105 protein-coding genes and 1 pseudogene (2 of these 106 cut by a window edge) are annotated in these 112048 nt (G+C 68.4%); 43 read left to right on the top strand and 63 right to left on the bottom strand.

What is annotated here, in order from left to right; genetic code table 11:
• Together GVV86_RS10225 and GVV86_RS10220 are read right to left on the bottom strand one after the other, a co-directional pair.
• A protein-coding gene (locus GVV86_RS10225; protein ID WP_159802715.1) for an NADP-dependent oxidoreductase crosses the window boundary here: on the bottom strand, positions 1-984 show its 5' portion. Its footprint begins 24 nt before the window's first position; only the first 984 of its 1008 coding nucleotides appear in the window; its start codon is at positions 982-984; its stop codon lies beyond the left edge, outside the window.
• Entirely contained in the window at positions 977-1576 is a 600-nt protein-coding gene (locus GVV86_RS10220; protein ID WP_159802714.1) for a hypothetical protein, read from the bottom strand. The genes GVV86_RS10225 and GVV86_RS10220 overlap by 8 nt, the downstream gene beginning before the upstream one ends.
• Before the next feature lie 79 nt (positions 1577-1655).
• On the opposite strand from GVV86_RS10220, the gene GVV86_RS10215 reads away from it, so the two are divergent.
• Positions 1656-2162: a MarR family winged helix-turn-helix transcriptional regulator gene (locus GVV86_RS10215; RefSeq protein ID WP_159802713.1), complete on the top strand. Its 507-nt coding sequence runs from the start codon at positions 1656-1658 to the stop codon at positions 2160-2162.
• 152 nt (positions 2163-2314) lie between these two features.
• Here GVV86_RS10215 and GVV86_RS10210 read toward each other — a convergent pair.
• Positions 2315-2521 (bottom strand): annotated as a pseudogene (locus GVV86_RS10210) (LLM class flavin-dependent oxidoreductase); the annotation flags it as partial.
• A gap of 158 nt (positions 2522-2679) precedes the next feature.
• Positions 2680-3252, bottom strand: a complete 573-nt coding sequence (locus tag GVV86_RS10205; protein WP_159615413.1) for an NADPH-dependent FMN reductase — start codon at positions 3250-3252, stop codon at positions 2680-2682.
• A 672-nt stretch (positions 3253-3924) separates the two neighbouring features.
• Between GVV86_RS10205 and GVV86_RS10200 the strand changes: the two genes are divergently transcribed.
• Positions 3925-4341: a winged helix-turn-helix transcriptional regulator gene (locus tag GVV86_RS10200; protein WP_159615415.1), complete on the top strand. Its 417-nt coding sequence runs from the start codon at positions 3925-3927 to the stop codon at positions 4339-4341.
• Here GVV86_RS10200 and GVV86_RS10195 read toward each other — a convergent pair.
• The gene (locus GVV86_RS10195; RefSeq protein ID WP_201291422.1) at positions 4307-5482 is read right to left on the bottom strand and encodes a dipeptide epimerase; all 1176 of its coding nucleotides are present in this window, start codon (positions 5480-5482) and stop codon (positions 4307-4309) included. The genes GVV86_RS10200 and GVV86_RS10195 overlap by 35 nt on opposite strands.
• Before the next feature lie 69 nt (positions 5483-5551).
• On the opposite strand from GVV86_RS10195, the gene GVV86_RS10190 reads away from it, so the two are divergent.
• Positions 5552-6412 (top strand): MurR/RpiR family transcriptional regulator, encoded by an 861-nt coding sequence (locus GVV86_RS10190; protein WP_159615417.1) that lies wholly within the window; start codon positions 5552-5554, stop codon positions 6410-6412.
• Positions 6413-6431: 19 nt separating this feature from the next.
• Here the strand turns inward: GVV86_RS10190 and GVV86_RS10185 are convergent, their stop codons facing one another.
• The 3 genes from GVV86_RS10185 to GVV86_RS10175 all read right to left on the bottom strand — a co-directional run bounded on the left by GVV86_RS10185 (position 6432) and on the right by GVV86_RS10175 (position 8489).
• Complete coding sequence (locus tag GVV86_RS10185) at positions 6432-7223, bottom strand: alpha/beta fold hydrolase (RefSeq protein WP_159615419.1); 792 nt, start codon at positions 7221-7223, stop codon at positions 6432-6434.
• Positions 7224-7676 (bottom strand): hypothetical protein, encoded by a 453-nt coding sequence (locus GVV86_RS10180; protein WP_159615421.1) that lies wholly within the window; start codon positions 7674-7676, stop codon positions 7224-7226.
• Positions 7677-7757: 81 nt separating this feature from the next.
• A complete protein-coding gene (locus GVV86_RS10175) occupies positions 7758-8489 on the bottom strand; it encodes a DUF72 domain-containing protein (protein ID WP_159615423.1) in 732 nt (243 codons plus the stop codon).
• Between the two features lie 224 nt (positions 8490-8713).
• Here GVV86_RS10175 and GVV86_RS10170 point away from each other — a divergent pair, with 224 nt between their 5' ends.
• Positions 8714-8968: a hypothetical protein gene (locus tag GVV86_RS10170; protein ID WP_159615425.1), complete on the top strand. Its 255-nt coding sequence runs from the start codon at positions 8714-8716 to the stop codon at positions 8966-8968.
• Positions 8969-9006: 38 nt separating this feature from the next.
• On the opposite strand, the gene GVV86_RS10165 is transcribed toward GVV86_RS10170, so the two are convergent.
• The 6 genes from GVV86_RS10165 to GVV86_RS10140 form a co-directional block, all read right to left on the bottom strand.
• On the bottom strand, positions 9007-10617 hold the full coding sequence (locus GVV86_RS10165; RefSeq protein WP_246669946.1) for an alpha-amylase family glycosyl hydrolase: 1611 nt from the start codon (positions 10615-10617) through the stop codon (positions 9007-9009).
• Positions 10618-10619: 2 nt separating this feature from the next.
• Positions 10620-12221, bottom strand: coding sequence for an amidohydrolase (locus GVV86_RS10160; protein ID WP_159802712.1), 1602 nt, complete (start codon positions 12219-12221; stop codon positions 10620-10622).
• Positions 12222-12275: 54 nt separating this feature from the next.
• Positions 12276-13133: an ABC transporter permease gene (locus GVV86_RS10155; protein WP_159802711.1), complete on the bottom strand. Its 858-nt coding sequence runs from the start codon at positions 13131-13133 to the stop codon at positions 12276-12278.
• Between the two features lie 9 nt (positions 13134-13142).
• The gene (locus GVV86_RS10150; RefSeq protein ID WP_159615431.1) at positions 13143-14054 is read right to left on the bottom strand and encodes an ABC transporter permease; all 912 of its coding nucleotides are present in this window, start codon (positions 14052-14054) and stop codon (positions 13143-13145) included.
• A 78-nt stretch (positions 14055-14132) separates the two neighbouring features.
• A complete protein-coding gene (locus GVV86_RS10145) occupies positions 14133-15329 on the bottom strand; it encodes an ABC transporter substrate-binding protein (RefSeq protein ID WP_159615433.1) in 1197 nt (398 codons plus the stop codon).
• A gap of 174 nt (positions 15330-15503) precedes the next feature.
• A complete protein-coding gene (locus tag GVV86_RS10140) occupies positions 15504-16574 on the bottom strand; it encodes an ABC transporter ATP-binding protein (RefSeq protein ID WP_159802710.1) in 1071 nt (356 codons plus the stop codon).
• 138 nt (positions 16575-16712) lie between these two features.
• On the opposite strand from GVV86_RS10140, the gene GVV86_RS10135 reads away from it, so the two are divergent.
• The 3 genes from GVV86_RS10135 to GVV86_RS10125 all read left to right on the top strand — a co-directional run bounded on the left by GVV86_RS10135 (position 16713) and on the right by GVV86_RS10125 (position 19700).
• A complete protein-coding gene (locus GVV86_RS10135) occupies positions 16713-17447 on the top strand; it encodes a FadR/GntR family transcriptional regulator (protein ID WP_159802709.1) in 735 nt (244 codons plus the stop codon).
• Between the two features lie 26 nt (positions 17448-17473).
• Complete coding sequence (locus tag GVV86_RS10130; protein ID WP_159802708.1) at positions 17474-18172, top strand: cache domain-containing protein; 699 nt, start codon at positions 17474-17476, stop codon at positions 18170-18172.
• Between the two features lie 313 nt (positions 18173-18485).
• Complete coding sequence (locus GVV86_RS10125) at positions 18486-19700, top strand: FUSC family protein (protein WP_159802707.1); 1215 nt, start codon at positions 18486-18488, stop codon at positions 19698-19700.
• Between the two features lie 76 nt (positions 19701-19776).
• On the opposite strand, the gene GVV86_RS10120 is transcribed toward GVV86_RS10125, so the two are convergent.
• Genes GVV86_RS10120 through GVV86_RS10110 form a run of 3 tightly spaced genes read right to left on the bottom strand, consistent with a single transcriptional unit; the run spans position 19777 to position 23301 of the window.
• Positions 19777-20943 (bottom strand): MFS transporter, encoded by a 1167-nt coding sequence (locus tag GVV86_RS10120; RefSeq protein WP_159802706.1) that lies wholly within the window; start codon positions 20941-20943, stop codon positions 19777-19779.
• Positions 20944-20998: 55 nt separating this feature from the next.
• Entirely contained in the window at positions 20999-21721 is a 723-nt protein-coding gene (locus GVV86_RS10115; protein ID WP_159615445.1) for a response regulator, read from the bottom strand.
• The gene (locus tag GVV86_RS10110; RefSeq protein ID WP_159802705.1) at positions 21718-23301 is read right to left on the bottom strand and encodes an ATP-binding protein; all 1584 of its coding nucleotides are present in this window, start codon (positions 23299-23301) and stop codon (positions 21718-21720) included. Before GVV86_RS10110 ends, GVV86_RS10115 begins: the two co-directional genes overlap by 4 nt.
• 173 nt (positions 23302-23474) lie before the next feature.
• On the opposite strand from GVV86_RS10110, the gene GVV86_RS10105 reads away from it, so the two are divergent.
• Genes GVV86_RS10105 through GVV86_RS10090 form a run of 4 tightly spaced genes read left to right on the top strand, consistent with a single transcriptional unit; the run spans position 23475 to position 27166 of the window.
• Positions 23475-24482 (top strand): Bug family tripartite tricarboxylate transporter substrate binding protein, encoded by a 1008-nt coding sequence (locus tag GVV86_RS10105; RefSeq protein ID WP_159615449.1) that lies wholly within the window; start codon positions 23475-23477, stop codon positions 24480-24482.
• 2 nt (positions 24483-24484) lie between these two features.
• Positions 24485-25027 (top strand): tripartite tricarboxylate transporter TctB family protein, encoded by a 543-nt coding sequence (locus GVV86_RS10100; RefSeq protein WP_159615451.1) that lies wholly within the window; start codon positions 24485-24487, stop codon positions 25025-25027.
• Complete coding sequence (locus GVV86_RS10095; RefSeq protein ID WP_159802757.1) at positions 25020-26774, top strand: tripartite tricarboxylate transporter permease; 1755 nt, start codon at positions 25020-25022, stop codon at positions 26772-26774. Before GVV86_RS10100 ends, GVV86_RS10095 begins: the two co-directional genes overlap by 8 nt.
• Positions 26771-27166, top strand: coding sequence for a universal stress protein (locus tag GVV86_RS10090; RefSeq protein ID WP_159615453.1), 396 nt, complete (start codon positions 26771-26773; stop codon positions 27164-27166). Before GVV86_RS10095 ends, GVV86_RS10090 begins: the two co-directional genes overlap by 4 nt.
• 79 nt (positions 27167-27245) lie before the next feature.
• Here the strand turns inward: GVV86_RS10090 and GVV86_RS10085 are convergent, their stop codons facing one another.
• Positions 27246-27830: a sigma-70 family RNA polymerase sigma factor gene (locus GVV86_RS10085; protein ID WP_246199550.1), complete on the bottom strand. Its 585-nt coding sequence runs from the start codon at positions 27828-27830 to the stop codon at positions 27246-27248.
• 493 nt (positions 27831-28323) lie between these two features.
• On the opposite strand from GVV86_RS10085, the gene GVV86_RS10080 reads away from it, so the two are divergent.
• Positions 28324-28980, top strand: a complete 657-nt coding sequence (locus GVV86_RS10080) for a hypothetical protein (protein WP_159802703.1) — start codon at positions 28324-28326, stop codon at positions 28978-28980.
• A 1-nt stretch (position 28981) separates the two neighbouring features.
• Here GVV86_RS10080 and GVV86_RS10075 read toward each other — a convergent pair whose 3' ends face one another.
• Complete coding sequence (locus tag GVV86_RS10075; RefSeq protein ID WP_159615459.1) at positions 28982-29641, bottom strand: NADPH-dependent F420 reductase; 660 nt, start codon at positions 29639-29641, stop codon at positions 28982-28984.
• 48 nt (positions 29642-29689) lie between these two features.
• Positions 29690-30424: a potassium channel family protein gene (locus GVV86_RS10070; RefSeq protein ID WP_159802702.1), complete on the bottom strand. Its 735-nt coding sequence runs from the start codon at positions 30422-30424 to the stop codon at positions 29690-29692.
• A 122-nt stretch (positions 30425-30546) separates the two neighbouring features.
• On the opposite strand from GVV86_RS10070, the gene GVV86_RS10065 reads away from it, so the two are divergent.
• Positions 30547-31083 (top strand): gluconokinase, encoded by a 537-nt coding sequence (locus GVV86_RS10065; RefSeq protein ID WP_246669945.1) that lies wholly within the window; start codon positions 30547-30549, stop codon positions 31081-31083.
• 67 nt (positions 31084-31150) lie between these two features.
• The gene (locus GVV86_RS10060) at positions 31151-32170 is read left to right on the top strand and encodes an LLM class flavin-dependent oxidoreductase (protein WP_159802701.1); all 1020 of its coding nucleotides are present in this window, start codon (positions 31151-31153) and stop codon (positions 32168-32170) included.
• Positions 32171-32251: 81 nt separating this feature from the next.
• Here GVV86_RS10060 and GVV86_RS10055 read toward each other — a convergent pair whose 3' ends face one another.
• The gene (locus GVV86_RS10055) at positions 32252-33391 is read right to left on the bottom strand and encodes an ROK family transcriptional regulator (protein WP_159802700.1); all 1140 of its coding nucleotides are present in this window, start codon (positions 33389-33391) and stop codon (positions 32252-32254) included.
• Between the two features lie 132 nt (positions 33392-33523).
• Between GVV86_RS10055 and GVV86_RS10050 the strand changes: the two genes are divergently transcribed.
• From GVV86_RS10050 to GVV86_RS10035, 4 genes are all read left to right on the top strand, one after another.
• The gene (locus GVV86_RS10050) at positions 33524-34798 is read left to right on the top strand and encodes an ABC transporter substrate-binding protein (RefSeq protein ID WP_159615467.1); all 1275 of its coding nucleotides are present in this window, start codon (positions 33524-33526) and stop codon (positions 34796-34798) included.
• Positions 34795-35688: a carbohydrate ABC transporter permease gene (locus GVV86_RS10045; RefSeq protein WP_159802699.1), complete on the top strand. Its 894-nt coding sequence runs from the start codon at positions 34795-34797 to the stop codon at positions 35686-35688. Before GVV86_RS10050 ends, GVV86_RS10045 begins: the two co-directional genes overlap by 4 nt.
• Entirely contained in the window at positions 35685-36578 is an 894-nt protein-coding gene (locus tag GVV86_RS10040; protein WP_159615471.1) for a carbohydrate ABC transporter permease, read from the top strand. The genes GVV86_RS10045 and GVV86_RS10040 overlap by 4 nt, the downstream gene beginning before the upstream one ends.
• 74 nt (positions 36579-36652) lie before the next feature.
• Complete coding sequence (locus tag GVV86_RS10035; protein ID WP_159802755.1) at positions 36653-38284, top strand: glycoside hydrolase family 13 protein; 1632 nt, start codon at positions 36653-36655, stop codon at positions 38282-38284.
• Positions 38285-38349: 65 nt separating this feature from the next.
• Here GVV86_RS10035 and GVV86_RS10030 read toward each other — a convergent pair whose 3' ends face one another.
• The 4 genes from GVV86_RS10030 to GVV86_RS10015 form a co-directional block, all read right to left on the bottom strand.
• The gene (locus tag GVV86_RS10030; RefSeq protein WP_159802698.1) at positions 38350-38991 is read right to left on the bottom strand and encodes a TetR/AcrR family transcriptional regulator C-terminal domain-containing protein; all 642 of its coding nucleotides are present in this window, start codon (positions 38989-38991) and stop codon (positions 38350-38352) included.
• 73 nt (positions 38992-39064) lie between these two features.
• A complete protein-coding gene (locus GVV86_RS10025) occupies positions 39065-40162 on the bottom strand; it encodes an alcohol dehydrogenase catalytic domain-containing protein (RefSeq protein ID WP_159802697.1) in 1098 nt (365 codons plus the stop codon).
• Positions 40159-41580: a purine-cytosine permease family protein gene (locus GVV86_RS10020; RefSeq protein WP_246669944.1), complete on the bottom strand. Its 1422-nt coding sequence runs from the start codon at positions 41578-41580 to the stop codon at positions 40159-40161. The genes GVV86_RS10025 and GVV86_RS10020 overlap by 4 nt, the downstream gene beginning before the upstream one ends.
• A 41-nt stretch (positions 41581-41621) precedes the next feature.
• Positions 41622-41795, bottom strand: a complete 174-nt coding sequence (locus tag GVV86_RS10015) for a hypothetical protein (protein WP_159802695.1) — start codon at positions 41793-41795, stop codon at positions 41622-41624.
• Between the two features lie 144 nt (positions 41796-41939).
• Between GVV86_RS10015 and GVV86_RS10010 the strand changes: the two genes are divergently transcribed.
• Positions 41940-42728 (top strand): nitrilase-related carbon-nitrogen hydrolase, encoded by a 789-nt coding sequence (locus GVV86_RS10010; RefSeq protein WP_159802694.1) that lies wholly within the window; start codon positions 41940-41942, stop codon positions 42726-42728.
• Between the two features lie 135 nt (positions 42729-42863).
• Here the strand turns inward: GVV86_RS10010 and GVV86_RS10005 are convergent, their stop codons facing one another.
• From GVV86_RS10005 to GVV86_RS09985, 5 genes are all read right to left on the bottom strand, one after another.
• A complete protein-coding gene (locus GVV86_RS10005) occupies positions 42864-43565 on the bottom strand; it encodes a type 1 glutamine amidotransferase domain-containing protein (RefSeq protein ID WP_159615475.1) in 702 nt (233 codons plus the stop codon).
• A 109-nt stretch (positions 43566-43674) separates the two neighbouring features.
• Positions 43675-44544, bottom strand: a complete 870-nt coding sequence (locus GVV86_RS10000) for an aldo/keto reductase (protein WP_159802693.1) — start codon at positions 44542-44544, stop codon at positions 43675-43677.
• 63 nt (positions 44545-44607) lie between these two features.
• Positions 44608-45555: an acyl-CoA thioesterase gene (locus tag GVV86_RS09995; RefSeq protein WP_159615479.1), complete on the bottom strand. Its 948-nt coding sequence runs from the start codon at positions 45553-45555 to the stop codon at positions 44608-44610.
• A gap of 21 nt (positions 45556-45576) precedes the next feature.
• Complete coding sequence (locus GVV86_RS09990; RefSeq protein WP_159802692.1) at positions 45577-46968, bottom strand: pyridoxal phosphate-dependent decarboxylase family protein; 1392 nt, start codon at positions 46966-46968, stop codon at positions 45577-45579.
• Between the two features lie 76 nt (positions 46969-47044).
• Positions 47045-47914, bottom strand: coding sequence for a hypothetical protein (locus GVV86_RS09985; protein WP_159615483.1), 870 nt, complete (start codon positions 47912-47914; stop codon positions 47045-47047).
• A gap of 254 nt (positions 47915-48168) precedes the next feature.
• On the opposite strand from GVV86_RS09985, the gene GVV86_RS09980 reads away from it, so the two are divergent.
• Positions 48169-48393 carry a hypothetical protein gene (locus GVV86_RS09980; RefSeq protein WP_159615485.1) on the top strand — a complete coding sequence of 75 codons (225 nt, stop codon included), beginning with the start codon at positions 48169-48171 and terminating at the stop codon, positions 48391-48393.
• A gap of 152 nt (positions 48394-48545) precedes the next feature.
• Complete coding sequence (locus GVV86_RS09975) at positions 48546-48827, top strand: hypothetical protein (protein WP_201291421.1); 282 nt, start codon at positions 48546-48548, stop codon at positions 48825-48827.
• Between the two features lie 32 nt (positions 48828-48859).
• Here GVV86_RS09975 and GVV86_RS09970 read toward each other — a convergent pair whose 3' ends face one another.
• The 3 genes from GVV86_RS09970 to GVV86_RS09960 all read right to left on the bottom strand — a co-directional run bounded on the left by GVV86_RS09970 (position 48860) and on the right by GVV86_RS09960 (position 52053).
• A complete protein-coding gene (locus GVV86_RS09970; RefSeq protein ID WP_159616117.1) occupies positions 48860-49834 on the bottom strand; it encodes a LacI family DNA-binding transcriptional regulator in 975 nt (324 codons plus the stop codon).
• A gap of 59 nt (positions 49835-49893) precedes the next feature.
• A complete protein-coding gene (locus tag GVV86_RS09965; RefSeq protein WP_159802691.1) occupies positions 49894-51357 on the bottom strand; it encodes a GH1 family beta-glucosidase in 1464 nt (487 codons plus the stop codon).
• Between the two features lie 465 nt (positions 51358-51822).
• Complete coding sequence (locus GVV86_RS09960; RefSeq protein WP_159615489.1) at positions 51823-52053, bottom strand: hypothetical protein; 231 nt, start codon at positions 52051-52053, stop codon at positions 51823-51825.
• 202 nt (positions 52054-52255) lie between these two features.
• Here GVV86_RS09960 and GVV86_RS09955 point away from each other — a divergent pair, with 202 nt between their 5' ends.
• Together GVV86_RS09955 and GVV86_RS09950 are read left to right on the top strand one after the other, a co-directional pair.
• On the top strand, positions 52256-52471 hold the full coding sequence (locus GVV86_RS09955) for a hypothetical protein (RefSeq protein ID WP_159615491.1): 216 nt from the start codon (positions 52256-52258) through the stop codon (positions 52469-52471).
• 115 nt (positions 52472-52586) lie between these two features.
• Positions 52587-53126 carry a heme-degrading domain-containing protein gene (locus tag GVV86_RS09950; protein WP_159615493.1) on the top strand — a complete coding sequence of 180 codons (540 nt, stop codon included), beginning with the start codon at positions 52587-52589 and terminating at the stop codon, positions 53124-53126.
• A gap of 209 nt (positions 53127-53335) precedes the next feature.
• Here GVV86_RS09950 and GVV86_RS09945 read toward each other — a convergent pair whose 3' ends face one another.
• On the bottom strand, positions 53336-53977 hold the full coding sequence (locus GVV86_RS09945) for a ScbR family autoregulator-binding transcription factor (RefSeq protein ID WP_159615495.1): 642 nt from the start codon (positions 53975-53977) through the stop codon (positions 53336-53338).
• 311 nt (positions 53978-54288) lie between these two features.
• Between GVV86_RS09945 and GVV86_RS09940 the strand changes: the two genes are divergently transcribed.
• Positions 54289-56358, top strand: a complete 2070-nt coding sequence (locus GVV86_RS09940) for a putative bifunctional diguanylate cyclase/phosphodiesterase (protein ID WP_159802690.1) — start codon at positions 54289-54291, stop codon at positions 56356-56358.
• Between the two features lie 179 nt (positions 56359-56537).
• On the opposite strand, the gene GVV86_RS09935 is transcribed toward GVV86_RS09940, so the two are convergent.
• Together GVV86_RS09935 and GVV86_RS09930 are read right to left on the bottom strand one after the other, a co-directional pair.
• Positions 56538-58055 (bottom strand): flotillin family protein, encoded by a 1518-nt coding sequence (locus GVV86_RS09935; RefSeq protein WP_159802689.1) that lies wholly within the window; start codon positions 58053-58055, stop codon positions 56538-56540.
• A gap of 124 nt (positions 58056-58179) precedes the next feature.
• On the bottom strand, positions 58180-60603 hold the full coding sequence (locus tag GVV86_RS09930; protein ID WP_159802688.1) for a putative bifunctional diguanylate cyclase/phosphodiesterase: 2424 nt from the start codon (positions 60601-60603) through the stop codon (positions 58180-58182).
• A gap of 410 nt (positions 60604-61013) precedes the next feature.
• On the opposite strand from GVV86_RS09930, the gene GVV86_RS09925 reads away from it, so the two are divergent.
• Entirely contained in the window at positions 61014-62273 is a 1260-nt protein-coding gene (locus GVV86_RS09925) for a glycosyltransferase 87 family protein (RefSeq protein ID WP_159802687.1), read from the top strand.
• 30 nt (positions 62274-62303) lie between these two features.
• Here GVV86_RS09925 and GVV86_RS09920 read toward each other — a convergent pair whose 3' ends face one another.
• From GVV86_RS09920 to GVV86_RS09900, 5 genes are all read right to left on the bottom strand, one after another.
• Positions 62304-62651: an ArsR/SmtB family transcription factor gene (locus tag GVV86_RS09920; protein ID WP_159802686.1), complete on the bottom strand. Its 348-nt coding sequence runs from the start codon at positions 62649-62651 to the stop codon at positions 62304-62306.
• Positions 62641-63915 (bottom strand): MFS transporter, encoded by a 1275-nt coding sequence (locus tag GVV86_RS09915; protein WP_159615509.1) that lies wholly within the window; start codon positions 63913-63915, stop codon positions 62641-62643. Before GVV86_RS09915 ends, GVV86_RS09920 begins: the two co-directional genes overlap by 11 nt.
• An 80-nt stretch (positions 63916-63995) precedes the next feature.
• Positions 63996-64841 carry an NAD-dependent epimerase/dehydratase family protein gene (locus tag GVV86_RS09910; RefSeq protein WP_159802685.1) on the bottom strand — a complete coding sequence of 282 codons (846 nt, stop codon included), beginning with the start codon at positions 64839-64841 and terminating at the stop codon, positions 63996-63998.
• A 21-nt stretch (positions 64842-64862) separates the two neighbouring features.
• Positions 64863-66677 carry a glutaminase A gene (gene glsA, locus GVV86_RS09905; protein WP_159802684.1) on the bottom strand — a complete coding sequence of 605 codons (1815 nt, stop codon included), beginning with the start codon at positions 66675-66677 and terminating at the stop codon, positions 64863-64865.
• Positions 66678-66931: 254 nt separating this feature from the next.
• Positions 66932-68374, bottom strand: coding sequence for an APC family permease (locus GVV86_RS09900; RefSeq protein WP_159802683.1), 1443 nt, complete (start codon positions 68372-68374; stop codon positions 66932-66934).
• A gap of 287 nt (positions 68375-68661) precedes the next feature.
• On the opposite strand from GVV86_RS09900, the gene GVV86_RS09895 reads away from it, so the two are divergent.
• Positions 68662-69321: a pentapeptide repeat-containing protein gene (locus GVV86_RS09895; protein WP_159802682.1), complete on the top strand. Its 660-nt coding sequence runs from the start codon at positions 68662-68664 to the stop codon at positions 69319-69321.
• Between the two features lie 51 nt (positions 69322-69372).
• Here the strand turns inward: GVV86_RS09895 and GVV86_RS09890 are convergent, their stop codons facing one another.
• Positions 69373-70791 carry a CPBP family intramembrane glutamic endopeptidase gene (locus GVV86_RS09890; protein ID WP_159802681.1) on the bottom strand — a complete coding sequence of 473 codons (1419 nt, stop codon included), beginning with the start codon at positions 70789-70791 and terminating at the stop codon, positions 69373-69375.
• Positions 70792-70838: 47 nt separating this feature from the next.
• Entirely contained in the window at positions 70839-71546 is a 708-nt protein-coding gene (locus GVV86_RS09885) for a YoaK family protein (RefSeq protein ID WP_159802680.1), read from the bottom strand.
• 295 nt (positions 71547-71841) lie between these two features.
• On the opposite strand from GVV86_RS09885, the gene GVV86_RS09880 reads away from it, so the two are divergent.
• The gene (locus GVV86_RS09880; protein ID WP_159802679.1) at positions 71842-73644 is read left to right on the top strand and encodes a gamma-glutamyltransferase family protein; all 1803 of its coding nucleotides are present in this window, start codon (positions 71842-71844) and stop codon (positions 73642-73644) included.
• Positions 73645-73754: 110 nt separating this feature from the next.
• On the opposite strand, the gene GVV86_RS09875 is transcribed toward GVV86_RS09880, so the two are convergent.
• Positions 73755-75008, bottom strand: coding sequence for a phospholipase D-like domain-containing protein (locus GVV86_RS09875; RefSeq protein WP_159802678.1), 1254 nt, complete (start codon positions 75006-75008; stop codon positions 73755-73757).
• A gap of 65 nt (positions 75009-75073) precedes the next feature.
• Entirely contained in the window at positions 75074-75817 is a 744-nt protein-coding gene (locus tag GVV86_RS09870; RefSeq protein ID WP_159615527.1) for an MBL fold metallo-hydrolase, read from the bottom strand.
• Positions 75818-76078: 261 nt separating this feature from the next.
• Here GVV86_RS09870 and GVV86_RS09865 point away from each other — a divergent pair, with 261 nt between their 5' ends.
• Positions 76079-76321 (top strand): hypothetical protein, encoded by a 243-nt coding sequence (locus GVV86_RS09865; protein ID WP_159615529.1) that lies wholly within the window; start codon positions 76079-76081, stop codon positions 76319-76321.
• Positions 76322-76369: 48 nt separating this feature from the next.
• On the opposite strand, the gene GVV86_RS09860 is transcribed toward GVV86_RS09865, so the two are convergent.
• The 4 genes from GVV86_RS09860 to GVV86_RS09845 form a co-directional block, all read right to left on the bottom strand.
• Positions 76370-77317, bottom strand: a complete 948-nt coding sequence (locus tag GVV86_RS09860) for a carbohydrate ABC transporter permease (RefSeq protein WP_159802677.1) — start codon at positions 77315-77317, stop codon at positions 76370-76372.
• Entirely contained in the window at positions 77310-78281 is a 972-nt protein-coding gene (locus tag GVV86_RS09855) for a carbohydrate ABC transporter permease (RefSeq protein WP_159615533.1), read from the bottom strand. Before GVV86_RS09855 ends, GVV86_RS09860 begins: the two co-directional genes overlap by 8 nt.
• Positions 78282-78284: 3 nt before the next feature.
• Positions 78285-79661, bottom strand: a complete 1377-nt coding sequence (locus GVV86_RS09850) for an extracellular solute-binding protein (protein ID WP_159802676.1) — start codon at positions 79659-79661, stop codon at positions 78285-78287.
• A 167-nt stretch (positions 79662-79828) separates the two neighbouring features.
• Positions 79829-80245: a hypothetical protein gene (locus GVV86_RS09845; protein ID WP_159802675.1), complete on the bottom strand. Its 417-nt coding sequence runs from the start codon at positions 80243-80245 to the stop codon at positions 79829-79831.
• A 328-nt stretch (positions 80246-80573) separates the two neighbouring features.
• Here GVV86_RS09845 and GVV86_RS09840 point away from each other — a divergent pair, with 328 nt between their 5' ends.
• The 5 genes from GVV86_RS09840 to GVV86_RS09820 all read left to right on the top strand — a co-directional run bounded on the left by GVV86_RS09840 (position 80574) and on the right by GVV86_RS09820 (position 85382).
• Positions 80574-81215, top strand: coding sequence for an ABC transporter permease (locus GVV86_RS09840; protein ID WP_159615537.1), 642 nt, complete (start codon positions 80574-80576; stop codon positions 81213-81215).
• The gene (locus GVV86_RS09835; protein WP_246669943.1) at positions 81208-82506 is read left to right on the top strand and encodes an ATP-binding cassette domain-containing protein; all 1299 of its coding nucleotides are present in this window, start codon (positions 81208-81210) and stop codon (positions 82504-82506) included. The genes GVV86_RS09840 and GVV86_RS09835 overlap by 8 nt, the downstream gene beginning before the upstream one ends.
• 40 nt (positions 82507-82546) lie before the next feature.
• Complete coding sequence (locus GVV86_RS09830; protein ID WP_201291426.1) at positions 82547-83287, top strand: ABC transporter permease; 741 nt, start codon at positions 82547-82549, stop codon at positions 83285-83287.
• Position 83288: 1 nt separating this feature from the next.
• Positions 83289-84341 carry a glycine betaine ABC transporter substrate-binding protein gene (locus GVV86_RS09825; protein WP_425483323.1) on the top strand — a complete coding sequence of 351 codons (1053 nt, stop codon included), beginning with the start codon at positions 83289-83291 and terminating at the stop codon, positions 84339-84341.
• A gap of 129 nt (positions 84342-84470) precedes the next feature.
• A complete protein-coding gene (locus GVV86_RS09820; protein ID WP_159615541.1) occupies positions 84471-85382 on the top strand; it encodes a phosphodiesterase in 912 nt (303 codons plus the stop codon).
• 74 nt (positions 85383-85456) lie between these two features.
• Here GVV86_RS09820 and GVV86_RS09815 read toward each other — a convergent pair whose 3' ends face one another.
• The 3 genes from GVV86_RS09815 to GVV86_RS09805 all read right to left on the bottom strand — a co-directional run bounded on the left by GVV86_RS09815 (position 85457) and on the right by GVV86_RS09805 (position 88651).
• Positions 85457-86248 (bottom strand): MSMEG_6728 family protein, encoded by a 792-nt coding sequence (locus GVV86_RS09815; RefSeq protein WP_159802674.1) that lies wholly within the window; start codon positions 86246-86248, stop codon positions 85457-85459.
• 35 nt (positions 86249-86283) lie between these two features.
• Positions 86284-87813 carry a stealth family protein gene (locus GVV86_RS09810; RefSeq protein ID WP_425483330.1) on the bottom strand — a complete coding sequence of 510 codons (1530 nt, stop codon included), beginning with the start codon at positions 87811-87813 and terminating at the stop codon, positions 86284-86286.
• A gap of 202 nt (positions 87814-88015) precedes the next feature.
• A complete protein-coding gene (locus GVV86_RS09805) occupies positions 88016-88651 on the bottom strand; it encodes a DUF1684 domain-containing protein (RefSeq protein ID WP_159802673.1) in 636 nt (211 codons plus the stop codon).
• A 68-nt stretch (positions 88652-88719) separates the two neighbouring features.
• Between GVV86_RS09805 and GVV86_RS09800 the strand changes: the two genes are divergently transcribed.
• A complete protein-coding gene (locus GVV86_RS09800) occupies positions 88720-89472 on the top strand; it encodes a sulfite exporter TauE/SafE family protein (RefSeq protein ID WP_201291420.1) in 753 nt (250 codons plus the stop codon).
• Between the two features lie 66 nt (positions 89473-89538).
• The gene (locus tag GVV86_RS09795; RefSeq protein ID WP_159615551.1) at positions 89539-90828 is read left to right on the top strand and encodes a cell division protein PerM; all 1290 of its coding nucleotides are present in this window, start codon (positions 89539-89541) and stop codon (positions 90826-90828) included.
• A 24-nt stretch (positions 90829-90852) separates the two neighbouring features.
• Here GVV86_RS09795 and GVV86_RS09790 read toward each other — a convergent pair whose 3' ends face one another.
• Entirely contained in the window at positions 90853-91332 is a 480-nt protein-coding gene (locus tag GVV86_RS09790; RefSeq protein ID WP_159802672.1) for a hypothetical protein, read from the bottom strand.
• A 59-nt stretch (positions 91333-91391) separates the two neighbouring features.
• Between GVV86_RS09790 and purN the strand changes: the two genes are divergently transcribed.
• The 3 genes from purN to GVV86_RS09775 all read left to right on the top strand — a co-directional run bounded on the left by purN (position 91392) and on the right by GVV86_RS09775 (position 93713).
• Positions 91392-91958: a phosphoribosylglycinamide formyltransferase gene (purN, locus tag GVV86_RS09785; RefSeq protein ID WP_159802671.1), complete on the top strand. Its 567-nt coding sequence runs from the start codon at positions 91392-91394 to the stop codon at positions 91956-91958.
• A complete protein-coding gene (locus GVV86_RS09780; protein ID WP_246199553.1) occupies positions 91955-92974 on the top strand; it encodes a magnesium and cobalt transport protein CorA in 1020 nt (339 codons plus the stop codon). The genes purN and GVV86_RS09780 overlap by 4 nt, the downstream gene beginning before the upstream one ends.
• A gap of 145 nt (positions 92975-93119) precedes the next feature.
• Positions 93120-93713 carry a DUF6318 family protein gene (locus GVV86_RS09775; RefSeq protein WP_159802670.1) on the top strand — a complete coding sequence of 198 codons (594 nt, stop codon included), beginning with the start codon at positions 93120-93122 and terminating at the stop codon, positions 93711-93713.
• Between the two features lie 46 nt (positions 93714-93759).
• On the opposite strand, the gene GVV86_RS09770 is transcribed toward GVV86_RS09775, so the two are convergent.
• A complete protein-coding gene (locus GVV86_RS09770; RefSeq protein ID WP_159802669.1) occupies positions 93760-95112 on the bottom strand; it encodes an MFS transporter in 1353 nt (450 codons plus the stop codon).
• Positions 95113-95361: 249 nt separating this feature from the next.
• On the opposite strand from GVV86_RS09770, the gene GVV86_RS09765 reads away from it, so the two are divergent.
• From GVV86_RS09765 to GVV86_RS09755, 3 genes are all read left to right on the top strand, one after another.
• A complete protein-coding gene (locus GVV86_RS09765; RefSeq protein ID WP_159802668.1) occupies positions 95362-96330 on the top strand; it encodes an endonuclease domain-containing protein in 969 nt (322 codons plus the stop codon).
• Between the two features lie 185 nt (positions 96331-96515).
• Positions 96516-98129, top strand: a complete 1614-nt coding sequence (purH, locus tag GVV86_RS09760) for a bifunctional phosphoribosylaminoimidazolecarboxamide formyltransferase/IMP cyclohydrolase (RefSeq protein WP_159802667.1) — start codon at positions 96516-96518, stop codon at positions 98127-98129.
• Positions 98130-98221: 92 nt separating this feature from the next.
• The gene (locus GVV86_RS09755) at positions 98222-100444 is read left to right on the top strand and encodes an NADP-dependent isocitrate dehydrogenase (RefSeq protein WP_159802666.1); all 2223 of its coding nucleotides are present in this window, start codon (positions 98222-98224) and stop codon (positions 100442-100444) included.
• A 91-nt stretch (positions 100445-100535) separates the two neighbouring features.
• Here the strand turns inward: GVV86_RS09755 and GVV86_RS09750 are convergent, their stop codons facing one another.
• From GVV86_RS09750 to GVV86_RS09725, 6 genes are all read right to left on the bottom strand, one after another.
• Positions 100536-101618 carry a Gfo/Idh/MocA family protein gene (locus GVV86_RS09750; protein WP_159615565.1) on the bottom strand — a complete coding sequence of 361 codons (1083 nt, stop codon included), beginning with the start codon at positions 101616-101618 and terminating at the stop codon, positions 100536-100538.
• A 190-nt stretch (positions 101619-101808) separates the two neighbouring features.
• Positions 101809-102918 carry a substrate-binding domain-containing protein gene (locus GVV86_RS09745; protein ID WP_159615567.1) on the bottom strand — a complete coding sequence of 370 codons (1110 nt, stop codon included), beginning with the start codon at positions 102916-102918 and terminating at the stop codon, positions 101809-101811.
• Between the two features lie 74 nt (positions 102919-102992).
• Positions 102993-104285 (bottom strand): multiple monosaccharide ABC transporter permease, encoded by a 1293-nt coding sequence (gene mmsB, locus GVV86_RS09740; protein WP_159615569.1) that lies wholly within the window; start codon positions 104283-104285, stop codon positions 102993-102995.
• Positions 104286-104308: 23 nt separating this feature from the next.
• On the bottom strand, positions 104309-105847 hold the full coding sequence (mmsA, locus tag GVV86_RS09735; protein WP_159802665.1) for a multiple monosaccharide ABC transporter ATP-binding protein: 1539 nt from the start codon (positions 105845-105847) through the stop codon (positions 104309-104311).
• Positions 105848-105975: 128 nt separating this feature from the next.
• Positions 105976-107199, bottom strand: coding sequence for an ROK family transcriptional regulator (locus GVV86_RS09730; protein WP_159615573.1), 1224 nt, complete (start codon positions 107197-107199; stop codon positions 105976-105978).
• A 32-nt stretch (positions 107200-107231) separates the two neighbouring features.
• Positions 107232-107753: a gamma carbonic anhydrase family protein gene (locus tag GVV86_RS09725; protein ID WP_159615575.1), complete on the bottom strand. Its 522-nt coding sequence runs from the start codon at positions 107751-107753 to the stop codon at positions 107232-107234.
• Between the two features lie 161 nt (positions 107754-107914).
• Between GVV86_RS09725 and GVV86_RS09720 the strand changes: the two genes are divergently transcribed.
• The gene (locus GVV86_RS09720) at positions 107915-108529 is read left to right on the top strand and encodes an NAD(P)H-dependent oxidoreductase (RefSeq protein ID WP_159802664.1); all 615 of its coding nucleotides are present in this window, start codon (positions 107915-107917) and stop codon (positions 108527-108529) included.
• A gap of 25 nt (positions 108530-108554) precedes the next feature.
• Here the strand turns inward: GVV86_RS09720 and GVV86_RS09715 are convergent, their stop codons facing one another.
• Genes GVV86_RS09715 through GVV86_RS09705 form a run of 3 tightly spaced genes read right to left on the bottom strand, consistent with a single transcriptional unit; the run spans position 108555 to position 111211 of the window.
• Positions 108555-109196, bottom strand: coding sequence for a TetR/AcrR family transcriptional regulator (locus tag GVV86_RS09715; RefSeq protein ID WP_201291419.1), 642 nt, complete (start codon positions 109194-109196; stop codon positions 108555-108557).
• A 40-nt stretch (positions 109197-109236) separates the two neighbouring features.
• A complete protein-coding gene (gene purU / locus GVV86_RS09710; RefSeq protein WP_159802663.1) occupies positions 109237-110094 on the bottom strand; it encodes a formyltetrahydrofolate deformylase in 858 nt (285 codons plus the stop codon).
• 25 nt (positions 110095-110119) lie between these two features.
• The gene (locus tag GVV86_RS09705) at positions 110120-111211 is read right to left on the bottom strand and encodes an NAD(P)-binding domain-containing protein (RefSeq protein ID WP_246669942.1); all 1092 of its coding nucleotides are present in this window, start codon (positions 111209-111211) and stop codon (positions 110120-110122) included.
• A gap of 545 nt (positions 111212-111756) precedes the next feature.
• On the opposite strand from GVV86_RS09705, the gene glyA reads away from it, so the two are divergent.
• Positions 111757-112048: the 5' end (the start) of a serine hydroxymethyltransferase gene (gene glyA / locus GVV86_RS09700; RefSeq protein ID WP_159802661.1), read on the top strand. The gene runs 998 nt beyond the window's last position; the window shows 292 of its 1290 coding nt (coding positions 1-292); it begins with the start codon at positions 111757-111759; its stop codon lies beyond the right edge, outside the window.

Genomic DNA, 112048 nt, shown 5'->3' with positions numbered 1-112048 from the left:
CGGCGTGGAGGGAATCGTAAGGACAAGCTTTCCCCTGACACCTCCACCCTCGCTCACGCGGTGGGCCCTCGCCACCTCCTGGATGGGAAGCGTCTCCTGAATGACCGGGCGGAAGGAACCGTCCTCGATCCAGCCACGCAGCAAGACCAGGTCCCCGCCGGAGGGCCGGACGAGGAATCCCCGGACGGCGGCTCCCGGGAGCAGCCTCGACAGAGCCGCGATGAGCGGATTGCCGGTGCCCGGGTTCACCGTCACCGCGGTGCCCTCCCGCCGGACGAGCGGGCGCAATGCGCGGGCCGACAGCTTCCCGGAGGCATCGAACACCAGATCGAACCGTCTGCCGCGGAGGCTTTCCCGCCAACGGATCCGGTTGACGACTTCGTGCGCCCCGAGTCCGCGCACGAAGCCCAGCTGATCGGGCGTGGTCGCCGCGGTGACCTCGGCGCCCAGCCGGGCCGCGACCTGCACCGCCGCGGTTCCCACCCCGCCGGCGGCGCCGAAGACGAGCACCCGGTCACCCGCACCCATACCCCCGACGTCGCGGAGTCCCTGCAGGGCCGTCAGTGCGACGAGCGGGACGGCGGCTGCCTCCTGCAGCGAAAGGGACGACGGCGCCCGGGCCACGGCGGACTCGTCAACGGCGACGTAACGTGAATAGCCGCCGGCGGTCTTGCCGGGAAGGGCTGCGAAGACGGGGTCACCGACGCTGAAGCGTCCGGAACCGGAGTCCGTCGCGGCGACGACGCCGGCCACGTCGAGGCCGGGCACGAACGGCAGCTTCAGCCGGATCAGCAGCCGGAACCGTCCTGCCCGGAAATAGGTGTCCGCGGGGTTAACGCTTGTCGCGGCCACCTCGATGAGCACCTGGCCCGGGCCCGCGGACGGCATCGGCACCGGAATCTCCTGGAGGACGTCGGGCCCTCCGTACCGGCGGAATCCCCAGGCCCGGGTCGTTCTGCCGACTTCCGTTAGGGGTTTACGCATGAGCCGTCCTCCGGATTTGTACGATGCGGCCGGCGCCGTAGGCGGCGGTCAGCATCAGGGTGCCAAGGAAGGTCATCAGGAGGCAGGCCGCCTTGGCATAGACCAGCACAAGGCCCGCCGTGACCAGTCCCAGTGCTTCGGAAGAGCTGCTCGATGCCAGGGCCGAGACAAAGAAGAGGTTCTCTCCGATATCGAAGACGCCGACGCCAAACGGAACCAGGAGCAGCGGACTGCGGGCGAGCCGTTGGCTCCGGGGCCAGGGGCTGCGCGCAAGGAGGAAAGCCCAAAGCAGCGCGTACGAGCCGAAGGACAGCAGCGGAACAACACTGTCCAGGGCGAAGAAGGTCCAGTAGAGAGCCTGTGCCTCCGTCCCATACCCCTGCAGCAGTTCCAATGCCTCCCGGGGTGCCAGGACTCCCCGGACGTTCTCGAGGTCAAGGAGCGGAGCTCCCGCCACCCGCTGAAAGGAGCCGCCGAACGCCCTGAGCGTCAGGGTCCAGAAGACGTTGAGAAAGATCACCAGAAGAACGAGGGCAAGCGGGTGAAGCGCGAGTCCGCACTGCCGTAGCCAGACAAGAAAGGGTTTCATCATCGATCCCTCGCGTTGGGCACTTTAACTTCGGAAAACAAGTATTTCTATTTCCGTACTATACGTCAAGTAGTCTAAGGAGATGAAGAAGTCCCCTGGCCCGGATGCCTACGGAAGTGCCACCTCAGAGGGACTGGAGGCCCACCAGCTGTCCTCCGCGCTGAGGGAACTGCATCGACGCTTCAGCGACTTCGAGTCCGAGACCGCACGCCGCATGGGGCTGCGGGCACCAGACTTCAGTGCGATGGAGCATATCCTCGAGGCCGACGGGGGAATGGGGCCGGCGCAGCTCAGCGCGCGGCTGGGCCTCGCGCCGGGGTCAACGACGGAGCTCGTTGACCGGCTGGAACGGGTGGGCCATCTGGAGCGCGTCCGGGATGCCAGGGATCGGCGCCGCGTAAACCTGCAGGCCACGCCGGAGAGCGTCGCCGCCATCCTGGCTCACATCGTCCCGGTGGTCGAGCAGCTGGACGACCTAGCCGAGGAATTCACGGACGACGAGCAGGAGGTAATTTCCCGGTATCTGGCCGGGGCAGGGGAGAGGGTGCAGAGGTTTCTGGAGACCGGCCGGCCTCAAACCGGGCGCTGAATGCCAAGTGAAGACGGGCACCACCGGGGCAAAGGAGTGTGAACCTGTTCCGGTTGCTGCCGGCTATGCTGCCGGCTCGGCCTTGGAGTCCCGCAGGACGGGCAGGACGTGTTCGCCCAGCACGTCGAGGTGCTCGTGCAGGAGCTGCTCGCTCTGGGCATGAACAGGTTGTTCACGAAGAAGCCGTCACCGTACCGGGCGGACTGCTCGGCGATTTCGGGGCTGCGGATGGAACCGTGCCAGACGAACGGCGGGGTGCCGTTCAGCGGTCGGGGAGTGGCGGTGAAGTGGCGCAGCGGAGTCCTGTACCTCCCACCCCAGGTCACCTCGTCCTCGCGCCAGAGACGGTGCAGCAAGGCGCAGCCGGTGCCGTGGCCTGCCCACCGCCGAGCGGTGGGCAGGCCGTACCTGTGCTGGCTGGCGTAGTGGGCCGGGCACTACAACTTCGGTGCCCGGCCCAAAGCCATCACAGGTTAAGTCAGGCTCCGCAGATCATCGGTCGAAACTGCTGAAGCACTTAGGCGACGGCGACCTCGGCGCGCAGCGGCTCGAGTGCCTTCGACCAAGCCTCGAGCTGGTTGAACATGTTCTCCAGGGCAGCAACCTGGTGGTCGCCCGGCTTCAGGACCGAGAAGTTCTCGAAATCGGTGAACAGCGACAGGGCTGCCTGGTCGCGGACCGTGGCCATCTGCAGTTCAGCGGCGACGAGACGGAGGTGCTCAACCGCGCGCACGCCTCCAACGGAGCCGTAGCTGACGAATCCGGCGGCCTTGTTGTTCCACTCGGCGGACAGGAAGTCGATGGCGTTCTTCAGGACACCCGAGGTCGAGTGGTTGTACTCGGGGGTGACGAAGACGAAGCCGTCGAATTCGGCGATCTTCGCTGCCCATTCCTTGGTGTGGTCCTGCGAGTACTGGCCCATCAGTGGGGGCATCGGCTCGTCGAAGTGAGGCAGCGGGTAGTCCCGGAGGTCGACGATCTCGTAGGTGGCAGCGTCGCGGGCTGCAGCCTTCTCGAAGACCCAGTTGGCGACAGCTTCGCCGTTGCGCCCGGGGCGCGTGCTTCCAAGGATGATTGCGATCTTAGTCATAGTGTTCCCTTCCAGGACCAGTTGTTCGTGTGCTTGTTCAGCAAGATCTACAACCCGCCCGGAATCGGCAATATTTCCGCTTTCGACACGCACTTTAAAGTGCGTTGTGATACGCACCTTAAAGTGCGTTACGCACCTTAAAATAAGAAGGATTCGAATGTTGCACCTGTAGGTGTCGGCACGAGAGCCGCGTGAGAACCGCGTTGCGACCCCAGATTCCGGGCCTTCTCGACCCTTCGGCGGCGCCTGCTGGCGCGCGCCCGATCGGCTGGCCGCTGAAAGGAATTCCCAGCCACATATGCAGCGTATTTGCGTGCTGAAACGCTTTTGCCGTCTCCGGCTTCGAAACGCCGGAAAGTCAGTAATTGTCCCAGCCGGGGTTTGGGAAAAACCCCGGTGCGCAATTCGCAATTCGAATTTGCGCCGATGGCACCGTGCTGTTGATTCTCTAAGGCGGAACTCCGGTGGTGTTGGGACTGCGAAGGGCGGACCCGGCTTTCACACAGGATGGTCGGGCATAATTGGAGGGCGCGATCCCGCGGGCGGAGTCCCAGCCCGGGCTGCGGGACGGGCGCCCACATGCTGCTGTGGCAGGAGGCCCGCTCTGGCCGCCGGCCCCGAAACCCAGCATTGGGCGAATGATGGTCAACAGGATCCGGAGAATCGACAATCATGAAATTAGCTGCGGTCGAGCAGGAACAGGTCATCTGCGACAAGGAAGCAGAGACGATCGCCTTTGTGCGGGAAATCGTCAGTCGATTGGGCGACAAATGGTCGATGGCGGCACTCGACCAGCTCGCCGGCGGGCCGGTGAGGTTCACCGCACTGCAGGCGGCCCTTCCGCCCATTTCCCACCGGGTGCTGACGGCGACACTTCGGACCCTCGAGAAGGACGGAATGGTGACCCGCACCTCGTACCCGGAGATGCCCCCGAGGGTTGAATACGCGCTGACCCCACTGGGTGCGGGCTTCCTGCGTCAGGCGATGCCGCTCGTGGGTTGGGCCCAGGAGCATCGGGCGGAAATCGAGGCGAACCGGTCGGCGTCGGCTGCGGTCAGCGCTGCGGCTGTGGCTTCCGCAACCGCGTGATTCCCGTGCCCGGCGCATCGTCCAGGACGATGGTGCTGCCCGAATAGCGGGAGCCGCCCTCCACGGGTGACTCCCGAAGCCACAGGCCGCCGTCGAGGTCCTGCGGAACCTCCGCCCTGGACTCGGAGGCCAGGGCCGATGCGAAGGCGGCGGCCGCGCCGATGCCGACGCCGCTTTCCATCATGCAGCCCACGAGCACTCCGATGCCGGCAGCCTTCGCCGTGGCGGCAAGTTCCATTGCCGGGGTGAGCCCGCCTGTCTTGGCGAGCTTGATGTTGACCATTGCCGCCGCGCCCGCGTCGATCAGCCGGTGGAGGTCCTTAACGGTCCAGACGGATTCGTCGGCGAGAATGGGGGTCCGCACGTTGGAGGTGACGCGGGCGAGTCCGTCCCAATCGCCGGCCGGAACCGGCTGCTCCACGAGTTCAAGGTCGACCCCGTCATCCTCAAGGGCCGTAATGAACCGGATCGCCTCGTCGGCGGTAAAGGCTTGATTGGCGTCGATGCGCACCCGGGCGTCGACGCCCACGGCGTCCCGCACAGCCCGGAGCTTCGCCACCGGGTCACCGTGCGCATCCAGCTTGACCTTCACGCAGTCGAACCCAGCGGCCCGATGGGCGGCGGCGGCCCGGGCGAGGGCCGCGGGTCCGTCCACGGAGAGCGTCATGTCGGTGAGGATGCGGTTGTGCCGGCCACCCAGGTAGCGGTACAGCGGCAGCCCTGCGCGGCGAGCCGCGAGGTCGTGCAGCGCGCAGTCCACGGCCATGCGGGCAGCACTTCGTTCCGCCGATCCGGCAATCCTGGAAAGCGCGGCGGAGAGATCATCCGATCCGTCGTCGGACTCCAGATGGGTCTGCAGCGGGCCGTGCACCGAGGCGATGACGCCGGCCGTCGTCGCGCCCGTCACCGCACTGATCGGGGCTTCCCCCCAGCCCGAGCGCCCGTCGGCGTCCCGCACCTCAACCAGCACCGATTCGAGGACCGTCGTGCGGCGGACTGCGGTGATGAACGGCCGAACGAGGGGGACGGTGACGGCGTGAGCGGAGAGGAGGAGCTTGCGGCCGTCCCTGCCCGAGGGGCGGGCTGACCCGTTGTCCTTCATCTTTCCACCCAATGCAGCGGCCTCCCGTATGTAGGTCACTTACGATACCTTTTACATGGTTGTAACTGACTGACTTTTTTCCCTTCGACCGGCTTCCGAAAGCGGCAGATGAGCATCCAATCGGCAATTCAGGCGCAGCTGCCCACGCTTCCCCCTTCCGCGCGGCGGGTGGCTGAGGAAATCCTCGCCGATCCGGAGACGGTGCTGCGCCACACCATTTCGGAGCTGGCGCATATCTGCAGCACCTCCGAACCGTCAGTGGTGCGCTTCTGCCGGGCCGTCGGCTACGCGGGTTACGCCCAGCTGCGGCTTTCGATGGCCACCGAAATCGGCCGCGAGACCGCTCAGTTCGGTGACACCAAACGATTCGGTGCGGACATCAGCCCCGACGACTCCCTTGCGGACACTGTCGCCAAGATCGCCTTCGCGGAAACCCTGGGCATTGAAGAGACCCTGTCCCACCTGAACATCGACCAGCTGCGCAGCGCCGTCGAGAGCATCAGCACGGCGCGCCAGATCCTCGTCTACGGAGTCGGCGCCGGAGCCGTCGTCGCCGACGACCTCCAGCACAAGCTGTTCCGGATCCGCCGGATGGTCCATTCCTTCGACGATCCCCACGACGCCCTCATGGGGGCATCTTTGATGAGCGCCGGCGACGTCGCCGTCGCCTTCTCCCACAGCGGCAGGACCGCCGAGACCCTCGAGTTCGTTGAGCGGGCCCGGGAGGCGGGGGCAACGACCATCGGCATCACCAACGGGGCAGGGTCACCACTCGCCGAGGCCGCAGACCTGTGCCTGCTCACGATGGTCCGTGAGACCGCTTTCCGCTCCGGTGCCATGGCGTCGCGGATTGCCCAGCTCGCCGTGGTTGACTGCATCTTCGTGGGCGTGGCGCAGAGCAGCTACGACGCAACGGTGGATGCGCTGGAGACGACGCGGGCGGCGATCACGAACCGGAAGCAGCGCTGACCGGACCCCGGCCGCTGACTCACCGGAGGAGGCGGAGGAGGAAGTCCACGGTCCGCTCCGGCTGGTCCCAGTGCGGAAAGTGCCCGCAGTTCTCGAACCATTCGAGGGTGGCCCCAGGGTAGAGGGTCATGGCCAGGGCGGCTTCACTGGGCAGGGTCACCCGGTCCTGGCGTCCCCAACCGAAGGCGAGCCTACCCTTGAGCGTCCCTCCGGGGGCGCCGGACTGATTGGGCCCGTAGGAGAGCGCCCTGCGGGCGTCGTCGAGGCTGGGGGAGGTGGCAAACCCGCGCAGCTCCGTGAGGACGAGCTGCGGGTCGAGCCGCCACGGCCGGGCCGAAAACTGGGCCAACAGTGCCGTGCGTCCGGCAGCATGCCGTGTCAGGAAGGGGAGCGCCGGCTGGATGCGTCGCACGAGTCCGATGGAGGCCGTGATGCTCGCCGTGAAGATCGCGCGTTGCCGGTGGTTCCAAAATCCGCCCGGGCTGAGCGCGACGGCGGTGCCGGGATATCCCCGTCGTGCCAGTTCGACCACCATCCGGGCACCCATGGAACTGCCGACGACATCGGCATCGGCGAGGCCCTGCTCCACAAGGTAGTCCTGCAGTGCATCCGTGAGGGTCGCAATGGTCACCTCGCCGGAGAGGGGAGCGCTGAGACCGAAGCCGGGCAGGTCGACCGCCACGACCTCGCGCTCGAGGGCGAGGGCGGGAACCACGGGATCCCAGTTGCGGAGGCTCGAGCCCAGGCCGTGCACCAGGACCAGTGGCCTGCCGGAGCCTGACCGCTCGGTGTTGAGGGCCGGGGAGACCACCTAGGAGGCTTCCGGCGGCAGGGCCTCGTGGTGTTTCCGACCCTGCGTCCTGCGGTCTTCCTTCATTTCGGCCTCGAAGAGATGGCGTTTCCCGTCGGCGAGCTTGTCCCTGGCCAGCTTCTCGAGCGCCTTGAACTCGGCGTAGTAGTGATCGTCATAGTCCTCGACGATCTGGAACGTCCAGCGGCCCTCGATCACATTTCGGCCCACGAGGTCCTTGTTGAGCGTCTCGGCGAGGTCTGCGTGGCCGGCCGTGCGGAGCAGTTCGACCGCCTCACCCAGGGCCAGGTCCGCTTTGCCCGTAAGGCGGTGAAAGCCGTAGAGGTAGCCCCGGGCATGTTCCACCACCTCGAGGGCCTCGGAGAGCTTGCCCAGGGCCTCGACGGTGGCGTCGTCGACTCCTTCCGGGCGCTGGTGGTTCGCGTCGGGTCCGTTCTCAGCAGAGTTGGTCATGGTGCTTACCCTAAACGGAACCCGCGCGGGGCATGGAGCACTTTCTGCCCCGGGCCGGGTTCGCGCCGAAGGCCGGGGTCCTCAGCCCCCGCCCAGGATCCACCGCAGCGTGTCGGCATTGCGCACCGCGTTGCCGCCGCCGTCGTTGTTGAAGTACACGAACACGTCCTTCCCGGCACCCTGCCACTCACGGATCCGGTCCGCCCACCAATGCAGATCCGCATCGGAATAGGACCCGCCGTACAGATGATGGGTATCCGGGCCATGCATCCGCAGGTACACGAACGGCGCGGTGGCACGCAGGACGCACGGCAGGTTGGCGCCGCTCATCACGCAGTAGGCCGCACCGTGCCGTTCGAGCAGCGCATAGACCTCCTCCGTCTCCCAGCTCGGGTGCCGGAACTCAACGGCAACCCGGATCCAGTTCGGCAGCAGAGCCAGGAAGTAGTCGAGCCGGGCATCATCGCGCTGCATCGCGGGCGGCAGCTGGACCAGGAGGACGGCCCGCTTGTCGCCCAGCTCGTGCCAGCACCGGATGATGCGCTCGACCCACACCTCCGGCGCGTACAGCTTCTTGGCGTGGGTGAGCCCCCGCGGGGCCTTGACCGAGAACAGGAATCCGGGCGGAAGGCGCTCCCGCCAGCCGCCGAAGGTCGACTCGCGGGGCCACCGGTAGAAACTGGCGTTCAGCTCGACGGTGCTGAACCGCTCGTAGTAGTACTGCAGCCTCCGGGCGCTCGGCGTGCCTGCGGGGTAGAGCACATCGTTCCAGTGGTCGTAGCTCCACCCGGAGGTGCCGATGGAAACGCTCAAAACCAGGCTCCGCCCGTTGGAGGACACTTCCGTCCGATCCTAGTGGACGGGCAACGCCGGACGGTGGATGCGGATCCACAGGCGGTGGAAGAAACGGCGAAGCATTTTACGCCGCTCCTGGCGCTTCTCCAAGCAGGATCAGGGCCGAATTGCTGCTGTTCCCGGCGATTCATCCGTAACTACCGTTGAAGGGCAAGGGGATGGACCAAGGGGAAGAGACGCACATGAATTCCAAGACGTTGAAGAGCCTTCCGGTCGTCGTCGTCCTGAGTGCCCTGGCGCTTGTGGGCTGCGACAATCCCGCAGAGGAGCCCGTGGTGCCGCCCACGGGCAACATCGCACCCGTTCCCACGGACTCTGCGTCGCCGATGGAGTCGACCATCCCCACCGGGACCCTCCCGACCTCCGACGGGGAGACCGACGGGCCCACACCGGACGAGTCGACCATTCCGACGGGAACCCTGCCGACCGAGGACTAGCGCAGCCCCGGCGGTTGGAGGTCAGGTGGCAGCCCGGCTCAACCGCGGGTGCGGAGCACCCAGGCCGCATTGTCGGGTTCAAGCCAGCCCTCGGCAGCCTGTGGAACGGCGGTGATCAGCACCGTCCCGGCGGGAAGCCGCACGGGGGCTTCGCCCATGGCAACGGCCAGCACGAAGCCGTGCCCGCGCTCGCAGAGCAACAGGCCGCCGTCGCCGAGGTGCCAGGAGGCCCCGTCGCCGGCGTCGAGGGCTCCCTCGGCCAGCAGCCGACTGCGGAGCTCGAGGGCGCGAACCACCAGCTGCTGTATGGACGCCGGGTCGTTCCGTTGGGCCTCGATGGCCCATTGCCCCCATCCGGGTGGTACCGGCAGCCATGGTTCGGCCGTGGGACCGGTCATCGAGAAGCCGTGGGCGGATGCCGCGTCCGTCGTCCAGGGCAGCGGAACCCGTGCGCCGTCGCGGGAGATCCCGCCGCGGGCCACCATGGGGTCGCGCCGTGCCGCCGGCGGCACCTCGGCCTCGGGGAGCCCGAGTTCCTGGCCCTGGTAGAAATACGCTCCACCGGGGAGCCCCAGGATGGTCAGCAGTGCCGCCCGCCCCCGTGCGGCGCCGCGCCCGCCGCCGCCGAACCGGGTGGCGGCGCGGACGACGTCGTGGTTCTCGAGTGCCCAGGTGGGCGCCGCGCCGTGGGCCTTCCGCGCCGCTTCCAGTTCGGTTCCGACGGCGGCCCAGGCGGCCGGGTCCCAGCCGAGCCGGACGAAGGCAAAGGCGAATGCCTGGTGCAGTTCGTCGGGCCGCGTGTACCGGGCGGCGCGGTCGGGATCGAGGTTGACCTCGCCGACCAGCACGCGCGGCGGGGAGTAGGAGTCGGCGAGCCGGCGCCACCTCCGGTAGACGGCGTGCACCTCCTCCTGGTCGGAGACCTGCCGGTTCGAGCGCAGCCCGTCCGCTACGGGGGCGCCGGTGGGAGAGTCGGGAAGCCCCTCGGCCTTGAACAGAGCGTGCGCCACGTCAATGCGCAGCCCGTCCACGCCCTTGTCCAGCCAGAACCGCAGCACTTCTTCGAAGTAGTCGCCCACAGCCGGGTTGCGCCAGTTCCAGTCAGGCTGGGCCGGCGAGAACAGGTGCAGGTACCACTGCGTGTCCGTGGTGGACTCCGGGTCGGCACGGGTCCACGCCCGTCCGCCGAAGACGCTCTGCCAGTTGTTCGGGGGAGTGCCGTCGACGTGCCCCTCCGCGAAGTGGAACAACTCGCGCTCTTTGGAGCCCGGGCCCGCCGCGAGGGCCTGCCGGAAGAGGGGGTGCTCCACCGAACAGTGGTTGGGGACGACGTCGACCAGGACGCGCAGGCCCAGGCTGTGGGCCCGGTCGAGCACCGCGTCGAAATCGGCCAGAGTGCCGAACAACGGATCCACGCCGCAGTAATCACTCACGTCGTAGCCCTGGTCCACCTGGGGGGAGGTCTGGAACGGTGTCAGCCAGAAGCCGTCCACCCCGAGCGAGGCGACATAGGGCAGTCTCGCCAGGAGACCCGGCAGGTCGCCCACGCCGTCGCCGTTGCCGTCCGCGAAGGAGCGCGGGTACACCTCATAGATGACGGCGGTCTTCCACCAGGGCTCACCGGCCCCTGCCGCCTTCAGTTCCGGCACGGCTACGCCTCCAGGGAGGCGACGAAGTCCTCCCCGTGGACGCAGCGGCCGCCGACGAAGGTGGCGAGCACCTCGATCTGCCCGATCCCGTCGGCGGGCACGGCCGCCGGATGGTCCGACAGCAGGACCAGGTCGGCCAGTTTCCCCGGCTCGAGGGTTCCCCGGATGTCCTCGTCGCCGGCGATCCACGCCGCATCCACGGTGTAGGCGCGCAGGGCCGTGGCGGCGTCGACCCGTTCGGCGGGGCTCATCACCCGGCCCGCTGCAGTGCTGCGCTGGACCATCGACTGCATGCCCAGCAGCGGGGCACCCGCTGCGACCGGACGGTCGGAGCTGCCCGGCACCCGGACCCCGGCCTCGAGGAAGGAACGGTGCCGGTACACCAGGGCCTCCCGCTCCCCGCCGACCGTCTCGAGCATGACCTGTCCCATCTCGTGAAGGAAGCGCAGCTGCGGAACCGGGGTGACGCCGAGCGCAGCGAACCGCGCCAGCTGGTCCTCCCGGACGATGCCCGCATGTTCGATCCGGTGGCGCACTCCCGGGCGGGCTCGGGCCGCGGAGGCGGCCTCGAATGCGTCGAGGGCGACGTCGACGGCGCGGTCGCCGATGGCGTGGGCGGCGACGGTCCAGCCCGAGCAGTGGGCGTCGACGATGCGGCCGGTGAGCTCCTCGAGGGACAGCTGAAGGCTTCCGGTGGTGTGCTCCTGCCCGCAGAAGGGTTCGGTGACGGCGGCGGTGCGCCCGAGGAGGGAACCGTCGATGAAGATCTTCATCGGTCCGAGCCGCACCATGTCGTCGCCGAAACCGGTGCGCACTCCGAGGTCGAGCCCGAAGGTGATGCGGTCCTGCCGGTGGGAGGTGAGCGGGTGCAGGGCGTCGCTGCTGGCCATCAGCTGCACCCGGGTCCTCAGCCCGCCGCGTTCGCGGACGAGCGTGTAGGCGGCGAGCTCCACCGGGCTTCGCCCGATCCAGCCCGCACCGATGCCGGCCTCCGTGACGTGGGTCAGCCCCTCGGCGGCGTAGCGTTCACTGGCGGCGGTGATGGCGTCCGCCAGGGCCTCCACGGGGTGGGGGATCACGAGCTGGGTCACCAGCTTCTGGGCCTGCTCCTGCAGCACCCCGGTTGGTCCCTCGGCGTCGCGGACCACCTCCCCGCCGACCGGGTTCCCGGCCGATCCGTCCATCACCCCGGCCCGGGCCAGCACCTCGGTGCTCACCGTGGCCGCGTGGCCGGAGCGGTGCTTGAGCCAGACCGGGTGGCCGGGCGCCGCGTCGTCGAGCCGTCTCCGATGCGGGTGGGCACCGAGGATCGTGTTGTCGTAGCCGGACCCGATGACCCATTCCCCGGCGTCGAGGCCAGAGGCGAAGGCCGCCACGGCGTCGTACACCTCCTCGATGGCGGTGCAGCCGCTGAGGTCCAGTTCGGAGAGGGTCTGCCCGAACCACGCCATGTGGTTGTGCGCATCCCCGAACCCCGGGAGGACCACCGAGCCGCGGCAGTCCAGGGTGCGGCGGGCCGGAAGACCCTCGATCTGCCCGTCGAGCCCGACGATGCGTCCGTGCAGGATCCCCAGGGTGCCGGCGGTGGGGGAGGCGCCGGCCATCGGGGAGATGGCCGCGTTGACGAGCAGCAGGTCGAGGATGGGATCACCTCTGGGTCAGGGGGCGGATGAAACCTTGGCTTTCTTTATCTTCCCCCGTCCGATGCCCGACGCGCCGGTTCCGGCCACCGAATCGCTGGAGAGCCGCTGCGCCAGCCAGATGGGAACGATGGAGACGACAATGAGGATGACGGCGACGACGTTGACCACGGGCGCCTGGTTGGGCCGGAACAGGTTTGAGAGGATCCAGACCGGAAGGGTCTGCTGGCCGGCGCCGATGGTGAAGGTGGTCACGATGATCTCGTCGAAGCTGAGCGCGAATGCCAGCAGCCCGCCGGCGAGCAGGGCCGAGCGCAGCTGGGGCAGGGTCACCAGGACGAAGGTGGTGAAGACGCCGGCGCCGAGGTCAGCCGAGGCCTCCTCGAGGCTGCCGTTGACGCGGCGCAGCCGGGCGATGGCGTTGTTGAACACCGTCACCATGCAGAAGGTGGCGTGGGCGACGATGACGGTCCACAGGCTCAGCGGAACTCCCAGCACCGTGGTGAACAGGTTGTTCAGGGCGATGCCGGTGACAATGCCGGGCAGCGCGATGGGCAGGATGACCAGCAGGTTGATGACGTCCCGCCCGAAGAAGCTGTACCGCTGCAGGGCCAGTGCCAGCAGCGTGCCCAGGATGAGCGAGATGATCGTGGAAATCACGGCCACCTGCACCGACGTCGCCAGGGCGTCGCGGACCCCCTCGGAGGCGACGGCCCGCGACCACCACTCGAGGGTGAAGCTGCGCGGGGGCCAGCCGAAGGTGCGGTCGGCGTTGAAGGAGTTCACCACCACCAGCAGCAGCGGCAGGTAGATGAACAGCAGGATCAGTCCGGTGATGACCCCGAGGATGGTCTTGGCACTGCGCGAAAGCTTCACGGCCGGCTCCTACAAATTGTTCAGGGCGCCGGTACGGCGGACCACGAAGAGATAGATCATGATGATGGCGATCGGGATGAGCGCCACGGCGGCCGCCAGCGGCAGGTTGTTCGCCGCCCCGACATTGGCGTACACAACGGTGCCGAGCATCTGGGTGGTGCCCCCGACGATCTGCGCGGTGATGTAGTCCCCGAGGGAGAGGGAGAACGTGAAGATGGTGCCGGCGATGATCGAGGGTACGAGGATGGGCAGGACCACCAGGCGCAGCGTCGCCAAGGGTTTCGCGCCCAGATCCCCCGAGGCTTCGATCAGCGAGTCGGGCACCCGCTCGAAGCCGGCGTGGAGGGGAAGGATCATGTAGGGGAGCCAGATGTAGGCAAGGGTGAGGACGACCGCAGTTTCGCTGTAGCCGGGACTGTTCAAACTTAGCGGGGCGCCGAGCCACTCGAGCAGCCCGCCCTCGGCGAGGACGTTGCGCCACGCGTAGGCCTTGACGAGGTAGCTGGCCCACAGGGGCATCAGCACCGCCACGATGAGCAGTTTCTCCCACCGCTTGTCGGCCACCTTGGCGATGAAGAAGGCGATCGGCAGGGCGATCACCATGTCGATCAGGGTGACGACGACGGCGATCCGGAGGGTCCGCAGGGTGATCGCCTGGTATACGGGGTCGGTGGTGACCGTGAGGATGTTGTCGAAGGTCCAGGTGGTGGACACCTTCCCGGTGAAGGTGTCCACCGTCCAGAGGGCCGTGATCAGCAGGGCGGCCAGGGCCGCGATGTACACCAGGATCAGCCAGGCCGCCGGAGCGGTGAGCAGGCCTGCCAGGCGCAGGCGGGGGCTGCGGTGCAGCGCCGCCGAAACCCGCCGGTTCCCCGTCCGGGGCGGTGCCGGGGCGGGCCGCGGTTCGGTCTCAAGTGTCATCTCTGTTTACCTTTTCCATCCGTCCTGCTGATGCGGCTGCGCCCTGGCCTGGAATCCCGGTTCAGCCCTTGATCTCGGTCAGCCCTTGATTTCTGTCCAGGCCTTGGTCCACTCGGAGTAGTCGGTGCATTTGACGTCGGTGCGTCCATCGATGCAGTCGGCCACCGGCGTGGTCCAGTACCAGATTTGGTTGGCGTATTCCTCGTCGCCGGAGTGGAACGTCTCGCAGTGGTTCGCGTCCTCGGTCAGCTCGCACGCGGCGGGGTTGGCGGGGGACTCACCGAAGTATTCGGCGACCTGGGCGTTGGCCTCGGGGCTGGCGATGTAGTCGAGCCACATGTAGGCGCAGTTCTTGTTCTTCGATTCCGAGCCGATCATCCAGGTGTCGGACCAGCCGGTGGCTCCCTCTTCGGGAAGGATCGTTTCGACCTTGGTGCCGTCGGCCGTGGCGATGTTCGCCCCGACCTGCCAGGTGGTGCCGACGACGCTTCCGCCGCTGGCGAAGGACTGGACCTCCTTCACGACGTCGGACCAGTACTCACCGACATGCTCCCGCTGGGACTTCAGCAGGTCGACGGCGGCCGCCAGTTGGTCCTTGTCGAGGGCGTACGGGTTTTCGATCCCGAGCTCCGGGTTGTGCTTCATCAGGTAGAGGGCGGCGTCGGCAATGTAGATGGGGGAGTCGTAGGCCGTGACCTTGCCCGAATACTTCTCGGCGTCTTCGAATACCGCTTTCCAGGAAGTGGGTGCCGGATCGACGAGGTCCGCGCGGTACATCAGCACGTTGGCGCCCCAGCCGTGCGGCATCCCGTAGTTCTTGTCGTCGACGGTGTTCCACGGCTGGTCCTTGAGGAACGGGTAGACGTCGTCGTAGTTCTTCAGCAGGTCGGTGTTCACCGGTTCGACGTCGCCGCCGGCGATCAGGCGGAGCGATGCATCCCCGGAGGCGGAGACGACGTCGTACTGGCCGGTGCGCATGAGGGTGACGGCTTCATCGGAGGTGCCGAAGGGCTTGAAGTCGACCATGCAGCCGGTCTCCTCCTCAAACGCGGAGACCCAGTCGACCTCGGGGTCGTTGCTGCCGTCTTCGACGTATCCGGGCCACGCCAGGATCGACAGCTTGCCTTCGCCCTCGCCGATTTCCGTTTGAGCGGTTTTCGCGGGCGCCTCGGCGTCGGGTTCCCCGCCGCCGGAGGTGGTGCCGCAGGAGGTCGCCGCGAGGACCGCGACCGCTGCAAGGGAAAGCGGCCAGTACCGCTTGGTGGACGTGCTCATGGTTCTGCCTTTCGGTCGGTGGTGCAGGAAGTCGGTGCAGGAAGTCGGTGCAGGAAGTCGGTTCGGGAAATAGGTGCGGGAAGCAGGTGCGGCAATCCGGTGCCCTATGGCGGTGCGTGAAGCCGGTTCCCGCTGCCGGTGGCGGGACGGGCTGCCGGAGAAGTGCGGGCGCGGTCAGCCGGTGGGCGGGAGCCAGACGACGTCGGAGGTGCGCCACTCGACCGCGACCTCCCGGCCCGGCGTCACGTCCTCCTCGGCCAGTGCGGCCGGGTGGACGAGGACCACCACGGTGGTGCCGTCGCTGATGGACACCCGGACCTGCGTGGCATGCCCGAGGTACACCAGCGCCGAGACGGTCCCCCGGCTTGCGGTGGTGCCGTCCCGGCCGGTGCCGCCGGGGGAGGCGAGCCGGAGTCGTTCAGGCCGCACGGAGAATGCCTCGGCCCTCCCGTACAGGCTGGAGCCCACGGCGGCGGGGAAGATGTTTGAGGTGCCCACGAAGTTGGCGACGAATTCGCCGTTCGGGCGGTCGTAAATCTCTTTCGCCGAGCCGACCTGCACCAGGCGGCCGGCGTTGAAGACGCCGATCCGGTCGCTCATCGTGAGCGCCTCCTCCTGGTCGTGGGTGACGAAGATGAAGGTGATGCCGAGCGAGCGCTGCAGCTCCTTGAGTTCGACCTGCATCTGCTGGCGCAGCTTGAGGTCGAGGGCTCCCAGGGGCTCGTCGAGCAGGAGCACCCGCGGCTCGACGACGAGCGCCCGGGCGAGGGCGACCCGCTGCCGCTGGCCGCCGGAGAGCTGGGAGGGCCTGCGGCCGAGGAAGCTGCCGAGCTGGACGCGATCCAGTGCCGCCGCGGCACGGTCGCGGCGCCCCCGCTTCGGGACCCCGCGCACCCGCAGACCGTACGCCACATTGTCAATGAGGCTCATGTGCGGAAAGAGCGCATAGTCCTGGAAGACCGTGTTGACGTCCCGATCAAAGGGCGCGCGCGCCGTGACGTCGGTTCCTTCGAGCTCGACCGTCCCGCTGGTGGGGGACTCGAAGCCGGCGATGAGGCGCAGCACCGTGGTCTTCCCCGATCCCGAGGGGCCGAGCATTGAGAAGAACTCGCCCTGGCGGATCTCGAGGTCGATGCCGTCGACCGCCGTCGTCTCGCCAAACTCCTTGGTGAGTCCACGCAGGGAGATCGCCGGAACGTTGGAGGACACTGTCTTCTCTCCTGGATTGAGGGCCGTCTGGGTCATCGGGGCCGGTGCCTTTCCGCTGCGGGGGCAGCTGTCGAGGCGCTGTGACCTGCCTCACTCGTGGAACTGCGCTAAAGCCTATGACCTTATATGTTTTATGTATAGACGTCAGCAGAAATTTCTCGTTACAGTGAGTCCGTGACCCAGCAAGCCGCCTCCGCCTCACGGGGACTTGCCGCCGTCTTCGCGCCGCTGCGTTCGTCAGGACTGGCCGAACAGGTGGTTGAGCGCATCGAGCAGGCGGTGGAAACCGGGCTGCTGGTGAGCGGTCAGCGGCTGCCGAGCGAGGTGGAGCTTGCGGCGGCCCTCGGGGTTTCCCCGGTCACCGCACGGGAGGCGCTCTCAAGCCTGCGGGCCCGGGGACTGATCACCACAACCCGCGGCCGGAACGGAGGCAGTTTCGTCGCCGAGGACTTCCTCCCCTCGATCAAGGGCGCCCACGAGCAGCTCCGGACACTCACCCGCCTGCAGATCAACGACCTCGGACTCCACTACTCGATCGTCACGGTCGCCTGCGCCGGGATCGCAGCGCGCAGGGCCGACGCGACGGAGCTGGCCATCCTGCGCACCTACCTCCGCCCCGCCGAGGACACGCTGCTGTCCTGGCGGCTCGTCGACTCCGAGTTCCTGCTCGAACTCGCCGCCATCGCCCGCTCGGCCCGCCTGGGCCGGGAACTCGTGCGCCTGCAGGCCGACCTCGGAACCCTGACCCTGCTGCCCTACACCGACGAGGCCTTCCGCGAGGCTTCCGTCGGCATGCGGGCCGCCGTCGCCGACGCCATCGAGGCCCGCGACACCGCGCTCGCCGAAACCACAACCAAGGAACTCGTCCACGCCCTGATCCACTGGCTGCTCGACGAGCATTCGCGATGACACTCCGCGCCCCCAAGGAGCCTTCCATGGCTGCAGAACAGATCGAAGTACCGGCACCCGTCCGCCGGGTGCAGTCCCTGATTGCCGGCATCGAGGGCACCCTCGAGAAGTGGGCGCAGGATCTCGGCAGGGACCTGTCGGGCCTGCGCGGGATCGTCCCCGGCGCGGCGATCGACGGCCTCGTGCAGCCCGCGGTGAAGGGACTGCTCGCCAAGGACAGCCCGGAGCTCGCCGGGGCGGGGTTCATCGCCAACTCGGGGCTTGTCGGACCCGACCGCAGCTACATCGCCTGGTGGCAGGGGCCACAGCTTGAGCGCGTCGATGCGTTGGCGAACTTCAGCCCCAGCTCCATGGAGCGCTACCTCAAGGCCGAGTGGTTCCGGATCCCGGTGGAATCCGGCATTCCGCACGCGACAGGGCCCTACATCGACTTCCTGTGCACGGACGACTACGTCGTCACCTTTACCCACCCGGTCCGCCGGGAGGGCAGCGCGGAGGTCGCCGGGATCGTCGGCACCGACGTCGCCGTGCGCACCCTCGAACAAAACCTGATTCGCGGCCTGCGCCAGCTTGGCCCCGCAGTTTCACTCGTCAGTGCCGAGGGGCGGGTGGTCGTCTCCTCGGCACTGTCCCTGGAGCCCGGGGACCTGATCGGCCAGGACAGTGCCCGGATTTCCTATCCGGTGGGCCGGCGGTTCTCGATTGTGAGTGCGACGGAGCACTAAGCGCCCGGGAATGAACCGCTGGATGCCTAAGGGTCCCGCGTAGTGAACCATTCCCGCCGGCAGTCCCGCTGCGGCGGCGCGAGACATACCGGGCTTCAGATCGCCGTCGGGGTAGTCACAATCCGGTGTCGGGGGTACGTTCAGGCCAAGACGCGCTCCGGTGCAGCGGTTGCTCCGCCGGGGGCGCATCCTTCCAACCAGTCACGGGATCAGCATGAGCGAACGGAATGGAAGTCGCAAGCCACGTCGGCATTGGAGCGTGCGCCGGATGCTGTGGTCGGTCTGGCCTGCCATGCCTGCGTCGTGGGGTGAGGTGCCGAAGCGTCTCACGCCGGCCGCCACGCAGGTTCTCCGGCTCACCGTCGCAGCAGTGGTCGCCTACGTCGTCGCCGACACCCTCTTTCCCGGCATCCTCGACCTGACTGCACCGCTCACGGCGCTGCTGGTGGTCCAGGCCTCGACCGTCGGCACGCTGCTGATGGGAATGGTCCGGGTCGGGGCTGTGCTCACCGGCGTCCTCATCGCCATCGGCGTGACAGCGATGATCGGCCTGTCCTGGTGGAGCCTGGGCCTCGTGATCGCAGCCTCCCTGACCGCCGCCATGGTGCTGCGGCTTGGAGACCAGACGCTCGAGGCGCCCATCAGCGGGATGCTGATCCTAGCCGTCTCGGCGCCCGACGTTGCGGCGGAGGTGCGCGTGGCGAACACCCTGATCGGCACGGTGGTGGGAATCGCGTTCAGCCTCGTGGTTCCGGTCGCGATTCCGAATTCGCGTGCCAGCGATGCGGTGCGGCGTGTCACCCGATCGCAGGCGGCGCTGATGGACGAGGTCGCACGGGCACTTGGTGATCGACCGCCGCATCCAGAGGAGGTGAAGGAATGGTACGAGTGGTCGGACGACATCGCCAAGGAGCTCCGCACCGCGTCGGCCGAGGTGGAAACGGTGAGGGAGAGCCGCCGGTTCAACCCTCGCGCGCTGACCATGGCGGTGGTGTACCCGGGGCTGCGCGCCGCCCTGGACCGCTTGGAGAAGTGCCTCGCCGCCGAACGGGCTTTGCTCGTCGTCATCGGTAAAGCGGCGCCGGTGGAGCGGAGCGGATTGCCGGACCCGACCGAGAGGGAGCTTCGTCGGGCGTTTGCGTTCGTGCTTGACGATCTGGCGAACGGGCTGCGCGCCTTCGGTGACCTCGTCGAAGCCGAGTATGGCAGCGGCAGGGGTGACCGCGCCGACGAGGCGCTTGAACATATGCTCGAAAGTGTCCGCGAGACCCGAGCCGTACTCACCGAGCTCATGCTCCTTGACGTTGATCCGCGGGAACAGAAGGAGTTGTGGATGCTCCAGGGCTCCGTGCTGGCCGCCATCGACCATGCGGTCTCGCAGCTCGACCTTGAACGCAGTGAGCGCAGCACCAAGCCATGGCTGCAACGGATTGAAATCCCGAACCCCGGCATCGGCTGGCTGCCTAAGGTCGGGCGGCGGCCACTGCGGAGAGGGGGTTCGAGCCGGGCCTCCCGGAGTGGGGGGTGAGTCTCAAGGACTTGGCGTCGTCGGCAGGCGGCGGAATCGGAGCGGAGGATGCCAGCGCGGGCGGATCCTGGCCTGCCTAGCCCCGCCCCTTCCGCAGCGAATACCAGGAACCACCGGCCACCAGCGCGAGGCCCGCGGCGGTGACCCCGAAGACGCCCGCCACCCCGGCCCCCGCCGCGACGAGGCCGACACCGGCCGGAATCGCCGATTGGCCCAGCCGGTTCGCGCTCAGGCGCAGGGCCAGCCACGTACCCTGCGTGCCGGGAGGCGCCTCGAGGGAAATCACGGTCATGGTCAGCGGCTGCCCGATGCCAAGCGCCACTCCCGCCACCACCAGGACGGCAGCCAGCACCACCAGGTTCAGCGGCGCGGCGAGTGCGCCCACGGCAAGCGCTGACACAGCAGTGGAGAGGGCGATCAGTTCGGCCCGGCCGAACCGGGCGACAAGCGGCCCGAGGTAGAGCCGAGAGGCCATCGTCGCCCCGGCCCGCACGCTGAGCAGGATCCCGACGACGGCGGCCGGGATCCCGCGCTCCACCCCCAGCGCCGGAAGGTACACCGCAATCAGGTCGATGGCGCCCAGGACCATGGCACTGACCACCATCGCCCCGAAAAGCCTCCCGCGGGACTGGCGGGTGGTCCGGGTGAACGCGCTGGCCAGGCTGCCCCGGGGTACCTCCGGCCGTACCGGTGCCCTGCCCGTCCGCCGGGGGCGGCGTACCAGGGGGAAGGTGAGCGCCAGCAGGACGACGGCGGAGGCGGTGTAGGCCAGGAACAGCGCCCGGGTGTCGGGCAGCACCCGGCCGCCGCCGAACACCGTGATCAACAGCGGGCCCACGGCCTGCCCGGCCGATCCGGCGAAGGTGTAGAGGCCGAAGGCCGCATCGAGCCGGCCGGACTCTCCCTCGGCGATCCGGCTTTGCTGGCCCACCACGCTCATGAGGTGCCCAAGCCCGAGCACAACGTTCCACACCAGCAGCAGTTCAAGGGACGACGACGCGAACACCAGCCCCGCCCCGGCCCCGGCCATGAGCACGGCGCCGCCGAGCAGCACCGCGCGCTGGTGCCCGGCGTCGGTGGCCCGGCCCACCAGGACGGCGATGAACAGCGGCAGGAGCGCGAAGCTCGCCGCGATCAGTCCGAGCAGCGCCGGCTCGACGCCGAGCTCAAGGGCGCGGTAGGCAGCGGCAGGACGCACGATATAGGCGGCTAGCTGCAGGAACAGGGCATGGAGGAGCAGCACCCACGGCCACTGTCGCACTACCGGCCCCGCGCCGGTGGCAGGGGAGACCGGGCCTTCACCGCCCGGTCCACAGGTAGAACTTCTCCGGCCGCCCGGCGGTGCCGTAGCGCGGAACGATGCGCACCTGGCCCTTCGTCACAAGGAATTCGAGGTAGCGGCGGGCGCTCACCCGGGCCATCCCGAGGCGCTCGGCGACCTCCGAGGCCGAGGCCCCATCCGGCCGGGTCCGCAGGTCGGTGACGACGGCGTCGAGGGTGGGCGCCGACAGCCCCTTGGGCGTCGGGCCCTGCGCCGCGCGGACCGCCCCGGCCGGGGCACCGGGGCCCGTGGGCCGCAGGAGCTGGTCGATGCGGTGCTGATCCAGCGCCGCCGCCCCAACCGAGGCGTGGGTGGCCACGGCCCGGTGGTAATCCACGTAGGCGTCGAGCCGCTGGTTGAGGACCTGGGAGTTGAACGGCTTCACGAGATAGTGGAGCACTCCGCCGGCCACCGCGGCCCGCACCGTCTCCAGTTCGCGGGCAGCGGTAATGGCGATGATGTCGACGGGATCCCCCGGCAGGTTCCGGGCGGCGCGCAGCACTTCGATCCCGGACATGTCCGGCAGGTGGATATCGAGCAGGACGAGCTGGGGTTTCAACAGGTCCACGAGCTCGAGCGCGCGGGCGCCGGTGTGCGCCACGCCGACGACGTCGAAACCGCCGTGGGCGAGCAGGAACCCGGTGTGGACCCCGGCGACCTCATGGTCGTCGTCGACCACCACGGTGCGGATCGGGCTCATGACGCCTGCAGGGGTCGGCCGGCGGGCTGGCGGGCGAGGAAGACGGTGAACTCGGCGCCGCCCAGCAGTGACTCCTCAACGATGACCTGCCCGTGCCGGCGTTCGGCGATACGCGTCACCAGCGCGAGGCCGAAACCGCGGGTGCCTGCGCTCCCGCCGTCCTTCGTCGAGAAGCCGGAGGAAAAGATCCGGCCAAGCACCTCGTCGGGAACGCCGGGGCCGTCGTCGGCCACGGTGATGCGGATGATCTCCGGCCCGGACTCAAGGTCGACGCTGATCGTGCCGTCGGCGCCGACGGCCTCCATCGCATTGTCGATGAGGTTCCCGAGGAGAGTGACGGCGTCGGTGGTGCCGTCGGGCTCGAGGGTCGAGGTCTCCGTCACTGTGAGGGCGATGTCCTTCTCGGCACAGATGGTGCTCTTGGCCATCAGCAGGCTCGCCGCGTCGGGATCGGTGATGCCCGGGGCAATGCTGCCCGAGATCAGGGCCCCGCCATGGCCGGAGCGGGAGATGAAGTCGACCGCCTGCTCCGTGCGGCCCAGTTCGAGCAGCCCGGACACCGTATGCATGCGGTTGGCGAACTCGTGGGCCTGCGCGCGCAGCGCGGCGGTGACGTCCCGGGCGCCGTCGAGGTCCGTCAGGAGCTGGTGGAGCTCGGTGCGGTCGCGCAGGATCATCACGTTGCCCACCCGCTTGGAGTCGACGACGGCGTCGGTAGTCCGAGCCAGCAGGACCCGCTCGCCCACGAGGACTGTCTCGTCGGCGTCGCCGGGGGAGGTGAGAAGCCGGGCCAGGGCGGGGTCGAGCACCGCGGAGGCGGGTTGGCCGGTGGCGGCGTCGTCGAGCTCGAGCAGCCGCTTGGCCTCGTCGTTCATCAGGGCGATCCGGCCGGTTTCGTCAACGGCGACCATTCCCTCGCTGATGCCGTGAAGCATGGCGTCGCGGGTCTCGAGCAGGGAGGCGATTTCCTCGGGTTCGAGCTTGTAGATCCGGCGCCAGACCAGCCGGGAAATGTAGATCGATCCGGCCGACCCGACCAGCGCCGCGGCGACCAGCCAGATCAGCAGGCGGGGGAGGTCCTCGAAGAGGTCCTCCCGGAGCTCGGACTCAAGGGTGCCCACCGACGCCGTGCCGATAATGGCGCCCTCCTCGGAGTGGATCGGGACCTTCACCCGCCAGGACTCGCCGAGGGTGCCGGTCTGCGTGCCGACGTAGATCTCGCCGGAGAGCGGGATCGAAGGGTCGGTGGAGACGACCTTGCCGATCAGCTCCGGGTTGGGGTGGGAATACCGGACCCCGCGCTCGTCGGTCACCACCACGTAGGTCACCCCGGTGGACTGGGCGATCAGGTCGGCGATCGGCTGGATCGTGGCGCTCGGGTCCGGGTCGTCGAAGGCCTCGATGATCGAGGGCAGCTGCGCCACCGACTGCGCCACCCCCACCATGCGGTCCTCATACTGGTCGCGGATCTGCTGCATCTGGCTCGCGACGGCGGTGGATCCGGCCACCAGGACGACGGCCAGCACGATGAACAACTGCAGCAGGAACAGCTGGAATCGCAGCGACATCGTCCGGACCATGCGCCCATTGTGGCACGGAAGGCACGCGGCAGCGGCGCGGAATTCCGCGATATCACCGGGACCACAAAGACCAATACGAGCGTTACGACCATATTCTTCCGCCGCCCCCGACGCGTTCCTACGCTGAAACAAGCGTGGTGACCCACATCACATCTCAAGGAAGAGACACCCCCATGAAAATCAACCCCTCCGGCTCGCGCCGCACCACCCTGACAGCTCTCGCCCTGGCCTCCGCGCTTGCCCTTTCCGCCTGCGGTTCGATGACCGAGAGCACCACCGGCGGTGGCGGCGACGATGCCATCGAAAAGCTCAACATCGTGGTCCCGGCCGACCCGGGCGGCGGCTGGGACCAGACCGGCCGCGCCATGCAGAAGGACCTGCAGGACAACGACCTCGTCGAGACCGCCTCCGTGGTCAACGTCGGGGGCGCCGGTGGAACCAACGGGCTGGCCCAGCTCGCCACCGAGACCGACCCGAACACCCTGATGGTCATGGGCTACGTGATGGTCGGGGCAGTGGAGACGAACAACGCGGCGAACCGGATCGAGGACACGACGCCGATCGCCCGCATGACGGACGAGCCGCTGGTCATTGTCGTCCCGGCCGACTCGCCGTACCAGAACATGCAGGACCTCCTCGATGACATCGAGGCCAAGGGCCAGGGCGTCTCCATCACCGGCGGCTCCGCCGGCGGCGCCGACCACATCCTGGCCGGCATGGTCCTCAAGGAGGCCGGTATCGCCCCCGACAAGCTGAACTACATCCCGTACTCCGGGGGCGGGGAATCCCTCGCGGCGCTGCTGGGCAACAAGGTCAACGCCGGCATCTCCGGCGTCGGCGAATACGCCGAGCAGGTCGAGGCCGGCAAGCTGCGCGCCCTCGCCGTCTCCGGCGATGAGGCCGCCCCCCAGCTTCCCGAGGTCCAGACCCTCACCGACCAGGGCATCGACGTGGTGCTCACCAACTGGCGCGGAGTCGTCGCTCCGGGGTCAATCGACGAGGCGCAGGCCGACAAGCTCACCGAGCTCGTCACCGACCTCCACGAGACCGAGGCCTGGAAGACGACCCTCAAGGAGAACAACTGGTCCGACGCGTTCCTGACGGGCGAGGAGTTCGACACCTTCCTCACCGAGGACATCGCCACGGTGAAGACCACCCTGACCGAGATCGGCCTGCTGTAGCCATGAGCACCTCGACCTCCAGCCCCGCCGGGAGCGGCACCGCAGCCGCTTCCGGCCGGCCGATCGGAGAGCTCGTCTTTGCGCTCATCGTGATCAGCGTTGGCGTGGTGGGATTCGTTGCCGGGGCGGGCATTCAGACCCCGCCCTCCGCCAGCGACATCGGCCCCAAGGCCTTCCCCTACCTGGTCTCGGGCATGCTCGTGCTCGTCGGGACAGGCCTTGTCATCCAGCTGCTGCGCGGCGGAACCGGCGTTCCAGAGGAGGGGGAGGACGTCGACCCGAACATCGCCACCGACTGGGCTACCGTCGGGAAGCTCGCCGGCTTCGTCCTGCTCCACTCCTTCCTGATCGTGCCCCTGGGCTGGCCCATTGCGGCCGCGGTGCTGTTCTTCGGTGCCGCGTGGTCCCTCGGCGCCCGGCCCTGGTTCCGCAACCTGATCACCGCCATCATCCTGGCGCTCGTCCTGCAGTTCGTCTTCGCCGGGCTGCTCGGTGTCTCCCTGCCCGCGGGCTTCCTCGAAGGGTTCGGTGTCTTCAGTGGATAACTTCATGAGCCTGCTCGAAGGCTTCTCCGTGGCAGCGCAGCCGATGTATCTGCTGTTCGCACTGGGCGGGGTGCTCGTCGGCACGGCCGTCGGGGTGCTCCCCGGCATCGGGCCCGCCATGACCGTGGCGCTGCTGATGCCGCTGACCTACAGCCTCGAGCCGACGGCGGCCATCATCGTCTTCGCCGGCATCTACTACGGCGGAATGTACGGCGGCTCGACCACCTCCATCCTGCTCAACACCCCCGGTGAGTCGTCCTCGATCGTCACGGCCCTCGAGGGCAACCGGATGGCCAAGGCCGGCCGCGGCGCCGCGGCACTCGCCACCGCGGCGGTCGGTTCGTTCATCGCCGGCACCATCGCCACCGTCCTGCTGAGCTTCGTCGCCCCCTACGTGGCGGCGTTCGCCGTGCAGATCGGCCCGGTCGAGTACGTCGCCCTCATGGTCGTCGCCTTCCTGACCGTCGGGGCCCTGCTGGGGTCCTCCGTGCTGCGAGGCCTCGCCTCCCTGGCCCTTGGCCTGTTCATCGCCACCATGGGCTTCGATTCGCTGACAGCCCAGCAGCGGTACACCTTCGGCAGCCCGTTCCTTGCGGACGGGATCGACGTCGTCCTCGTCGCCGTCGCGCTGTTCGCGGTCGGCGAGGCGCTCTACGTCGCCTCCCGGCTGCGCCACGGGCCCATCAAGGTGATTCCGGTGACCGGCGGCTGGACCAAGTGGATGCGTAAGGAGGACTGGAGGCGCTCCTGGCGGCCCTGGCTCCGCGGCACCGCCATCGGCTTCCCCGTCGGCACCATCCCGGCCGGCGGCGCCGACGTCGCCACCTTCCTGTCCTACGCCTCCGAGCGCAAGCTCGCCAAGGGTGCGCGGAAGAAGCAGTTCGGCAAGGGCGCCATCGAGGGCGTCGCCGGACCGGAGGCCGCGAACAACGCCGCAGCCGCCGGTGTGCTGGTACCGCTGCTCACCCTCGGCATCCCCACCACCGCAACCGCCGCGATGCTCCTGGTGGCGTTCCAGCGCTACCAGATCCCGGTCGGGCCGCAGCTTTTCGAAAACGACAGCGCGCTGGTGTGGGCCCTGATTGCCAGCCTCTACGTCGGCAACCTCATGCTGCTGGTGCTGAACCTTCCCCTGGTGGGCATCTGGGTCAAGATCCTCCAGATCCCGCGGCCCTACCTCTACGCCGGCATTCTGGTATTCGCCGCCCTGGGGGCGTTCTCGGTCAACTTCACGCCGATCGACGTGATCATCCTGCTGATCCTGGGCATCCTCGGGTTCTTCATGCGGCGCTTCGGCTACCCGGTGGCACCCATGGTGGTCGGCCTGATCCTCGGCCCGATCTTCGAGAACCAGCTGCGGCGCTCCCTGGCCATCTCCCAGGGGGATCCGGTGGCGCTGATTTCCTCTCCGATCGCCGCAGTCATCTACGTGGTGCTGATCATCATCTTCGTCCTGTCCTTCTGGATGAGGAAGCGTCAGAGCGCGATGGAGGCGGAGACCACCGCCGGCCTCGAGGACGACGTCGACGACGGCGCCGGTACCGCCCGTGCGTCGGCCGCCCAGGGCGGCCCGGACTCCGGCGGGACCTCCAGCGCGGCCCCCGCAGCGTCCGGCGATCCCGTTGAACCCGCTGATCCCGATGCGGCGGCCGGCGTCCCGGGCGCCCAGAGCGTTCCCGGGCCGGACACAGTGTCCGGGGCCCACTCCGGAGGATCAAGCACCAAGAACCGAAAGGAAAGCCCATGAGCACCATCGTTGTCGGCTACGTGCCCAACGCCCTCGGAGACGCAGCGGTGGACGAGGCGATCCGCGAAGCGCGGCGGCGGGAAGCCAAGCTGGTCGTGGTGAACACCACCCGCGCCGACCGGCTCGTCGACCCCGGCTACGCCGACGACACCGAGGTGTCCCGGCTGGAGGGAAAACTGGCGGCCTCAAAGGTGGATTACGAGATCCGGCACGGCACCTCCGACGCCACGGCGGCCGAGGAGGTCCTCGATGCCGCCGAAAGCCTCGATGCCGACCTCCTGGTGATCGGGCTGAGGCACCGCACACCGGTCGGCAAGCTCATCATGGGCTCCACCGCGCAGACAATCCTGCTTTCGGCCCGGTGCAACGTGCTGGCGGTGAAGCTGCCCTAGCTTCACCGGCCCGACGGCCGCCGCCGGATTCCGGCGGCGGCCGACGCGTGTCCGGCGTGTGCCAGGTTCCGGGAAAGGCCTACCGGGAGTAGGCGTCGTACCCCTCGACCTCAAGCGTGCGGCGGAGCTTCGTCAAGCCGCTCTGGATGCGGGACTTCGCCGTGGGAACCTTGAGGTTGAGGGCCTCGGCGACCTCGACATAGGTCAGGCCGCCGTAGTAGGCGAGCCGGATGGCCTCGGCCTGGTGGTCGGTCAGGGAGGAGAGACACCTGCGGACCGTCTCGGCCATGAGGGAGCGGTGGACCGTTTCGTCGATCGAATCGTGCTTGAGCGCACCCATTTCCTGGGCGTGGCGCGCACCGCGTTCGGAGGAACTCTGTTCACTGCGGACCCGGTCCACCGCCCGCCGGTGGGCGAGGGTGAGGATCCAGGTCTGGGGCGAGCCCAGAGAGGGATCGTACTTGCCGGCCGACGTCCAGACGAGCAGGTAGACCTCCTGAACGATCTCGGCCGCCATCGCCGGGTTCTTGATCACATTGAGCGCCACCCGGTACACCCGGCGGACCGTCTGCTCATAGAGCGACTCAAACGCCGGCTCACTGCCGCCCGCGACTTCCTCGATGAGCTGGAGCAGGGTGGGCGTCGTTGAGCGGTTGTCGGTCATGGCTGCCGGGTCCCTGCGTCCGCGCATGCGCTGGCAAGCGGATGCGCACCCGTCGCTTGAGTGTTGCCCGGCATGGAAACCTGCTCTGTTCGTGGACCTGACCTTCACGGACTGGTGGAGGTCCCGCCTGCAGTCTGCCGCACGGGCAACCCGCTCATCCACTCCCCAGCGAAATTCGAGTATGACATTTATCTAGACAATCTAGCAATACACCGGCTTACTTTTTCCCGGGTTTGAACGCAACCGGTTCGGGGCGGCCGGACTCCGCTGGCACTGGTGGACCCGCCGGGCGGGAGATGCGCCCTGCGTGTACGCTGTGCTGATTACGACGCATCCGGGGGACTCAATGGGGGAGAACATGGGGAAAATAGGAGCGCGCGTAGGCGCTCTGCTGACTGTCGGAGTATTGCTCTCGGGCTGTGGCGTGCTCGGTCAGGGGCAGGAGGGCGCCGGTTCGCCCGCGCCGGCCGTTTCTGCGGGCACGCCCGGACCAATGGGAACGCCGTCCGCGCCGGCCTCCACCGCTCCTGCCGAGCAGGCCGCGCCCCCTGCCCCCGAGATGCTGCCGCCGGCGGAACTCGAGGCTCGCGTGGCCAGGCTCCTTGACGCACACGGTCGGCCGTTTACCGCGGTGCCGGACGATCAGCAGGCGGCAGGGATGGATCTGGTCAAGATGGGAATCGACGCGGCCGTGATCGAGCCGGCGGAATGCGCGAAGGTGGCGACCCGGAGCCTTCAGCAGATCCCCGAGGACGTTGCGGCGGCTGCGGGAATCGGCATCCCCGACCCCTCCGGTTCAATGACCGTTGTCTCCCTCGCCTCCACCGATGATCCGGACACCCTGGCGCAGGGACTGAAGGTGGACTCTTCAGGATGTACGGAGTTCACCATGGCCATCGAAGGCCAGACGGTCTCGGTCACAATCGAGGAACTCCCCATCGATCCGGTGGGTGGGGAAACCGTCTCCTTCCTGATGACCCAGGTCCTGCCCACTGGTCAGACCATGTATATCCTCGGGGTGATGGCCATGGAGGGCGCCACCGTCGCGTCGGCCCAGCAAATTGGAACCGCCGAGCCCGATCTGGTCACACAGGATGAGCTGGGGCGGCTCGCCGGAGAACTGCTCACCGGCAAACCCGTCGCCGGGTAGCTCAGCCCATCTCGGCGTACCGCTTCGCACGCCCGAGCGCCTCCCGCATCCCATCGGCATCCGCCGGGGTGACGTAGGCGGGTGTATCGCGCTGGAACCGCCAGCCCTCGGCCAGCGGTCCGGCGTCGACAACGTCGAAGCCGAATTCATCGACCATCGCCGCGACCGTGGCCTTCGCCGCCTCGTCGTCACCTGCGACCGGCAGGGCCCGCCGGTTCGGTGTCCCGGCGGGCGATCCCTCCGGAAGGTCCGCAAAGTAGATGTTGTTGAAGGCCTTCACGACGCGCGCCCCGGGCAGCTGCGCCTGAATCAGTTCGCTGGTGGTGGTGCTTTCGTCGTCGAGCTCGGGGATCCTGCCGTCCCGCCGGGGGTAGTAGTTGCAGGTGTCGATGACCACCTTCCCGGCTAGGGCCTCCGCGGGGAGATCCCGGTAGCTTCTCAGGGGCACCGTGACGACGACAACGTCACCGGCCGACGCCGCGTCCGTGCTGGTAGCCGCACGGGCGCGCGGTCCGAGTTCGGCCACGAGGTCGGCCAGAGTCTCCGGGCCGCGGGAATTGCTGAGGACGACGTGGAATCCGTGGGAGACAGCCAGACGTGCCAGCTGGGAGCCGATGAGGCCGCTGCCGATCAGTCCAAGTGTCTTCGTGTGTTTGCTCATGCCCCATCCAACCCGGTGTCCTCCCGGACCGTCCACCCTGCCGGCGTCTCAGCCCGGGGGCCGGTGCCCGGCCGCGAGCTGATCAGAGAGTTCGGCGAGCTGGGCGCGCACGGCAGCGAGTTCCTGCTGCACGGCGTCGGCGGAGTCGTCGGCGGAGTCGTTGGCTGATGCGGCCGAGACGCTCTCCACCAGCCAGGAGGCCACGGTGGCGGTGACGACGCCCAGGACCGCGATGCCGAGCACCATCAGCCCCGAGGCAACAAGCCGGCCGGGCACCGTCACGGGGTAGTAGTCGCCGTAGCCCACGGAAGTCACGGTCGTCAGGGACCACCAGAGCGCATCGCCGATGGTGAGGATGTTTCCGTCCGGGGCATCCTGCTCCACATCGAGCACGGCCAGGGCGCTGGCGTAGGAAAGGATTGCGGAGGAGGCCAGGACATAGAGTGCCAGCCGGCCGCGGAGCGCGTCCCCGCCGGCCCGGTTCAGCACCCGCAGCAGGGTCAGCAACCGCAGCAGGCGCAGCGGCCTCAGCATGGGCAGGACCAGGATGAGCAGTTCGTGGAGGTTCCGGAGCAGCCAATGCCACCGCCGCTCCGCCAGCGCGAGGTTCACCACGAAGTCCAGGAGGAAGACCGCCCAGATGGCCCAGTTCACGGCGGCCAGCGTGGAGGACTCGGCCGGACTCAGCGGAACGATCACCTGGACCGAATAAATCAGGAGGAAGAGGACCGCGGCCCCGGCCAGGGGCCACTCGGTGCGCGCCCGCCACATCTCAGAAGTCATAGCTGAATCCTAGGGTGGTACCTCCGCCACCGGCGCCTGTGGCGATCCGGGCACCGCTTTGTAGAATGCTCAGACGTCCATATCCCCGCCGCGCCACCCCGCGGTCCGACGAAGGGTCAACCGTGCCGAACCTCCAGCTTCCTCCGGTCGTCGTAATGGGGGTGCAGGGCTCCGGCAAGACCACGGTCGGGACCCTGCTGGCCGCCCGCCTCGGCGCCGACTTCGTCGACGGCGACGACCTGCATTCCGAGCACAACCGGAAACTCATGGCAGCAGGCACGCCCCTCACTGACACCGAACGACTGCCCTGGCTGCGGGCCGTGGGCGAGAGGCTCGCGCAGGGCGGGGACTCCGGAATCGTCGTGGCCTGCTCGGCGCTGAAGCGTTCCTACCGCGACCTGCTGCGCGGCCTCGCTCCCGCCGTGGTGATGGTCCACCCACACGGGCCGATGGAGGTGGTGGCCGAACGCGTGGCGAATCGCCGGCATCAGTTCATGCCGCCCTCGCTGCTGGTGTCCCAGTACGAGGTTCTGCAGACCCTCCAGGAGGACGAGCGCGGTGTCACCGTCGATCTGAGCCTGCCCCTTGAGCAGATCGTGGACCAGGCCGCGGACTATGTGAGGGGTCGAGCCGCCGAGGAGGAGATCCCCGGGCAGTGACCGGGGGAAAGTGACCGGGGGGATAGTGACAGGGGAATAAGGGGTGGGCCCGGAACGCTACCCGGGGATGAAGAAAATAGGTTTCCTGTCCTTCGGGCACTACCAGGATGTCCAAGGTTCCCTCGTGCCCACGGCGCGGGATGCCCTGCAGCAGATGGTGGAGCTCGCGGTCGCCGCCGAGGAGGTCGGCGTCGACGGCGCGTTCCTGCGGGTCCACCACTTCGCCCCCCAGTTCGCCTCGCCCTTCCCGCTGCTGGCGGCGATGGCGGCCCGCACGAGCCGCATCGAGCTGGGAACGGGCATCATCGACATGCGTTACGAGAACCCCCTGTACATGGCGGAGGAAGCGGCGGTCACCGACCTGATCAGCAACGGCCGGCTGCAACTCGGGGTCAGCCGGGGATCACCCGAACCGGCCCTGCGCGGCTATGAGAAGTTCGGCTACGTGCCGGCCGAGGGGCTCTCCGACGCCGACGACGCGCGCCGGAAGACGGCCATCTTCCGCGCCGCCATCGCCGGGGCGGGAATCGCCGACGCCGACCCCCGGATGACCGGGTCGGCCGGACAGCTGGCCATCGACCCCCAGGCCCCGGGGCTCAGCGGGCGGATCTGGTGGGGATCGGGCACCCGCGCCACCGCACGATGGGCGGGGGAGCAGGGCATGAACCTCATGAGCTCCACCCTGCTGACCGAGGACACCGGGGTTCCCTTCGACCAGCTCCAGGCCGAACAGATCGAGGTCTTCCGCACAGCGTGGGCCTCGGCCGGCCACGCCGGAAGCCCGCGCGTATCGGTGAGCCGCAGCGTGTTCCCCCTGGTCACTGACGAGGACCGCTACTACTTCGGGGTCAGGGCGCAGCTCGAGGCCACCGACCAGGTCGGCAACCTCGGCGACGTCCAGGCCCGCTTCGGCAAGAGCTACATCGGGGAACCGGACGCCATCGCGGCGCAGCTCGCCGCCGATGCGGCGGTGCAGGCAGCGGACACCGTCCTGCTGACCATCCCGAACCAGCTCGGCGTCGAGTACAACGCGACGCTTCTCGAGAGCATCGTTCAGCACGTCGCGCCCGCAGCAGGCTGGCGCTGAGCCGGCGGCTGGGCCGCGATTGAGGACAGCAAGCGGCGGGCGGCCAGTAGGGGGCCGCCCGCCGCTGATCCGGTCAGGGCACTAGCGCAGGGTGCCGAGGATTGAACGCTGGATGACGACGGCGGCGGCGCCTCGGGCCCACTCGCCGAAGTCGGTCGGCTGGCGCTTCAGCCGGATCGGCGTCGCTTCCGGGTCCCGGTGGTTCGCAATCGCCGCGTCGATCTTCTCGGGAGCAACGTCGGCGAGTTCCATCCCCTCACCGGAGAGCACGACGAGGTCAACCATCGTCAGGTTCCCGACGGCGGCGATCAGCGTTCCCAGGGCGGTGCCTGCAGAATCGGTGACGGCCCGGGCGACAGGGTGGTTCCCGCGGGCCATCTCGAGGATTTCCTCGTAGCTGCACTGCCGGCCGGTGGCGGCGGTGACTTGGGCGCAGATCCCCGGAATCGTGAGGACGGCCGAGGAGCACCCGCGGTGTCCCTCAAAGCAGAGGGGCCCCGAGGGGTCGAGCGGGTAGTGGCCGACGAGGCCGAGGCCCGCGTCCGGCGGTGCGATGACGGCGTCGTTGAGCACCAGCCCGTAGCCCACGCCGGCACCGACGGTGAGGACGGCGAAGTCGGTCTCCCCGCGCCCGCCGCCGAACCAGTGTTCGGCCATGGTGAGGGCGACGACGTCGTTCTCAACCGCGACCGGAACCGCGACCTCGGCCTCGATCAGCTGCGCCAGGGGCACATCGCGCCAGCCGAGGAAGGGTGCGCGGACCACGACGCCGTCGGTGCTGAGCTTTCCGCCGATGCTGATGCCGACGCCGCTGAACTGCGAGGCGCCGCCAAGGTCCTCGATGACCGCCAGGATCGTCGAGACCACGTCACGGACCTCGTGGCTGGGCAGGGGCCGCTCAGCGGTGGCCAGCGCATCCGAACGCAGGTTCGTCGCAACGCCCGCCGCGCTCGTGCCGCTGAGCTTGATGCCGACGAACCGGTGCGCCTCCGGAACGATCTCCAACGGGCGGGTCGGGCGGCCGACTCCGCCGGAGACCAATTCGTTCCTCTCGCGCACCACTCCGGCGTCGAGCAGCGGTTTGCTGAGCCGGGTGAGGCTCGCGCCCGAGAGGCCGAGGCGGGAGGCCAGGTTGGACCTCGAAATCGGGCCGTGGATCAGCACCTCGCGCGCGATGCTGCGGACGGGACTGTCCGGGGAGACAGCGAGGACTGATTCCATGGCCGCCTCAGGAGATTCTGTGGTTATTTTCACCGTAACTGTAACACCGCCCTAGAACTGCGTAGGAAGGCCCCGGATGGGTGTCCTGGGGCCTTTTGACACCCTACTTTATTTCAAGGTAAAAATAACCACATGTTTATAAAGCGCCGGGTTTTTCGAGCGAAGCTTTTCGCCACCGCGGCCGCGACAGCGCTGATGCTGTCCGCCTGCGCGCCCACCGACACCGACGTCGTGACCCTCGATTTCTTCCAGTTCAAACCGGAAGCCGTCGGCAGTTTCGACAAGATCATCAGCGAGTTCGAAGCCCAGAATCCAGGCATCAACGTGGTGCAGAACCACGTGCCCAATGCCGACACCGCCATCCGCACGCTCCTGGTGAAGAACAAGACCCCGGACGTCCTGACCCTCAACACCAACGGCAACTACGGCAAGCTCGCCAAGGCGGGCGTCTTCGCCGACCTCAGCGACCATCCCGCCGCCGACACCGTGCTTCCGGCGGTCAAGGACATCGTCAAGGAACTCGGCTCCCGCACCCCTTCGGAGGTCAACGCGCTGCCGTTCTCCAGCAACGCCAGCGGCATTCTCTACAACAAGGACCTCTTCGCCAAGTACGACGTGGACCCTCCCCGGACCTGGGATGAGCTGATCGAAGCGGCCGAGACCTTCAAGGCCCATGGGGTCACGCCCTTCTACACCACGCTCAAGGACGCCTGGACCGTTGGGCCGGCCTTCGTGAACCTCGGCGGCGCCCTCCAGCCCGAGGGCTTCTTCGAGGACCTGTTGTCCGAGGAAGGCAATGTGTCCTTCTCCAAGGACTACCCGGAAGCGGCGGAGAAACTGAAGACGCTGTTCTCCTACGGCCAGCCCGACGCGCCGAGCAGGGACTACAACGCGGGCAACGCGGCCTTCGGCGCCGGCGAGGCAGCGATGTACCTCCAGGGCAGCTACGCGATCCCGGCCATCCGGGCCGCCAATCCCGAGGCGAATATCGGCTCGTTCCCCTATCCCGCCAGCAACGACCCCGCCGAGACCGTCGTCGTCTCCGGCGTCGACGTCGGGATCTCCATCGGACGCGACACCGAGCACCCCGAGGAGGCACGCAAGTTCACCGAGTTCCTCCTCTCCCAGGAGGTCGTCGAGGCGTATGCGAAGGAGCAGAGCGCCTTCTCACCACTGAAGGCGAGCCCGCCCAACGAGGATCCAGCGCTCGAGGGGCTCGCCCCCTACTTCACCGAAGGACGCCTGATCGGCTTCATCGACCACCAGATCCCCTCGAGCCTGCCGCTGGCGCCGCTGCTCCAGGAGTTCGCCCTCGGAGGAAGCACCGACAACCTCCTAGCATCACTGGACAACGAGTGGAACAAGATCGCCGCCCGCACCATCAGCAATGAGAAGGACAAGCCATGAGCGCGCTGACCAGGCCGAACGTCGGCCGCAAGACCCCCCGGGTCTTCTACTTCATGGTCCTCCCGGCGCTGGTGATTTTCGCGGTGTTCCACACGGTGCCGCTGCTGAGCGGAATCTATTTCAGCTTCACCAACTACGCCGGCTACGGTGAGTGGTCCTTCGTCGGGCTGAGCAACTACATGAACCTGTTCCGAGACGACCGCATCCTCAACGCCTACGGGTTCACCTTCCTGTTCGCGATCGTCTCGACTGTGGCGGTCAACGTCATCTTTCTGGCCGTGGCCATCGCCCTCAACGGGCGGATCAAGTTCAAGACAGGCTTCCGCGGGATCTTCTTCATCCCGAACATCCTGTCGATCCTCATCGTCGGGTACGTCTTCAACTACCTGTTCTCCAACTCCGTTCCGGCGATCGCCGAGGCGCTGGGCATCAACGCCCTGACTACGAGCATCCTGGCCGACGCCGATACGGCCTGGGTCGGCGTGGTGATCCTCTCCGTCTGGCAGGCGGCCGCCTTCAACATCATCATCTACCTGGCCGGCCTGCAGACCATCGGCGGTGAGCTGTATGAGGCGGCCTCGCTCGACGGCGCCTCCTCATGGCGGCAGTTCAGGTCCATCACCTTCCCCCTCATCGGGGCGTTCTTCACCATCAACATGGTCCTGTCCCTGAAGAACTTCCTGCAGGTGTTCGACCAGATCGTCTCCCTGACCGCCGGCGGACCGGGCACGTCGACGGAATCGATCTCCCTGCTCATCTACCGTGGCGGATTCGAGGGCGGCGAATACGGCTACCAGACCGCCAACGCCGTGATCTACCTCATCGTCATCATCGCCATCTCATTCGTCCAGCTGCGCATCCTGCAGCGCAGGGAGGCTTCCTTCTCATGACAGCTACAGCCGAATCGGCAGCGCCACGCACCTCTGCCCCGTCCGGGCCCGCCCCCAAAGCCATGCGGCGCGACCGCGCGAAAATCAACTGGTGGCTCACCGCGCTCGTCGCGGTCTGTTCCCTGACGGTGCTCATCCCGCTGTACCTCGCCGTCGTCACGGCGCTGAAGACCCCCGACCAGCTCGGCGGCACCGGATTCGAACTGCCCGTCGGCGCCCGGTGGGAGAACTTCGCCGAGGCGTGGACGACGGTCAAGTTCCCGCGGGCCCTGCTGAACACCGCGCTGGTGACGGTCGGGGCGGTCCTGCTGACGCTCCTGACGAACTCGATGGTCGCCTACGCCATCGCCCGGAACCTTCACCGGAAGTTCTTCAAGGGCCTCTACCTCTACTTCATCGCCGCCCTCTTCGTACCGTTCCCGATCATCCTGCTCTCGGTGGTCAAGGAAACCGCGATCCTCGGCCTCGACAACCAGCTCGGCCTGATCCTGCTCTACACGGTGTACGGACTCTCGTTCAACATCTTCGTCTACGTGGCGTACATCCGCTCGATCCCGCTCGAGCTCGAGGAGGCCGCCCTGACCGACGGCGCCAGCACCTGGACCATCTTCTGGCGCATCATCTTCCCGCTGCTCGGGCCGATGAACGCCACCGTGGGCATCCTCACCTGCCTGTGGGCGTGGAACGACTTCCTGCTCCCGCTGGTGATCCTCTCGGACCCGGCCGCCCAGACCCTCCCGCTGGCCCAGTTCATCTTCCAGGGCCAGTTCAACACCAACTACCCGGTGGCCTTCGCCTCCTACCTGCTGGCCCTGGCCCCCCTGCTGCTCGTCTACCTGTTCGCCCAGCGCTGGGTTGTCTCCGGCGTCATGCGCGGCTCGACCAAATAAACTCTCACCAGACACCGAAGGGAAACCCCGCCGTGGCTACAAGCACCGCCGAAATTTCCGCACAGACCGGCACCATGTCGGACCCCAACTGGTGGCGCCAGGCCGCCGTCTACCAGATCTACCCCCGCAGCTTCGCCGACTCCAACGGCGACGGTCTGGGCGACCTGAGGGGCATCACCTCGCGGGTTCCTTACCTGTTGTCTTTGGGCGTGGACGCCGTCTGGCTCAGCCCGTTCTACCCCTCGGCCCTGGCCGACGGCGGCTACGACGTCGATGACTACCGCAACGTCGACCCCAAGCTCGGAACGCTCGAGGACTTCGATGAACTGGTCGCCGCCCTGCACGGTGCCGGGATTAAGCTCATCGCCGACATCGTGCCCAACCACACCTCCAACCGGCATGAGTGGTTCCGCGAGGCCCTCGCCTCGCCGAAGGGATCACCGGCCCGGGGGCGCTACATCTTCCGCGACGGCAAGGGCCCCGACGGCTCGGAGCCGCCCTCGGACTGGGAGTCAGTCTTCGGCGGGCCCGCCTGGGACCGTACAGAGGACGGCCAGTGGTACCTGCACCTCTTCGCCCCGGAGCAGCCGGACCTCAACTGGGACAACCGGGAGGTGCGCGATGACTTCCTGAAGACGCTGCGCTTCTGGTCCGACCGCGGTGTCGACGGCTTCCGGGTGGACGTGGCGCACGCCCTGACCAAGAACCTCACCGACCCGCTTCCCGCCAAGGCCGAGCTGGGCGCCGAGGACGAGAACCTCAACGGCGAGCACCCCTTCTGGGACCGGGATGAGGTCCACGAGATCTACACCGAATGGCGCCGCGTGTTCAACGAGTACGACCCGCCGCGCACCGCCGTCGCCGAGGCCTGGGTCCACGCGACCCGGCGGGCCCGCTACGCCAGCCCCGACGGGCTCGGCCAGGCGTTTAACTTCGACCTGCTGCGCGCCGACTGGAACCCCGGGCAGTTCCGCAGCATCATCACCACCAACCTCACCGAGGCCGAGAACTCCGGCGCCTCCTCGACGTGGGTCTTCTCCAACCACGACGTGGTCCGCCACGCCACGCGCTACGGCCTGCCCCCGGCCGGCGACGGCAAGCCCACCGGCATCGATTGGCTCCTCAGCGGCGGAACCACTCCGGAGCTGGACGCCGAACGCGGCCTCCGGCGTGCCCGCGCCGCCTCCCTGCTGATGTTCGCCCTGCCGGGCTCGGCCTACCTGTACCAGGGGGAGGAGCTGGGCCTGCACGAGGTGGCCGACATCGCCGACGAGGCACGTCAGGACCCGACGTTCTTCCGAAACCCAGGCGTCGAGGTCGGCCGCGACGGGTGCCGGGTGCCGCTTCCGTGGACGGCGGAAGGACCCTCCTTCGGCTTCGGGGGACAAACGGCCCACCTGCCCCAGCCGGCCTGGTTCTCCGACTCCGCCGTCGAGGTGCAGGAGGAGGGCGGGGACTCCACCCTGAACCTCTACCGCAGTGCCCTGGCGCTGCGCCGGGAACTCCAGACCTCCGAGCAGCTCGACTGGGTCCCCTCGGCACCGGAGGTCCTTCACTTTACCCGCTCCGGCGGCTGGCACTCGGTGACCAACTTCGGCACCGACCCGGTGGACCTGCCGGCGGGCCGGGTCGTCGTGAGCAGCGCACCCCTGGTTGACGGGAAGCTTCCTGCCGACACCACGGCGTGGGTCGTCGCGGGGGCTTAATTCCTCCACGGCGTGAACACCGCGCGATGGCGTCACACGCTGCACCATTCAACGACGGCGGGCGGTCACCTATTGGTGGCCGCCCGCTGGCGTCCGGGCAGGAGCGTCTCCAGATGGGCGATGATTGCCCTCACCCCCGCCTCGAATCCGAGGTCGGAGCGCTGTCCGTTCAGGGAAGCCTGTGCGAAGGCCTCGTGCAGGGCCGGCTGTGAGGCGGGATCAGCCACCCAGGCCGCCTCCGGGGACGCCCAGTCGAGGGCGGAGCCCAGCATGAAGCTGTCGAGCACCGTGACGGCAACGACCACGTCGTTGGGCGGGAAGCCGGCCCCGGCGAACAGGGCGGCGAGGTGCTCGTAGATGTCGAGGGTCGCCTTGTCAGTCACTGCCTCACCGACCAGCAGCGGGATGGCCTTGGCGTGCTGGCCCAGCGCCCTGCGGTAACTGCGCGCCCACGCCGCCGCCCGGTCCTGCCAGTCCGGTCCGGCGGTGAAGAAATCACCCGACGCCAGCGCATCCGATCCAATGACTGAGCGGATCCCGTTGATGATCTCAGGACGTCCCTGGACGTGGTGGTAGATGGAGGATGGGCTGACATTGAGCCGCTGTGCCAGGCCGGGCAGGGTGAAGTCCCCAAACTCGTCAACCAGCTCGAGGGCTGCCCGGTAGATCTTCTCCGGCGACAGGATCGCCTGGCGTGGACGCCCCATGGTCCCTCCCGTCCTGGGGTGCGCTGCCGCACCTCCGCCGTCGTCCGTGCCGGCGGAAGGCCCGCCGGCAGTCCTAGAACACGATCACGCTCCGCGCCCGCTCGCCCCGGCGCATCGCCTCGAAGGCCTCATTGACCTCGTCAAGCGTAATCCGATGCGAGATGAGCCGGTCAACCGGCAGGCGCCCCGCGAGGAACAGCTGCGCGAGGCGGGGGAAATCCCGGCCAGGCACCGTGGAGCCATAGTTGGATCCGATCAGGGACTTTCCGCCCTCGGCAAGCGCCAGCGCGTCGATGGAGATGGGGGAGTCCTCGGGAGGAAGGCCAACGATCACGGCCTTGCCCCCGGCCGCGATCAGCGACGGAAGCGACTCAATGGTCTGGACCCGTCCGATGGCCTCGAAGGCGTACGCGGCCCCGCCGCCCGTCAGCCGGCGGATCTCCTCAGCGAGCCCGTCCGAGGGCGTAAGGGTATGGGTGGCGCCGAAGGCCTTCGCCGCCACGAGCTTTTCCTCGCTCAGGTCCACGGCGATGATCGGATTCGCGCCGACAAGGTGCAGCGCCATGATGATCGAGAGGCCAACCCCTCCGGTCCCCACCACGACGGCCGAGGTTCCGGCCTCGACTCCGGCGTCGTTCACAACAGTACCGAAACCGGTGGCGACGGAGCAGCCGATGAGGCTCGCGACGTCGAAGGGCACCTCGCGCGGGATGCGGATGGCGCCTGCCTCGGGGACCACTGCGTACTCGCTCATCGAACCGACGCTCAGGTACGGGAACGCTCTACCGCCCTCGAGTGAGAGCGGGGTGCTGCCGTCGGGCAGCAGGCATTCCTCCGACCGGCTGCCCGTGCACACGTAGGACCTGCCCGAGACGCAGGCCGTGCAGCGCCGGCAGGGGTAGAACCAGGAGAGGATGACGGAGTCGCCGACGGCGACGTCGGTGACGCCCTCGCCCACCGCCTCGACGGTGCCGGCCCCTTCGTGTCCCATCACGGTGGGGGAGGGCAGGGTCCAGTCGCCGTCGAGCACATGGCGGTCCGACCCGCAGACCCCCGAGGCTCCCATGCGGACCAGGACGGTCCCCGGGGCGGGGTCGGCCACCTCGACACTTGTCAGTTCGAGGTCCCGCGCACCGGCCCGGTGCACGGCGGCGCGTGAGAGGCGGCTCATGCGCTTTCCTCAACCTTCGCCGCGGCGGGCGCGTAGCCGCCGATGCCCCGGCGGACATAAAGGATCCGCGCCAGCACATAGTAGGCAACCGCCCCCACGATGGCCGACGGCAGGGACGCCGTGATGTAGGTGAACACCGGCAGGGTGGTGAGCGTGACCGGGTTGTAGATCACCAGGTAGAAGACGGCCCCGGCGGCGACGGCACCGAGCCCGGCCCAGTTGATTCCGCCGGAGAAGTGGTAGGCGCTGTCGCTGCGGTGCCGGTAGAGCTCCTCGAGTTTGACCCGCTGGCGGCGCAGCACGAAATAGTCGGCGATGATCGCCCCGCACATCGGTGCAAGGAAGGCGCCGCTGAGGGTCACGAAGACCATGAACCGCTCGTACATGAAACCCGGGAAGAAGGCGAGGATGGCCGGCAGGATGAAGAATGCGGCGCACAGCCACGCCCACCGCACCCGCGAGAGCAGGTTGCCGCTGGCCTGCCGGATGGCGAGCACCGTCGAGTAGACGATGGAGGAGGTGCTGGTGATGTTGGCGAAGGCGATGAACAGCAGGATGAAGGCGCCCAGCAGGGGTCCGCCGAAGGGAAGCATCCAGACGGTCGGGTCGGAGTCGCCGAGGGTCAGGGCCGCAGCCATGCCGACGATCTGCGCAATCAGGGTGGCGCCGAGGAGTCCGCCGTAGGAGGGCCACAGGGCCGCCCGCGGCGTCTTGGTCAGGCGGGCGAGGGAGCCCATGACGGGGTACCAGGACACCCCGACACCGGCGTTGAACTCCACGGCCAGGGCGAAGTTGAGCCGGTCATCCTCGAATGGGGCCAGCGGTGCCGCCGTGAGGAGCGCGTCCCACGAGGTGTTGAGAACGAGGAAGATCATCAGGAACACCGTGACGACGATCAGGCCCGGTGCGATGAACTTGTTGAACCGGCCGATGGTCACCGGCCCGCGGGAGAGGATCCACCAGGAGATGGCGATGGCGACAAGCGCGAAGAACGTGACCATGAGGCTCTCCGGGCCGAAGTCGGTGCCGAAGGTCGAATTCGACACCTGGGTGACGGCCCGGCCCACCATGATCGCGAGCAGCGAGGACCAGCCCATCTCGGTGATCAGGATAACGGTGAAGACGAGGATGCCCACTCCGACCAGCCCGAACACCGGCCTGAGGATGGTGTACTGCTCAACGCCGTAGCGCTGGCTGGCCACGACGCTCGCGAGGATCATGAAGCCGAGGCCGATCGCATTGCCGATGACCATGGCGGCGATGCCCTGCTGGAAGCCAACCAGGAGGGCCGTTGAGCCGCCGACGAGGAACGCCCAGGTCGCGATGGCAAGGCTGATGTTGACGCCGGTGAAGTCGGATCCGTTCCAGATCCGCTCCCGAAGGAGCAGGGGGAGCGACCCAAGAGATCCGCCGTCCACGCCTTCAGCAGCAGGTGCCTGCCTCTTCCCGTGTGTCCCGCTCACAGGACCAGCACCAAAAAGCCCAGCAGGGTGATGCCCAGGGTCACTGCGGTGAACAGGCCCAGGTCCCGTCCCGACAGGGACTTCCGCGAAGGATCGTCCTGTTCGTGGGCCGAGATTTCCGTGAGCCGCCGGCGCAGCTCGGCGGCCGTGGTGGTGTCAGCTGAATCCATTTCCTCGCGCTCCAATAATCGAATGTCGTTCGGTTTGGATCAATAGTTGTGCCTATCATGGAGGCTGTCAATGGAATTTGTTTCAAATTTTCAGGCGCACCGCCGGGGCCGGCGGACGCCCGGGGAGGAGGAGCCGTGCCGGCAATGGCAGTGCTCCAGGCCGCGGGGGCGGTCAACGCCGTCGAGGAGAACCTGCGCCGTCTTGAGGGCTACGCCGCGCGCGCCGCGGAGCAGGGTGCCGAACTCCTGGTGACCCCCGAGCTCTTCGCGACCGGCTACGCCCCGGCGCTCGTCGTCGGTTCGGACGGCCAGGGTATCCGGGCCGAACTGGCGGGCATCGCCCGCCGCCACCGCATTGCGCTCGTCGGCTCGACCGTCGAGGCTGCGGGGGATCGGCACCACATCACTGCCTCGCTCTTCGACGAGCAGGGGGCGGAGCTCACCCGGTACCGTAAATCGCACCTGTTCGGGCCCGAGGAAAAGTCGGTCTTCACGCCGGGAAACGACCTCCCGGACCTGGTGCCCCTGCTGGGTCTCTCGGTGGCCCTGGGCATCTGCTACGACATCGAATTCCCGGAGTTCGCGCGCAGCGCGGCACGGCGCGGCGCAGACCTGCTGTGCATCCCCACTGCCGTCCCGACCACGGGGGACGTGGGCGGGCGTCCGCCGGAACTGACCTACAACGCGGAACGGATCTCCACCCTCCTGGTGCCGGCCCGTGCCCTCGAAAACGGCGTCTACATCGCCTACACCAACCACACGGGCCCCGACTTCACGGGCTTCAGCGGCATCGCGAGCCCGTACGGCACCTTCCTCGGACTCGCCGGCGGCGGGGAGGAACTGCTCGTCGCCGAGGTCGACAAGTCGGAGGTGGACCGGGCACGCGGCCTGAACACCTACCTCACCTGCATGCGCCCGGCGCTGTACGGCTGATCCGCCCGGCCTCGCCTCACAGACCCAGTACGGACATCGGACAGCGAAACATCGGAAGCGTGGGAACGACGGCGGGCGGCCACCATTCGGTGACCGCCCGCCGTCGTTTCGTCCTGCTGCGGACGCCTTTGAGGTCTACTCGGCGAGGGCCTTGATGACTTCCTTCGCAACGTCCTCGCTTGACTGCGGGTTCTGGCCCGTGATCAGGTTGCCGTCCCGCACCACGACGCTGCTCCACGCGGCCGAGGTCTCAAGTACCGCGCCCCGCTCGCGCAGCACGTCCTCAACGAACCACGGGGTGTTCTCGCCGGTGCCGCCGGCGAGCTCCTCCTCGTTGGTGAACACGGTCATACGCCGTCCGGCGAAGGCGAAGCCGCCGTCCTCGTTCACGGCGCTGAGCAGGCCGGCCGGGCCGTGGCAGAAGGGTGCGATGACCTTGCCCGCGTTGTTGGTCTCCACGAGGATCCGGCCGAAGTCCTTGTTCTCCGCGAGGTCGGCCATGGGGCCGTGGCCGCCGGGCATCACGATGCCGTCGAAGTCGGACGCGCTGACATGCGCCAGGGTTCGGGGAGAGGAAAGTTCGTTGTCGATGTCCGCAAGGTAGGAGCGGAAGTCATCGGCCTTGGCGGCGCCGCCGATCTGCTCCGGGTCGAGGCTCGCCGCATCGATCGTCGGCTTGACCCCGCCGGGGGAGGCGAGCTGCACCGAGTGCCCGGCCTCACGGAGGGTGCGGTGCGCGACGACGAGCTCCTCGGCCCAGACGCCGGTTGGATGTGAGCTGCCGTCTTTCATGGTGAGGGCGTCTGCGGACGATACGACCATCAGGATTCGGGCCATGAGTTGTGCTCCTTCACGGGCGCGCCCGGCGGGCACGCCGATCGGTTGATTTCTTTCCTTGGAGTCAGCCTACCCGGGCCGGTTTTTATGCCCGGTTCAGCTCGGAGCGTTACCGGGCGGATTCGAGTTGCGCGTAGGTTGCGTCATCGAGCGAAATGCCGAGGGCGCCCATGTTGTCCTCGAGGTGGTCGATGGAGCCCGTGCCCGGGATCGGCATCATCACCGGCGAGCGGCGCAGCAGCCAGGCCAGGGCGACCTGGGAGGCGCTGGCGTTCAGCCGCCGGGCGGCCTCGTCCACCGGGCCGCCCGGGAGGGCGAGCTCGCCGGCGGAAATCGGCGCCCAGGGGATGAAGCCGATCCCGTTTTCCGTGGCGTAGTCCAGGACGTCCTCCGAGGTTCGGTCGGTGAGGTTGTACCGGTTCTGCACGGTGGACACGGTGAAGTACTTCTCCGCCTCCTTCAGCTGGTCCACCGTGACCTCGGACAGGCCGAGGGCCTTCACCTTGCCTTCCTGCTGGAGGTCACGGAGGGTGGCGAACTGCTCCCCGGCGTCGACCTTCGAATCGATCCGGTGCAGCTGGAGCAGGTCGAGGGATTCGACGCGGAGTTTGCGGAGGCTGAGTTCGGTCTGCTGGCGCAGGTATTCGGGGCGGCCGAGGGCGACCCACCGGTCGGGGCCGGGCCGGGTGAAGCCGACCTTCGTGGCGATGCGCACGCCCTCCGGGTAGGGGTAGAGGGCCTCAGCCAGAATTTCCTCGCTGACATCGGGCCCGTAGGAGTCCGCGGTGTCGATGAAGTCCACCCCGAGCTCGACGGCACGCCGCACGACGTCGATGGCTGTGCCGCGGTGCGCCGGCTCACCCCAGATGCCCGGCCCGGTGATGCGCATGGCGCCGAAACCCAGCCGATGGACCGTACCGAGGTCCTTGAGGTCGATGGTCGGGGACAGATTCGTTGCCGCGTTTGAAGTGTCAGTCATACTGCCGCAACGGCCGGGCCGCGCCGGTTGTTCCGCCGGGGGAGACGGGCGTCACCGAGGAGCCTACGGCCTCAGGTCCAGCACCGGCATGCCCTCGCGGAGCTCCTTGAGTCTTTGCGCATGGCGCTGCAGCGCCTCGTCCTCGCCGGTGGCGGGCGTATACGCCGGCACCGGGACGGCGCGCCCGTCCTCGTCCAGGGCCACGAAGACGCTCAGGCACTGTGCGGCAAGATGCATCACCTGGTCCTTCGGGTCGGCGGCGCGGACGCGCAGCCCGATGTGCATGCTCGAGGTTCCGGTCATCAGCAGCCTCGCCTCGATCTCCAGGAGGTGGCCCACCGGGATGGGGCGGTGGAAGTGGATGCCACCTGCGTAGACCGCGGCCGTGTTCTGCCCGCACCATCCCGTGGCGCAGGCGAAGGCCGTCTCGTCGATCCAGGCCATCACCGTGCCTCCGTGGGTCTTGCCGCTCCAGTTCGCGTCGGTCGGCGCTGTGAGGAACCGGAAGGTCATCTGCGGCCCGGACCCGGCGGCGGTGTAGGTGGTGCGGGCCACCTCCTTCTTGATCTCCGACCGGATCGGGATGCGTTCCGCAGCCGCCGCATGGAAGGCGCGTTCCTCGTCGGTCGAGGGGATCCACTCGGGAACGCGCCGCGGGGCGCCGTCGTCGTCGACGGCAACGAACACCAGGAGGCACTCGGTGGCCTCCTCATACCGGCCGGAGCGGGGGTTCGCGGAGAGGACGCTGACCAGGATGTGCATGCTGGTGCTGCCGGTGTAGATCAGCTTGGCGTGGGCCTCGATGAGGCTGCCGGCGGGGATCGGCCGGGTGAACCGGACGTCCCCGACATAGGCGGTGACGCAGTAGCCGCCGCTCCAGCCGACGGCGCAGGCAAACCCGGCCTTGTCGATCCATTCGAGCACCCGGCCCGCCTGCACTGTGCTGCCGCCGACGGCGACGTCGGTCGGGGCAGCGAGGAAGCGCAGGACCATGGTGCCGCGGGAGCTCATCGGTTCATCCACTGCGACCGCTCACCCCTCGCCGACGGCCGAGAGGGCACGGGCAACGGCGGCGATCGACTGCTCGACGTCGTCCTCGTCGGTGGACCAGTTGCTCACGGAAATCCGGAGCACCGCCCGGTCGTGCCAGCGGGATCCGGACATCCAGGCCGTTCCCGCGGCGAGCAGGTTTTCGGTGACCCGCCGGGTGCGTTCGTCGTCCCCGAAGCTCACGCAGACCTGGGTGAAGGCAACCTCGTTGAGGATCTCTGCCCCGGGCAGCCGGGCGATTCCGTCGGCCAGGGCGCGGGCGTGCCGGGCGAGCCGCTCGACGAGGTCGACGGTGCCGGAGCGGCCGAGGGAGCGCAGGGCGGCCCAGACCGGGACGCCGCGGGCCCGCCGGGACAGCTCGGGAACCTTCTCGAGCGGGTCCCCCGGGCCCGAAGCGTCGGCGATGAGGTAGCTCGTGTGCACCCCGAACACCCCGCGCATCACCTCGGGCCGGGCGACGAACGCCACCCCGCAGTCGTAGGGGACGTTGAGCGTCTTATGGGCATCGGTGGCCCAGGAATCGGCCGCTTCGACACCGGCCAGCAGCCCCCGGTAGTGCGGGCTTGCCGCGGCCCACAGGCCGAAGGCGCCATCGACGTGCACCCAGGCACCCCTCGCATGGGCGACGGCGACCGCCTCGGTCATCGGATCGGACGCTCCGGAGTGAAGGTTGCCCGCCTGAAGGCAGACAAGGGCGGGGCCAACGCCAGCGTCGAGAGCCGCAGCAAGGGCGTCGGGCCGAAGGCGGCCCTGAGCATCCGCCTCGACGACGGTAGGGGCGCCGAGCCCGAGGTAGCGCAGGGCGAGGTCGACGACGTCGTGCCGTTCGGCTCCGACGAAGACCCGGACGCGGGGACCTCCGGCGAGGCCCTCCCGGTCCAGGTCCCAGCCGGCCCTGTCGAGGACGACCTGGCGTCCGGCGGCGAGGCCGACGAAGTTCGCCATGGTGGCCCCGGTGGTGAATCCGACACCGCTTTCGGGCGGGAGCCCGAGCAGTTCCAGCAGCCATCCCCCGGCGGCTTCCTCGGCAGCAGCAACGGCAGGGGTGGCGAAGCGCAGCCCGGCGTTCTGGTCCCACGCGCTCACCAGCCAGTCGGCGCCAAGCGCGGCCGGAAGGGTGCCGCCGATGACCCAGCCGAAGAACCGGCCGGACTGCATGGCCATCAACCCGGGCTCGGCGAGCAGGGCAAGCTCATCGATGACCCGTGCGGGATCGGTCGGTTGATCGGGCAGGGGAGCGGCGAACTGCGCGGCGAGTTCGTCCGCCGTGCGTCCGGGCGGCAGGGCGCGCGTGGGGACGGACGCGAGCCACTTCTCAGCGTGTACCCTCGCCCGCTCCAACGCGTCGCCGAAGGCGTCCGGCCGGGCTGACATGCCGCCACCTTAGCAGGGACGGCCGCCCGTGCCGAGGCCTCGACCGTGCCGGACTTTCCGGGGGCTTACCGGCGGCTCAGCTAAGTTCCCCGACCCGCTGCTGCGCCTGCTCCAGCTCTTCCTGTGCGGCCTCGGCAGCACGTTCGGCCGCATCCTTCGCGCGGCCGGCCTCGGCGGCTTCGGCGTCCAACCCGTCCAGCTCGCGCTGCAGCACCCCCAGCCGCTCCTGGAGGTCCTCGATGGAGGCCGCGAGCCCCTCGCGCTTCACCGCGATCCGGTGTGCGCGCTTCTGCAGCGTCTCCGCCGCCACGGCCGCCCGCTGGGCGGCGGCTTCGGCCTCCGAAAGGTCGGCCCGGGCCTGCGCCAGCCGGGCCGTGCGTTGCGGATCATCGGCCGGCCGGCCCTCATCCCGGGCATCTCCGCCGGCTTCGAACGAATCCTCAAACGGCCCCGCGACCGCGCCGGTCAGGTCCACCGGCTCCCATCCCGAAACCTCAAGCGGGCGGACGAGCCGGCCCGTGAGGACGGCCGCCGCCGCGCCGGGGTCGGTCATCGCCGCCCGAAGAGTCCCCTCCACCTCCGGCAGGGCCGAGGCACCGGCCGGGTGGCCGATCCCGGCCGCGAGGTCGAGGCTCTGTCGTGCGATGCCGGCCAGGAGCCGCTGCCGCTGCTGCCCCAGCGCGTGGAGACGGGCCCGGTCGGTGGTCTCCTGGGCCTCGCGCAGCGATTGGCCCAGGGCCAGCACCTGCTCGATCTCCCCACGCTGCCGGTTCACCAGGAGATTCACCAGCCACGCCGCCGTCGAGGCCTTCCGAAGCTTCCGGATGGCGCCGCCCAGGTCCTTGTCCCCGGCCGTTGCGGTATCCTTCGCCTTATCATCCCTGGCACGGGTGAACTCATCAAGGGGCAGCGCGTACAGCTCGGCTGCCGCTGAGGCCAGATCCATATGTCCTGCCTCTCGAAGGAAGTCGGAGATGCCAACACTGGCAAAGACAACACGGTGGGGCAAGCGTGCCGCCGTGCCGGCCGGCCCCGGAGGAGGCGCAGGTGATAACAGTTCTTCGCCGTCCTCAACCGACGCTACCGGAAACTCTGAAGTGCTCCTATGATGAGCGTGTTCCGCTGATTTTAAGCAGGACGAATGGGGGGCGGAATGGTCTTCCCGGCGCATCTCCGGTCCAGGAAAGCAGGGCTGAACACATGAACGAGGAAGACCTTCGACGCATCCGCATTGCCGCAGCCGACAAGGAGGCCGCGGCCTTTGAGCTTGACCACGCCTCACTGACTCTTGAGGAGGCAGTCGTCGAGGCGCTGCGCCACGGCGAACATCCGGCCCTCATCGCCGAGGCGGCCGACCTGCCGGAGCCTGAGGTGGTCGGGCTGTCGGGCGCGCCGGCGGGCGTCAAGGAATTCCAGCCCGAGTGAAGCAGCCGTTCTCCTCCGGTTCCGAGGGGGGAATGAAGGTTACGTTGGCATTTGTTAGAAAAGCTACCTATATGCTTTCCTAATGGCTTCGATGAACGCCGAGAGTCGAGTCCGTTCCCCGTCATCCACCTCACACAGACAGAGCCGAATACATGCCCAATAAGAGCAGACTCACCCCGGAGGAGCCCTTCCCCGAAGACCTTACGGAGCTCAGGGACGAGTCGGTCGAGGTCCTGCACAGCAAGATCCACCGCGAGATCGATGCTGAGTACGACGAGCTGGGGGAGCTTGTTCCGGAGACCGAGTTCCGCCTCGAGGAGCTGACCGAGGAACTGGACCGCAGGGACGAGGACGCCGAGCTGGACTCCCGGCCCGTCGCCGAGGTGACCGTCCTCAAGACCGCAGACGGGGACGAGGAAGAGGCCAACGCCTGATTCCCCGGCCCACCCGGGCCACAGGCGGCGGCTCAGGCAGAGCCGCGAAGCACCAGGGACGTGCCCAGACGTGTGACCCGTTCGACCGGGCGGTCCTCGATCAGGGCCACGAGCTTCTCCGCCATCCGCACCCCCAACTCCGTCACCGGATGGGCCACCGTCGTCAGGGCCGGGGTGAGCGCCGCCGCGAACTCGTCGTCGTCGAACCCGACGACCGCCACATCCCCGGGAATCCGCAGCGAGTGCGACGCGAGGACCGGATACGCCCCGGCGGCCATCTGGGCGCTCGCCACAAACAGTCCATCGATCGGGGTGCCGCGGGCCAGGAGCCGGCGCATCGCCGCCGCCCCCGAGGCGGGGGTGAAATCCCCGAACTCGACTTTCGAGGAATCCAGGCCTGCGCCGGCCAGCACCCTGCGCCAGCCGGCGAGCCGGTCGATTCCGGCGGGCATGTCCTGCGGGCCGGCGATGGTGGCGATGTTCCGCCGCCCCTGCGCCAGAAGGAGGTCCGTGGCGGCGGCCGCGCCGGACTCGTTCTCCACCTCGACGTAGTGGCTCCCGGCCTCTCCGACCAGAGGGCGGCCGGCGAAGACGATCGGCAGGGCCCCGCTCACCTGAGCCCAGGAGTTGTCCCCGCTGTGATGGGACACCACGAGGGCTCCGTCCACATTCCCGCCCAGCAGGTAGCGACGGGTCTTCTCGGGTGAGGACTCCGAGGACAGGATCATGGTGAGGGTGTACTCGGTTTCCGCAAGGTAGCCGGCGATGCCCTCGATGACCGAGGCGAAGAACGGGTCGGTAAAGACCTTCGAGGTCGATTCCGGGAGCACGAGCGTCACCGCCTGGGTCCGCCGGCTGGCCAGCGAGCGTGCGGCACGGTTCGGCACGTAGTTCAGTGCCGCGACGGCATCACGGACCGCCTGTGCGCGCTGCGGATCCACCGACGGGGAATCGTTGACCACCCGGGAGACGGTGGCGCGCGAGACCCCGGCCAGCGCCGCCACCATTTCGAGTGTCGGCGCCGGCCGGGTTGGGCCCGGATCGCGGTGTGTCACAGGGCGGGAGCCTACCCGGCCGACCGGCCCTGCGCCTCGGCTCCCGCGCCGGCCGGATCGGAGCCCGAATGTGCGGCGGCGATCACCCGGCCGTAGGCGTGGCCGCTGTCCTTGACGGTGCGGGCCAGCGTGTCGTAGTCAACGCGCACGATGCCGAACCGTTTGCCGTAGCCCCACGACCATTCGAAGTTGTCGAGCAGGGACCACACAAAGTACCCCCGGACGTCGGCGCCCTCGTCGATGGCCCGTCCCACGGCGTCGATATGGTTCAGGATGAACCGGGTGCGCTCCGCGTCGCGGACTGCGCCGTCGGCGCTGACCTCGTCGTCGTAGGCGGCACCGTTCTCCGTGATGTACAGCGGGGGAAGGTTTTCGTACTCCCTGCCCAGGCGCACCAGCAGGTGCCGCAGTCCGTCGGGGTTGACCTCCCAGTCCATGGCCGTGCGCGGCAGGCCGCGGCTGGGGAAGGTGATCCATTCTGCGCCGATCCAGGGCGACGCCGCGGGCCGCTCCGCGCCGCCTGAATGGCCGTCGCTGCCCGAGAGGTCGGGATGCCCGCTGATGAGGTCGTCGTGATAGTGGTTCACCCCGAGGAAGTCCAGCGGCGCCCCGATCGCCTCAAGGTCGCCCGGCTGGATGAGCTCTGCCAGCCCGAACGGTTCGAGGTCCCGGAGGGAGTCCTCGGGGTAGGCGCCGCGGAGGATCGGATCGATGAAGATCCGGTTCTGCAGGGAATCGAAAAGGCGGGCCGCTTCGAGATCGACCGGGTCGGACGGGTCCTTCGGGATCGAATTGCTGAGGTTGAGGGTGATGCCAAGGTGCGCGGCGCCGCGGTTGCGCAGCTCCGCCACGGCCAGGCCGTGTGCCAGGTGCTGGTGGTGGACGGCGGCAATGGCGGCGCGCGGCTCCTGGCGGCCCGGGGCGTGCACCCCGGAGCCGTAGCCGAGCAGTGAGGAGCAGAACGGCTCGTTGAAGGTCGTCCAGTGCTTCACGCGGTCGCCGAGGGCCTCGTAGACGTCGGTGGCGTACTCAACGAAACGGTAGGCGGTGTCGCGGTTGGCCCACCCGCCTTTTTCCTCAAGCGCCTGCGGCAGATCCCAGTGGTAGAGGGTCAGCCATGGCAGGATGCCGGCGTCGAGCAGTTCATCGACGAGCCGGGAGTAGAAGTCGAGCCCCTCGCGGTTCACGGCGCGGTCCCCGGGGCGCACGCGGGCCCAACTGGTGGAGAACCGGTAGGAGTCGAGTCCGAGTTCCTTCATCAGGCGGACATCCTCGGGCATGCGGTGGTAGTGGTCCACGGCGGTCTCGAGGTTTTCCCCCTTCGCAACAGCGCCGGGGATGCGCGCGAAGGCATCCCAGACCGAGTCCTCTTTGCCGCCTTCATGGCCGGCCCCCTCCACCTGGGCGGCGGCGGTGGCCGAACCCCAGAGGAAACCCTGCGGCCAGTTCGTGCGGAGGTGTTCCTGCTGAGACATGGGCCCTTACCTGCTCCTTGAATAGGTTGCGCAAAACGCGGTGCTGACGGCGGCCGGGAGGGCAACGCTACGGTGGCGCTGCCGCCCCTGCGGGCCGGGCTGGCCACCTAGACGAGCGGGGGCGGGTCCAGCAGGCCGCAGAGAGCGCTCTCACGGGGTGGGTCGAGTCTAGGAAGGCCGGGGCGGAGGTGTCAAAGGAAGTGGGGGTAGATCGGGCGATTTGTCCAGCGCCGGCGCAAACCCAATCCCGTAGGCCCGCCGGCCGCGACCGGGTTTAATGGCAGGACCTGCCCGCGGTATCCAGGAGGAGAAGATGAGCGCTGTGTGTCCATCGTGCGGATCGAGTCTGCAGGAGCTTCCGGAGAGCCAGTGGCCGGCGTCCGGCCCTGTCCCGGAGGGGGCGATCGCCGTTTATCAGTGCGAAGGCAACCACCGGGTCATCGTCGCCGACCCGGCGGTCCAGGCCTAACGTCCCTGGGAGTGGGCCTGGCGGTCGCGGATGATCCTGTCGATCTCATCGCGCAGGGCAACCGCCTCCTCCATGGTGAGTTCGAGTTCGGCGGACTGCTCCACCCAGCCGATCTTCAGCACCTCGTCGCCCCCGGTGCCCGAAAGCCCCACCGCGAGGGCCCGTCCGCCCACCCGGCTGACATCGCCGATCACCATTTCCCCGCCGTCGTCCTCCGCGATTGCCATGCTGTCAGCTCCTTGTACGAGTGTCCGCCGCCGCCCCCGGGGCCTCGGACAGGGGCTGAGGTCATCATCCTACCCAGAGGGGATCCGCGGAATGAAGGGTCCTGAAAATTATGGCCGGGAATACAACGCAGGCTTAGCATTGAGGCGTGACCGGTGGGTATTCCATCTGCGGGCACAGCCAACCAGGGAGTACGCCATGGGCTTGAGCAACCGACTTATCAACGCTGCGGGACGATTCGCCGGCCGCGGCACCACGGGGACGACGGGCACCGGCAGGACCCGCGGCACGGGCGGAGTGGGGCGTGGCATGGGCGGCGCAGGGCGCGGCATGGGGCGCAACACCGGCCGGGGCGGTATGAGCAGCGGTTCGCGCGGCGGGCTCGGTGGAATGATCCGGGGGATCCTGAACCGGCGGTAGCCGCAGGCCCGCCTGCTGCCGGTCCGGGTCAGGTCGCAGTGGGCGCGCCAGGCGCGCCGGGCCCGTCCCGGGGCCGCAGCAGGCATGATGGGCTCCCGCGGAGTAGGTTGGTGCGATGCAGACACCTGACCTCCCGCACGCCCCGGAATTCGATCCCGATTCATCCGAACCCCAGTCGGAGGAGCTGCTCGCCGCAGCGATCACGAGGATCGAAGGCGAGATCGCCGAGCTCCAGTTCGACCGGTTCACCGCTGCCGATGCGCTCGCGCTCGGATTCCGGCTTGTGGAGCTGGGAACCGGGAGGAACCTTCCCATCGCCATCCACATCGGCCGCGGCGACCAGACGGTCTTCCACGTCGCCCTGGACGGCGCCACCTACGACAACGACCTGTGGGCCGCTGCCAAGAGCCGCACGGCGCTGCGGTATGCGGAGCCGTCCCTGCTCGTTGGCCTGCGGGCGCGCCGGGGCGGAGGAAGGCCGGAGGACAATCCGATGCTCGATCCGGCGCTCTATGCCGCCCATGGCGGAGCGTTTCCGCTGTATGTGCGCGGTGTGGGGCCGGTGGCGGTAGTGACGGTGTCCGGGCTGCCGCAGGTCGCCGACCACGACCTGGTGGTCGAGGCACTGCGGTCCTGGCAAGGTGAAGCGAGTTGAGCGAAGCGGGTTGAGAGAAGCGGGTTAGCCGAGGCGGCCTGCGGGCATGTGGCCGTGCCCGGGCGCGGAGTGAACCACGCGCCGGGCACGGTCAGTGGCGGGAACGGATACGTTCCGTCGCCTCATCGCTTCCCCCACGGAGCGGTGAGTCGTGCGCCACAACGAAGCCTAAGCATAGTCAGCATTAAAAACAAACCATTCGACCGGTTTCACTCCTCAGGCGTTCCGCGGACGAGTCCCACGAGCCGCCGGGCCTCCTGCTGATGTTCCTCGGTGAGGATGCCGGGGAGGAGAAACGCCCACATATCCTCGATGCGCTCCAGCAGGTCCCGGCGCCCGGCGAGGATGTCGGAGACCATCTGGATGCCTGCGACCGAGGCCACCAGGAGCCGCGCGAAGGACCCCGGGTCAACCCCCGCATGCAGCCAGCCCTCATCCTGTGCGGCGCGGGTCATTGACTCCAGGGCCTCGGTCCAGTGCCGGTAGGGCTCCGCCACGTCCTGTCCGAAAGCTGATGCCTCGAAGGTCAGGCGGATTCCGGCACGCACGATCGGCTCATCGAGGGTATCCTGCGCGAAGCCCCGAATGATGAGGATCATCGACTCGAGCGGCGGGTGGCCCCCAGTAAGGATGGCGGCGGAACGTTCCACCCCGCGGGCATGCTGGGCCGCAATGACCGCCCGCGCCAGTTCGTCCTTGGAACGGAAGTGGAAGTACAGCGCGCCCTTGGTCACCGAAGCCTCCTCCGCGACACGCGCGAGTGAGGCCGTCCCATAGCCCTCTTTTTCAAAGACCGCAGCGGCCCCGGCGAGGATCGACTCACGGGTCGCCCGTGCCCGCTGCTGGATCATGCCGGCTCCCCGGGACCGGGCGGGGTGCCCGGTGGGCGCACCCGCTGCACCAGGTGTCCTCCGGACAGTTCGACGTTGGATCCCACGTTGCGCCCTTCCTTCAGGCCGGATGGTGATGCGCTCCCACCATGTTTCTTGGACGGCTTTTGTCGCCCGTTCCGGCAAAAGCACCAGATATACGCCGGGTTAGATAGGGGCTAGCATGCCATTAACATCCGGCCTAAGGCGCAGCGCAACGCTGTGCTGACCGCGCGGGCACGACGGCGGGTTGCCGATGCTTTCGGGTGTGACAGGTAGAGGGGGACTACGTCATGCATCTGCGCCATGGGCCGCGTTTCGGCGGCGGCGAACTGCCTGAGGAGCTGTTCATCAAGGCGATGGCTGCGACCTCGGAAATTTCTTTGATCACCGATGCTTCGGAGAACATCCAGCACGTCTCGGAGTCCTTCACAGCCATCACCGGCTACACGGCGGATGAGGTGCTGGGGCGGAACTGCCGGATGCTTCAGGGGCCGGGCACCGACGTCGACACCCGGGCCGCCATCCGGCTTGCGCTCGACGCCGGTGAGCCCTTCCGGGGTGAAATCCTCAACTACCGCAAGGACGGGTCGGCGTTCTGGAACATGCTCAGCATCACTCCGCTGACCTCCGAGATGGGGGAGCTCACCCACTTCGTGAGCGTCCAGCGCGACATCAACACCCGGATGGCGCTCCATGAACAGCTCCGCTTCCAGGCGCTTCACGATCCCGTCACCGGACTGCCGAACCGCCTGGCGATGAACAACCACCTTGCTGACATTCTGGCAGGCGGGCCCCGGTCCGAGGTCACTGCGGCCGTGGGCATGATCGACCTCGACGACTTCCGCGTGGTGAACAACACCTTCGGGCACGAAGCGGGGGATCTGCTGCTCAAGGAATGGGCGGCGCGGATCCAGGCGCAGCTGCGCGATGAGGATTTCCTCGGCCGGATGGGCGGGGACGAGTTCGTCCTGATCCTCAGCGGTATCAGCCGCGGCGCTCCGGAGGCCGGCCTCACCCGGGTCCTCGAGCGGCTTTCCTCCGCCGTCGAGGTGCCCTTCAGTATCGACGGGCGCAGGGTGACGATCGGCATGAGCATGGGACTCGCCCTGTTCCCGGAGGACGGCTTTGACACAGCTTCCCTGCTCAAGAGCGCCGATGAGGCCCTTTACGAGGTGAAGACCCGCAAACACGGACGGCGCCGATGGTGGGAGCTTGCCGCAGAGATCCCCCCGGCATCCGCCGGTGCCGGTGCTGCGGGGGCCGCCTCCGCCGTCGCCGCCGACGGGGAGGGTCCCGCCGGCACGGTCGAAGAGGAGGCCCGGTGGGCCCGGGAACGCCGGCGTGATGCCCTCTACGGTGGAGGGCTGTCCATCTGCCTTCAGCCCGTCATAGACCTGCGGGACGGCTCGGTGCACCTGTTCGAGGCCCTGGCCCGCCTGACGCTTCCCAACGGGACGGTGCTGCAGCCCGCCGGATTCGTCAAGGAGCTGAGCACCTTTGACCTGGACTACGTCTTCTCCACCGTCCTGGAGCAGTCCCTCGCCCAGCTGGCTGAGTGGGACCGGCAGGGGCTGAACTACAGCGTGTCGGTCAACCTGCCGCCCACCATCCTTCTCGATCCGGCCTCACCCGCCCTGATCAGCAGCGCCCTGACCCGCCACGGGATCGCGCCCCACCGGCTCGGCCTCGAACTGCTCGAATCACAGACCCTGGAATGGGACATCCAGCGGGAGGCCCTCAGCCAACTGGTCCGGCTGGGAGTCGGCCTCGCCATGGACGACCTCGGAGCGGGATACAGCAGCCTCAAGCGCCTGTCGTCGCTGCCGTTCAACGCCATCAAGCTCGACCGCGATCTGCTCGCGGACATCCGAACCAAGCCGCCCGAGACGCTCAGCCTGATCGCGACCCTCATCCAGATGGGCAGGGACTTCGGTATGAACGTCGTGATCGAAGGAATCGAGGACGAGGGGATGGCCGAGGCGGTGGCGGTCCTCGGCGCGCCACTGGGCCAGGGCTTCCACTTCAGCCGCCCGCTGGCACCCCAGAACGCCGCGGCGTGGGTCGACCAGTTCCGCCTGCCGGCGCCCAACGGTTCGCTCCGCACATGCCTTGGGGCGCTGGCCTACCATTGGCAGTTCGCCCGGCTGGGTTCGCCCCACCCCCGCGCCCTCGCCGAATGCCCCCTGAGCCGATTCCTCGCCACCTACGGCACCGGCGCCGATGTGGGCCGGTGGCACAATCAGCAGCACGATCCACGGGCGGCGCACGCCGGTGCCGGACGGCTCCTCGTGGACTGGCTGGTGCGCCAGATCCGCACGACCGCCGAGCCGGCCGGGCCACGGCTGGAGTTGCTGGCCTAAGTTTCCCAGTGCGCGGAGGCCCGAGCGACGGCATATTCCAAAGCCCGGGCGCCCCAGTGTCGAAGCCCCGAATACCCGAGACCCGAATACCCGAACGCCTGAGCACGTGCGCCTCTGGCCACACGGGGCCGGTGCGGGCCGGCGCCCCACCGCCGCGCAGGCGGCGGGGCGCCGAAAGGTCAGGGCCGCTCGCCGTCCGCGGATCCGCCCGACGCCGGCGGTGCCACGGCGGCGCCGTTCGCGGAGGCCCGCTGGCCCGACCCCGCGCCCTTCAGGATGTCGCCCAGCAGGGTGATGACATCGAGGCCCGTGGTGTCCTTGATCAGCTGGGTGGTCTGCTGCACCCCGGTCGAGACGTCCCGGCTGAGCTGGCCGGCGCCGTCGTTGGACACAACGGTCATCGTCTTGATCGCCGCAAGCGGAGCGGCGACCTCCCGGGCCATGGCGGGCAGGACCTCCAGGACCTTGCTCAGCACGGCCGCCTCATTGAACTTCTCGTATGCTTCGGCCTGCGCCGCGATGCCGGCAGCCTCTGCCTTGCCGCGCGCCTCGGTGGATTCCGCCTCAGCCTCGCCGCGTGAACGGATCACCGCCGCCTCGGCGCGGCCGCGCGCCTCCTGGACGGCCGCTTCGGCGGTTCCCCGTGCCGTGTTCGCTGCGGCGTCGGCCTCCGCCGCGACCCGGTCGCCTTCGGCGTTGAGCTTGCGCTTCGCCAGTTCCACTCGTGCCTCGATCTCGGTCGCCTCCGAGGCCCGCCGCCGCTCCTCAAGCCGGGCATCGGCCTGCTGGATCAACCGGTACTTCTCGGCGTCCGCGGGCTTGCGGACCTCGGTGTCGAGTTCGCGCTCGCGCAGTTCCGCTCGCCGCTGGGCCACCTGCTGCTCGCGGATGATCACCTGCTCGTTCTGTTCCGCCACGGCCAGGGGTCCGGCGGCGTCGGCCCGGGCCTGGCGGGCGTCGGCGACCTCCTTCAGTTCCGCACGCTTGATGATGAGCTGCTGGTGGGCCAGGGCTACCTGCTCGTCGGAGATTGCGCGGGCCTGCTCCGATTCCTGAACCGACCGGGCCTCGGCAATCTTGGCGTTTTTCTCGGCCAGCGCGGCTTCCGGACGGCCAAGGTTTTTCAAATATCCCGAATCGTCGTCCACCGACTGAATCTGGAAAGTGTCGATTTCGAGACCCTGATTGTGCATTGAGTGTTCGGCTTCTTCCTTCACGCTCTTTGCGAAGGTGGCCCGGTCTTTAATAATCGATTCCACCGTTAGGGTTCCCACAATAGAGCGGAGTGACCCGGAAAGAGTTTCCTGGGTGTAGTGGTCAATGGCCTCCTGCTGGTTGAGGAACCGTTGGGCCGCCTTGCGGACGGCGTCGGCGTCGCCGCCCACCTTGACCTGCGCCACCCCGGTGAGGTGCAGTTTGATCCCATTCTGCGAGATTCCCTCGATCTTGAGCGAGACCTGGCGGGAAGCCAGAGAGATGGGGTAGGCGCGCTGCGAGAACGGGTTGATGAAGATCCGCCCGAAGACCACCCGCTGGCTGTCGGGATCGGGCTGGCCCTTGCTGTCTTTCGAAGAAATGATCAGGGCCTGGTCAGGGCTTGCAATATGGAGCGCCATTCGGGCAAGAATGACGCCGACGACGGCCAGGACAAGCACAACCGCGACGATGAGGATAATTGGAATAAGAGTGGGATCCATGGTGGCCCTTTCCGCGGGCACTGAGCAACGAGCCGCGGAAAAAGGTCCCGCGTTCCACCACTGATCTTAGGGAGAAAAAGTTTTTTTGCATCCCCCCATCTGCCGAATTCTTCAGCCGACTCTGCTAATGCAGAGGCAGCCGTGCATATTCTTCGATACTGCGCTCCGCAAGCCAGTCCACGAGCCGGGCCCCGGGCTCCGGGGCGTCCTCGGCCGGACCGTGCTGGAGGCCGTGCCAGTTCAGTGCCGGCGAGCCGGGTTCGGCGTGCGCGTTCAGGAACGCCGTGAGCGGGCACCGGTCCTGCGGGCCGGGATGGGGGGAGCGCAGCCGGGTGAACTGCCAGGTGTACGCGAGGGCGCCGAGGAAGGTGTCCAGTCCGCCGTCAGCTCCGGGCGGGGCAAAGACCTCAACCCAGGCGGGGACGTCCTCCGGTTCCAGGGGAGGGGCCAGGAAGTATCCCTGTCCGTAGGGCGGGGCGAGGATGCGTGCAGCCTCGGTCAGCGCGGCGTCCTCAAGGCCTTCGATGATGACTTCCCAGTCGAGGTCGCGCCCCATCTGGATGAGCATCGCGAGGATCGTCAGCGTCCGCACGGGCCGTGTCCTCAGCTGGGCCGTCAGCGCGCCATCGATCTTCACCGCGCTGAAGGGCAGCACGGACAACCGCTGGAGGCTGCTGTAGCCCGACCCGAGGTCGTCCATGGCGAGGCGGACCCCCAGGGTCCGGAGGTTCGACAGCGCCGCGACCTGAACCGGCGAGGTGATCGCACCCGTTTCGAGAAGTTCAAGGACAAGCCGGTCCGGTGCGATGCCGTGCCGCTCGAGGGCAGAGGCAACCCACCCGGCGCACTCCGGGTCGAGCAGGGTGGAGGGGCTGAGGTTCACGCTGACCCGGAACGATCGCCCCGAGCGGTCCCAGCGGGCAAGGTGGGAAAGGGCCTGCTCGAGCCCGTCCCGGAAGAGTTGGTCGACTTCGTGCGCGGCCAGCGCCGGCAGGAAGTCAGCCGGTCCCATCGGGGGGTGGCCGTCGATGCTGACCCGCGCCAGCGCCTCCAGGAGGTCCACCTTTCCCGTGCGGAGATCCACAACGGGCTGCAGGACCAGCGACAGTGTCCCTCCAGGGCCCTGCGGGCCGGGGGCCGGATCTCCGGTCTGCCGCGCTGGGCTGCCTGAACCCGGCACAATTGCGGAGGGGCCGGTGGTTGGCCCGGGGGCCGGGTGCGGATTCCCGGGTCCGGCGAGGCTCCACCACTGCCGGCCGGGGTCCCCGTGGAGCATTCGATCGGAGAGGGCGGCCTCCGCCCGCCGCCGGGTGTCGCCAAATTCGTCGCGGCCGGCGCGGTGCAGCGCCAGCCCCATGCTCATTCCGACGTGGATTGAGTTCCCCCCGCCAAGCGGCACAAGAGCTTCCACGGCACGGTGGAGTCTGGCGGCGACGGATCCGATCTGCCGCTGCGCCTCGGCGTCGTCGATGCCGGCGATCAGGAGAATGAATTCGTCTCCGCCGATCCGGGCGAGGAAATCGGTGGTGCGCAGGTTCGACTTCAACCGGCGTGCCATCTCGCGCAGGAGGGCGTCGCTGGCGTCGCGGCCGAACGTGTCGTTGACGTGGCGGAAATTATCGAAACTGATCACCCCAAGGGCCACGTCCGTGGCCGCAGGTGCGGTGCCCAGCCGCTGTTCGAGGCCGCTGCGGTTGGGCAGCCCGGTGAGGGGGTCGTGAAGGGCGAGGAAGCGCAGTTCCTCCTGCAGTGCCACCTGGGCGGTGATGTCACGCTGGATGCTGACGAAGTGGGTGATCCTGCCGTCGTCATCGCGCAGCGGCGAAATGGTGAGGGCGTTCCAGAACGGTGAACCGTTCTTGCGGTAGTTGAGGACATTGCCCCGAAAGGTCTCCCCCCGCTGAAGGCGGCTGCGCATGGCGGCAAGCGTTACGCGGTCCGAACCGGGGCCCTGGAGGATCCGGCAGTTCTTCCCGAGAAGTTCCTCGGAGGTGTAGCCCGTGATGGCCGTGAAGGCGGCGTTGGAGTACAGGATGTCCTGGGCAGCGTCAGTGATCAGGGAGCCCTCGGAGACCGCGTTCAGGGCGTGGCCGAGCAGTGAGTCCGGCAGGCCCGGCGAGCCCGGTCCGCCGTCGCCGTCCCCACCAGGGCGCGGCGGTTCCTGCCGGACCGGGCCGTCGGCTGGAGGAGTTGTATCGAGTGCCTCCGCCGCGCGGCCGGCGCTCAGCCGCACCTCCAGGTCGGTCAGCGCCTGGTGGTGGGAATCGAGGATCCAGCCCCAGGAGTCGGTTGGCGCGCCGGCGGCGAGGCCCGCCAGTCCTGTGGCGGGTCCGAGCCCCCACTCCTGGGCGACGGCGGCCATCTCGACATCCCGTGCCAGACGGATGAGCCCGAGTTCCTTGCGCAGGTCGGACTCGGCCCGCGGTGCTTCCGCCGGGCCCTGGGCGGAGTCCCGGGGCGGTGCCAACGCCTGACCGGTCGCCGCAAGGAGTTCCTCAAGGACCCGCCGCTCCTGCCACAGGGTGACGGTCAGTTCAGTGATGCCCACGGCACACCGACCCCCGCAGCCGGTGCCGCACGCCGATGCGCCCGGACATCAGGAGGGAAACCTTCGCGGCGGCCTGGAGCATGGTTGCATGGTGAACCTTCGCTGATCGCTGTGCATCGGTGCAGCGCGAGCCGGGCCCACAACCGCCCCTCAGGTGAGCCGGACGGCAGCCACCTGCGCCGACTATAGCAGGGCGGGCGCGCGGGACATGGAAGGTGCGGCGCACGCGTGGAGGGCCTCTCGACGGGCGCCGTGCCTGGCTTCGAGACCGGGTTCCGAGACCGGGTTTCGGGAGCGGGCTCCTGCACCGCTGGGCGCTCGTCCGGCCCGGGAGTTCCAGGCCGGCGATTTCCAGGCCTGCGCGCGTGGATGAAAGACTTGGCCCACCACCCTACCCACCAGGAGCGCCCGTGCGATCACTTCGGCTTGGTCCGGACTTCCTTTCCCGCACCTCGTCCGTCTGGATCTTCTTCGCGCTGATCCACGCGGGGTTCCTCGCCCGGCTGATGCCCTTCATCCTGTCCGGGGGAGTGCTCAGCGACATCAACATCTACCGCGGCTGGGCCTACCAGGCCCTGAGCGACGGGGTCTGGCAGGGCATCGACACTGCCTGGGTCTATCCCACCGCAGCCATTGTGCCCATTGTCGCCGCCACGGTCCTTGGCCCGGAGCTGTACCAGCTGACGTGGTTCGGCATCTTTGCAGCCCTGAACGCGGCCGGCACCGCCGCCCTGCTCCGCCGTGGCACGCCGCGCGGCCCCCGGGCGGTGTACTGGTGGCTCGCTGCCACGGCACTGCTCGGCCCGGTCGCGGTGGGACGACTCGACGGGCTGACCGCCCCTGTGGTGATCATCGGAATCCTGCTCCTTGCTGCGCGGCCGGTCCTTGCCTCCCTCCTGCTCAGCGCCGCAACCTGGGTGAAGGTCTGGCCCGCCGCCGTCGTACTGGCCGCCGTGATCACCTGCCGCGGCCGTCTCCGGATCGCGCTGGCGGGGGCCGGCCTGTCAGCGGGCATTGCCGTCGTCGTCGCCGTCTTCGGTGACCTCCGCAACCTCACCGGGTTTCTCGGCGCCCAGGGCGCACGCGGGATGCAGCTCGAGGCGCCGCTGTCGACGCCCGGCGTCTGGCAGGCGATCACGGGGACCTCGGGGGCGTACTTCTACGAGGACAAGATCATCAACACCATGGAGGTTCGAGGTGCGCTGAGCGGGCAGGTCTCCGCGTTGATGGGCCCGCTGCTGGCCCTGGCGGTGCTCGGAACCGCCGCGCTGGTCGCCGTCGGGCTCCGCCGGGGAGCGCGCCCGGGCCCGCTGCTGGCCACCGCCTCGCTCGCCCTGGTGACCACGCTCGTCGTGTTCAATAAGGTCGGCTCACCCCAGTTCATGCTCTGGATCGCCGCGGTGATCGCCGCAGGGCTGGTGCTCGACACCGCAGGGGACTGGCGGCTCCCGGCGGCGGCAATGCTCCTGACCGCGGCGCTCACAACGCTCGTCTACCCGATTTTCTACGACGAGCTGCGGTACGGGCTGAACCCGGCGGTCGCCGTCCTGCTGACGCTGCGCAACCTCCTCGTGGTGGGGATCTTCGCGTGGTCGCTGCGCAGGCTCTGGCGGATGAGCCGGAGGACGGCGGGGGCGCCGGCCCGGGCAGGCCTGCCAGGATCCGCCTAGGCATCCGTGCGCAGGGCCCGGCGCCGCACCTCAGCCGTGCCCGGGTTCGCCCGTGACGCGGTGGTCGGCATGGTTCAGGCCCTCCCGGACCAGCCGCGCCAGATGGCCGTCCGTGATGCTGTAGATCACCCGGCGGCTCTCGCGGTGGGTGCTGACGAGCCCGGCAAGACGCAGCTTCGCCAGGTGCTGGCTGACCGAGGTGCGGCTCACAGCAGTGCGTGCCACGAGTGTTCCGACGTCGGACGGTCCATGGGTGAGCAGCCACAGGAGGTGAAGCCGGGTCGGATCCGCGAGCATTCGAAACGTGGCCGCCCCGGATTCCAGACGCTCCGGGTCCGGCGGCCCGGGATGGTGAAGGCTGGGCCCCTTACCGCCCATCCCGGGTCCCTTCGGCCGCCGAGCCCGCAATTGGCGGCGCAGGCCGGGCAACGCGCGGCCACAGCAGGACCGCACCCACGGTTCCCGCAGCGGCCAGCGCCGCCAGGACCAGCGCCGCGGCCGGCTGGCCCGCGGCGGCGCCGATCCAGCCTGCGGCCGGATAGGTGATGATGAAGCACGCATGCGACAGCGAAAACTGGGCCGTGAACAGAGAGTTCCGGGTGCGGTCCGTGGCGGCCCGGCGCAGCAGCCGACCCGAGGGGGTGCTGATCATCGAGGTTCCGGCGCCGAGCAGTCCCCACAGGCCGAGGTAGAGCAGCCAGGAGTGATCTGTGAGGGGGACCGGGAGCTGCTCCGTCCAGGTCAGCAGCGCTGCGGCGGCAAGCCCCGGCGGCAGGAGGATGCCGCCGGTGAGCATGAGGGAACGGTCGGAGGTCCGGTCAAGGAGCCGCGGGGCGGCAAGGGCCACGATCATCGAGCCCGCGCCGTAGCAGGCGAGGGCGAGCGCGACGTCGGTATTGGAGCGGTCGAACACCTCCCGGACGTGCACCACGGTATTGACGAGCACGTAGGCCGTGCCTGCGGCGACGGCAAGGTCAAGGGCCAGCAGCCCGCGCAGCGGGGCCACGCGCAGGAAGATCCGCGTTCCGAGGGTGGTCCGGTGCAGCAGCGACCCGGCTGGGTCCGCCGGTGGAATCCGCGGCAGCCGGGTGGCTGCGACCAGGGCGGCCGAGAGCAGGAAACCGGCGGCCGTCCCGAGAAACAGGTTCGAGTAGGAAACGATGAGCAGCAGGGCGGCCGCCAGCAGCGGGCTGAGCAGCGACTCCAGATCGTAGGCGAGGCGGGAGAGCGACAGTGCTCGGGTGTAGTCCCGCTCGCGCGGCAGGATGACGGGGATCACGGCCTGGAACGCCGGGGTGAAGGTGGCCGAGGCCGACTGCAGGAGAAAGACCAGCAGGTAGATCTGCCAGATCGAGTCGACCCACGGCAGGGCCAGGGCGATGGCGGCGCGCACGAGGTCCGCGCCGATCAGCACCGCCCGGCGGGGCAGGTGCCCCACCAGTGCGGACATGAAGGGCGCGGCGAAGACGTAGGCGACCATCTTCAGGGTGAAGGCCGTGCCGAGGACGGCGCCGGCCTGCCCGCCGGCGAGGTCGAAGGCAAGCAGGCCGAGCGCCACCGTCAGGAGGCCGGTGCCCGCCAGGGCCACAACCTGGGCGGTGAGCAGCTTCCGGTAGGCCGGAACCCGCAGGACGGTGAGCATGGGTTCCTTCGGGGCGGAGGAAACGGGGACCTTCAGGATAGGTGCGCGTTCACGCACATATCAAGATCCCGCCGGGCGCTTCAGGGGTGGCGGACGCCTTCGCCTGCCAGTACCGCGCGGTACCCCTCCCGGTAGGTGGGGTAGGTGAAGGAGAACCCGGTCGAACGCAGCAGGGCACTTGAGCAGCGCTTGTCGCCGCCGCGGGTGGTGCTGGCCGGTCCCGCAGGGGGAGCCGGCAGCCGCAGTTCGGCCGCGAGGAAACGCAGGACGTCGGCGAGATCCGAGGGTTCCTCATCGGTGCCCAGGTACACCGGGGCCGGGGTCCCCACCGCGGTGGTGAGGTGCACGATGGCCGCGGCGGCGTCGTCCCTGTGGATGCGGTTGGTCCACTGGGGCTCGGCGGGCAGGACGGCCCGGCCGGAGGAGACCGAGTCGATCAGCCGGGTGCGGCCCGGCCCGTAGATGCCCGACAGCCGGAGCACCAGGGCGCCGGGGGAGTGCTCCAGCAGGAGCACCTCGGCCTCCCTCAGGATTTTCCCCGTGGGTGTTCCGGCCTCGGCCGGGGAGTCCTCGTCCACGAGTCCGCCGCCGAAGTCTCCATACACGGCGGTTGAGGAGACGAAAAGGATCCGCCGGGGGCTCACGCCGTCGCGCTCCAGGGCGTCGAGGAGGTTCGCCGTCGCGCTCACGTAGGCCGCCCGGTAGGCCGCCTCGGTGCGCTCGCCGGCGGCGGTGGCGATCACCGCGATCTCCGTGTCGGCCGGGACCTTCGGCAGGGTGCCGGTGAGGTCAACGGCCTGGCCCTCAATCTGCTCCGGAAGCCGACCGGGGGAGCGCCGCCAGCCAACCACCCGGTGCCCGGCCGCGGCGTAGCGCAGCCCGGCCTCCGTTCCAAGGTCTCCGCACCCGGCGATCAGCACTGTCATTCCTCGAGCCTATCCCCAGTCCTAGTCGCGGATCCGCACGGCGGTCTCGCGGAGGTACAGGTCAACGCGCGTGTACGCGTCGCGGGTCAGGGCCTTCCACAGCTCGACGCCGAGCCGCGGGTCCTCCTCCTCGATGCTGCTGATGGCGTCCGCCGTCAGGACCTTCAGCTGCACCTTGCCCAGCGCCTTCACGGTGGTCTCCTGGCGGTCCGAGCTGCCCAGTGCCAGCTCGCCGAACGTCATCCCGGCGCTGAGGGTCGTCAGCTTCACGCGCCCGCCGGTCGGGCCGGGCACGGAGGTCTCGATCCTGCCCGAGAGAATGAAGAAGACGCCGCCGAAGCGCTGGCCGACCCGCCGGATCACGTCGCGGTCGGCGTAGGTGCGGTCCTCCATCCGCCGGGCAAGGGCGTCGACGTCCTCCGCGCTCAGCGGGCTGAGCGCCGGGCAGTCGGCGACCTCGACCTCGGCCGGCAGGCACAGCTCGTCGCCGTAGCGGCCGATCAGCTCGTTCTCGCACCACTCGACGGCGGCGGTGCGGGTGTCGAAGGTCGGCACTTCCCGGTCCACGTCCTGAAAGGTTTCGGCGAGGTTGCCGTCGGCGTCGATCAGGACGAGTTCCCGGTCGGCCGCCACCAGGTTCTCGCGCACCTCGGCCAGCAGGCGCAGGGACACCCCGGCCACCTCGTCGACGCGGCGCAGATCCAGGATGACGAGGGCGACGTCCTCGCCCAGGCTGCTCAGTTCGCGGACCATCGATTCGGTGCCGGCGAACAGCAGGTCGCCGTTGAGCTCAATGACCCTGGCGCGGTGCCCGTGTTCGCGGAGGATGTCCATCGCTTCGTCGTTGCGGCGGATTCCGGAGGGGGCCCCGGTTATGTCGTAGGTCGACCGGATGGCCGAGCGGCCGGTGCGGGCGGCCCGGACGAAGTGAAGTTCCATGTCGTTGGAGAGCCGCTCGGCGGTGGCGACACCGCGGACGCTGCTGCCGTGGGCATCGAGCGGCGGGGAATACACGGCGAGGCCGACCTGGCCGGGCAGCACGGCGATCGTGCCGCCGCCGACGCCGCTCTTGGCCGGCATGCCGACGTTGCTGAGCCAGGAGCCGGCGTCGTCGTACATGCCCGAGGTGGCCATCACCGACAGGACCCGCTCCACCTCGCCGATGCCCAGAACCTCCTTGCCCGTCAGTGGATTGCGGCCGGCGTTGGCGAGCGTGGCGGCCATGACAGACAGGTCGAGACAGGTCACCTGGACCGAGCACTGGCGGAAGTAGTCGCTGATGACCGGCGCCGGATCGGACTCGAGGATGTTGAAGGACCGCAGCAGGTAGGCCAGCGCCCGGTTGCGGTGGCCGTGTTCGAGTTCGGATTCGAAAATCTCCTCGTCGACGCTCAGCTGCCGGCCGGCGAAGGCCGAGTAAGTATTGAGAATGCGCTTGAACCGGGCGTTGCCGCCGGCGGAGCGGACGAGAGAGGTCGCGGTGAGGGCGCCGGCGTTGATCATGGCGTTGGCGGGCCGACCGGTGCCGGGGGCCAGCGAGATCTCGTTGAAGGAATCTCCCGACGGTTCGACGTCGACCTTCGCGTCCACGGCCTCCAGGCCCAGGTCGGCCAGCGCCAGCCCGTAGGTGAAGGGCTTGGAGATCGACTGGATGGTGAATTCCTGCCGGGTGTCGCCGATCTCGTAGGTGTACCCGTCGACGGTGGTGAGGCAGATGCCGAAGTTGTCCGGGTCGACGTTCGCCATGGCCGGGATGGTGCTGTACGGCTTGCCGTCCTTCAGCTCCGCGATCTCCTGATGGATCTTCTTGAGGTAGCTCTCGATCGGCGATTCCATGACTTCAACCCTAGGGCACCCCGCCGGAAGGGCCGCCCGGCAGCCGTCCGCGCCCCTGCGCCCGGGCGATGCGGAAGTCCTCAGGGTGCCCGAAAGCGACCTCCGCGCCAGAAAACGACTGGCGCACCCGAAAGCGACCTCCGCGCCGGATAATTCCGGTGCGCTCGCCGCAATCGGGTGCGCTCGTCGCGATCAGGGTCCTTCACCGCAGGGGCGGCCGCCGCAGGATGCCCGCGGGATGTCCCTGCCGCCGCCTAGGGGCGCCGGTTGCCGAGGCGCTCCAGCAACCGCTCTTCGGCATGCTCCCCGGGCTTGATCCCGGATGGGATGCGGAACAGGAAAAACAGGCCAAGCACCCACCACAGGCCGAAGAGGATCCACGGCGGCGGGGTGAGCGATGCCGGCATGCCAGGCATGTACAGGCTCAGAAGTCCGACGCACAGCACGACGGCGGCCCACCCGATGATCAGGCCGCCTGACCCGTTGCCTCCCACGCGGAGCGGGCGCTCCATGCCGGGCTCGGTACGGCGGAGGATCACGAAGACGAGCGAGACCAGGATGTAGGCGACCACGATGCTCGGCGCGCCGGAATCGACAAGCCAGCCAAGCATTTGCTCACCGAAGAACGGTGCGATAAATGAAAGGGCGCCGATGAACATCAGCGCGTTCGCGGGGGTGCGGTACTTCGGGTGGAGCACCCCGAACCAGCGCGGGAGCATTCCGGATCGGGCCATCGAATACATCAGCCGTGACGCTCCGAGGAGCAGCGAGTTCCAGGACGTGAGAATTCCTGCGATGCCGCCGGCGATGAGTACCTGGGCCATGAAATCGGAGCCGAACATCGCACCCATGGCGTCGGCTGTGGCAATGTCGGCGCCGGCGAGGTCTCCGACCGGCATTGCGGAGGACGTCGTCAGGATCGTCATGACGTACCAGATCGTCGCGAGGATCACCGCGACGACGACCAGACGGCCGATCTGGCGGGCAGGGATATCCACCTCTTCGGCCGACTGGGGGATGACGTCGAAGCCAATGAAGAGGAAGGGCACGACGACGAGCACGCCGAAGTAGCCGGCGACGCCCCCGGCAAAGAGAGGCTCCATATTGGCGGTCGATCCGCCGGTGAAGGAGCCAAGGATGAGGATTGCTCCGATGAGGAGCAGGAACAGCACAACGAAGGTCTGGGCGACACCGGCCAGCTTGACCCCGCGGATGTTCACCCAGGTGATGACGACGGCGGCGACCGCGCCGACCAGTGCCCAGGTGAGGTGCACCTGATCCCCGGCAACCTCCCACAGCGGGATCCGGCTCAGGTCCGGGAACAGGTATTCGGCGGTGCGGGGAAGCGCGACGGCTTCGAACGCGACGATTGTGACATATCCGCCCGTGATCGCCCATGAACCAATGAAGGACCACCGCGGACCCATTCCGCGCAGCAGGAAGTTGTGCTCACCGCCCGCCTTCGGCATCGCGGCAGTGAGCTCGGCGTAGGTGAGGCCGACAACGCCCATGATGACGCCGCCGGTGACCATTGCGGCGACCGCGCCCAGGGTGCCCGCCGAGGTGATCCAGTCACCGGTGAGAACCACCCAGCCAAAACCGATCATTGCGCCGAAGCCAAGCGCCAGCGCGTCCCAGTTGCCGAGCACCTTCAGGAGGGAGGCTTCCTCCCCTTGGGCATGTGAAGTTTCAGCCATTTTCCGACACCTTCGTTCGGGGGTGCTTTCGCGCCCGGGGGTGGGCTTGGATCCCGAGGCCAGTCTAGGAGCAGGGCGGGCTGCGGAACAGCATCCCGCCCGGAAGAGTTCACCACGCCCGGAAACGACTGCCGCACCCGAAAGCGACCTCCGCGCAGGATTTTTCCGGTGCGCTCGTCGCAATCCGGTGCGTTCGCGGCGGAGAGTCGATGCGCTTCGCTAGACTTCCGAAGACCCGGTCCGGGAACGTGCTCCGGGCTCCGCCTCCATCCATCCCAGGACAGTCAATGCCCAAAAGCTCAACCCGGTCTCCCCGGATCGAAGATCTGGTGCTGCGGGACCTCGCAGTGCCCCAGGACGGTCCTCCCGAGGCGGGCGATCACCGCGAAGGTGAGCTGTACTCCGCCACCAGCCTCGACGGCTTGGACCTCGGCGGCATCTCCTTCAGCGAGTGCCTGTTCGAAGGGATCTCCCTCAATGAGACACAGCTGCGCGGGGCCCGGTTCCGCGAGTGCCGCTTCACCGAGCTGTTTGCCCCCGTCTTCGCCGCGGCCCGGAGCTCCTGGCGCAACGTCCGGCTCGAGGGCACCCGCTGGGGATCGGCCGAACTGTACGACAGCACGCTTGAATCGGTGCGGATCAGCGGCGGGAAGCTTGACTTCCTCAACCTCCGCAGCTCAACCCTCACCGATGTCGACATCTCGGACTGCATCATCGGCGACCTCGATCTCACCGACGCGAAGGGGGTCCGCGTCGCGCTGCGCAACTGCCGGATCAACACCCTCACCCTCACCGGAAGCAGGCTGCGGGACGTCGACCTGCGCACCACCGAGTTCCGGGCGCTCAACGGTCCGGACGGGCTGGGCGGGGTCACCATCGATTCCTACCAGTTGGGCCTCCTCGCGCCGATCCTCGCGGAGAACCTGGGCCTCCGCGTCGAGGGCTGAGCCCCCCGGGAGCGCCGTGCTCCAGTTCGGGCAGCCCGGTCCGCCGTGCGGCTATCGATCGCGCCGGGCCTGGTCCCGCGGGCGGGCGTCGGGGTCGTCAGACGTGGTATCGGAGGGGTCGCCTCCGGTCCGCGGGTCGGGGGCGGAAGTGTCCGGCGCGTGCTGCTCTCCCTGCGATGGCTGGAATTTCTGCGCCTTGTACTGATCCGAGGGGTGCGGTGCTGGAGGGGTGGAACCGGCGGCGCCAGGTGCGGTCGGGTAGTGGGCGGGAGCGGGCGCGTGGAGGTGCTGCCCCGCGTAGGGCGGCGGGTACTGACCGGCGGGAGCCTGGCCCTGCGGGTACGGCGGCGGGTACTGCCCGGCCGGAGCCTGGCCCTGCGGGTACGGCGGCGGGTACTGCCCGGCATTGGGCGCGAAGGCATACTGCCCGTAGGGGTACTGCGCGTAAGGCTGAATGGCCGGAACCGGCGCAGGAACGACCACCCGGTCCCGTCGGAGGCTGCCGGACCGGTCGAACATCCGGAGCACGACGACCGCAAAAGCCGCCGTCGTCAGCACCGAGATGCCGAGCCCGATGGCGGAGCCCTCCTTGGCATTGACGTCCACGAGGCCCACGGCGCCGAGCAGGAAGATTGTCGAGTTGTTGACGACGTGTGCAGCGATGGCCGCCTCGAGGCCGCCCGTGCGCCAGGTGATCCACCCCGCGAAGACGGCGAACAGGGCGACATCGAGCTGGCCCAGCAGGTCATAACCGTGACCCAGCACGAACAGCGGGACCGGCAGGAGGATCGCGAAGGCAGGATGGCGGAGCCAGCTGCCGACCGCCTGCATGAGGTAACCGCGGAAAACGTATTCCTCGGCGGCGGCCTGGAACGGCACGAGCAGGAGGGTCATCGCGATCAGGATACCCACCCGCGGACCCGCAAGGTCGAGGGTTGGCGGAACGTAGCCGGGAAACAGCGGCTCAAGGAGGAAGGACAGCGCGATGCTGAGCGAGTAGATGACGGCGGCAGCGGCGAGGCACCGGCCGAGCCATCCCCAGCGGATCCGCCCGTGGACCGAGGAAAGCAGCCCGATCGGCCGGGGCCCGGTGATCAGCGCCGCAAGGGCGAGCGCGGGAATCAGCAGGATGAGGGACACCATCGTGAAGCCGAACACGAGCGGGTCCGAGAGGTCGAAGGACTCAAGCCTTTCGAGGTAGGAGGCGCCCAGCGCCGGGTCGAGGCCGCCCCTGATCCCGCCGATGACGAGCACGATGAGCATGAATATCAGGTAGAAGATGGTGCCGAGCAGTCCGGTCAGCAGGGGCTTCCACCACCGGTGGCCGGCCCAGGAGCGGGTCAGGCGATGGAAGGGGAAGGCCTCGCCTGCCGGGGCGCCGGCCGGGTCTGCCGGCGGTTCCGCCCATCGGTTCGATGCCGCCACGGTCGACGGGCCTTCTGCAAATCGGTCCACTGTGTGCTTGTCCATCCCTCATTGAGACCGTGCCCGCGGTTCGGGTCCGTGCCTTCTTCTCCTTAACGGTAAACGTCGGCCAAAGTAGCCCGGGAATCGCGCCGCGACCGCACCTGACCGATGACGGTCACGATGCAGGTCAGGACGGCCGAGAGGGCGATCCCCGCCCACAGGTCGATCTTCAGGGCCGCGGCCCCCGCAACGGCGCCCGCCAGGATGAGGGCGATGGCGGCGGTTCGGCGCACCCAGAAGGGGCTCTTTCCCCCTGCGATCCTCGAGTCGGAGGCGAGCCCGGTGATGGTGGAGGTCACCACGACCGTGGTGATCTCGGCGACCTTCAGGCGTTTCGCGGTGGCGGCCTGGATCCCCATCACCAGGCCCAGGGCCGACGTCGTGATGCTTCCCAGGGTCTCGTCGCCGGCGACGTCGACAAGGGCCGTGACGACGGCGAGCGCGACCATCACCCCTGCCACCGCAGCCAGGGCGATAGTCGTCCGGCCCGACCAGCCCTCGGGCGCCCGGCGCAGCAGCCGCCCCGCGATGGCGGCCCCCACCATGAAGAAGACGAGCGCCAGGGCCGGCCGGAGCACGGGGAGGTCGCTGCCGCCGGCGAACGCCATCCCGAGGAGCACGACGTTGCCGGTCATATTGCCGGTGAACACCCGGTCCAGGCCGAGGTAGCCGACGGCATCGATGACGCCGGTGGAGAACGTCAGGACGAGCATCAACACCAGGTGCAGCCGGTCGGTGGACAGGGACGTCTTCTTCATGCGGTCCTCCAGGGGATGGCCGGCGGGAATCGGGGCAGGGGAGCGGATCCGTCCAGGTCCACCGGAGCGGGCCGCTGGGATGGGTCCGCTGAGACGGGTCAGCGGGTAGGGCGGCCCCGGTGGCGGTCCGGCAGCCCGGCCGGAACCAATCCGCCTGACCCGGCACCGGTGCTGCCGATGATCTTGTGAGGAACGTATACGAAGCATATCGTCGGAGCAGAGAAGATATCCGATACCAACGGGCCCCGCCGAGGGGAGGTCCGTCCACGCCCTGCCCGGGCCGAAAGGCGCTTCCATGACGTACACACCGGCTGGGGCCTTCACCACCCGTCCCACCCTGCAGGGAACTTTCGGCATGACCGCCTCCACCCACTGGCTGGCGACGGCCTCCGCGCAGGCTGTCCTGGAGCGCGGCGGCAACGCCTTCGACGCCGCGGTCGCGGGGGCTTTCGTGCTGCACGTGGTCGAACCCCACCTCAACGGCCCCGGCGGTGACATGACGGGCGTCTTCACCACCGCCGCGGACCCCACGCCGACCGTGCTCATGGGGCAGGGCCCCGCCCCGGCCGGTGCCACCCGGGAACACTACCTGGCCGAGGGACTCGAGCTGGTGCCGGGGGCGGGAGCCCTGGCGGCCGCGGTGCCCGGGGCCGTCGACGCGTGGCTGCTGCTGCTGCGCGACCATGGCTCGTGGGAACTCGGCGAGGTGCTGGCCTACGCGATCGGCTACGCCCGGAACGGGCACCCCGTCCTGGCCCGTGTCGGAGCCACCATCGCGACCGTCGCCGGGCTGTTCACCGAGCACTGGCCCAGCTCGGCAGCCCTGTGGATGCCGGACGGACGGCCGCCGGCTGCGGGGGAGATCATCACCAATGAGGCCTACGCGGTGGTCCTCGACGGGCTCGTCGGCGCCGGGTCCGGCGCCGCGACCCGCGAGGCACGGATCGACGCCGCCCGCGGCGAGTGGCGGACCGGGGTCGTGGCCTCGGCGGCCGTGGACTTCCTTTCCATCCCGCACCGCCATTCGTCCGGGACCGACCACGCCGGGGTGATCACCCGGCAGGACTTCGCCGATTTCGGGGCCGGGTATGAACCGGCGGCCACCTATGAGTTCCGTGGGCACACCATCGCCAAGACCGGACCGTGGGGGCAGGGGCCGGCGCTGCTGCAGACCCTGGCGATCCTGGAGGGGCTTCCCGATGACCACCTCGACCCCTCAACGGCACTCGGCGCGCACACCATCCTCGAGGCCCAGAAGCTCGCCATCGCAGACCGTGAGGCCTACTACGGTGACGCCGCGGTGCCCCTTCAGTACCTGCTCTCCGAGGAGTACGCGGCGCAGCGCCGGGCCCTGATCGGCGAGCGGGCCTCAACCGAATTCCGTCCCGGCAGTGTTCCGGACCACGAACCGTTCCTCCCGCCGCTGAGGACTGAGTACACCCCGCCGGCCGCCGCCGGGAGGCCCTTCGCCGGGGCGGGGGAACCGACCGTCTCCCGCGCCGGGGAGACCCGCGGCGACACCTGCCACATCGACGTCGTCGACCGCTGGGGGAACATGATCTCGGCGACCCCCAGCGGCGGCTGGCTCCAGTCCTCGCCGGCCATCCCCGAACTCGGCTTCTGCCTCGGTACCCGCCTGCAGATGACCTGGCTTGAGGACGGCGCCCCCTCAACGCTGCGCCCCGGCCGGCGCCCGCGCACCACCCTGACGCCCACCCTCGTCCTGCGGGACGGCGAGCCGGTGGTGGCCCTCGGCTCGCCTGGAGGGGACCAGCAGGACCAGTGGCAGCTGCTGTACCTGCTGCGCACCATCGTCGGGGGCTACACCCCCCAGGAAGCCATTGACGCGCCCTCGCTCCACACGACGTCGATTCCCGGCTCCTTCTGGCCGCGCACCTGGGAACCGGGTGGAGCGGTCGTGGAGGACAGGCTGGGGGACGAGGTCATTGCGGAGCTCGAACGCCGCGGACACGTCGTGACCCGGGCAGGGGACTGGTCGCTGGGGCGGCTCTCCTGCGTCACTGCCGATCCGGCCACCGGGATCCTGCAGGCGGCGGCCAATCCGCGCGGCGCGCAGGGATATGCCGCCGGCCGCTGACCGGCACCCGGCCGGCGCATCCCTGCCGGGCTATCCCGGGGGACTGTATGCAGGGGGCGGGCCGCCCGCCGGACGGCGCCAAGGGCAGCGCCCGCCGGCGGCCGGCCGCCCTAGAGGAAGGGGCGGAGCGGCGCGAGCACCGTCTCGCTGAACCTCGCCATGACGTGCCGGCTCTCCCACTCTTCGAGGGTGAGCAGGCGGGTGTTTGAGCTGTCGATCTCGAAGATCTGTTCCATGGTGCGGGCCAGATCCTTGTCGAAGATTTCGAGGTTGGTTTCGTAGTTGCCGGTCAGGCTCAGCCTGTCGATATTCGCCGTGCCCACCGTCGACCATTCGCCGTCCACCGTCGCGGTCTTGGCATGGATCATGGCGTTCTGGTACAGCAGGACCTGCACGCCGCAGCGCAGCATCGAGGAGTAAAACCCGCGCGAGAGGCAGTCGGCAACGACGTGGTTCGAGTCCTCGGGCAGGAGGACGCGCACGTCAACGCCGCGCAGGCTCGCCCGCAGCAGCGCGTCCATGATCTGCTGGTCGGGGATGAAGTAGGCGGTGGTGATGTAGATGGAGCGCGTGGCGCGGTTGATGGCATCGAGGTAGACCCCGCGGATCGGGAACACGAGGTTCGCCGGGATGTTGTTGACGGCCCGGATCCGGGGCTCCCAGAAACCGGCGCTGGTGTCGGCCATCTTCGCGTGCCGCTTCGCGCTCAGGTTCCAGACGCTGACGAAGGCCTGGCGCAGTTCCCACACCGACGGCCCGGTGATCGCCAGGTGGGTGTCCCTCCACTTGGTGGCGTACAGGGAACCGATGTTGTACCCGCCGACAAAGCCGATGGCGTCATCGACCACCATCAGTTTCCGGTGGTCAAGGCCGGTGCCCCGAATGTTGGTAAACAGCACCGAGGGGCGCAGGACCGGGAACCGGAACACGTGGACGTCCGGGTGGAACCGGTAGAACGAGGGGCGCACCACGAGGTTGGCGAAGCCGTCGTAGATCACGTGGACCTTGACGCCGCGGGCCGCCGCGGCGTTGAGGGCGTCACGGAATCGCCGTCCCATCGCGTCGCCCTTCCAGATGTAGGTCTCGAGCAGAATCTCGTGCTGGGCCTTCTCAATGGCCTGGATCATCGCGCTGAAGAGGTCTTCGCCGTAGGTGTAGACGGTCGTCGTGGACTCATTGATCGTCGTGGTGAAGGTACCGGGCCGGGGGAAGCCCTCCCGGGTCCGGCGGATGCGTTTCTGCACGGCGTCGATGAGGACGGCGGAGGCGATGGCGGCGGCCTGGACACCGAAGAAAAGGAGAGCGGCGCGGCGGAGGGCGGTGGTGGCAAACTCCATCACAACCCTGTGGTTCAGCGAGTCCATAACTAGAGCCTATCGTTCGGCCGCCCCGGTCCGGACCCGCACCCCGGAGCGCCCCGGCAGCGGCGCTAGTGCCCGCCGACCAGACGGGCCTCCGCTGTGGCCTTCGCCACCCCGTTGGTCCACGCGTAGCCATGCCCGGGCAGGACGATCTGGGCTCCGGTGCCCTCGAGCGCATCGAGGGAGGTGAGGGCCGCGGCGGTGTCCGCGGTCGCGGCCCGGGCCACGATCTGCGGGCCCCTCCGTCCGGTGTACGGGTCGAGGGTCACCAGCGCGTCACCGCTGATCAGCACGCCCCGCTCCGGGAAGGACAGCGCACAGTGGCCCAGGGTGTGTCCGGGGGAGGGAACCAGGACGGGGTTGCCCGGCAGGGCGGCGGCACTCGCGGAGGTCAACGGCTCAAGTTTTTTCACCCCACGCACCTTGAGGGCGCCGGCGGCCGCCATGCGGGCCAGCACCGGGACCGCCTGGGGATAGCGCACCGGGTACAGCAGCGGCGTCCTCTCCCGCTGGTAGCGGTAGGGGTGGGAGGCGATGTACGCGTCGTCGACGTGGCCGTAGACGGGGATTTGATGCTGGAGCCGCAGGTATTCGGCGAATCCGAGGTGGTCGAAATGACCATGGGTAAGCACCACGGCCCGCACGTCGGCGAGGCTCCTGCCCAGGCTGCTCAGCGCACCGATGAACTTCTGCCGCGTGCCCGGCAGCCCTGCGTCGACGAGGAGCAGGCCCCCGCCATCCTCGACCAGGTAGCAGTTGGTGTGTGCGTGGGCGATGCGGTGGATTCCGTCGGCGACATTCGGCGTGAGCATGTTGGATCCTCCCTGGGGCCAAGCCGGAAAAATCCAAGCCAAGCAGTGCGCGCGGGAGTTCCGCAAGGAGCATTCTTTCTAAACCCGTACTTGCCCGATACGTTGGAGGGGTAGTCGATTTCACGCCGATGTGCCGGCGCGGGCGCCGGCCGCCGGGACCTTCCGGGGCGGATGCTCCGGAGCCGGCGCGAGTCCAGAAGCGGTGGGTCCTGATCGGCTGATAAATTCGAAGACCAACCCCTGTTACGCGAAAGGGCGGCTATGTCCGAATCCAGCCCCAGCCCCATCAAGCAGATCATGATTGCTGCAGCAGACCTCGAACAAGCAGAGTTCGAGCGCGACCGGCTGGCCCTGCTGTACCGGGATCTGGTGGTTGAGGCCTTCGGGGCGGGGGAGGAGCCGGGCGCGCTGTCCGAAGCCACCGGGATTCCCGAGGCCGAAATCCTTCGGATCGCAGCGCTGGTGACTCCGGCCGAGCGCAGCCGGGAGGCCTCGCCCCGGTAGCCCTCCGGGTGGCGGAAAGCCCCTGTAGACGCGGGGGCCGCCGGACCGTCAGCCCTTGTTGCCCGTGGTGGCGATCCCCTCGACGAAGTGCCGCTGGCCGATAAAGAAGAGGATGATCATCGGCACTGTGGTGATCACACTCGCCGTCACCACCAGTTCCCAGTGCCAGTCCCCGCCGAACCCGAACTGATCGAGCAGCGCCTTGAGCCCGCGGGGGACAGTGAAGGTCGAACTGTCCCGCAGGTAGATCAGGGGGCGCATCAGGTCCGTCCAGGCCGCCTGGAACTCGAAGAGCAGGGTGACGACGAGGGCGGGCTTGCACAGCGGCAGCGCGATGCGCGAGAACATGTGCCAGTTGTTTGCCCCGTCCACGCGGGCGGCCTCGAACAGCTCGCGCGGCAGCCCCAGGAAGAACTGGCGCAGCAGGAAGATGTAGAACGCGCTGCCGAAGAGGTTGCCCGCCCACAGCGGGGTGAGCGTGCCGACCTGGCCCAGGCTGTTCCAGATCAGGAAGGTCGGAATCATGGTGACCGCGCCGGGGAGCATCATGGTCGCCAGGACCAGGCCGAACAGCACATTGCGGCCCCGGAACCGGAAGAACGCGAAGCCCCACGCCACCAGCGCACTGGAGATGGTGACGGTGGTGGCGGCCAGCACCGTCACCAGCACGGTGTTGCCCAGCCACAGCGCGAGCGGAGCCTCCTGCCAGACGGTCAGGTAGTTCTCGAACGTGAACGACTTCGGGATCAGGCGGTTGTCGAAGACCTCGGAGCGGGGCTTGAACGAGGCGCTGATCAGCCACAGCAGCGGATAGGTGAAGACGACCGTCGCGGCGCCCAGTGCCAGCCAGGTGAGCACCCGGGCCACGGGGCTGCGGCGGGCACCCGCCCGGCCGGTGCGCCGCGGCGCCGGCGCCACCGCCGCGGGAGCGCCGTCGGCGGGGCGGACCGGCGCAACCGGCGGCAGCTGGGACGGGCCGGCCTGGAGATCAGCCATCGTTGTTCCCGCTTTCGTAGTAGACGAACCTCCGGCTGACGACCATCTGGATCACCGTGACGATCAGGACAATGACGAACAGCACCCAGGCCATGGCCGAGGCGTAGCCCATGTGGAGGAATTCGAAGGCCTGCTGAAACAGGTAGATCGAATAGAACAGGGCGGCGTCGTTGCTGTAGGTGGTGTTGCCCGAGCCAAAAAACGCGGTGTACGCCTCGGTGAAGGTCTGGAACCCGGCGATCGTGTTGATGATGACGAGGAAGAACAGGCTTCCGCTGATCATCGGCAGGGTGATGGCACGGGTGACCTGGAAGCCGTTGGCGCCGTCGACCTTCGCCGAGTCGTAGAGTTCCTGCGGCACATCGCGCAGCGCCGCCAGCAGGATGATCACCGAGGACCCGAGGGTCCACAGGCTCATCAGGATGAGCCCTGGCTTGATCCAGGACGGGTCGGTGGTCCACGCCGGACCATCGATGCCGAACCAGCCGAGGAACCCGTTGACCAGGCCGTTCTGCCCGTTGAACAGCAGGAGCACCAGGATGCCGATGGCCACCGGGGGTGTCATCTTCGGCAGGTAGAAGACCGTCCGGAAAAACCCGGAGGCGCGCCCGGCCCGGTTCAGCAGCAGTGCCAGCAGCAGCGACACGATCACGTGCGCCGGCACCGAGATGGCGGTGTAGATGAAGGTGTTGCGCAGCGACAGGGCGGTCTTGGGGTCCTCGAAAAGCTCGGCATAGTTGGCCGTGCCCACGAAGTTCGGGTTGTTGATCACGTCGTAGTCGGTGAGCGACAGGTAGGCGCTGTAGATGACCGGCCAGAGCGTGAAGATGAGGAAACCGGCGATCCACGGGCTGATGAACAGCAGTGCGGCGCGCCGGGCGCGGCGGCGGTTCCGCCGCTGGCCCGGCCGGAGCACCGGCTTGGCGGCCCGAGGACCCCGCAGCGGGGCGGCCTGCGAGCTCATCTCCTATTCCTCGTCCCAGGAGCTCCAGGCCTCGTCAAGAGCCTGCTGGGCCTCCTCCTGCGCCTGGTCGAGGGCTGCCTGGGGTTCCTGCTGGCCGTTGAGCACCCGGTTCACCGCGTCCTCCCACGCCGTCTCGAATTCGGCGTCGGCGGGGCTGGCCGGCAGGGCGAAGGACGCCTCATTGGCCTCGTAGGAGGCCTCAATGGCCGCGTCCCACTTGGGGTCGGAGCCCACCTTGACGAACTCTTCCTTGATCCGCTCGTCGGCGGCCTGGTTGCCGGTGAACAGCCCCGTGAACGGCTTGCCCTCCTCGGCGCGCATGTCGGCGCGGGCAGTGGCGGCCTCCATCCAGGTGTCGACCTTGGTCATGTGCTCGATGAACCGGCAGGCGGCCTCGGGGTTCGAGCTTCCCTTCGGGATGGCCCAGGCCGACCCGCTGGAGTAGCTCATGGTCTCGCCCGAGGTGTCCTTCAGGGTGGTGAATGCCATGGGGGCGTCCGGCGAGACGTCGTTGAGGATGTTGACGTACCACTGTTCCATGGGCATGGCCCCGAGCGTGTTGGAGGCGAACTGGTTTCCCTCCCCGAAGAAGTCGGCCGAGTCCCGGAACGCCTTGACGGCGCTGAACCCGCCCTGCTTCTCGTAGATCTCCGAGGCGAATTCTAGGGCCTCAACGACGGCGGGGTCGTTGAGCTGGGCTTTGCGTCCGTCCGCGGAGATGATGTCGGCACCGTTGGCCTTGGCCCAGATGGGAAGAAACTCGGGCAGCTTCGTGTCGTAACCGATGACGCCCAGCTTGCCCTCGTTCTTGACGAGCGTGTCCGCGGCCCTGCGGATCCCGTCCCAGTCGGACCCGTCGATGTCCTCGACGCTGAGGCCCTGTTCCTCGAGCAGTGTCGAGTTGCCCATGACGATCTGCACCTGGTTGAACTCGGGTACGCCGTAGACCTCGTCCTCGAAGGTCACCTGGCTCATCGCCGCGGCCCGGAAATGGTCGACCTGAATGCCGTGGGCGTTGATGCACTCGTTCAGGGGCATGATCGCCCCCCGGGAGGCGAAGGTCCCAAGCTGGTTGCGGTTGGCGTAGATCAGGGCAGGCGGCTCCCCGGAGGCGACGGCGGAGAGGAACTGCTGGATGTCCAGGTCGCCTTCGACCAGGCTCACCTTCACGCCGTCGAGCTTCTCCTCGGCCGACTTCACGCGCGTTTCGCCGATCTCGTCGGTCGCGCCGAAGCCCATGATGTTCAGTTCCCCGGAGACCTCGGCCTCCGGGTCGAACTGGCTGTCTTCGGTTGTCTGGGAGCCGCCCGTACCGGTGGCGCACGCCGAGAGTGCCAGCCCTAACGCTGCCGCAATGGCCAGTGACTTTCGAGTCTTCATACCCGCCCCTTCGCTTCGAACGTCCCGGACGGCTCGAGGAGTGGGTTTTCAACCTCCGGTCGACGCGGGACTACCGTGTGAAGTCAGCATAAGCACTTCTATCCGAAATACCTAAGGCGGCTTACTGTCAGCAGGCTTGGCGTGCGCGCCGGTATGGCGGGAGGCGGTTACTTCCGCTTTTTCGGCGAGTCGAGGATGAGGCCCAGGGCGATGCCGAGCATCCAGACGTCCTTGGCGACAGGGGTTCCGGCCTGGGTCGGGCGAACCCCGTCCTTCTCGGTCATTCCCTCGGTCTTGAGGTACATCGCAAGAAGACCTGCAGAGAAGCCCGCCAGAGCCAGGCCGGCGAGCCGGCTGGGGACGAACGGCACGAGCAGGAGGCCGCCCAGGCTCATCTCCACCGCCGAGAGGATCTTGCCGAACTTCTCCGGGTCGAGCTGGCCGACCTGGGGGAAGACGCCGGCGGCCATCTGCTGCATGTACGCGGCGCTCTCCTCATCGAGGCCGCGCTTGCCGATTCCGGCGTTAAGGATGAAGGCGCCGGTGGCCACCCGCGGGGGGATGTGGCTGAGTTTGATAACCATTGGATGGTCCTACTTTCGGTCGAAACTTCCGCGGATTTCCGCCACGGTTCTGGTGCTGAAACCCACGGCGGAGCCACGGGCTGGATCGAGCCTACGGGGGTCCCGAAGGCGAATCCAGCATACCGCCGAAGGTGACGCCGGACGGCGCGGGAGACCGCTGCGGACGGCCGTCCGGCGTTGCTTAAGGGGCCCCTGAGACGGCTGGTGAAATGGAATCTTCGCTGAAACCTGCCTATGGTGGAGGCCGCCGTTCACCGATAAAGCGGCCTGGTTTCCTCCCGCCGCGACCCCGCGCGGGCAGTTCCCCCAAGGTGAAAAGGGTACGAATGTGACCGATTTCCTCGTCGACAGGATCGACTCGATCCTCTTCTCGAGCTGGCAGCACTTCTCCCTCGTGGTGCAGTGCCTGCTGCTCGCAGCGGTGGCCGCCGTCGTCCTGGCCACGCTGGTCTACCGCAGCCCCACCCTCTCGGCCCTCGTAAATGGTATTTCCGCGATCGGCCTCACGATTCCGGCCTTCGCTCTGATCGGCCTGCTGATCGCCCCTCTCGGCTTCGGGGTGGGCCCGGCGGTGATCGTCGTGGCGTTCTTCGCGGCGCTTCCCATCCTGCGCAACGCCGTGGTCGGACTGGCCGGCATCGACCAGTCCCTGGTGGAGGCAGCACGCGGCATCGGCATGGGCCGGATCCGCACGCTCGTCCGGATCGAACTTCCCCTGGCCTGGCCGGTCATCCTGACCGGGATCCGCGTATCGGCGCAGATGGTGATGGGAATCGCCGCGATCACCGCCTACGCGCTCGGCCCCGGCCTCGGCGGCCTCATCTTCTCCGGGCTCTCCCGGCTCGGCGGAGCGAACTCGTTCGAGTCGGTCGCCACCGGCGTTCTCGCCGTCATCGTGCTTGCCCTTGTCCTTGACCTGCTTCTCGTCGGCCTCGGCCGGCTCACAACCCCGCGAGGTATCCGTGTCTGAAACGTTCACTCCCTCCCCGGCCGCCGGAGCGGCGGCGAAGCCGATCACCGGCGCCAGCATCCTCCTCGACACGGTCACCAAGCGGTACCCCGGCCAGGAGAAGCCCGCCGTCGACGGGCTCACCATGGAGATCCCCGCGGGGAAGATCGTGATGCTCGTGGGCCCGTCCGGCTGCGGCAAGACGACAACGCTGAAGATGATCAACCGCCTGATCGAACCGAGCGAAGGCCGGATCGTGCTCGACGGCGACGACGTCACCCGGATCGACGGCGACGCCCTGCGCCGCCGCATCGGGTACGTCATCCAGGCCGGAGGACTGTTCCCGCACATGAGCGTCGCTGCGAACATCGCCCTCGTTCCCAAGATGCTCGGCTGGAGCAAGGAGCGCATCGCCGCCCGCGTCGACGAACTGCTCGAGCTGGTCTCCCTCGACCCCGACCGCTACCGCGACCGGTTCCCGCGCGAACTCTCCGGCGGACAGCAGCAGCGCGTGGGGGTGGCCCGCGCCCTCGCCGCCGATCCGCCGGTGCTGCTCATGGACGAACCGTTCGGCGCGGTCGACCCCATCACGCGGCAGCGCCTGCAGGATGAACTGCTCAACATCCAGAGCGAACTGCAGAAAACGATCGTCTGCGTCACCCACGACTTCGACGAGGCGGTAAAGCTGGGCGACTGGATCGCGATCTTCAACGAAGGCGCCCAGCTCGTCCAGTACGACACCCCCGAACGCATCCTCGCCGAGCCCGCCAACGAATTCGTCGAAAACTTCATCGGCTCCGGTGCCGGCCTCAAGCAGCTGACCCTGACCCGCGTGGACGAGGTCGAGGTCGCGGACGCAGTCGTGGCCCGCCCCGGCGACCTCGCCACCGACGTGCTCTCACGCATGGACGCCATCGGGCATAACCACTCGGTCATCGTCGATGAACGGAACCGTCCCCTGCAGTGGCTCTCCCGCCGGCAGCTGAGCCGGCTCGAGCGGGTCGGTGCCGAACGCGACCCGCGGCTGCCCGTCGTGGGGAACCGTGCCACCCTCAATGACGCCCTCGACACCATGCTCGTCTCGAGCGTCGGGGCGGCGCTGGTGACCGGCCCCCGCGACACGTTCCGCGGGGTGATCAACGTCGACACCGTCATGGACGCGATCGGACGGGCACACCGGCACGCCCGCACCGCGCACGCCGAGGGCCGCCCGGTCGGAGTGAACACCGGCACGCTCGAGGCCGTGCAGGCCAGCGGCGCCCCCGGCCTGCCGGCGGCCGGCCTGACCGGACCGGAGCGCACCGGTGAGTGAGCCGACGCGCACCGCGGTCCCGGCAGGGCAGGAGGCAGCCATCCGCGCCGACGCCGCACCCCTGTCCTGGCGGCCGCTGCTGCTGCAGCTCGCCGGGATCGTCGTCGTCGGCGTGCTCCTGGCTCTCTGGCTTGCTGCCGCCGAGCTGACCGACACCGAACGGACCACCCTGAGCCCCTCATCGCTCCTTGACTACACCCGTGAGCACCTGGCCCTGACGGGCCTGGCGGCGTTGATCGTGCTGTTAACCGCCATCCCGCTGGGCATCCTCCTCACCCGCAGGGGTCTTCGGCGCTTCAACGGACCGATCCTCGCCGTTGCCAACTTCGGCCAGGCGGCACCGGCCATCGGGCTCATCGTGCTCCTCGCCGCCTGGCTGGGATTCGGTTTCCGTGCCGCCGTTGTGGCGCTGGTGCTCTACGCCATCCTTCCGGTGCTGCGCAACACGATGATCGGACTCAACCAGGTCGACACCCGGCTCGTCGAGGCCGGCAGGGGAATGGGGATGAGTGCCCTGGCCGTGCTCGTGCGGGTCGAACTTCCCCTCGCCGTGCCGATCATGCTGGCCGGTATCCGGACCGCCCTGGTCCTGCTCGTCGGTACCGCGGCCCTCGCCACCTTCATCAACGGAGGGGGCCTCGGCATCCTCATCACGACCGGGGTCAACCTCAACCTTCCGCGCGTCCTGGTGGCCGGATCGGTGATCGTGGCGCTGCTGGCCCTGTTCGTCGACTGGCTCGGGCGCGTCGTCGAGCACGTCGCGCGGCCGAAAGGACTTTGACATGCGCCAGAACCCCATCCGCCAGAACCCCATCCGCCAGAACCCCATGCGCCAGAACCCCTTCCGCCGGCCCCGTGCGGCGGCCTTCCTCGCCGCATCGGCTGCGCTGCTCGTCTCCGGGTGCGGTCTGCAGCCCGCCACCTCCTACGTTCCAGAGGCCGGGCCGGGCTCGATCGAAGTCCTCGAGGGTGCGGAGGGCGAGCCGCTGACGGTGACGTCGAAGAACTTCACCGAGCAGCTCATCCTCGGCAAGATCTCGGTGCTCGCCGCCTCCGCGGCGGGCTTTGAGGTCACGGACCTCACCAACGTGCCGGGCAGCCAGCCCGTGCGTGAACTGCTCCTCTCCGGAGATGCGGACGTGACCCTCGAGTACACCGGCACCGCGTGGCTGACCTACCTTGGCCAGGAGTCCGGCATCCCCGACCAGGAGGAGCAGTGGCAGGCAGTTCACGACGCCGACCTCGACAACAATCTCATCTGGGGACGGCCGGCGCCGCTGAACAATACCTACGCGCTGGCTGTGCGCACCGAGGCACTTGCGGATCTGGGGAACATCACGAAGATCTCCCAGCTGGCCGAACTGCCCGTGGAGGAGCGCACCTTCTGCATCGAGTCCGAATTCAACTCCCGCTCGGACGGCATGAACCCCCTGCTCAAGCATTACGGGCTGACCCGCGGCGCGCCGGACGGGGTGCCGGATGCCAACATCGGGATCTACGACACCGGTGCTGTGTACTCCGCGACCGACAGCGGCGACTGCAACTTCGGTGAGGTGTTCTCAACGGACGGCAGGATCGACGCGCTCGACCTCACGGTGCTCGAGGACGACCGCATGTTCTTCCCGGCCTACAACGTCGCCCCGGTATTCGGCGCGGAGGTCCTCGAGGAGCACCCCGGCCTGGAGGAGGTCTTCGCCCAGATCGCCCCGGAACTCACCGACGAGACGATGCGCCAGATGAACCTCCTGGTCGACGTCGAGGGTCAGGAGCCCGCCGACGTCGCCTTCGACTTCATGGTCGAGAAGGGCTTCATCTCGGATCCCGGGGAGGGCTGAGCCTGGAGGTAGAGGTGCGCCTTAAGTTTTCCGACTTGCCGTGCCTCATTCACCTCACGGGTGCCTGCGCTCTGCTTTGATGGAAGGAAGTTGGGTTGTAGGACGCAGTCAACTACCAAGAAGGTTGCCATGGAGTACCGGACGGCCGAACATCCGAGGCCGCAGCATTTCATCCTGCATCTGAGCGACACCCACCTGGTGGGAGGTCCCGGCCCCCTCTACGGGGCGGTGGACAGCGAGGAGCGGCTGCGCCGGATCTTCGCGGACCTCACCGCCTCCGGGGCCCGGCCCGATGCCATCGTGTTCACGGGGGACCTCGCCGACAAGGGCGAGCCCGGCGCCTACGAGAAGCTGCGGGCGATCGTCGATCCCGCCGCTGACCGCCTCGGGGCGAAAGTGGTGTGGGCGATGGGCAACCACGACGACCGCGCCAGCTTCCGCGAGGGCCTCCTCGACGAAGCACCGTCCGCCGGGCCCGTCGACCGCTCCTACGACGTCGACGGGCTGCGGATCATCACCCTCGACTCGAGCGTCCCGGGCCACCACCACGGCGCGCTCAGCCGCAGCCAGCTGCTGTGGCTGGCCAACGAACTGCTCACCCCCGCCCCGCACGGCACCATCCTGGCCCTGCACCACCCGCCGGTGCCCAGCGTCCAGGACCTCGCGGTCCTCGTGGAGCTGCGCGGGCAGCGGGAACTGGCCGAGGTGGTGCGCGGCTCGGACATCCGGGCCGTCATCGCCGGACACCTCCACTACTCGACCACGGCAACCTTCGCCGGGGTCCCCGTCTCGGTCGCCTCGGCCACCTGCTACACCCAGGACCTGCTATTCGACGGCGGCGGGACCCGGGGCCGCGACGGCGCCCAGTCCTACAACATGGTCCACGTCTACGAGGATACGATCGTGCATTCGGTGGTCCCGTCCGGCCAGTACACCGCGGTGGGCGAGACCGTCCCCCGTGCCGAGACCCGGCGGCGCCTCGAGGCGGCGGGGGTGCGGATCGCCGAGGCGGCCCCGGCCCGCCAGTTCAGCGGTGTCTGACCAGTTCAGGAGAGTCTGACCAGTTCAGGAGAGTCTGACCGGTTCAGCAGGGTCTGACCGGCCTCCGGAACAGGTCAGCGCCGGGGCCGCGGCACGCAGAACAGGGTCCGCGGGTCCTGAAGCAGGGCCGGGCGGCCGAAGTCGCCCCGGCGCACCCAGCCGTCGAGGGCCAGCCCGCGCAGCAGGACATCCTCCGCCAGCAGCACCGGCCCGGCGGTGCCGGTGCGGAACCGCTCCGGGTCGGCACCGGCGAGCACCACCGTGTCGCCGTCGGCGATGCCGTGCTCGAAGACCGCGAGCTGGCGCTCCCACTTCGGGGCCGCCCGGCCGCCGGGGGCCTGCAGCGGCATCCGCAGGGCCGCATCGGAGTCCACCGCGGGGACGGCGTCGGACCGCCAGACCCAGACCCGGCCGCCGGCGGGTTCGGCCGGAAGGATCTCCCGATCGGGCTCCGGCCACAGGTAGGGCAGGTCCTCCGGAACGCCGGGGAAGCGGTCCCGGTAGATCTCCGGGGCCTTCTGGATCAGGTTCGACTGGTGGCTCAGATGCACGCCGGCGTTCCCGAGCCACGGGGGGAGCGGAACTTCCTGCGGATCGGCGTCGGGGGCAAATTCCCGGATCAGCGGGCCCGTCGTATCGGCGTGCCCACGCGAGACCCACTCCTGAACCATCGCCAGGCCGTAAAGGCTCAGGGCCGGCACATAGCCCATCCACATCCGGATGGCCGGGTGCCGCTGCCACCCGTAGTCGGGGATGACGAGCGCCCGCAGCGCCTGCAGCGTCTCGACGCGCTGCTTGCCCAGCCGTGCCTGGTCGAGCGCGGCGGCGCTGGCAGCGAAGTCCGGGTACGGCAGGAACGTCTGCATGGAGCAAGTCTGGCACGGTCCCGGGGCAGGACGGGCTACTTCTCCCAGGGCGCCTTGACCGGGAAGTACTTCTCGAGGAACTCCGTGACGAGCCGCGCCCGCTCGTCGGCGGGCACCTCGGGAAAGCTTCCGTCATTGAGGCAGAAGAAGTCGAAGTTGCGCTTGTCGAGCATCTTGTTGAGGCTCTTCAGGCCCGACCGCGCCGTGGTGTCGATGTACTTCACCCGCGCCATCTCCTGGGTGACCGCCCGCCCGGTCAGCAGCGAGTAGTAGTGGTAGAGCGAGTTGGTGACGGAGATGTTGTCCTTCGCCCGGAAGGTGGAGGCGGCGGTGGCCTTGAACTCCGCGGCGAACTCCTCCTCCATCTCCAGCAGCACGCTCTTGCGCAGGGGAGCCGCCGTGTGCTCGAGGTGCCGGGTCGTGATCCGGCCGAACCGCTCGTGGAGCAGCCGCCGGTTCACGCGCGCCGCGTTCTCGAAGCCGCTGCGCTCGGCGTCGTTATCGCCGAGGCCGATCCGGGTGTCGGCCTCGATGAACTTGGTGATCCCCCCGGGGGAGAAAAACATGTCAGGGGCAACCGGGCGGCCGAAGAACATGTCGTCGTTGGAGTAGAGGAAGTGCTCCGCGAGCCCGGGGATGTGCTGCAGCTGGGCCTCGACGGCCTGCGAATTGTGGGTCGGCAGCACCGAGGGATCCGAGAAGTGCTCTTCGGCCCGCACCAGGGTCACCGAGGGGTGGTCCGCCAGCCACTCCGGGCGCTGGGAATCGGTGGCGATGAAGATCCGGCGCACCCAGGGGGCGAACATGTAGACCGAGCGCAGCGCGTACTTCAGCTCGTTGATCTGGCGGAAGCGCGCCTCGTGGTCGTCGCCCTCACCGACGACGGCGCCCTTCATCCGCGCGGCGCGCGCCGCCTGGTATTCCGGGCTGCTGCCGTCGACCCAGGAGAAAACGAGGTCGATGTCGAAGCCGATGTCCGAGGCGTGGTCGGCGAACATATTGTCGATGGTGGGCCACTTCAGGCCGTGGCGCTCGACGGATCCGCGCACCGCCTCGGCCGCCGGCACGGTGCGTCGGGTCAGCGAATTCTCCACCGGGAGTTCGATGTTGTCGGCGTGAAGGGCCCACAGTTCGATCTGCACGCCGGCGGAGGGCCCGTAGGCCAGCCCGCCGATCGGTTCGATGCGGGGACGGAACAGCCGGTAGATGCGGGCCTTGCGGCTGTGCGAAAGGGACCCGTCCGCGACCAGCAGGGTGGTGCGGCGCTTGGTGTCGACGGTGCGTGAATAGAAGGGTTCGTTCCGGCACGCCTCCACCAGGGCCGCGCGCAGCCGCTCCTGGTCCTTGACATCGATGGCGATGACGGGACGTTCGTCATTGCCGCGAACCAGCAGGAACTCGATGCGGGCGGCATCGAGGGCAGCACGGATGAACAGCAGGTCCTCGACCATGGCCTCGTGCGGGGTGCGGTCGGAGTTGATCAGGGTGAAGCGCCGCTTGACGGTGGTGATGTCGGAGCGGTCAGTGAAACGGGCGACTGCCGCACGGGAGGCGGACTCGAGAATCTCGGCTTCGTTCTCCGGCTCGGGAGCGCCGAAATAGATGTCGTGTTGAGCAGCCGTGTCTGTAATCGTTGCCTCCGCGCAGATGGGTGTGGATATCCCATGATAGAGCCTGCGGGCGGCTGCTCCTCAAGGCGCCGGTCCGGCCCCGGGTGCGGTACGCGGGCGCGCGGCACCCGGGCGTATCGGCCCCGGATACGCGGGCCTAGTAGGTGCGGTAGAGCTCCCCGACCGGGACCTCGGCGTCGAGCCGGTTCTCGGGCCCCGGCAGCGGGCACGCCCACGCCTCGTCGTAGGCGCACGAGGCGTTATAGCAGAAGTTCAGGTCGATCACGATGCTGCCGGGCTGGCGGCCCTGGCCCAGATGGGCGCCCTTGATGGTGTCGAGCAGGTACCGCCCGCCCCCGTAGGTTCCGCCGTCGCGCCCCGCAGTGGTGTCGCGCAGGGGAAGGAAGATTCCGCCGCCGTAGGACTGGAGGCGCCACAGTGCGAGCTGTCCCAGTCCCGGCAGCACGACGCTGCCCAGCCGCTGGAAGGGCACGGTGCCGTCGGTGCCCGTCTCGACGTCCCGAACCTCACCCGCTCCCTCGTCGCTGACTGCGGCCTCGAACCGGTAGGCCGGGTCGTAGTCGGCCATGGCGACCCCCGAGAAGCGCTCCTTCGCCGCATCGTCGAGGGGCGAGGCCGGGTGGGTGCCCAGCAGGTGGTCCCGGCCGGCCCGCCACAGGGCGTGGGCCGCCTCGGGGGAGTCCTCGGCGGCGCTGCGGCGCACCTGCCCGTAGAGCCGAAACACCGATTTTCGCCAGTCCGCCGTGTCGAGGGCGGTGGTGAGCAAGGTCATGGGTTCAGGGTACCTCCGCCCCGCGCGGGCGCACGGACTATGACACCGTCCTGCGTACTGTGGGGACGGTGACCCTTGGGATTTTTCTGGTCGTGCTCGGCGCCATCTTCGCCGGAGCCGTGGCCCAGCGCATCGCCGGCCTCGGCTTCGCCCTGCTCATCGCCCCGTTCCTCGTGCTGATCCTCGGCCCCCACGAGGGCGTGCTGCTGGTGAACATCTGCGGGGTGGTGTCCTCGGCGATCATCGTCGGACGGGTCTGGCGCGACATCGACTGGAGCATGTTCCGGTGGCTGACCGTTCCCTCCCTCTTCGGTTCGGTCCCGGGCTCGCTCATCGCCGTCACCGCCCCCGCGGCGCCGCTGGCGGTGACCGTCGGCGCCGTCGTGCTCGCCGCCCTGTCCATCTCCCTGGTGCTGCAGCGCTCCGACGTCGTCGTCCGGGGTAATGTGCCCAAGGTCCTGGCCGGGTTCGGTGCCGGGCTCACCAACTCGATGGCAGGGGTCGGCGGACCGGCGGTGAGCGCCTACGCCGTCCTCGCGAGGTGGCCGCAGCGGCCCTTCGCGGCGACCCTGCAGCCCTTCTTCGTCGTCATCGGGCTGGTGACCCTCGCAATCAAACTCCTGCTTGACCCGGCCCAGGCCCCGGTGCTCGACCCCTGGATGTGGGGAGCCATCGGCGGAGCCATCCTCGCCGGCATCTTCGCCGGAGAAAAGCTCGGGCGCTTCGTGCGCGACGACACCGCCCGCTTCGCCGTCGTCGTCATCGCCTTTATCGGGGCCGGGCTGGCCACCGCCCGGGGGATCGCGGACCTGCTCGGCTAGCCTGCGCGTGCCGCCGGGCCGCGTCGGTGGGCGGAGCCGGCCGGAGCCGGTGGCACCATTGAAGGGATGAAACTTCCACGCCGGAGACCGACAGCCGTTCCCATGCCCCTCTGGCTGCAGGGGGTGTTCGAACTCGGCCAGGCCGCAGCGATCTCCGCGGCCCTGGTCCTGATCCCGGTCGCCGCGGTGTGGCTGACCGGCGGATTCGCCGACCGGGACGCCGTCTCCGCGGCGCAGTCGGCGGGCCACGCCTGGCTGGTGATGCACGGAGTGCCGCTGGTGCTCACCTTCCCGCCGGGGACGGTGATCGCCGGCACGACCTCCGGCCTGCTGCACGCCGTTCCGCTCGGCCTGGTGCTCGTGCCGTTCCTCCTCGCCTGGCGTGCCGGGCGGCGCCTTGCCCGCGCCTCCTACACCGACCAGCTGTGGCAGGCCGTTCTTGGGGCGCTCGGCATCTACGCGGTGGTCGGCGCCGCCGTGGCCTACTTCTCGACCAACGCCGACGTGACCGTGTCCCTGACGGCGGGTGCGCTGATCCCGCCGGTGTCGGCGGGCCTCGGGATCGTCACCGGCGCCTACCGTGAGGCCGGTGCCTGGAGCCGCCTGATCGGCGTGGACCTCGCCTCCTGGATCGCCCGGACAAGCCAGCACTCGCGCTGGGCCGGATCGTACGCCTGGTCCGTGGTGCGCTCGGCCTTCCTCGGCGTGCTGGCGGCCACCGGCCTGGCGGCGCTGCTGCTCGCCGCCGCCGTGGCCCTTCACTGGACCGAAGTCATCACCGTGTATGAACGCCTTGAGGCAGGGATCGCCGGGTCGACGGCCCTGACCCTCGGGCAGCTCGGCCTGCTGCCGAACCTCGTGGTGTGGACCCTGGCCTGGGCCTCGGGGGCAGGGTTCGCCCTCGGCACCGGCAGCTCGCTCACGCCAATGGCAAGCACCGTCGGTCCCCTCCCCGCCGTCCCGGTGCTCGGGGCGCTGCCGGCCGGGACCCTCGAATTCGGCATCGCCGCCCTGGCCCTGCCCGTGGTGGCGGGCCTGCTGGCAGGATGGTGGTTCTTCCGGGAGGGCGAGAACCACTTCGATGAGTGGCTGAGCCTCAAGACCTCGGCCCGCTGGCTGACCTCGATCGTCTCCACGGTGTGCCTCGGACTCTTCGTGGGTCTCCTCGCGGGCCTTGGCGGGGCGGCGCTCGCCCTGCTGTCGCGGGCATCGCTGGGCATCGGCCGCCTAACCGACCTCGGCCCGGACCCGCTCGCGGTCGCCCTGTGGCTGGGTGCCGAGGTCGGGATCGGCGCTGTGCTCGGCTACGCCATGGCGCCGCTGCTGGAGCGCGAACCGCAGCGCCCGGACGCCTGACCGGCCCTTAGCGGAACGCCCGCCTCATTCCGGAAGCATTCCGTTGAGGGTCAGCAGCCGGTCCTGGCACACCCGTTCGGCCGCGAGGGTCAGGGCGGTGTCGATGCAGTCCTCGTAGTCCGCGGTGACCGGCCACAGGGCGATCAGGACGGCGGTGGAGAGGGCGAGGAAACCGGCGAGGCCCACCCCCACCGCGGCGGTGACGCGCACCAGCCCGCCCAGCCGGCGCCGCACCGCGCGCACCAGGGTCGCGATTCCCAGCACGAGGGCCAGGACACTGAACCCCAGGCCCAGAACCTTGAACGGCAGGTCGAGGGAACTGGTGGCCACCGCCGCCACAAGGCTGACCAGGAACCACAGCGGGAGTGCCCGGGAACCCTCCTCCGGCGCGGGCTTCGCCCCGGGGGAGGGCCGGCCGGCGGGGACCCCGTGCGGGCGGTCGGATGGGTCGTTGGACGGGCGGTTGGATGGGCCGTCTGACGGTGGTGCGGGCCGCTGTTTCATCCTCCAACCCTAGCCGCTGCGGTTTACGCCAAGCCGACCGCGCCGCCTACAGTGGAGCAATGCGCATCGTCCTCCTGGTCTCCGGCACGGGGTCCAACCTCCAGGCCGTCATCGACGCGGTCGCCTCCGGCGGCCTCAACGCCGAAATCGCCGCCGTCGGCGCCGACCGCCCCGGAACCCTTGGCGTCGAGCGGGCGGCGCGGGCCGGAATCCCCACCTTCGTCGTCGACTTCGCGGACTACCCGGAGCGCTCCGGCTGGAACGACGCGCTGGGGGAGGCGGTCGCCTCCTACGCCCCCGACTACGTGGTCTCCTCGGGGTTCATGAGGATCGTCGACCAGGGCTTCCTCGACCGGTTCCCCAACCGCTACCTCAACACCCACCCCGCGCTGCTGCCGAGCTTTCCCGGCGCCCACGGGGTCCGCGACGCGCTCGCCTACGGCGTCAAGGTCACCGGGTGCACGGTGATGATCGCCGACGCCGGCGTGGACACCGGCCCCATCCTCGCCCAGGCGCCCGTCGCGGTCCTCCCGGACGACACCGAGGAGACTCTTCACGAACGCATCAAGGTCGAGGAGCGCAGGCTCCTGATCGAGACCCTCCGGACGCTCGGGGGCACCCGGTGAACGCCCTCGTCGCGAACGCCGTCTACGTCGACGGCCGCCGCAGGATCGACCCCGACAACCTCGACTCGACCTTCGAGGCGATGCGCGAGACCGGCGGCATGGGCTGGATCGGCCTGTACCGCCCCGACCGCGCGGAGATCCAGGCCGTGGCCGAGGAGTTCGGGCTGCACGAACTGGCCGTCGAGGACGCCGCCAACGGCCACCAGCGGGCGAAGCTTGAGCGCTACGGCGAGACCCTCTTCGTGGTGCTGCGCCCCGCCCGCTACCTCGACCGCGAGGAGAAGGTCGAGTTTGGCGAGCTCCACGTCTTCGTGGGCGCCGACTTCGTCGTCACCGTTCGGCACGCCGAGTCCCCGGACCTCGGTACCGTGCGCGACCGCATGGAGGCGAGCCCCGACCTGCTGGCGATGGGCCCCCAGGCGGTGCTGTACGCAATCCTCGACGAGGTCGTGGACGAGTACCTGCCGGTGGTGAACGGGCTTGAGAACGACATCGACGAGATCGAGAACGAACTCTTCGGCGGCGACCCCGGGGTGTCCCGGCGGATCTACGAACTCCACCGGGAGGTCATCGAGTTCCAGCGGGCCACCCAGCCGCTGCAGGCCATCATCGAGTCGCTGCAGCGCGGTTCCACTGCCTTTCGGGGCGAGGGGGAACTGGCCCGTCGCCTGCGCGATGTGCTCGACCACGTGCTGCGCATCGTGGAGCGGGTCAACACCTTCCGCACCCTGCTGCAGAGCCTGCTGGCCGTCCACTCCACGCTCGTGGCCCAGCGGCAGAACGAGGAGATGACCCGGCTGACGGAGACGTCGCTGGCCCAGAACGAGGAGGTCAAGCGGATCTCCTCCTGGGCGGCGATCCTCTTCGCCCCGACCCTCGTCGCCTCGATCTACGGGATGAACTTCGATGTCATGCCCGAGCTGCACTGGGTCCTGGGCTACCCCTTCGCGCTGCTGCTCATGATCGCCATGGGTGTAGGCCTCTACTGGGCCTTCCGCCGCCGGAAGTGGCTCTAGCTTCGGACGTTTCCGATCCGGATGCGATGTCCGTCACATCGGATCAGTTCTCCTGACTTGTTGCTCGAAGCCACCGATAGTGTGGACCGGGCGGAATCGACGCCCCGGGCGCCCGGCGGCCCGCACTTCCACCTTGGGACACTCCATGAGCCTTCTTCGCACCGCGGTCCTCACTGCAGCCCTGGCCACTTTCGCCGTCATCCTCAGCGCCTGCGGCACCCCGGCGCAGCCGGCCGCCGCACCGGAATCCGCTGCGCCGTCGCCGGCCAGTTCGAGCGCGCCGGCGTCGAACGTCCGCCAGCCGGAGTTAAACGACCTCGTCACCGAGAACTCGCACGAGGGGGCGCGGGCGTTCCTTTTCCACTACTTCGACCTCACCGCCTACGCCCTGCAGACAGGGGACACGGACGTGCTCCTCGCCCACCTCGACGGCGCGGCCGCGGAGGCCGAGCGGGCCGACCGCATCGCGGAGGTGTACGAGGACGGCGGGTGGATCCTCGGCGGGCAGCCCAAGGTGAAGAACGTCCTCATTACCTCGCCCGAAGGCGCCGGCCCGGTGACCGCGCTGCTCCCCGTCAACCCCGGGGAGTACACGGCCTTCGGCACCGACGGGGAGGTCCTTGAGCACCGGCCGTTCAGCCCGGACGGGACGATCTACACCGCCGCCGTGAAGTACGCCGACGGGGCATGGAAGATCACGTCGCTGGAGGAGACCCCCGGGACCGAGCTGCCGGAGTAGGACTGTCCCCCAGGGGACCTGCCCTCTCCGGCGTCCGCGCCGTGCCCTAGGGCAGTTCGGCGCCCCGCGTCTCGGGGGCGTTGCGGGCCATCCACAGCACGGCGGCGAGCACCAGGGCGCCGGTGAGCGCGAAGGTCAGGGGCAGCCCGAGGTAGGGCCAGAGCAGGGACCCGAAAATGAGCGGCACCAGTCCGGCGCCCACCCGGGACACCGTTGAGGCCCACCCGAATCCCGATCCGCGCAGGTGCGTTGGGTAGAGCTCCGAGACGTAGGTGTAGAGCACCGGGATGGCGACCTGAATCAGGAAGCCGAAGGCCAGGAGCCACAGGGTCGCCACCAGCGGCAGTTCGACGGTGAGGGCGAAAACGACCAGGACGGCGGCCGACAGCGGCCCGGTGATCCCGAGGATCCACTTGCGGCCCACCCGCTCCACGAGCAGCGCCGCCGCAATCACGCCGAACAGACCGATGCCGGTCATTCCGGCCGTCGTAATGAAGGCGACCGACTGCTTGTACCCGGCCTCGATGAGGATCTTGGGCATCCAGGTGAGCGCCCCGTAGTACACCAGCAGGATGGTCAGGAAGAGCGACCAGGCCGTGAGGGTCAGCCGCCAGTTGTAGCGCCAGATGCCGGAGAACTGGCCGGTGAGCCCACCCAGGGTAAGTTTCTCGGCCGTGCCGGGCTCGGGCAGCCGCCATGCGACCGGCTCACCGCCGGTGCGCTCGACGAGGGAGTCGATGACCTTCCGGGCCTCCTCCTGCCGGCCCTTCTGCACCAGGAACAGCGGGGATTCGGGGACTGAACGGCGCACCCAGAACACCAGCAGCGCCGGCAGGACCATCACCAGCATGGCGTACCGCCAGTTGCCGAAGGTCGCTACGAGCAGCGTGGTGACGACGCCGCAGAGGAAGGCTCCGATCGGCCACCAGGCGTCCATGGCGGTGAGCACCCGGCCCCGGTGCCTGCGGGGGGTGAACTCACCGACGAGGGCGTAATCCACCGGGATACAGCCGCCCAGGCCGAACCCCGCGGCGAAGCGGAAGATGCAGAACCACACGATGTCGGGGGAGAAGGCGCCGAGCACGGTGAAGACGGAGAAGATCAGCAGGGTCGCGGTGAACGCCGTCCGGCGGCCGATGAGGTCGGCGATGGAGCCCCAGGCGAACGCCCCGAGGGCCATGCCGATCAGGTTCGAGGTGCCCACCCAGGCCGCCTGGCCGGGGGTCAGGCCCCAGTCGGCGGAGAGCAGGGGGATGAGGTAGCCGTTGAGGGTGACATCCCAGGCGTCAAACATGAAGCCGAGGCCGCCGATCAGGAAGATTCTTCCCTGCACGCGCCACCGCCAGGGAAGCTCCTGGACCACCTGGTCGCCGGTGGGTAATGAAATTGAGGTGCTCACGGTGCCTTCCTGGACGGGCGGGGTGCTTGGAAAACTGTACAGTCGCGCAAAGGCGGCGCAGAAAATGTGTCCCTGGTGATCTGCAACGCAGAAATAACGACTTAAAGTCCTGTTGACCGTAATTTGTGCATCCTCGATTCTAGGCCCGTATTCCGGCCCGCCCGGACGCCGCCCGCGGCCCATGCGCTCCGCTGCCGCTTCCGCTGTGGATAACCCGGTCGGACCCGTCCGGAGATAGACCATTGAGGGATGGAATTCCTCCCCGGGCTCCCGATCCAACGGCTTTCCTTCACGCTCGACGAGGCCCGCACCGCCGGCGTCGACTACAGCCGCCTGCGGAGGACGGACCTGAGCATTCCGTCCCGGAGCGTCCGTGAGCGCCGGGGGAGCGACGTGCCCCTTCTCGATCGGGCTGCGGTGCTGACCTCGCTTTCACCCCGGACGGCGTGCAGCCACACGACAGCTGCCGCACTCTGGGGGCTTTTCCTTCCTCCCTGGCTGGATCCGGCGGCTCCGATCCACCTCAGCCGTCCGATGGAGCTCACGGCTCCCCGGCGGCGCGGAGTTCGAGGCCACCGGGTGCCGCTCACTCCGCGGGACGTGGTCCCCGTCAACGGTGCCTTCGTCACCGCGCCGGCCTGGACCTGGACCGACCTGGCCGGAATGCTCCGGCTGGCCGACCTCGTGGCGGCGGGGGACTGCCTGCTCCGGAGGGATGATGCGCCTGCACGTCCGGGCACGATCGGCGTACCCGACCCGCTGTCCTCGCTCGGGGAGATCGCCGATGTCGTCGGGCGGCGCCGGGGAAGCAGGGGGATCCGAAGGGCGCGGGAGGCGCTGGAGCTGCTGCGGCCCGGCGTCGATTCGGCACCGGAGACCCGGCTCCGCCTGCTGATCCTCGAGGCGGGGCTGCCCGAGCCGGAGGTGAACCAGTGGATCCTCGATCCTTACGGCCGCCGGCTGTCGCGGCCGGACCTGCAGTACCGCAGGCAGCGGATTGCCCTTGAGTACGAGGGCGAACACCACCTGCTGAGCGCAGTGCAGTGGAATCGTGACATCGAACGGGACGACCGGCTCCGGGAACTGGGCTGGGTGGTCCTGCGGTTCAGCAAGCATCACCTTCTTCCGGCGGACGTCCCGGCGTCGATGGGAAAGATCCGCCGTGCACTGGCCGCGGCGGAGGCGCGGGGACCCTCTGGTATGCCGTTCGGGGTCTGACAGGCACATGGCCTCGAGGACACCGCGACCCCCTTCCCGTCGAGGACGCAGCAATAACGGATGGGAGGGTATTCCGTCCGTCGTTCTGCGTCCTCGATCGGAGAGGGATGGGGGCCGGGCGGGGTCTCCCCGGTGCGCCTATAGAATTGGAGCGTCCCCCGCACAGCCACAGTACGGAGATCTGCGTGAGCCCCACCCATCTTGACCGTGTTCCCATCCGCCGGGCCCTCATCTCGGTGTACGACAAGACCGGTCTGGAGGATCTGGCCCGCGGTCTCTCCGCGGCGGGGGTGGCACTCGTCTCCACCGGCTCAACGGCGTCCCGCATCGCCGCAGCCGGAGTGCCCGTGACCGAGGTCTCCGAGGTCACCGGCTTCCCCGAGTGCCTCGATGGACGGGTCAAGACCCTCCACCCGAAGATCCACGCCGGCATCCTCGCCGACCGCCGCCGCGACGAGCACGTCGCCCAGCTCGCCGAGCTCGACGTCGAGGCCTTCGACCTCGTCGTGGTGAACCTCTACCCCTTCGTCGAGACGGTCCGCTCCGGCGCCGCCCCCGACGACGTCGTCGAGCAGATCGACATCGGCGGCCCCGCCATGGTGCGCTCCGCCGCGAAGAACCACCCCTCGGTCGCCGTCGTCGTCGACCCGGGCCGGTACGCCGACGTCGTTGCCGCCGCGGAACAGGGCGGATTCGACCTCCGCGCCCGCCGCCGCCTCGCGGCGCTGGCCTTCGCGCACACCGCCGCCTATGACACCGCGGTGGCGACCTGGACCGCAGCCCAGTTCGGCGACGACACCGAAGACGGCGACGCCTGGCCCGCATACGCCGGGCAGGCCCTCGAACGCTCCGAGGTGCTGCGCTACGGCGAGAACCCGCACCAGCCGGCGGCCCTCTACTCCGACAAGGCGGCGGCCCCGGGCATCGCCCAGGCCACCCAGCTGCACGGCAAGGCCATGAGCTACAACAACTTCGTCGACGCCGACGCCGCCCTGCGCGCCGCCTTCGACTTCGACGAGCCAGCAGTAGCGATCATCAAGCACGCCAACCCGTGCGGCGTCGCTGTCGGTGCCGCCGGCGCTGAGGACCCGATCGCCGACGCCCACGCCAAGGCGCACGCCTGCGACCCGGTGTCGGCCTTCGGTGGCGTGATCGCCGCCAACCGCGAGGTGAGCGCCCGCATGGCCGAGGCGGTCAAGGACATCTTCACCGAGGTCGTGATCGCCCCGGGCTTCGCCCCCGAGGCCGTGGAAATCCTCTCGCAGAAGAAGAACATCCGCCTCCTCGTCCTGCCCGAGGGCTACCGGCGCGAGCCGGTGGAGCTGCGCCAGGTCTCCGGCGGCGTGCTCGTCCAGCAGGCCGACGCGCTGCAGGCCGACGGCGACGACCCCGCGAACTGGACCCTCGCGGCCGGTGAGCCGGTCGACGAGGCAACCCTCGCCGACCTCGCCTTCGCCTGGCGCGCCTGCCGGGCCGCGAAGTCCAACGCGATCCTGCTTGCCGCCGACGGCGCCTCGGTGGGCGTCGGCATGGGCCAGGTCAACCGCCTCGACTCCTGCCGGCTCGCCGTGGAGCGGGCCAATACCCTCGCCGGCGACGGCATCGAGCGCGCCCGCGGGTCGGTCGCCGCCTCCGATGCCTTCTTCCCCTTCGCCGACGGCCTGCAGATCCTGCTCGACGCCGGAGTACGCGCCGTGGTGCAGCCCGGGGGATCGGTGCGTGACCCCGAAGTCATCGGCGCCGCAAACGCGGCGGGCGTTCCCCTGTACTTCACCGGCGCACGGCACTTCTTCCATTAGCTCCGGCTGGCCCCTCGGGTAGGTTGGAACCGAGGGATACCCAGAATCCGCATCCGAAGACTCCGCATCCGAAGACTCCCAGGGAGACGCCAATGGCCAAGATCATTTACACCCACACCGATGAAGCGCCCATGCTGGCAACCTACTCATTCCTGCCGATCATCGAGGCGTTCGCCTCGACGGCCGGAGTGGACATCGAAACCCGCGACATCTCGCTCTCGGGCCGCATCCTCTCCCTCTTCGGCGACCGCCTCACCGAAGACCAGCAGGTGCCCGACGCGCTGGCCGAACTCGGCGCCCTCGCGAAGACTCCCGAGGCGAACATCATCAAGCTCCCCAACATCAGCGCCTCAATCCCGCAGCTGAAGGCCGCAATCGCCGAGCTGCAGGCCCAGGGCTACGCACTGCCGGACTACCCCGACGCCCCCTCCACGGAGGAGGAGAAGGAAGCACGCGCCCGCTACGACAAGGTCAAGGGCAGCGCCGTCAACCCCGTCCTCCGCGAGGGCAACTCGGATCGGCGGGCTCCCGCCTCGGTGAAGAACTTCGCCCGCCAGAACCCGCACAGCATGGGCGCCTGGACGCCGGAGTCGAAGACCCGCGTGGCCTCCATGGGCGCCGACGACTTCCGATCGAATGAGAAGTCGGTCGTTCTCAAGGCCGAGGACACCCTCCGCATCCAGTTCGTCGACGCCGACGGCGCCACCACCGTCCTGAAGGAGTCCGTCCCCGTCCGCGCCGGTGAGGTGGTGGACGGCACCGTGATGCGCGCAGCCGCCCTCGACGACTTCCTGAAGGCACAGGTCGCCCTTGCGAAGCAGGAGGACCTGCTGTTCTCCGTCCACCTGAAGGCCACCATGATGAAGGTCTCGGACCCGATCATCTTCGGTCACGTGGTGAAGGCGTTCCTGCCCGAACTGTTCGCCACCTACGGCGACCAGCTGGCTGCCGCCGGCCTCAGCCCGAGCAACGGCCTCGCCTCGATCCTGGGCGGGCTCGACGCGCTGCCCGCCGACGTGCGCGACGGCGTCAAGGCCGCCATCGACAAGGGCATGGCCGAGGGCCCGAAGCTGGCCATGGTCGATTCCGATCGGGGCATCACCAACCTCCACGTGCCCAGCGATGTGATCGTTGACGCCTCCATGCCGGCCATGATCCGCAGCTCCGGACACATGTGGGGGCCCGACGGCGCGGAAGCCGACACGCTCGCGGTCATCCCCGACAGCAGCTACGCCGGTATCTACACGGCGGTCCTCGATGACTGCCGGGCCAACGGCGCCTTCGACCCCACCACCATGGGCACCGTCCCGAACGTCGGACTGATGGCGCAGGCCGCCGAGGAATACGGCAGCCACGACAAGACCTTCCAGATTCAGGACGCCGGCACCGTGCAGGTCCTCGACAGCGCGGGAACTGTCCTCATCGAGCACGACGTCCAGCCGGGCGACATCTGGCGGGCCTGCCAGACCAAGGATGCGCCCATCCGCGACTGGGTCAAGCTCGCCGTGACGCGCGCCCGTGCGTCGGGCATGCCCGCCGTGTTCTGGCTCGACGAAAGCCGCGCCCACGACGCCAACCTCATCGCCAAGGTCCGGGAGTACCTCGGGGAGCACGACATCGAGGGTCTGCAGATCGAGATCATGACCCCGGAGAAGGCCACCGCCTTCACCCTGGAGCGGATCCGCAGGGGAGAGGACACCATCTCGGTGTCCGGCAACGTGCTGCGCGACTACCTCACCGATCTGTTCCCCATCCTCGAACTGGGGACCAGCGCCAAGATGCTTTCGGTGGTTCCCCTCATGAACGGCGGCGGACTCTTCGAGACCGGCGCCGGCGGCTCGGCGCCGAAGCACGTCCAGCAGTTCCTGAAGGAAAACCACCTCCGCTGGGACAGCCTCGGCGAGTTCCTCGCTCTGGCCGTGAGCTTCGAGCACCTCGCCGTGTCGACCGGAAATGCGCGCGCGCAGATCCTCGCCGACACCCTTGACCGGGCCACCGGCACGTTCCTGCTCGAGAACAAGTCGCCGAGCCGCCGGACCGGCGAGATCGACAACCGCGGCAGCCACTTCTACCTGGCGCGGTACTGGGCGCAGGAACTCGCCCAGCAGACCGAGGACACCGCACTGGCGCAGGCCTTCTCCGTGGTGGCTGAGGCGCTCGCGTCCAATGAGGACACGATCGTCGCCGAACTCCTCGCCGTGCAGGGTTCGCCGGTCGACATCGCGGGCTACTACCACCCCGATGTCACCAAGGTGGCCTCCGCGATGCGTCCGTCGCAGAAGCTCCAGGAAGTCCTGGCGATCCTCGCCGCCTGACGGGCCGTCCGGCTCGAACGACCGGCAACCGTTCACCCGAAGAGGCCGCTCCCGCATCCGCAGGGGCGGCTTTTCGGGTGAATGGGCTGCGCTACATCGAATCGTTGGCGTAGCGCAGCCCCAGCTGGGCCCGAATCCCGTCAAGCAGGTGCATGGTGGTGAGCGTGTCCGCCAGCGGCATGGTGGGGCTCTCGATCAGCCCGGCCTGGATGCAGCGGGTGGTCTCCCGCAGCTCGTAGGTGTACCCGGCGCCCACCGAGTCGAAGGTTTCGGTCCGCAGTTCGCCGTTGAGCGGCTGGACCGTGAGCTCGCGCGGATTGTGGAGCGGCCCGTCGCCGGTGCGCAGCCAGCCGCCGCTGCCGGCCACGGTGGCGGCGGCCGGACCCAGGGCGCCGAGGGAGGAGGTCAACTGCGCCTGGGCGCCCCCTTCATAGCTGAGCGTCACCGCGTTCTGGACGTCCACCCCGTCCCCGTTCAGTTCAGCGGAGGCAGAGACCGACGCGGGGAAGCCGAGGGCGCCGAGGGTCCACGTGAGCGGGTACACGGTGAGGTCGAGCAGTGCCCCGCCGCCGGCGGCCGGGTCCCAGATCCGGCTGGAAGGGTTGTATCCGGCAGGGAAGCCGAGGTCGGCCTGCACCCAGCGGATTTCGCCCAGCTCGCCGGAGGCGAAGATGTCCAGTGCGCGGTTGACGCTGGGCAGAAAGCGCGTCCACACGGCCTCCATCAGGAACAGGCCGCGGGCGGTGGCGAGGTCGATCAGTGCCGCGGCCTCGGCCGCGTTGACGGTGAAGGGCTTCTCGCACAGGACGTGCTTGCCGCTGGCCAGCGCGGCGCGGGCCACCTCGAAGTGCTGTGCGTGCGGGGTGGTGACGTAGACGACATCGATGTCCGGGTCGTCGAAGAGCTGCTGGTAGCCGGGCACCCCGTCGGCGTCCCCGTAGCTGGCGGCGAAGCCGAAACGCCCGGCGAACTCACGGGCCCGATCGGCGCTGCGGGAGCTCACGGCGTGCAGGACGGCGTCCTCGAGCAGGGCGATGTCGGCGGTGACCTTTGAGGCGATGCCCCCGGTGGCCACGACCCCCCACCGCAGGGGACGGCCGGTGGCAGCCAGGGGGCTGGGCGCCCCGGGCGCGGCACAGGGAGGCTGAACAACAAATCGCTGGTGAGGTGTCATGACCTCATCCTTTCGGCGAAAGCCGCCGCGGTCCAGCGCCGCTGCCGTGTCCGGGTCCGCGCCGCCGCTGCTCCCGGTGGCTGGCCCGGTGCCCGGTCCGGCATCCGGCGGCGCAAAAAGAAATCCCGGTACCGCCGAGGCGGCACCGGGATTTCCCGTTCAGCCCGTTGCCGGGCCGGATCTTGGGAGGTTACTTGACGATCTCGGAGAGCGTGGGATCGTCGGCGTAGGCCTCTGCTGCGTTTTCCTTGGTGACGATCTGCGGCTCGAGCAGGTAGGCCGGAACGACCTTCACACCGTTGTCGTAGGACTCTTCGTCGTTGACTTCCAGCTCCTCGCCGGCGGCAAGGCCTTCGACCATGGTGATGGAGTGCTCCACCAGGTCGCGGGTGTCCTTGTTGATGGTGGAGTACTGCTCACCCGCGATGATCGACTTGACCGATTCAACCTCGGAGTCCTGGCCGGTGACCACGGGGATGTCCTTGCCTGCGGCCTTCACCGAGGTGAGGATGGCGCGGGCCAGGGTGTCATTGGGGGACAGGACGCCGTGGAGTTCCTCGGAGTCGTAGTTGCCGGAGAGCAGGGTGTCCATGCGGCGCTGGGCGTTCTCCGCCTTCCAGCCCTGGGTGACGGCCTGGTTGAACTCGGTCTGGCCGGAGACGACGTTGAGCGTGCCGTCGTCGATCTTCGGCTGGAGGACGCTCATCGCACCGTCGAAGAAGACCTGGGCGTTGGCATCGTCGGGGGACCCGGCGAACAGCTCGATGTTGTACGGGCCTTCGCCCTTCTGCTCGGCCATTCCGTCGAGCAGGGCCTGGCCCTGGAGCTCACCGACCTGGAAGTTGTCGTAGGCCACGTAGTAGTCGACGTTCTCCGTGTTGGTCAGGAGGCGGTCGTATGCGATGACGGTGATGCCGGCATCGGCGGCCTGCTGCAGCTGGCTGCCCAGCTGGGCGCCGTCGATGGCCCCCACGATCAGGACCTCGACCCCGTTGGTGATCATGGAGTTGATCTGGTTCTGCTGCTCGGACACGCCGCCGTTGGCGAACTGAACGTCCGGCTCGTAACCGGCCTCGGTCAGGCCGTCGTTGAACAGCTGCTCGGCCAGGACCCAGTTCTCCGAGGTCTTCTGCGGAAGGGCGACGCCGATCGCGGCACCCTCCTCGAAGCCTCCGGAGGCTGCCTCGTTACCGGTGTCGCCGCCCTCGTTGCCGGTGCCCGCATCTTCACGGCCGCAGGAGGTCAGCGCGAGCGCCGAGATTGCAGCGACTGCCGCAAAGGACTTTGCGAAATTACGCATTCCATTCTCTTTCTTTAGCTTGCTTTTTTCGGACGGTTGAAACTTCCCGGGCGCACCCTGTCAGGTGCCTGCCGTCAGGACTTGGAGATGACTTCCTTTGTGGAAATCGGCTGCTCGCTGTCGGGGCTGCGTACCTCACTCGGCTGGTCCGGCTTGGACTTGTTGCCGAAATTGCGGGTCAGGAGGCCGGTGATCGAGGGCTTGCCCTGGGTCTTGTTGTAGACATCGAAGGCGACGGCGATCAGGAGTACGAGGCCTTTGATGATCTGCGTCATGTCGGCGCCGATGCCCAGCAGCTGCAGGCCGTTGTTCAGCACGGCCATGACGAGGCCGCCGATGATCGAGCCGATGACGGTGCCCACGCCGCCGGTCACCGCCGCGCCGCCGATGAAGACGGCCGCGATGGCGTCAAGCTCCCAGCCGACGCCGTCGAACGGTCCGGAGGCAGTGGAGCGCCCGACGAAAATCATGCCGGCCAGGGCCGCCAGGATGGACATGTTCATCATGACCATGAAGTTGACCTTCTTGCTCTGGACTCCGGAGAGCTCAGCAGCGTGCCGGTTGCCGCCGACGGCGTAGACGTGGCGGCCGGCGATGGTCTTGTTGGAGATAAAGCCGAAGATGACCACCAGGGCGCCGAGGATCAGGCCCGGGATGGGGAAGGAGGTGCCGGGGCGGCCGGTGGCGAACAGGTAGGTCGCGTACAGGATGGCCGCGGAGATCAGGCCCACCTTGACGAGGGAGACCCACATCTCGGGGACCTCGGCGCCGACCCGGGCCAGACGCTTGCGGGTGCGCAGTTCGTTGTAGATGACGAAGGCGACCAGGAGCAGGCCCAGCAGGACGGTGAGGTTGTTGTACCCGGTGACCGGGCCGACCTCGGGCAGGTAGCCGGAGCCGATGTACTGGAAACCCTCGGGAACCGGGACTGTGTTGGACTTGCCGACGAACTGGTTGGCTCCGCGGAAGAGCAGCATGCCCGCGAGGGTCACGATGAACGCCGGTATGCCGACGTAGGCGACCCAGAAGCCCTGCCAGGCACCGATCGCCGCGCCGAGGAGCAGGCCGACGAGGATCCCGCCGTACCACGGCAGTCCCCAGTCGCGCATGGCGATCGCCACGACGATGCCGGCGAAGGCCGCCACGGACCCGACGGAGAGGTCGATGTGCCCGGCGATGATGACCAGCACCATCCCGATCGCGAGGATCAGGATGTAGGAGTTGCCGTTGAAGAGGTTCATCATGTTGCCGGAGGTGAGCGTTTTGCCTCCGGTCTGCCACTGGAAGAAGATGACCAGCGCGATCAACGCGAAGATCATCCCGAACTGGCGGGTGTCTCCGCCGAAGATTTTCTTGAGGGAATTCATGGTTGGCGTCCTAGGGGCTTCGGTCAGGCAGCTTTTTTGCTGGCGGTCATCAGTTTCATGAGGGATTCCTGGCTTGCGTCCTCCCGGGCGATCTCACCTGTGATGGCACCCTCAAAGATTGTGTAAACACGGTCGGACAGCCCGAGCAGTTCAGGAAGCTCGGAGGAGATGACGATGACTCCCTTGCCCTGCGATGCGAGGCGCTGGATAATCCCGTAAATCTCAAACTTGGCACCGACGTCGATCCCGCGGGTGGGCTCATCGAGGATCAGCAGCTCGGGGTCGGTGAACATCCACTTGGAGAGGACCACCTTCTGCTGGTTCCCGCCGGAAAGCTTCGCGACGCCCTCGTTGACGCTCGGCGTCTTGGTGCGCAGCGACTGACGGTATTCCTCCGCAATCCTGTACTCCTCGTCCTTGTCGACGACGAGGTTGCGGGTGATTTTCTTGAGGTTCGCCGAGACCGTCGTTGATTTGATGTCATCCAGGAGGTTCAGGCCGAGGGACTTCCGGTCCTCGGTAACGTACGCCAGGCCGGCTTCGATGGCCTGGGGAACGGACTTCAGCGTCACCTCCTTGCCGTTGATGAAGATCTGGCCCGACTTGAAGTTTCCGTAGGAGCGGCCGAAGACGGAGCGCGCCAGTTCGGTTCGTCCGGCGCCCATGAGGCCGGCGAAGCCGACGATCTCACCGCGGCGCACGTAGAAGTTTGACCCCTTGGCGACGAGCCGGTCCGGGACCGAGGGGTGGCCGACGGTCCAGTCGCGCACCTCGAAGAACACCTCGCCCAGTTTCGGGGTGTGCTCCGGGAAGCGGGATTCGAGTGAGCGGCCCACCATCCCGCGGATGATGCGGTCCTCATCGACGCCGTCCTCCTTCACGTGGAGGGTCTCGATTGACTTGCCGTCACGGATGATCGTGATCGAATCGGCAATCTGCTCGATCTCGTTGAGCTTGTGGGAGATCATGATGCACGAGATGCCCTTGGATCGCAGCCCTGACATGAGGTCAAGGAGGTGCTGGGAGTCGGTCTCGTTAAGGGCGGCGGTGGGCTCGTCGAGGATGAGCAGCTTGACCGACTTACTGAGCGCCTTGGCGATCTCGACGAGCTGCTGCTTGCCGACGCCGATGTCCTTGATCTTGGTGGTGGGGTCCTCGGAGAGTCCCACCCGCGCCATCAGCTCGAGGGTTTCGCGGTTGACCTTGTCCCAGTCGATGACTCCGAAGCGGGTCGGCTCGTTGCCGAGGAAGATGTTCTCGGCGATGGAGAGCTCGGGGATGAGGGCCAGTTCCTGGTGGATGATGACAATGCCGGCGGCCTCGCTGGAGCGGATGTCCTTGAACTGGACCTCCTTGCCCTGGAAGATGATCGATCCGGAGTAGTCGCCGTAAGGGTAGAGGCCGGAGAGGACCTTCATCAGGGTGGACTTGCCGGCGCCGTTCTCGCCGCAGATCGCATGGATCTCGCCGGCTCGCACGGTGATTGAAACATCGGCGAGGGCCTTGACGCCAGGGAATTCCTTGGTGATCGATCGCATCTCAAGGATTGTGTGGTTCTCCATTGAAGCCTCCCGGCAATGACGGCGTTGTCTCGGTGCAGGCCCCCGAAGCGACCCAAAAGAATTGAACCCTGCCCCCACGCTTGCCGTCAAGTCTTGAACGCAAGACGCAGGCTTTTAACTCCTAACAGTTACGAAGGGACCAGAGGGATGGCGGCGCGGGCAGGCTGTGACAGGACGACGGCGGCGCCCCCGAGTGCCTCGGCCCGGTCACCGAGCGCAGACATGTGAACGCTCGTCGTCTCGCCCACGATGGGGACGGAATGGCGCAGCAGGCCGCGGCGGATGGGGTTCAGCAGGATGTCCCCGAGCCCCGTCAGGGGCCCGCCCATCACGACCACCTCGGGATTGATCAGGTTCGCCACGTGGGCCACGGCCCGCCCGATAGCCAGTCCGGCGTCGTCGATCACGCGCAGGGCCGCAGTGTCTCCTCCCAGGGCCAGTTCGACGATGCCCTGGGTGTCCACCGGCTGGCCGGATCCCCGGTTGAGCAGTTCGATCATGGTCGAGGTTGAGGCGACCGTTTCGAGGCAGCCGCGGTTGCCGCAGCGGCACACGAGTCCGTGCTCGCTGATCGTTGTGTGCCCGAGCTCCCCGGTGATTCCCACATTGCCGTAGAAGAGCGCGCCGTTGAGGATCAGGCCCGCCCCGATACCGGAGCCGACCTTCATGAACATGAGGTTCTCCACCCGGCTGTGCTGGCCCCAGGTGATCTGGGCCAGCGCGCCGAGGTTGGCGTCGTTCTCAATGTAGACAGGCATGCCGAGCCGGGCCCCGAAGGTCTCCCGGATGTTGATTCCGACCCACTCGGGCAGGATCGCGCCCTGCACCACCGTTCCGGTGCGCCGGTCGATCGGGCCGGGGATGCCGATGCCGGCACCGAGCACCGCCGACCGGGAGATGCCGGCCTGGCTCAGCACCGTGTCGAGCAGGTCCGCGGCGACCCGGAGGCCCTCCGCGGCGCTGTGCCCGAGGGGCAGGGCAGCGGCCTGCTCGCGCAGGATGCGGTAGTCGAGCCCCGCGAGCACCACCCGCACGTGGCGGCGGCCGATGTCGATACCGGCGGCGACTGATCCGTTGTCATTGAGGATGACAGACAGCGCCCGCCGCCCCGAACTCGTGGTGGGGACGGTGGTGACGATCCCGCTCCCGGCCATCACCTTGACGATGTTCGAGACCGTGGCGGTGGAGAGTCCGGTCTGGCGGGCGAGTTCTGCCTGCGTCTGGGGGCCTCCGTTGACCAGGGCCCGGATGATGCGCTGCTGGTTCTGTTCCCGGAGTGCTGACTGGGATCCCGGCCGTGGTAGCAGTGCGCCGGGATGGATCCTCGTCGTCGAGGCGGGTTCTGCGCGCATGTATCCAAGGGTGCCTCAGCGCCCGTTTGTAGTCAAGAAGTTAACGCAGCCTGGTGCTGCCGTGCCAGCCCGCGGTAGCTCCGCGCGTTCTCCCGGATCCCGGCCACCTCGTCGTCGGAGAGCGGCCGGCGGACCTTCCCGGGGACACCGGCCACCAGCGAGCGGGGCGGGACCACCGTTCCCTCGAGGACGACGGCGCCGGCGGCCACCAGCGACTCCGACCCGATGACCGCGCCGTTGAGCACCGTGGCGTTCATGCCGATCAGGCAGTCGTTTTCGACCGTGCAGCCGTGCACGACGGCGCCGTGGCCGACGCTGACCCCGCTGCCGATGGTCGTGGGGAAGCCCGGATCGGCGTGGACCACCACATTGTCCTGGAGGTTGCTTCCCTCGCCCACCCGGATGGGCGCGGTATCGGCGCGCACGCTGACCCCGTAGAAGGCGCTGGCCGACTCACCGAGCACCACGTCGCCGATAATCGAGGCCGTGGGTGCCGTGAACGCCGTACCGGGAATGCTCGGACTCGTTCCGTTGATGCTGATGAGGTGGGCCATACGGCCAGCATAGGGCTTCAGTTCGGGTCCAATAGGAGGTCATGCCCTTCGCTCCGCCGTTCCGCCGTCTGCGCTGCGGCCTTGCCCCGCCGGCCCGCTCTATCCTACTGTTAGTAACCTACCGATAGTAGTTTGCTAACAGTACGTCGAAGGAGAAGGTTATGACCGGAGCCCTGATCGTCGTTGTCCACCCTGATCTGCGTTCGCTCAGTCATCAGGTCGCCGCAGAGGTTGGTGACGCGCTCACGGACGCCGGCGTATCGAGCGAGGTGGCCGATCTCGCTGCTGAAAGGTTCGATCCGCGGTTCAACGCCGGCGATCGCTCGGCTTACCGCCGGGGCGCCGCAGTGCTTGGCGACGTAGCTGCCGAGCAGAAACGCCTTGATCGGGTGGAGCATCTCATCCTGGTTTTCCCGGTGTACTGGTGGTCGATGCCGGCGCTGCTCAAGGGCTGGATCGACCGGGTTTTTGTCAATGGCTGGGCCTTTGAGCAACCGGAGGGCGGATCGCTGACGCCGAAGCTGCAACGACTGACCATCCACCTGGTTCCAATCGCCGGAGGTGACGCCGACGGGTATCAGCGACATGGGTACGGGACGTCCCTCAGTACGCAGATCGAACACGGGATTGTGGATTTCTGCGGAGCTCGGCGAGGGTCGACCCGGTACCTCTATGACTCCGAGACGAAGACGGCCACAGTTCTTGCCGAAGAGGCAAAACAGCTTGCACATGACATCGCTCAGGAGATAACCGCGGCCAATGGCGTGCCGTTGTAGGTCCGATTCGCCCGGCGGATCGGGTTCATCGCAGCGACGACGTCGACACGCGGTCACCGAAGGCTGCCAGCCCGGCGGGAATCAGCGTCATGAAAGTATGTGCGGCTTCGACCTCACTGCAGCCGCCCCGCACCATCGCGGCAGCCAGCGCTTCGCCGGCACCCACCAGTCCGATGCAGCGCAGCTCGAGCTCCTCTGGCCCCAGCGGGGTGTGGGGCGCCAAAGCGGTGGCAAACAGCTGCACGTAACCATCGATCATTTCCTGGAAGACCGCATCCTTCTCATCGCTGCCCGCCAAAGCCGCGCCGACAGCCTGCCAATCACCGTTGGAATCAGCAGCGCAATGGATGTACGTGGTCGCCAGGACAGCTGCAGTCTCCTGGAGCGTGCCCGCCCCATCCGCCAGTGCTGTCCGGAGCTTCCGCACCTGCTCGCCGTCGAGAGACCTGTACAGCTCGATGAGGAGACCGGAGCGGCTGCCGAAATGCTCGTACGCGATGGGTTTGGATACTCCCGCCCGGGTCGCCAGATGTCCCAGCGTCAGCCGATCCGCGCCTTCCTCACGCACGATCAGCAACGCCGTTTCAAGCAGCTGTTGTCGTCGGTCCGCCCTGGAAAGCCTGCGCGGACCGGTTCCCCCCATCACGCCACCTGCCTCGGTTTTCACATCAACGAATCCTTACCGCAACCTACTATAGGTAACCATCCTAGTTGAAGACGATGGTCCGGTGCCCGTCGAGCAGGACCCGGTGCTCGGCGTGCCACTGCACGGCCTGCACCAAGGCGCGGCCCTCGAGTTCCCTGCCGATCGCCACGAACTGCTCGACGCTGCGCGCGTGGTCGACCCGGATCACTTCCTGCTCGATGATCGGGCCCTCGTCAAGAGCCCCCGTGACGTAGTGCGCCGTGGCGCCGATCAGCTTCACGCCGCGGGCGTGCGCCTGGTGGTAGGGGCGCGCCCCCTTGAAGGAGGGAAGGAAGGAGTGGTGGATGTTGATGGCGCGACCCCGCAGGTCGGCGCAGAGGCCGTCGCTGAGGATCTGCATGTACCGGGCGAGCACCACGAGGTCGATCCGGTGTTCAATGATGAGCGCGCGCAGCTGCTCCTCGGCGTCCTCCTTCGTCTCCGGGGTCACGGGGATGGTGTGGAACTCGACCCCGTAGAAGGCGGCGAGGTCAGCAAGGTCGGGATGGTTCGAGACGATCACCGGAACTTCGATGGGCAGCGTGCCGGAGCGGTGCTGGAACAGGAGGTCGTTGAGGCAATGGGCGGCCTTGGAAACCAGGATCAGCGTCCGGGTGGGCGTGCCGTCGAGGTTGAGTTCCCAGTCCATGCCGAAGGAGCGGGCGACCGGCTCCAGCTGCCGGCGGAGTTCGGTCTCACCGGCGTCCGTGGCCAGTGCCACGCGCATGAAGAAGGTTCCCGTGTCCGGGCTCCCGTACTGCTGGGACTCGGTGATGTTCGCGCCGGCGGCGACGAGGGCCCCGGAGACCCCATGGACGATGCCCGGGCGGTCAGGGCAGGAGAGCGTGAGGGAATAGGAGCTCGATGCTGGTGCGGTCACCGTCCAAGGCTACCGGGGTCCCGTGCTATCGGGCAGGCACCGGTTCCCGCGAGCCCAGAACCTTGAGCGCAGCCAGGGCGGCGGCGCGGCCCGCACGGGTGGCCCCCACAGTGGAGGCGGAGGCGCCGTAGCCGACCATCAGGAGGCGCTCCTCGCGCATCACCCGGACGCCGTCCATGCGGATGCCCCCGCCGGGTTCCCGCAGGTGCAGCGGGGCCAGGTGGTCGATCGAGGCCCGGAAGCCGGTGGCCCACAGCACGACGTCGACGGGTTCGTAGGTGCCGTCCTGGAGTTCGACGCCGTGTTCGGTGAGCCGCCGCATCGGCCCGCGGGAGACGAGGACTCCCGCCTCGATGCCGGCCGCGTACTGCGCCGTGAGGGAAATGCCCGTGGTGCCCACGACACTCTTCGGGGGAAGCCCGGCGCGGGTGCGGGCGTTGACCGCTGCCTCGATCGCCCGTCCCCACTCCGGGGTGAAGTCCCGATCGAGCCATTCCAGGGGTCGGCGGGTGCTCCAGATCGTGCTGGCCCCGGCGTCATTGAGCTGGAGCAGGAACTGGGCCGCCGAGGTTCCCCCGCCGACCACGAGGACCCGCTTGCCGGTGAAGTCGGAGGCGGCACGGAACCCGTGGGTGTGAAGCTGCTGTCCGCGGAAGATCTCCCGCCCCGGATAGTAGGGCAGGTAAGGGCTGTCCCAGGTGCCCGTGGCGTTGATGACGGCGCGCGCCCGCCAGGAGATGCCCTCGCGGCCGGTGACCTCAAGGCGCTCTCCGCCGTCGACGCGGTCAACGCGGCTCACGTGCGCCGGGCGCAGCACCGGGAGTCCGAACTCGGCCTCATAGGCAGCGTAGTAGCGGGTCACGACGGCCGAGGACGGCTCCTTCGGGTCGGGGGTTTCGAAGGGCAGGCCCGGCAGCGGATGAAGTCCGTGGGCGGCATCAAAGGTCAGCGACGGCCAGCGGTGGCGCCAGGCGCCTCCCGGGCCCTCGTTCGCATCGAGCATCACGAAGCCGCTGCCCGGTTCGATCCCGTGCCTGCGCAGGTAATAACCACTGCTCAGGCCGGCCTGGCCGGCCCCAATGACGACGATATCCGTCTCGCGCGCTTCGTTGTCCACTATCCCGCCCTGTTCCACCGGCGTCCGCGCCGGCATCAATCGGCCCGGCGGAGACCGGGCATGTGACCCGTGCAACCGGCCCGTATCCAGCGGTATTCCGGTGCCGGTCCCAAAAGTGGCACTCCATGAGGAGCATCACATCGCCGGGCCGGCCTCCCCGGCGCCGGGCCGGTGGCGGTGCCAGTGACGGTGCCAGAGGCGGTGCCAGGCAGGGCGCCGGAGCCGCCGCCGGGGCCGACGGCGGGACCGCCACCGGGACCGTCAAGGAGCGCCGGGACCCACCGGCCGGGGTGGCACCGGCCGGAGCGCTGCGGCTAGGATAGGGGGCGCCGCGACTGGCGTAGGGTGGGCAACCACCGGGAAGCGGCACGCACTGCAGGGAGCCGGGCGAGGGCCCGAACGACCCCGCGGGGCACTGTGCCAACCACGGATCGCACGCCTGGGCCGGGGGTTACTTCCGCCGCTATGTGCCGTCCCGGGTGGGCTGCACCACAGTGCTGCGGGTAGCCTGAGCTGTAAAGCACCCCACCACCGAAGGACCTTCCGTGACCACTTCGCCCCTGACCGATTCCGTCACCAACGCCCCGCTGTCCGAGATCGACCCCGAGATCGCCGCGGTCCTGCGCGACGAGCTGAGCCGCCAGCGGGACACCCTCGAAATGATCGCCTCCGAGAACTTCGCCCCCCGCGCCGTGCTCGAGGCCCAGGGCTCGGTCCTGACCAACAAGTACGCCGAGGGCTACCCGGGACGCCGCTACTACGGCGGCTGCGAGCACGTCGACGTCGCCGAAAACCTCGCCATCTCCCGCGTCAAGGAGCTGTTCGGCGCCGAGTACG

This window comes from Arthrobacter zhaoguopingii (assembly GCF_009828595.1).
GTDB classification, from domain to species: Bacteria; Actinomycetota; Actinomycetes; order Actinomycetales; family Micrococcaceae; genus Arthrobacter_D; species Arthrobacter_D zhaoguopingii.
The sequence above is the reverse complement of the archived record's forward strand: the minus strand, read 5'-3'. Positions and strand labels throughout refer to the sequence as shown.

What these genes read in the sequence shown, in the direction of transcription:
- GVV86_RS10220 (WP_159802714.1), bottom strand. Translation starts at nt 1,576, where the DNA reads ATGATGAAACCCTTTCTTGTCTGGCTACGGCAGTGCGGACTCGCGCTT.
- GVV86_RS10215 (WP_159802713.1), top strand. Translation starts at nt 1,656, where the DNA reads ATGAAGAAGTCCCCTGGCCCGGATGCCTACGGAAGTGCCACCTCAGAG.
- GVV86_RS10205 (WP_159615413.1), bottom strand. Translation starts at nt 3,252, where the DNA reads ATGACTAAGATCGCAATCATCCTTGGAAGCACGCGCCCCGGGCGCAAC.
- GVV86_RS10200 (WP_159615415.1), top strand. Translation starts at nt 3,925, where the DNA reads ATGAAATTAGCTGCGGTCGAGCAGGAACAGGTCATCTGCGACAAGGAA.
- GVV86_RS10190 (WP_159615417.1), top strand. Translation starts at nt 5,552, where the DNA reads ATGAGCATCCAATCGGCAATTCAGGCGCAGCTGCCCACGCTTCCCCCT.
- GVV86_RS10180 (WP_159615421.1), bottom strand. Translation starts at nt 7,676, where the DNA reads ATGACCAACTCTGCTGAGAACGGACCCGACGCGAACCACCAGCGCCCG.
- GVV86_RS10170 (WP_159615425.1), top strand. Translation starts at nt 8,714, where the DNA reads ATGAATTCCAAGACGTTGAAGAGCCTTCCGGTCGTCGTCGTCCTGAGT.
- GVV86_RS10160 (WP_159802712.1), bottom strand. Translation starts at nt 12,221, where the DNA reads ATGGCCGGCGCCTCCCCCACCGCCGGCACCCTGGGGATCCTGCACGGA.
- GVV86_RS10150 (WP_159615431.1), bottom strand. Translation starts at nt 14,054, where the DNA reads ATGACACTTGAGACCGAACCGCGGCCCGCCCCGGCACCGCCCCGGACG.
- GVV86_RS10145 (WP_159615433.1), bottom strand. Translation starts at nt 15,329, where the DNA reads ATGAGCACGTCCACCAAGCGGTACTGGCCGCTTTCCCTTGCAGCGGTC.
- GVV86_RS10140 (WP_159802710.1), bottom strand. Translation starts at nt 16,574, where the DNA reads ATGACCCAGACGGCCCTCAATCCAGGAGAGAAGACAGTGTCCTCCAAC.
- GVV86_RS10130 (WP_159802708.1), top strand. Translation starts at nt 17,474, where the DNA reads ATGGCTGCAGAACAGATCGAAGTACCGGCACCCGTCCGCCGGGTGCAG.
- GVV86_RS10115 (WP_159615445.1), bottom strand. Translation starts at nt 21,721, where the DNA reads ATGAGCCCGATCCGCACCGTGGTGGTCGACGACGACCATGAGGTCGCC.
- GVV86_RS10110 (WP_159802705.1), bottom strand. Translation starts at nt 23,301, where the DNA reads ATGGTCCGGACGATGTCGCTGCGATTCCAGCTGTTCCTGCTGCAGTTG.
- GVV86_RS10105 (WP_159615449.1), top strand. Translation starts at nt 23,475, where the DNA reads ATGAAAATCAACCCCTCCGGCTCGCGCCGCACCACCCTGACAGCTCTC.
- GVV86_RS10100 (WP_159615451.1), top strand. Translation starts at nt 24,485, where the DNA reads ATGAGCACCTCGACCTCCAGCCCCGCCGGGAGCGGCACCGCAGCCGCT.
- GVV86_RS10090 (WP_159615453.1), top strand. Translation starts at nt 26,771, where the DNA reads ATGAGCACCATCGTTGTCGGCTACGTGCCCAACGCCCTCGGAGACGCA.
- GVV86_RS10085 (WP_246199550.1), bottom strand. Translation starts at nt 27,830, where the DNA reads ATGACCGACAACCGCTCAACGACGCCCACCCTGCTCCAGCTCATCGAG.
- GVV86_RS10080 (WP_159802703.1), top strand. Translation starts at nt 28,324, where the DNA reads ATGGGAACGCCGTCCGCGCCGGCCTCCACCGCTCCTGCCGAGCAGGCC.
- GVV86_RS10075 (WP_159615459.1), bottom strand. Translation starts at nt 29,641, where the DNA reads ATGAGCAAACACACGAAGACACTTGGACTGATCGGCAGCGGCCTCATC.
- GVV86_RS10070 (WP_159802702.1), bottom strand. Translation starts at nt 30,424, where the DNA reads ATGACTTCTGAGATGTGGCGGGCGCGCACCGAGTGGCCCCTGGCCGGG.
- GVV86_RS10060 (WP_159802701.1), top strand. Translation starts at nt 31,151, where the DNA reads ATGAAGAAAATAGGTTTCCTGTCCTTCGGGCACTACCAGGATGTCCAA.
- GVV86_RS10055 (WP_159802700.1), bottom strand. Translation starts at nt 33,391, where the DNA reads ATGGAATCAGTCCTCGCTGTCTCCCCGGACAGTCCCGTCCGCAGCATC.
- GVV86_RS10050 (WP_159615467.1), top strand. Translation starts at nt 33,524, where the DNA reads ATGTTTATAAAGCGCCGGGTTTTTCGAGCGAAGCTTTTCGCCACCGCG.
- GVV86_RS10045 (WP_159802699.1), top strand. Translation starts at nt 34,795, where the DNA reads ATGAGCGCGCTGACCAGGCCGAACGTCGGCCGCAAGACCCCCCGGGTC.
- GVV86_RS10040 (WP_159615471.1), top strand. Translation starts at nt 35,685, where the DNA reads ATGACAGCTACAGCCGAATCGGCAGCGCCACGCACCTCTGCCCCGTCC.
- GVV86_RS10035 (WP_159802755.1), top strand. Translation starts at nt 36,653, where the DNA reads ATGTCGGACCCCAACTGGTGGCGCCAGGCCGCCGTCTACCAGATCTAC.
- GVV86_RS10030 (WP_159802698.1), bottom strand. Translation starts at nt 38,991, where the DNA reads ATGGGGCGTCCACGCCAGGCGATCCTGTCGCCGGAGAAGATCTACCGG.
- GVV86_RS10025 (WP_159802697.1), bottom strand. Translation starts at nt 40,162, where the DNA reads ATGAGCCGCCTCTCACGCGCCGCCGTGCACCGGGCCGGTGCGCGGGAC.
- GVV86_RS10015 (WP_159802695.1), bottom strand. Translation starts at nt 41,795, where the DNA reads ATGGATTCAGCTGACACCACCACGGCCGCCGAGCTGCGCCGGCGGCTC.
- GVV86_RS10010 (WP_159802694.1), top strand. Translation starts at nt 41,940, where the DNA reads ATGGCAGTGCTCCAGGCCGCGGGGGCGGTCAACGCCGTCGAGGAGAAC.
- GVV86_RS10005 (WP_159615475.1), bottom strand. Translation starts at nt 43,565, where the DNA reads ATGGCCCGAATCCTGATGGTCGTATCGTCCGCAGACGCCCTCACCATG.
- GVV86_RS10000 (WP_159802693.1), bottom strand. Translation starts at nt 44,544, where the DNA reads ATGACTGACACTTCAAACGCGGCAACGAATCTGTCCCCGACCATCGAC.
- GVV86_RS09995 (WP_159615479.1), bottom strand. Translation starts at nt 45,555, where the DNA reads ATGAGCTCCCGCGGCACCATGGTCCTGCGCTTCCTCGCTGCCCCGACC.
- GVV86_RS09990 (WP_159802692.1), bottom strand. Translation starts at nt 46,968, where the DNA reads ATGTCAGCCCGGCCGGACGCCTTCGGCGACGCGTTGGAGCGGGCGAGG.
- GVV86_RS09985 (WP_159615483.1), bottom strand. Translation starts at nt 47,914, where the DNA reads ATGGATCTGGCCTCAGCGGCAGCCGAGCTGTACGCGCTGCCCCTTGAT.
- GVV86_RS09980 (WP_159615485.1), top strand. Translation starts at nt 48,169, where the DNA reads ATGAACGAGGAAGACCTTCGACGCATCCGCATTGCCGCAGCCGACAAG.
- GVV86_RS09975 (WP_201291421.1), top strand. Translation starts at nt 48,546, where the DNA reads ATGCCCAATAAGAGCAGACTCACCCCGGAGGAGCCCTTCCCCGAAGAC.
- GVV86_RS09970 (WP_159616117.1), bottom strand. Translation starts at nt 49,834, where the DNA reads ATGGTGGCGGCGCTGGCCGGGGTCTCGCGCGCCACCGTCTCCCGGGTG.
- GVV86_RS09965 (WP_159802691.1), bottom strand. Translation starts at nt 51,357, where the DNA reads ATGTCTCAGCAGGAACACCTCCGCACGAACTGGCCGCAGGGTTTCCTC.
- GVV86_RS09960 (WP_159615489.1), bottom strand. Translation starts at nt 52,053, where the DNA reads ATGGCAATCGCGGAGGACGACGGCGGGGAAATGGTGATCGGCGATGTC.
- GVV86_RS09950 (WP_159615493.1), top strand. Translation starts at nt 52,587, where the DNA reads ATGCAGACACCTGACCTCCCGCACGCCCCGGAATTCGATCCCGATTCA.
- GVV86_RS09945 (WP_159615495.1), bottom strand. Translation starts at nt 53,977, where the DNA reads ATGATCCAGCAGCGGGCACGGGCGACCCGTGAGTCGATCCTCGCCGGG.
- GVV86_RS09940 (WP_159802690.1), top strand. Translation starts at nt 54,289, where the DNA reads ATGCATCTGCGCCATGGGCCGCGTTTCGGCGGCGGCGAACTGCCTGAG.
- GVV86_RS09935 (WP_159802689.1), bottom strand. Translation starts at nt 58,055, where the DNA reads ATGGATCCCACTCTTATTCCAATTATCCTCATCGTCGCGGTTGTGCTT.
- GVV86_RS09920 (WP_159802686.1), bottom strand. Translation starts at nt 62,651, where the DNA reads ATGGGCGGTAAGGGGCCCAGCCTTCACCATCCCGGGCCGCCGGACCCG.
- GVV86_RS09915 (WP_159615509.1), bottom strand. Translation starts at nt 63,915, where the DNA reads ATGCTCACCGTCCTGCGGGTTCCGGCCTACCGGAAGCTGCTCACCGCC.
- GVV86_RS09910 (WP_159802685.1), bottom strand. Translation starts at nt 64,841, where the DNA reads ATGACAGTGCTGATCGCCGGGTGCGGAGACCTTGGAACGGAGGCCGGG.
- glsA (WP_159802684.1), bottom strand. Translation starts at nt 66,677, where the DNA reads ATGGAATCGCCGATCGAGAGCTACCTCAAGAAGATCCATCAGGAGATC.
- GVV86_RS09900 (WP_159802683.1), bottom strand. Translation starts at nt 68,374, where the DNA reads ATGGCTGAAACTTCACATGCCCAAGGGGAGGAAGCCTCCCTCCTGAAG.
- GVV86_RS09895 (WP_159802682.1), top strand. Translation starts at nt 68,662, where the DNA reads ATGCCCAAAAGCTCAACCCGGTCTCCCCGGATCGAAGATCTGGTGCTG.
- GVV86_RS09890 (WP_159802681.1), bottom strand. Translation starts at nt 70,791, where the DNA reads ATGGACAAGCACACAGTGGACCGATTTGCAGAAGGCCCGTCGACCGTG.
- GVV86_RS09885 (WP_159802680.1), bottom strand. Translation starts at nt 71,546, where the DNA reads ATGAAGAAGACGTCCCTGTCCACCGACCGGCTGCACCTGGTGTTGATG.
- GVV86_RS09880 (WP_159802679.1), top strand. Translation starts at nt 71,842, where the DNA reads ATGACGTACACACCGGCTGGGGCCTTCACCACCCGTCCCACCCTGCAG.
- GVV86_RS09875 (WP_159802678.1), bottom strand. Translation starts at nt 75,008, where the DNA reads ATGGACTCGCTGAACCACAGGGTTGTGATGGAGTTTGCCACCACCGCC.
- GVV86_RS09870 (WP_159615527.1), bottom strand. Translation starts at nt 75,817, where the DNA reads ATGCTCACGCCGAATGTCGCCGACGGAATCCACCGCATCGCCCACGCA.
- GVV86_RS09865 (WP_159615529.1), top strand. Translation starts at nt 76,079, where the DNA reads ATGTCCGAATCCAGCCCCAGCCCCATCAAGCAGATCATGATTGCTGCA.
- GVV86_RS09860 (WP_159802677.1), bottom strand. Translation starts at nt 77,317, where the DNA reads ATGGCTGATCTCCAGGCCGGCCCGTCCCAGCTGCCGCCGGTTGCGCCG.
- GVV86_RS09855 (WP_159615533.1), bottom strand. Translation starts at nt 78,281, where the DNA reads ATGAGCTCGCAGGCCGCCCCGCTGCGGGGTCCTCGGGCCGCCAAGCCG.
- GVV86_RS09850 (WP_159802676.1), bottom strand. Translation starts at nt 79,661, where the DNA reads ATGAAGACTCGAAAGTCACTGGCCATTGCGGCAGCGTTAGGGCTGGCA.
- GVV86_RS09845 (WP_159802675.1), bottom strand. Translation starts at nt 80,245, where the DNA reads ATGGTTATCAAACTCAGCCACATCCCCCCGCGGGTGGCCACCGGCGCC.
- GVV86_RS09825 (WP_425483323.1), top strand. Translation starts at nt 83,289, where the DNA reads ATGCGCCAGAACCCCATCCGCCAGAACCCCATCCGCCAGAACCCCATG.
- GVV86_RS09820 (WP_159615541.1), top strand. Translation starts at nt 84,471, where the DNA reads ATGGAGTACCGGACGGCCGAACATCCGAGGCCGCAGCATTTCATCCTG.
- GVV86_RS09815 (WP_159802674.1), bottom strand. Translation starts at nt 86,248, where the DNA reads ATGCAGACGTTCCTGCCGTACCCGGACTTCGCTGCCAGCGCCGCCGCG.
- GVV86_RS09805 (WP_159802673.1), bottom strand. Translation starts at nt 88,651, where the DNA reads ATGACCTTGCTCACCACCGCCCTCGACACGGCGGACTGGCGAAAATCG.
- GVV86_RS09795 (WP_159615551.1), top strand. Translation starts at nt 89,539, where the DNA reads ATGAAACTTCCACGCCGGAGACCGACAGCCGTTCCCATGCCCCTCTGG.
- GVV86_RS09790 (WP_159802672.1), bottom strand. Translation starts at nt 91,332, where the DNA reads ATGAAACAGCGGCCCGCACCACCGTCAGACGGCCCATCCAACCGCCCG.
- purN (WP_159802671.1), top strand. Translation starts at nt 91,392, where the DNA reads ATGCGCATCGTCCTCCTGGTCTCCGGCACGGGGTCCAACCTCCAGGCC.
- GVV86_RS09775 (WP_159802670.1), top strand. Translation starts at nt 93,120, where the DNA reads ATGAGCCTTCTTCGCACCGCGGTCCTCACTGCAGCCCTGGCCACTTTC.
- GVV86_RS09765 (WP_159802668.1), top strand. Translation starts at nt 95,362, where the DNA reads ATGGAATTCCTCCCCGGGCTCCCGATCCAACGGCTTTCCTTCACGCTC.
- GVV86_RS09755 (WP_159802666.1), top strand. Translation starts at nt 98,222, where the DNA reads ATGGCCAAGATCATTTACACCCACACCGATGAAGCGCCCATGCTGGCA.
- GVV86_RS09750 (WP_159615565.1), bottom strand. Translation starts at nt 101,618, where the DNA reads ATGACACCTCACCAGCGATTTGTTGTTCAGCCTCCCTGTGCCGCGCCC.
- GVV86_RS09745 (WP_159615567.1), bottom strand. Translation starts at nt 102,918, where the DNA reads ATGCGTAATTTCGCAAAGTCCTTTGCGGCAGTCGCTGCAATCTCGGCG.
- mmsB (WP_159615569.1), bottom strand. Translation starts at nt 104,285, where the DNA reads ATGAATTCCCTCAAGAAAATCTTCGGCGGAGACACCCGCCAGTTCGGG.
- mmsA (WP_159802665.1), bottom strand. Translation starts at nt 105,847, where the DNA reads ATGGAGAACCACACAATCCTTGAGATGCGATCGATCACCAAGGAATTC.
- GVV86_RS09730 (WP_159615573.1), bottom strand. Translation starts at nt 107,199, where the DNA reads ATGCGCGCAGAACCCGCCTCGACGACGAGGATCCATCCCGGCGCACTG.
- GVV86_RS09725 (WP_159615575.1), bottom strand. Translation starts at nt 107,753, where the DNA reads ATGGCCCACCTCATCAGCATCAACGGAACGAGTCCGAGCATTCCCGGT.
- GVV86_RS09720 (WP_159802664.1), top strand. Translation starts at nt 107,915, where the DNA reads ATGACCGGAGCCCTGATCGTCGTTGTCCACCCTGATCTGCGTTCGCTC.